This window comes from Sulfuricurvum sp. (assembly GCF_028710345.1).
Taxonomy (GTDB): domain Bacteria; phylum Campylobacterota; class Campylobacteria; order Campylobacterales; family Sulfurimonadaceae; genus Sulfuricurvum.
Genome location: NZ_JAQTUH010000004.1, coordinates 90,854 through 206,196, shown reverse-complemented (window position 1 = coordinate 206,196; position 115,343 = coordinate 90,854). Strand labels below are relative to the sequence as shown.

Below are 115,343 nucleotides of genomic sequence, written 5' to 3'. Positions count from 1 at the left end.
GCGGTTAAAAGTAATTTTTTCATACGTTTCCTTTGGCTTTATAGCGATTTAAGAAAATCAAAAAATATTCGTTGGATAGTTTGCCAATTCCATTGCATAGGAATTTGTGCCTGTAGGGTATCTCTTTGTGTTTGTGTTATGTTTTTCCACACGTAAAGAAGAGCAGGGCTATCCGTCATCCAGCTTATTTCAACTGTACCGATAGGATTATAATCTTTTTTGTAAACATGATTGTTTGCATCGATATAAAAGATCGCACGGTAATCACTCCACTGAACCACGTAGAACGTTTTCCCGTATCGGGTGATGGTTTCCCATTTATTCGTTGTATCTGTCCCTGCCACCCCTGTTACTGGATCCCATTGGAGATAGCCGTTATTACCGAGATAAAAGGTATTAGTTCCTCCATCGGAATAGGTATAGCTTATTTGTTTTGTAGCAGGAGTATAGGTTCCGCTCCCGTCATTTGATGTTGCTGCAAAGTTGGTAAAGAACCCCTCTGTTCCATCAGCAGTTGTTTCGTCGCGTGTAAAGTAGATATTAGCACTTATTCCGTTTGAGGTAATGACCTCTTTTTTGAGAAGAGTGTGTTTTTGCGGTACCCAGTAATCTCCTGCATCATATAAAATATTGCCATCGCTTGACCATTTCATGGTACCACTAGGGGAAGTTTGTGTTTGAAAAGATATCCAGTTCGTTCCTGTGTCATTGCGGTAATCAGTAGAACTCAGTGATCCGTCGGTATTGATTTTCATAGTGGTGTAGGTGAAAGGGTTGTTTGTAAATCCACTGAAATAGTCAAACTGATAGAATGTTTTTCCCTCCATTACAGCGCGCATAGAGGTTGTCCCTGTCGGTACGCTTGTCGTTGAGGTTAACTGATGACTGAGGATGGGATCAGAACTGATAGCGGTTGAGTAGCTTTTATCGGCTGTTTGAGTCCCTGAAGCAACATCACTTGCTAATGCGAGAGTATCACTTTGGCTCATTGATGCTCCACCGTCTATTACGGCTTTGATGCTTGAGGCTATTTTGAGAACATCATCCGCATAAAGTGATTCAACAAGGGCTTTGGTCTGAGTCATTGTCAGAGCATTTAAGGTTGCATTGGAATCGAGTTTATCAATCATAACCGCTTTGGCTGTTGTGACGTTGGAGATAACGAGATCTTCTACTGTACCACTGGAGACGCGTGAGCCGAAATTACCTGCTTTTAGCTCATCGGTAGTGATGTAGGCGATGAGCTTGATTGACCCTTTGATGGCTACGATTTTCAATACTTTAGAGCTCATTAATGCTGTACTATCGATATCAATTTTATAGCGCCCGATGCTATCGGATGATACAGAGCCGATGATGGTTGCACCGTCATAAATAGTGATGTTTGCATCCGCAATAGCACCATCCCAAACAAATCCTCCTAAACGTACTTTTCCTGCGGGAACGGTATTTTTAGCCTTAACCTGAGCAAGAGGATCGGAATCAAGGGTAATATTTGATGTATCGTTTACAAATCCACCAAAGACGATACCGAACTTCGTTTTATACGCAGCCAAGTTAGCTGGATTCATCATGTCTGCTTGTGCGGCAGCGAGTGAGCCTTTGGTTTTAATTAACTCTTTTAAATCACTGATAAACAAATCATATTTGGTAATTCCTGCCTCGCGTGCGGAGATGAGGATGGCATTTATCGCGCGCATTTTGTTTCTGTTAGCAGCATTATCTTGAAAGAAATCTGATTCGTTTACCCCTAGGGCTGATGCTAATGCGCTCAGGTTACTCTCTTGTGATGCAAGAGTAGACAGTGGTGTTACAGCGAAGTTGTTGGTCAAGGTTGTTTGGGATACTTTGAGTATTAACGGTGCGGTTTGACTGACTTCCGTTGCTCCTTGTACCCCATCACCATCTACATCCACGAAGCCACCTACGGCAGTAATGGTCGATGGTGCACCTATGCACTCTTTTAAGGTATAAGAGTTGCCACCATTGTGAGAGAATGTAGCACACTCAGGCGCACTGATCGTTGCTCCGCTAATGTTATCATCGATAACGGATACGGTGTAGCTTCCTGTTGGGACGTTTGAAGCAGTGGGATTTGCAGTAGAGCTACTATCTCCGCCTCCGCCACCACAACCGATGAGAAATACGGTAGTAATACCTGAGAAGAGAATCGTTGTCAAACGTTTATTTTTCATTGAGATTCCTTTAGTTGTTGGTGAGGATTCCGTGCCGTAGCATGGAATGATGGGAAGGGATTTTTACCACGCCGAAGAAATAGCGAAATTTACCATTGCTTGCATCGGATAGCTTGTTCCATCTACTTCTCCTGATTTACTCGCCATTTGCCCTGTAAGTTCGAAATGGAGCCATGATGGTCCGGTTGCGATTCCGGCGGTGTAGATAAGACCGGCTTGGTCATTGGATGCGGTGTTTTTCATAAGACCGACATTGAGCTCTATAAGGGAAAGGTCAAAATTTAATCCTCCACCAACATAGCGCGTATCGTAGTGGGTAAGTGATTTGTTGTTGGTAAGGTCAGCGTCAAGGGCAAATTCTACCCAGCTGTTTGGATGATAGGCTAAACCGGCACGAATGGCAGGTTTAATCTCATATTGTCCTCCACCCGCAGCAGCAGCAATATCAAACGAGGGGGTATTAAGATTTTTCCCTACAAGGGCGAGAGTGAGTTCACGTAGGGCATCTGGTTTGAAAGCCATCCCTAGATCAATACCGAAGGTCGAAGTGTCTACCGCATTATCGCTGAGATTATTAGTGGTATTATCACTATCAATGTTCATTTGTTTATAAAAAGTTTTACCTTTCATGTATTTGAGTACACCACCGACTGAAAGTGAACCGAGCCCTGTATCAAATGCATATCCATAAGCAAGCGGTATTTCATACACTGCTAGCCCTACAACATCAAGATAGGTGCTTTTATTTTCAACGGCATATTGCAGTGATGTGCTTTCGTAGGTAGCTTGAGATACGTTGACACTATTGACGATATCTACATAAGTAAAGGTTCCATTTCCATTATCTTGTTTCCAAATAAGGTCTTTGTGGGTTTGATCGATATTGGCAACGGCTCCGATGTCGGAGGTAACAAACAACCCTGTCCCAAATGAGCCGATCGAGAGTCCTAGATCAGCTGTGGGGTTTACTTGAAATCCTTGTCCATTCATCCCTACGATAATATCGCGCGCTTTTTGCAAATTATCAATATCGGTCGTAGTAAGGTTTGTGGCATCTTTATTGTTAAGAGAAGAGAAATCCATATCGCTCAACTTTCCTGCTGCTGCACCTGCTCCTGTGTCTTTTGCACCGACACCGACACCGAGGTGAAACGTGAACTTTTCAGGATTATTAGCCAAAAGTGCAGGATTGTTATACGCTGCTAGTGAAGAGGGTGATGTGGCAATACCGGCGCCCCCCATGGAAGCAGCTTTAGCACCTAATACTTGAAACTCCATTGCAGATGAAAGGGTTGCGACACATGCGGACGCGACTAGTGAGAGGAGAATTTTGGATGAGGTCATGAAGATTCCTTATGGTTGTAGTAGCTTTATTTTGACATATAATTTAAAGTATTGTTAATGAAACGTAACAACTCAACAATAAAAAGGGTAAAACAAGAGTGGATGTAAAGAATGGTAACAGATTGGCTAATATAGCTTTGTTACTGAAGTATTAGTATATTACCAAGATACGCCAGAGTGAAGATTACTATGGTTTAAACATCGATAAAAGCTACCATTAATTTGGTTGCTTCGAATAACATAGCCACGAAATCGATGATATAAATCTCGGTTGATTTTAAATGTCTCTGCTGCATTCCAAAATGAGTGAATTGAACCTTGATAGGTCATTCCTTCAAAATCATAAATAGCGGTTCCGCATGCCAATACTGGTGCATTATGATGTATAGCAGAAAGCCCTACGGTTGAATTGATCATGACTACACCGCGCGCATGTTCTAGGAGAGATGGAAGGTGTTGATCGTGAATATAACGTACCCTAGTGGCTACATTATGATGATGAGCTAAGCGTCGTATAAAGGAGGAGTAGTCATGATAACCACGATCTAGAGGATGGTGTTTGATTACTAGTAAGGTGTCTTTGGGAGCATTAGCTGAAAAAGAGCCTATTATTCTTTCAATAAAATTCTCAACGGAACTAAAATCAGAATGTTCGCGCACTTGTGCATCTGTTGAAATTTGAAGCGGTGCCAAATAGTAGCTCTTAGAATGGTGCTCTATCAAGTCCATTTGCATTCCATATTCTTTCATTTTATAGTATTGTTTGCGCCAAAGAGATCGAATCCAATAAAATGTTTCGAAAGGGTTGAGAGGTCTATGATGGGTATATCGGTGAAATACCGGATAAAGTACGGCACTAAAAAAATAGTAAAGAACTGCATGCGATGCCATGCACCAAAAGGTATTGCCTACAGGAATTGGGTCTGGCGCCAAAAATTCCTCTTCCGATAACGATTTATAAAATTGTGGGTCTCGTGAAAGTTGAGAATATCCATTTACCCCAAATTCTTCAAATGTGATGTAATCGGGACGGACATAACCCTCTTCAAACACACCAATATCTAACCCTTTGTAATCGGCAACTTTATGTGAAACTTGATGGTATTTGCGACAATCTCCAAAAAAAATGACAGTATCAATGTTATATGTTTCGATAAAATTGGTAAAGTAGGATTCCCATTGGTCAAAATGGTTTCTAAAATTAACGATGTTTTTGTCTGAAGAAAAAAACCAATCTCCTCCGTTAAAGTTGATTTTGTAAACTTCTGCACCGACATTTTCTAAATCGTAACCAAGGTTCTTGAAAAAAGGGCCAACAGGACCTTGCAATAAAACAACTTTTTTATCTTTAAATGATTGTAAACCTCTACGAACCATGGTTTATTGTCTCTTTTTGCCGATGGTTTGATCGTGCAAACCTTTATGAAGCATTAGATCTATTATCGGTTGTTCCCGTTTATTGGCACGCATACAATGATCTTTTTGAAAAGCATCCGTTATTTTTATAACCCATGCTGCCCACCATTTTGTATTGCGTTCTCGCCAAGCATGAGATGATACCGATTCCCACGCATAACCATTAAAGACGGTTGCATTGACAAAATGATCGAGTGCTCTCACCCCCGCTCGACCGCGTGCGGGCTTGCCGATAAAGCCTGCGTAGCAAATAATCAAATATCCCAATATTGCGAGCGGTACGACTGCACACATAAGGAGAAATCCGGCTAAACGTTCTTTCATCAGTGAGTACGCCGTTTCAAAATAATTTTCATTCCGTTGGCTGAACGTACCGTTAAGCGTCCGACGACATCCGGAACAAAGCCCTCTTGGAGCTCTATTTTAAATTCACGAATGAGGGTAGCTAAGATCAATACCGCTTCTTGCATCGCAAAAGATGATCCGATACAAATCCGAGCCCCCATCCCAAAAGGGAGATAGGTATCTTTGTGTATTGATTTTGGATCACTAAAGCGATCCGGATCAAATCCGTTTGGGTTTTCCCAAAACTCTTTGTGTCGGTGAATGAGCCATGGTGCCACGACAACGGAAGAGCCTTTGGCAATCGTTTTGTCCCGCATAGTTGTCTCTTGCGTATTTTCACGTGCAAAAAATCCAACGGGGGGGTATAAGCGGAGTGTCTCTTTGAAAATGTTGGTAATTAGTTCCATGTGTTTGAGCTGATCGGCATTAAATTCATCTTCACCAGCGATGTTTAACACTTCATGATAAGCACGCTCTTGAATCTCGGGATACAGAGAGAGTAAATAAGTTGCCCATGTTAATGCACTTGCAGATGTTTCGTGTCCTGCAAGAAAAAGCATCGCTACTTGATCGAGTATCTCTTCAAACGAAAATTTTTCACCGCTATCAACATCCACCGCTTGGAGTAATGATGAGAGGATGTCTTTGTTATTTGGTGTATCATCGGCAATGATGGCATCGTATCGAGGACGAATAATGGACGCGAGGATATCACGAATATCGTTCCCTGCCTTTATCCGTTTGTTTTCCCCGCTCAAAAACCATAGCCACTCCGGAATTTTAAACATGGTTCTCATTGCGGTTCGTGCGGTCTCTTCTTGAAATGTCACAAATGCTTCGATAATTTTTACTGCATCATTACGATCGAGTCGTGATGAAAGAATGGTTCGAAAGATGATATCTGCCGTTACATAGGTCATTTCGGGATCAATATCGAGATGATTTTCAGTGTTATCTCCGCGAAGATGATCTTTCATCTCTTGTACCGCATCGTTCATGAGCCCAAAGACATGAGAAATACGGGTCATCTCGAATGAAGGGTTGAGCATTTCACGTTGTCTTTTCCATTGTTCCCCATTGGTCGTAAAAATACTTTCCCCCAATAGCGGTTCCAACAGATGTCCCAAAAGCTGATTTTTCGGAAACTCTTTCACTTCATCCACCAAAATACGGTGAACAAGATCGGGCTGATTAATTACATGCAAATCAAGTCCAGGCATTTTTACCCGTCCCATTTTCATGCTATAGCTACGTTCATACAGTCCATCTAGCCAAGAACGTCTTTTTCTAAAAAAAGTAAATAGTAGTGACGCCTTATTTTTAAGCGGTGGAGGAAAAAAAGGTTGATGAAATGGGCAGGATGACATATTAACTCTTTAGATGATCAATTTTATCACGAATACTCATAGCACCCGCACTTATTTTATAATAATCGTATCCACCGGATATTTCGGTCGACATCAAGTAGAGGAAATGGGTTGTATACCAATCTCTGCGTAATTTTGCATACGTAATTTTATCAAAAAGTGTATGAAATCTCGGTGAAAGATAGTGTAAATTCATTCCACTTTGTTGAATACTGCTACTTTGCATAAAATCATGCAAGGGAAAGCACGCTCCATCGATGGGAGCAGTATAATCAACCCATATAATATCTTTATTCTCAGCAATTTTTTGTAATTCTGCCCGATATTTATCAGCATTTGGTTGAAAACTTACCAATGGTATACATTCACCTAGTGTTATCATCCCGAATTTATCCAAATGGTCTGCTTTTTCCAATATGCGGGCAAGTACACTTACTGCCAAAATAGTTCCGACACTGTGTGAGATTAATAAAACTTCATCTACATCTTCTGCAATATTGAGTTGTATTGCTATTGCATCACTAAAATGATTTATTCGTTCTTCAATAGTGTCTATTTCCCCTCTACCCCATCGAACACTAAAAGCATAAATACGTAATAGCCAAAAGACCCCAATTGTATTACCGATTTTTTCAAACAACATCATAGTTAAGATTGAAAAAATTATTCCCGATGCTATCCCTATTATTCCTTCGATAGACTGATAGAGTGAAATGCTTCCGTAGATAGCTATTACGAGAGCACCTAACAAATAGAATCCTGGATATAAACCTGCTATCATTTGTTTTGGAGAAGCTTTTGCATATTTAATAATTAACCCATTAGAAAGATAGGCAACGATGCAATAAAATAAGTCCTTATAATAATTTAATAGTCCCGAAGACCATTCAGAACGTATGATGTCATCCCAACTCAAAAAATTGTAAAGAGTATTAACATGTATTCCTTGATCAGTCGCATCGATTTCCCACTGATGAAGATTTTTACGAGGAGAAACGGTTCCTTTCATTCCATTAATTGTCATTTGATTATTAAAATTCTCTTTGTATAAGCTATAGTAGTGATGTACTCCGCGAGGATCAAATCCACTTAGATAGTAAACAACACGTTTCTTGACATTCATCATAGTCCTTTTAGTTTTCGAATCAGCAATTGAACTTTTCGACTAAACCAATTTCTAATCTTAAGAGCAATAGAGTTTTTGTAATGAGCCCGTTCTGTATCTAAAAAGCTTAACACATCTTCTATTTCGCAGCGTTTTTTTGTTAGGGGGTCAATATATAGAGGATAGAGGATATAGGTCGCCGCAACCAGCTCATGGAGCCTACATTGCCGTTTTCGACGACTACAAGATTGCATATCGATAGTTAGGCCCCATCCTGCATAAAAAGGTAATCCGTAGGTGACAACTTTAATGCCTCTAATCAACGCTTCAAATCCTACCAAGGATGTCATAGTATGTACTTCATCTGCATATTTTAGTACGCTATCGATTCCAACCTCAGTTACAATACGATCACAGTAACGCAAAGCCTCTTCATCATCTATTTTTCCAACACGATTGCCCACCAAGACGTCCGGATGAGGTTTGTAAATAATATAACCATTTGGACGATTAGCACGTGTTTGGCGTAAAAGCTCCAAATTACTCATCCCTTTGGCTCCATAGTGTATAGAAGCATCATCTTCAACTTGTCCAGGGACAACAATAATTTCTCGGTCGGTCGGAAAATTTAATGCACGATTCTCGTACACGTTGTACTTTGAGAGCTTTTTTTCAATCAAGAAAAGTTGAATATTTTTAGCACGAGCAATTTCGTTGTCGTTAAAAGTATGATTTTGAAGAATATATTCTAAATCGCTTTCACAAGTAGGGTCAAAATAGATTCCACGTGAATCTATCACGAGTGAATAAGGCTGTGTTAGATCAGAACCCAAAGAGATAGAACGTATAAATCCATCTTCGACATGATAAATTTTACATCCGTGTTGTACGGCATAGTGCTCTATCGCACTTACAGTCTTTTTACCCCAAATATAGAGGCTACTTTGGGGGTTCATCTTTTTTTTAAGAGCCAAAGTGAGATGGTTATTTCCGAAAATAGGATTAATAAAAATCGGCTGAACATCAAAAAAAGGTGTAATAGTAATAAGTAAACGTTTCCAGATAGAAAATCCAAAAAAATAGCTGTTGGAGGTGTTATTTTGCATTTTTGATAGCTACAATGGTTTGTATGGTGTCAATAATATCGGAATCTTTACGGGTATAGGGATTGTAATATACAGGGTATAAGATATAAGCAGCTGCAAATAGTTCCAAGGGAGTGACTCTGCGTACTCTGCGGTTGCAGGGGATGCGATCATCCGTCAGCCCCCATCCTGAATAAAATGGAACACCAAAACAGACAACTTCTTTACCAAGTAATAACGCTTCAAATCCCATCTGAGAGGTTTTTGTATAAACTTTATCCATTGATTTCAACAATGTTAGTGCATTGACATCTTCGCTGATAATAGTAAAATCTTTGTGAATCTGCTTTAAATCAATATCGGATTTTTTTATTCCATGTAGTACATCGGGGTGCAGTTTGAGATATAGCGTTGCATCTGGATTTTCTTTTCGGGCAATAGCGAGGAGATCATTTGTGGAATAAGAATCAGTCATGCCGTATTTTAAAGACATATCACCAGCCGTTTGAGCAACAACCAGTATCTGTTTTTTGGTATCGTTTGCTAAATCAGCTTTATGAAAATTAGGGGCATGATTGTACTTCGTAATATTATATTCTATAAGTAATTTTAATGAATCTGAAGCGGTTTGTATTAATCCGGTATCGGATTGAAAATCATACGTATTGATGATATCTTCGAGTTTTGAGGCTCTTGTCGCATCGTAATAAATCCCTTTTTCATCTATAACTATAGAAAAAACAAAATCACTTTTCCCAATTTCAACAGACCGGATGAATCCATCTTCGAGACATAAAAACGGAAAATTAAATATTTTGGCTATTTTTCTGGCGAACTCACCGTACTTACGGCGTCCCCACCCAACGAAAATAATTTTAAAATCAGATGCAAAATATTTTTTAAACGGTTTCAAGCGGGAATATAATGTTTGTGAAAAACTGATTAACATTAGGATTGTATTGAAGATTTAAGTGCTTGTTTTCGTTTGAGTGAAGCAAGCGTAAATCTCCCTAATAATTTTGAATGAGTACGAATAGAGTTTTTGATAAAACCCTCTTTGTAGAGCGGTCGATAGTATTTCAGCCAATTTTTTTGTTCTCGTAAGTATTTCAAAAAAATTATAATTGGACGTTTGTCATCTTTCTCTATGGGAAAGCGTTGCAATATTCCACGTAATACTTTATAACGGTTGTTATCTTGATATGGCAAAATATTTTTTTTATTTTTTTGGTGCTGATTGGATATTAGGTGCATTTTATTGCTGGTGTTGTGAGTATGGATTCTATAGGATACTAACGTCTCTTTGAGGCTAATACGAAAACCGAATATTTCGTTAATGAGTGCTATCCAATAATCGTGATGCATTACATCTGGGTCAAATGGGAGGATCAGCTGTCTGAGGTGATTGTTGAGGAGTATAGTATTACCCATTACCCCGCCTTTGCTGAGCATCATTGGAATATTCTTGTGATTTGAAAAATGGTAATCCCGATGAAGAGAATAGGAAGGAAATATCAACGCACCAACTTCATCGATCACTTTTAGATCACTATGAATCATAATGGGTGCATCGGGTCTTTTTTTCTCTTTTTCGATTAGTGCTTGCATCATGATAGATATTTTATCATGATCCCATATATCATCTTGATCCGACAGTGCAAAATATTTACCATCCGCTTTTTGAAGTAATTGTTCAAAATTTTTGACGAATCCTAAACGTATTTGATTGATATAGAGCTTGATATTGGGATGTTTTTGCTTATATGATCTGAGAATGGGAACAGTTTCATCCATAGAGCTATCATCCGCAATAACAAGCTCAATGTTTGAATACGTTTGAGCTAATATTGAGTCAATTTGTTCAGAAATATGGCGTGCTCCGTTATAGGTTGCCATCAATACAGTAACAAGAGGGAGTTCCGTTCTCATGGACAATCTCTGTAGGTAGTGCTTATATAGTGAATTTGCAATATTATAATTTTACCTCTACTTTAGATGCGGCGCGAAGTGATTCCGTTGTTTTGGTCATTTGCGCTTTGAACTTTTCCATTTTAATAAACTGGGTAATTTCAAATTTTGCTTTATCATATGGAACAACTTTGTCATTTTGTTTCATTTTTTCTTTGTTATTGTCATAAAATGTTTTAGTTTCTTGATCGCTTACGGTGATTTTAGCCATTTGTTGCTTCATCCACATATCGACTGCAAGATCATCTCGTAATGCCGCATAAGCTAATTTAAATTGTGGGGTATTTTGGATACCGCTTTTGGAAACTTGATCTTTAATAAGTTGCTGATTTACAAGTTGATCGACTACCTGACGTTTCATTTTCGGATCGAGTTTATCAAACGTCATGCCTGGAATGGCTTTGGACATAAAAGTGCTTGCATCAGTGGTTGTGATAGCAGTACCATTAACGATTGCAAGGGTAGTTGGAGCTGCAAATGCTATGGAAGCTGTAAGGATAAGAGAGGAGAGAATGTGTGATGATTTCATGAAATTCCTTTTGATGAATAAGTAAGGTTATTATAGTGCGAAAATGTTGTGATAATGTTAATGGATGATTGTAGCCGATACAAATAAGGTAATTTATCGAGTAATATCCATTCTTCGAATTTGAAATTGCTCGGCTATTTTGGTTAAGGAGGGATTATAGTGAGGATCATAGGTTATGCTATCCAACCAGTTCGCGTGCATATAAGCTATTTCAGAGATTACGCGATCTTTTTTGTCAGGAGTATCTTCCTTCCCTCTGCTTTTGGATTCATGATGATACAATTCAGCATAAGGGGTCCAAAGATTTCGATATCCTAATCGTTGAACTTTGAGACAAAAATCGACATCATTATAGGCTACGGTAAGATTTTTGTCATTTAATCCAGCAACCTCTTCATATACTCTCTTTCGAACAGCTAAGCAAGCTGCTGTTACGGCAGCAAAATTTTGGACACAACATGCCCTATGGAAGTAGCCACTGCTCCCTCGAGTTACATATTTGTGTGCGTGTCCTGCAACATCTCCCAGTCCTAAAATTACTCCAGCATGTTGAATGGTATTGTCAGGATAGTAGAGCATCGCTCCAACGCATCCGATATCTGCTCTAATAACATGTGAGACCATTTCATCAAGCCAGTTTGATGAGATCACTTCTACATCATTATTCATTAATACAATTACCTCTCCTTTTGTTTGAGTAACTGCAAAGTTATTAATGGCTGAGTAATTAAATGCTTCATCATAACGTAAAATTTTTATATGGTCATTTTGTGACAATTGGTCAAAATAGTGAATGGTTTCATTTGCTTGGCTTTGGTTGTCAACTATAATAATTTCATAATTTGGATAAGTAGTCTTTTGTTGAATACTTTCAACACACGTTTGGAGTATATCGAGATGATCTCGTGTAGGAATAATAATGGAAACTAAAGGCAAAAGATTTGGTAATTGCCAATGTAGCCGATGTATTTCAGGATGTAAACCTTGAGTAATAGTTACAGATTGAGATATTCGTGTAAAATGTTCTTTTAATATGTGGAGTTCACACTCTTTATCATAATAATTTTTATCCGTTTTTTCAAAATGGAATAAGATTTTTGGAATATGATAAATACTGTTATTCCCCATATATTCCCAAATGCGGATTATTAAGTCATAGGCAATACATTGGTGCGTTGATCGAGAAGTTTTACCTATTGTATTGATCATTGTTGTATTGGAGGCGAAAGCTGTACCGATGTACGATATTGAGTAAAATAAATCGGGATTGAAATCACTTTTAAAGTGCGGGTCACAGCGTTGAGAATTTTTGGTAAGGGCGTCTTCATCTGAATATATTAGTTTTACTTTAGGATTTTTTTGGATAGCTATGGTCATTTCTAATAGTGTATGTGGTGAAAAAATCATCCCTTCATGGGCTAAGATTATCCACTCTCCGGTAGCTTGTTCCTGTCCGATATGCCATTTTTCTGATAGTGTTTGAAGGGCATGATCTGTGATGTATACTATGCGAGAATCATTATGATTTTTGGTAGTTGTTGTGTCGCATATGATAAGTAATTCCCAATTTTTATAGTGTTGCGAAATCAATGAGTCGATCGTGCGTGATATGGATAATTTATTGTTTTGAAGCGGAAATACTATAGAGAATTTGATTTTTATTTCAATCGGGTATGATAAAAGTAGTTGCGGCTCTTTTGTCTTTATCCAGTGTTGGTAGGTAGGGGTGTCGATTGAAAGTATTTTATTGGTATTAGGGAGTTTACCTATCTCTTTATCGAGCCACTCTAGCATTCCATCTAAACCTAAGCGACGAAACCGCCAAAGTGATTTAGATACGATACGAAATGTCCCATTCCCCTTCTGATAATCGTGAAGCATAATCAATAGGAAACGTTTTAACGTTTCCAAAAGATTTAGCCTCATAGTCAACTCAACGAACAACAAACCAAGGATTTAAAAGGTTCTCTTTATTGTATTCCATCGCAGTGCCACTTTGAAATTGATATGTCATCTTACCTGCTTCACGTACAATCGCATCGGCTGCAGCTGTATCCCACTCCATAGTCGGTGCAAGACGTGGATAGACATCTGCACTCCCTTCTGCTACCATGCACAGTTTTAATGAACTTCCCTTAGAGACGCATTCGATATTCTCGGTTGTTTTGGCCAAATCATCAATATAGTCTTGTGTTTCAGAACTAAGATGGGATTTACTTGCTACTACTTTAAGCTGTTTATCTGATTCGGTGTTGGTGTAGAGAGGAAGGGGTATTCCGTTTTTATAGGCACCGTTGCCTTGTGTAGCCCAGTACATCTCACTCAGTGCAGGAGCGTAAACTACTCCTAAGATTGGGATGTGATTATGGATTAGAGCAATATTGACAGTAAATTCATCATTCTTTTTTATAAACTCTTTTGTACCATCCAGCGGGTCTACCATCCAAAAGTATTCCCACTCTTTTCGTTCTTCAAAAGGGATTGTTTTCCCCTCTTCCGAAAGAATTGGAAATTTCAACAATAGATTGCTTAACCCTTCTACGATTAATTCATTGGCTTTTTGGTCAGCTTCTGTGAGGGGGCTTTGATCTTCTTTGTAATCAATACTGAAATCTTTTGCATAGATATCCATAATAATATCACCTGCTTGTTTAGCGATAGTTACGATATCATCGATATTGATTTGATTAAGCATGCAGGTATCCTTTGGATTGTAAATAATCAATTATAGTGCTAACGCACCCCTCAATCCCTAGTTCTTCAGTAAGAAGATGAATTTGTGGCTCTTGAGGAGCTTCATACGGAGAGCTGATTCCGGTAAAAAAGGGGATGTCCCCATTCCGTGCCTTAGTATAGAGCCCTTTTGGATCTCTTTGTTCGCAAATATCTATCGGGGTATCAACAAATACTTCAATAAATTCTCCCTCTGCAACCAGATCATGAACAATTTGTCGATCGGAGCAAAAGGGTGAGATAAATGCCGTAATGACTATTAATCCTGCGTCAACAAAGAGTTTGCTGACTTCTCCGATTCGGCGAATATTTTCAATTCGGTCATGATCATTAAAAGCTAAATCTTTATTGAGCCCATGGCGTATATTGTCACCATCAAGCAGATAGGTGTGTTTTCCTATTTCAAAAAGTTTCAGTTCCAAAGCATTGGCAATGGTTGATTTACCAGATCCACTTAAGCCGGTAAACCAAAGGATGCAGGGTTTTTGATTTTTGATTTTTGCACGCTCAGCGTTTGAAACTTGATGATTGTGCCATACAATATTAGTGTGTGACATTATTAGAACTTTCTTGAATGAGGTGGGTGATTTTTTTTATGCACATCAAATAGCCTTGCATCCCCATTCCGGAAAATGGTTTCGGATGTATCTATTTAATTCAACTTCAGCTTGTGTGTATTCGCGGTGATCACTAGGGACAATATCTTGATCACGACGACTGACATCGACAATCATCCCAGCACCTACAGTGCTATTGCTTAAACGATCAATCACGATAAAACTTCCGGTTGATCGATTTAATCGATAAGGGTCTGCTGCGATTGGACGGTTTAATACAAGTTTACAAGAAGCTATGTCGTTAAGATGAAGCTCTTCGACGATTGCTTTTTCATAAGTATTGACATCAATTTTATAATTTATATGATCAAAACTACCACCCAATACAGTTGTTGCAGATTTAATATGATAGTTTTTTCCTATACTCATCGGCTCATCCGCCATCCATACTATCATTACTTTTAAACTGTTAGAGATGCGAGGGAGATGCTCTGCATGGACAATCATATCTCCTCGGCTAATATCGACTTCATCTTCTGTTGTCAATGTGACCGCCATCGGCGCATAAGCTTCATCGAGGGTTTCTATCGCACTATTTTCACCCATTAGGGAGAGGTTGTTTTCTGCCATAGGGGGGATAATCGATTTAATGCGGGTCGTTTTTCCAGAAGGGAGTACGGTAATTTCATCACCGACTTTGACACTTCCGGATGCTATAGTTCCTGCAAAACCGCGAAAGTTTAAATTCGGACGATTTACCCACTGAACTGGAAATCGGAAAGGCTTCGCATCACTCTTGTCTGAAATATCGAGTGTATCAAGAATTTCCATCAAACACTCGCCATTGTACCACGGCGATTGTTCGCTGGCATTGACGACATTATCACCATTTAGTGCCGACATTGGGACGTAAATAGGATTTTCGATCCCTAGTTCTTTGGATAAAGTAGTATATTCTTCTCGAATTTCATTAAAGCGTGATTCGCTAAAGTCAACCAAATCCATTTTATTGATTGCAACAATAATATGTTTTATCCCTAAAAGATGGACAATATAGGAGTGACGACGGGTTTGTGTTTGAACACCATAGCGTGCATCAATCAATATGATTGCTAAATCTGCCGTAGATGCTCCTGTCGCCATATTACGTGTATATTGTTCATGTCCAGGAGTGTCAGCGATAATAAATTTTCGTTTATCAGTTGAAAAAAATCGATACGCGACATCAATTGTAATCCCTTGCTCTCGTTCGCTTTGTAACCCGTCTACTAGCAGAGCAAGATCAAGCTCCCCACCTTGTGTTCCCACTTTTTTTGAATCTTTTTCGATCGCAGAGAGTTGATCCTCAAAAATCATTTTTGAATCATAGAGAAGTCTTCCGATAAGGGTACTTTTCCCATCATCTACGCTACCGCAGGTTATGAGACGCATTAATCCCTTGTTTTCATGTTGATGGAGGTATTCTTCGATATTGCTTGCGATTAAATCACCTTGATGAGCCATTAAAAATATCCTTCTATTTTTTTCTTTTCCATAGAACCGGTTGAATCGCTATCGATCAATCGACCCTGTCGTTCAGAAGTTGTTGTTAAAAGCATCTCTTGTATAATCTCTGGTAGCGTGGTTGCATTTGATTCTACCGCACCCGTCAACGGATAACATCCAAGCGTACGAAAGCGGACAAGCTCTTTTTTAGCAGTTTTTCGAAGTTCTTCTGGCATTCGATCATCATCAACCATGATAAGTGTTCCACCCATCTCGACCACTTCACGTTCAGCCGCGAAATAGAGAGAAGGGATAGGAATTTGTTCTAAATAAATATATTGCCAAATATCAAGTTCTGTCCAATTTGAAAGGGGAAATACACGAATACTTTCACCTTTATGATGACGCCCATTATAGATATTCCACAATTCAGGGCGCTGATTCTTTGGATCCCAACGATGAAATTTGTCACGAAAAGAGTAAATACGTTCTTTGGCCCGACTTTTTTCTTCATCCCGACGTGCTCCCCCAAATACAGCATCGTATTTGTAGATATCAAGCATCTGTTTGAGACCCTCTGTTTTCATAATGTCTGTGTGTACTGCTGAGCCATGCTCAAAAGGGCTGATATTCATCTCTTTCCCTTGTGGATTGACGTAGACGATCAGATCCATCCCTACCTCTTTGGCTCGCTGGTCACGAAATTCAATCATTTCATGAAATTTCCACATGGTATCTACATGCACAAGCGGAAATGGTGGCGGTGCAGGATAAAATGCTTTTTGGGCAATATGTAGCATTACCGAGGAGTCTTTCCCAATGCTATAAAGCATTGCCGGATTTTCAAACTCTGCTACCACTTCACGCATGATATGGATAGCTTCGGCTTCCAGTTGCTTGAGGTGGGTTAACCTTTTTTCATCTATCATTTAAATAACCTTTTATTTTATGAAAATTTATATTCTAAATTATAATAATGGTGAATTATATCGTATCAATATTTAGTTTAATGCCATACGTTTAACCACAGTTTGGCTCCAATTGAAAATAACACTATTGCTAAGCCAATTCGTAGCCATTTATGTGGTAATCGTGCAGACAACATTGCTCCGATAATTACAGCAGGGATGGAGCCTGTAAGTAAGTTACCTAGTAATATAAAGTTAACATTTCCGATGATTAGGTGACCAATTCCGGCAAACATAGCTAGGGGGATTGCATGAACAATATCGGTTGCTATCAATCGAGGCATGGTTAAACGAAGGGGGTACAGATAGGCTAAAAATACAGCGCCAAGGGCTCCTGCTCCTACAGATGTCAAGGTTACTAATACCCCAAGTACTGCTCCGGCAATGATGGTAAGCGGTCCTTGCCACTGTATAAAATGTTCACTATCTGTTGTCCGAAGATAGCGCCCAAAACCGTGCAATTGTTTTTGAAATAGAATGCCGGTTGCTGTTAACACTACCGCAATAGCAATGGTTGTTTTGAGCAAGATTACAGCGCTGTCATCTACTGGATAAAGTTTCATCCATATCAATGTTATTGTTGATGCGCTAAGACTCCCTATCCAAAGACGTTTGACGACTTGCCAATCAATCAAGCCATGATGTTGATGAATCCGCATAGCAAAAAGTTTGGTAATCGCGGCAAACCATAAATCGGTTCCAACTGCTGCCATCGGGGCTATTCCGAATACAAGTAAAAGCAATGGAGTCATTAGTGCTCCTCCTCCAACTCCTGTCAAACCTACTAGCAAACCTGTGATAGCACCTGCCGACATTAACATAAAATCCATAATTTGTGCATCCTTATGATATTTTGATGATTTATAGTGAATATTGATATTATAGTTAAGTTAAGCTTACATTTTAACAAATCAAAGTTTAGAAATTTAACTTTATGCTTTTATTGAATTTTTTATAGGTTTGATTGATTAGAACGATAATGTTTATGTATTGGTGGACCCTACCGGGATCGAACCGGTGACCTCAACGCTGCCAGCGTTGCGCTCTCCCAGCTGAGCTAAGGGCCCTTGAAGTAGTTGCTGGAGTGAAATTATGCCCACTTGGTTCTTAATTTTTGTTTGTGATAAAAGGTAAAGGTTTTAAAACAAAATGCCGATATAGCTATTCAGAATTATCCAGACAAAGGTAGTTAGTAGCATGAAAAAATTAATGTTTTTTGCTGTATTAGGGATGAGTAGTGTAATGTGTGCATCCGAGCCCGTTACGGTTCAAGTGATCAGCGCGATATATGAAAAATCGGTAACCAAAGAGTTTGATAAGAAATTAAAAAAATCGGGTTTAGATATACATAAAAATGTTGAAAACAGTCGTTACGTTGTCACATTGGGGGCGTTTAAAGATGGTAAAAATGCGGGTAAAGCGCTAAAAAATGCGCGTAACGTTGTGAGCAGTGATGCGTTTGTTCGTCCCGTAGAGAGACATTTTACGGCTGAGAATGCTACCCATACAGAATCAAAACCGACAGAGGTAGTACGGGCGCTTGCGGAAGTAAAGCCGATAGATGCCGTGCCGGCACACTCAGAGGTTAAGCCGGTAGAAGTAGCAAAAGCGGTTGCGGAAGTTAAATCAACAGAAGCCGCGCAGGTACACTCAGAGGTTAAACCGGTAGAAGTAGCAAAAGTACTTGCGGAAGCCAAACCGATAGAAGCTGTTCAGCCATATACGGAAGTGAAACCAGTAACGCTCCCTCTGATATCGAGTGTTTCTATGGCTGATACCAAACCGATGACTCCTGTTGTTCAATCGATATGCGACAAACGAGATATACGAAAAGATGAGTTTGCCGAAGCAATCCGATATTATAAAACGTCTCCGTACCATCGGTTTGAGTCGGTAGGGTTACGCCAATAACGGTTATCCCTCTAGCGCACCATAGAGGCAATCGAGGTCAATACGGTGCATCTTTTTCACTTCCGCATGCAGCGATTCAAAAAGTTCTCCTTTGTTTTCCCCGTTTGCCGGATAGCATACGGCACTTGAGGGGATAGGACGGGCGAACATCTCCTCGAACATCCGTTTGACGATTCCTGTCCCGTATCGGTCGGTATAGGGCATGACAAAGAAATAATAATTTTCATGATGGACAATTGAATCAGAAGTGCGTAGCAGGTTTGGAAGGTTAGTGTTAATAATCTCTTGGGTCATACCTGCAAAATCACAAAACAAAATCGTAAAACTCTCCGATCGGTTCTCATCAAGACGATTAGCAATACCGATATTAAGATCGATAAGTGCTGCGAAATTATCAAAAGAAAATGTTACCCCTGCCATAGAAATCCCCCTAAATTAACATGAGAGTAGTATAACGTAATTTTAAAAATCATCTTCATAATAAAGACTCAACAGCATTTAAAATTTCTAGGAGTACACTATAGCTAGTAGCATATAATAAAAGGTAAAGTGACACTCATGGAAAAAGTCCGAATATTAGCGGTTGATGATCAGGAGTTTAATCTCGATCTTATAGAATTAGCATTTATGGAATATGAGAATACGGAGCTAATAAAAGCAGAAAATGGTCAGATAGCTTTGGAGATTCTCGAAAAAGATCCTTGTTTCCATGTGATTTTACTCGATTTAGCGATGCCCGTTCTTAATGGATTTGAGACATTGGAGCGGTTAAAGGGGAATGCTGTATGGAAGCAGATCCCCACTATCATCGTCACCGCGAATAAAGAAGAAAAGTTGCGTGCCCTTAATCTCGGCGGAGATGATTTTATCAGTAAGCCGTACGATATTGAAGAGTTGAAGTTACGAACTTTTAACTATGCTAAAATAAAAGATTATCAAGATAACCTCAACAGCATGGTGGAAGAGCGTACTCGTGAGTTGTCGGATGCGCTAATGCAAGCTAAAAAAACCGAATATGAGATTTCTGCACGATTGGGGAAGGCGTCCGAATACCGTGATTTAGAGACGGGGATGCATATTAAACGGATGAGCCATTATTCAGCAAAACTCGCTGAGTTGGCAGGGCTAGATACGGAAGAGGTGGAGTTGGTGCTGTATGCTTCGCCCCTCCACGACATCGGCAAAGTGGGGATTCCCGATCAGATTTTACTCAAACCCGGTCGGTTTACTCCCGAGGAGTTTGAGATTATGAAGCTTCATGCTGTTTTGGGTGGCAAGATGTTGGAGAGTGAGGGAAATTACCCCGTTTTGGAGGTTGGACGGATTATCGCATTGCAGCACCATGAAAAAATAGACGGTACAGGATACCCTGCCGGCCTTAAAGGGGAGAAAATCCATATATATGCTCGTATCGTATCGATTGCGGATGTGTTTGATGCATTGAGTTCTGAACGGGTATATAAAAAAGCGTTTAGTGTTGAAAAAACAGTTGAAATCATGCAAGAGGGTTCCGGAAGTCATTTTGATGAAAAGCTTTTAACCCTTTTTATAGAGAATTTGGATCAATTTTTGGCTATCAAAGAGGCCTTTCCGGATGAAGAAGAGACCCCGTCGATTATGAATCTTATCGATCAATTACAGTAATGGAGAAACAAGTGAAAATTTTAATAGCTGAAGATGAAGAGTATAATCAAATGGTGGTGCAAGCAATGGTCGAAATCCTCTATCCTGATGTGGCTATAACGATTGTTGAGAATGGGGCTGAGGCGCTGGAGAAATTGGCGAGTGAGCCGTTTGATCTCCTTCTTACTGATGTTGATATGCCAGTTATGAATGGATATATTTTGGTGGATGAGATTAAAAAGCTTGGTCTTATCCTTCCGATGATATGTGTAACAGCGTTTGCGATTAGCGGAGATCGTGAGAAGTTATTGCTCCACGGTTTTGATAATTATATTTCAAAACCGATCGATATGGATGAGATGAAACGGGTATTGGATAACTACATCAATGCGTAAACCATTTGATTCCATATCACTGATGACATTATTTGAGCTGGATGAAAATCATCTTAAGCAACGTGAAAAAGTGGGTTCATATATTCATTCGTTCGGCAGTCTTATCGCCGATAGGATGTATAGCCATTATCTTTTAAAAGATCCTACGTTTCGTAATATCCTCTCCCTGTCCGATACTCCCCGTTTAGTCCGAATGTTTGGGGAGTATTTTAGCTCTTTGTTTATTCACCCTTTTGATGAGCGCTTGATAGAGAGAACGCGTCAAATCGCCGAAATCCATATGGCAATAGGGCTTGAAGCGATTCAAGTGTCACGCGGATTTGATATTTTAAATGAAATTATTATTGATTTAGCAGGTATCAATGTCAATGTACGGGAAGATTTAGCGATTATTCTCAAAATGATACGGATTAGTGAATCGGTGATGAATCAGAGTTATGTTGATCGTTACTTCAAACATCAAGAGGAGCTTAAGCGGGAGAATGAAGTCTTGACGCTGTTTGATACTTTATACGCAGCACTGACGATACACAAACAAAATCAGCAAAAATTGATACGTTTTTGGGATAAAGGGGCGATTGAGAACGAAACGTTTCACACTGAAGACTCCTGCCCTTTTAGTCGCACACTTGATGTACTAGGGGATAAATCGGAGTTGTTATTGGGTTTTGGGATAGATATTTCCCAAGCACGCTCTCTCCATCATGCCTATCATGAAAATGTGGAAATGTTGTTGCAGTTGCCACGTGCAGAGGGGAAAACGGTATATGAACGTATTATAGAGATATCCCAAGCGCTGTATGGGATTATCGATAAACCGCTCAGTGATATTTCGGCGACGACTTATATGGGTGTTCATTCGGGGATTGAGTTCTTGCACGCCTGTGCCCATTCAATATATGAGAGTGGTTCATCTTATAATCCGGATGAACTCATTAATGGTGTACGAGAAAAACTGTATGAGCAGCTTCACCAAACGCTCGGATGGTGTATCGAGGGATTGTATGTTGGTGAGGGGCATATTGATGGCGGGGAAGAGTACGATGTAGTCGGAAAGATCGTTCTCAATGAACATCGGATGAATGTCGGAGTGGCTTTGAAAGATATCCCTAATAAGCACTATATGACAGAAATTATCCGCATATTGCTCGAAATTTTGCGTCAAAACTTCCAAAATCGGGAGCGAGAACATGCGTTGATACGGCTTGTTGATGATGCTGAACGCTCCAGCAGGGCTAAAGATATGTTTTTAGCCAATATGAGTCATGAATTGCGAACGCCACTCAATGCTATCATCGGATTTTCTCAAATCTTGATGATGAATAAAAGCATTCCGGAAAATCTTCGAGCTTATATCCAAAAGATTACAATCTCGGGCAATAATCTTTTGTCGCTTGTGAATACGATTTTGGATTTTGCAAAATTGGAAGCAGGAAAGTTAAATTTCAAGCCGGAAATAACCGTTGTTGCAGGCATTTTTCATGAAGTGTTGTCTATTGTTGAGCCGTTGGCTCAGAAAAAAGCGATTACTTTCCATCATCCGGAATTGATTTCATTGGGGCTTTATTTGGATCGCTCATTGATTGTTCAAGTACTCTTAAACTTGCTTAGTAATGCAGTTAAATTTACCCAAGAGGGTGGAGAGATCACCTTGGGACTGGAGTATGATTTAGTGGAGCGGGTATATCGCTTTTCCATCACCGATACGGGGATAGGGATTGAAGCGAAAGATATCGCTACATTGTTTGACCCTTTTACGCAGGTGGAAAATCCATTTCAAAAAAGCAGTAAAGGGACGGGATTAGGATTGGCTATTTCGAAGCGGATTATCGAAGATCTCCATAAAGGAAAATTGTGGGTAGAGAGTCAAATTGGAGTAGGTTCTACCTTTTATTTTACGATCCCCGTATCTGACTCACAAACCACAATGACATCCTATCCGAATCTTGATTCCGGACTTCCTAGTATATTAATTGTTGAGGATGCTCATGAGTATCAGCAGATTTTGGTTGAGCGGTTAAAAAATGATTTTAATATCATGGTGACCAATTCAGTCAATCTTGCCAAAGAGCTTTTAGAAAAGGAGCGTTTTGATTTCATTATTCTCGATTTCTTTTTGGTGGATGGAATCAGCTCGGAAGTATTACAATTTATGGAAGCAAATGCTATTCGTACACCCACAATTATTATTTCGGCTGAAGATGATAATAAACTTATCTCTCATTTCCCTGATGCCCAAAATGTTGAGGGGATATTTAATAAGGTTAACATCAATGAGATATGCGATTTTCTTACATTCCAAACAAAAAAGAGAGGTTCATTATGATTGAAGATATTAAAAGTCTCCCCCCGCTACCGGCTTCGATTAGCAAAATCCAAGAGCTATGCATGATGAGTGAAGTAGATGTCAATGCTTTGGCTAAAGTGATCGAGAGTGATCCGATGCTCAGTGCCAATATACTCAAAGCGGCGAACTCACCGTTGTATGGGATGAGTCGAGAGATATCGTCTATCCATCAGGCGATGATGCTGTTTGGTATTTCTATGATACGGGGTTTTGCGGCAGCGAATGCGATCAAAAAAACCCTTCCTCTGGATATGTCTCCGTACAATACGACCATCGAGCATTTGAGTGAAGTTTCGATGATGCAACAAGCTTTAGTGCGATTATGGTACGGTGAAGCTGATAAGAGTATGTTGCCGCTGTTGATGAGTGCTTCATTTTTAATGGAGCTCGGAAAATTGGTAGGCGCTGCCAAAATCATCAAAATGGGTCAAGAAAAGCTTTTTGCATCGCAAATTGAAGAATCTGAAAATATTGCAGAGATTGAGAAGATATTCTTTGGAATGGATAGTTATGAGATAAGTGCTCTAATGTTTGAACATTGGCATTTTGAATCCCATCTAATCGATATCTTCCGAGCTATTTCCGATTCAGAACCACAAGGGTATGGTGCTGTTTTAAACGTGGTGAGTCAAGCGATTTCACTTAAAGAGGTATTGAGTGAAAAATCGATAGAACGGGCTTTGGGGAGCATAGAGAAATTTGGATTACCGTTAGCAGAGTTTGAAAAAGCGGTTGCCATGCTCAAAGAAAATATACAAAAATAAAAGGCTGTACCATGAGAAGCGAACAAATACGATGGAGCCAAAAAAATGGATGGGTCGGGTATGATAAAGTACAAGGTGCAATGCGGAACTTGGTACTTGTCTTTTTTGATAACCATGCCTGTTTAGATCCGCAGTGGTATGAAACCCTCAAAGAGATGTATCCTAATGCGGTGATTGCAGGAGCAAGCAGTTCGGGGAGTGTTTTGGATACGATTATCAGTGATGAAGATGCGGTGGCAACGGCGATTAGTTTTGATCGTACGCAAGTGCGCTCAGCATCAAAGCGGGTCATTGATTTCCAAGATATGGAACAGCTCGGTATTGCATTGGGGAAAGAGTTGCATGGAGAGACGTTACGCCATGTATTTATCCTCTCGGATGGATTGACGGTCAATGGGAGTGAATTGGCACGCGGATTGTCAGAAGTGTTGCCTGATGGGGTGAGTATTACCGGAGGTATGGCAGGAGATGGAACACGCTTTGGAGCTACCTATGTAATGGCGCAGGGAGTTGCAGAGATTGGAGTTGTTGCCGCGATCGGTTTATACGGTGAATCATTAGTCGCACGAAGCGGATGTTCCGCGGGATGGGAAGAGTTTGGGGCAGAGCGTCGAATTACACGTTCTGAGGGGAATGTCCTTTATACTATCGATGATAAGCCAGCACTTGAGTTGTATAAAAGCTATTTGGGGGAGTTTGCGGCAGATTTACCGGGAAGCGGGTTGCGCTTTCCGATGAGTGTACGTAAAGATGCCGAGGGATCTCCTTTGATCCGAACCCTTCTTGCTATTGATGAAGAGACTCAAAGTTTGACGTTTGCAGGGGATATCCCCAATGGAGGGCTATGCCGATTGATGAAAACCAATATGGATGCTCTTATTGAGCATGCCGGCTTGGCGGCAAAAGCTTCTCAAATGGAGCATGACGATGAGTTCCTTGTATTGCTTGTAAGCTGTGTAGGCAGACGCCTTGTATTGGGGCAATTGTGTGAAGAAGAGCTGGAGATTATTCGAGAGATACTTGGAGAAAAAGCGATTTTAACCGGTTTCTATTCTTATGGTGAACTGTCTGAATTAGGAGAATCTCGATGTACACTCCATAATCAAACGATGACTTTGGTCAGTATTTACGAATAGGGACGAACATGACAACGCCTCCGTACCATCGTTTATTGGTTCGACAAATGCGGAGGTTTGTACGTCCTGAATTAATAGATGAATTAGCCCCTTTTTTAGAGACGGTCAATAATTTTTATATCGATGCGGAAAAAGAGCGCCGCTTATTGGAGCATACGTTGGATGTAAGCTCCAAAGAGTTAGAAGAGGCGAACCATTCACTGAAAAAACAGTATGAAGAGCTACTGGAAAACGAGAAGCTCAAATCGGCGCACGATCAAGCAGTTATGGCCATGAATGAGGCGCAAGAGGCTAACCGCGCCAAAGATATTTTTTTATCCAACATGAGTCATGAACTCCGTACCCCTCTCAATGCTATTAATGGATTTTCTCAGATACTGCTTGCCAAAAATGATACCCCGGACAATGCAAAAAAGTTTATCGAAAAAATTTTACTTGCAGGGAACACGCTTCTTTCACTTGTGAATACTATTTTAGATTTTGCCAAAATTGAATCGGGCAAAATGGATGTTCATCTAACGACGTTTGTTATGAATGAGTTAATTCATGAAGTAGCGGTATTGGTAGAACCTATGGCTCAAAACAAACATCTAAAACTCGATTTGGAAATAACTCAGGAGATAGAGGTTGATGGAGATCGACAGCTAATCAAACAGGTGTTAGTGAATCTGTTGAGCAATGCAATCAAATTTTCCCCGGAAAATGAAACCATATCCATGAACTATCAATGGGAGAAAGAACGGTATGTTTTTGGCGTTATAGATCATGGCTATGGGATAAAAGAAGATCAAATCGGCACTCTTTTTAACCCTTTTGTCCAAATTCGTGAACACCAAAATGAATCGATAAAAGGGACTGGGTTAGGTCTTTCTATTGTGAAAAAGATTATAGAGATGCATGGTGGAGAGATATGGGTGGAGAGCGTTGTTGGAGAGGGGAGCTGTTTTTACTTCTCTCTTCCTAAAACCGTTACATTGGCAAATCGATAAAATAAGCCAGTCCGTAATAGATGCTGTAAAGTCCATAAATGGCGATAGCGATAGCGGCGAGTCGATTCATACTTTGACGAAAAGCGATTTCTCTCATAAAATTAACCGATTGTCCGAGTGCTAGAAGTGTGGGGATGGTTGCGAGTCCAAATATCGCCATAATAGCTCCTCCATGGAGGATTGATGCGCTTGAAGCGGCTTTCGCGGCAAAGAAAAAGACAAATCCGCACGGGAAAAATCCGTTCATCATCCCCAATGCAAAAAAGCTTTTGATACTTTTGCTTTTAATGAGGCGAGAGAAGAGGAGTTTAAAGATTTTGAAATTGGAAAAAGAGTGCTCCAGTGCATGAAGAAGTTTCGAGAGTCCCAACATCGAGAGGGCGGTGATAATCATCAATATCCCCGCAAAGATAAAGAGTGCTCCGTGCATCTCCATACTCACCGTAAAGAGTGAGCCTAGTCCACCAAAAATCATCCCCAGTATCGCATACGAGCTTACCCGCCCGATATTGTAGGCACCATGACGGAGAAGCTGTGCACCGCGACTCATAGAGGCATCGATTTTGGTCGAGCTATAGGCGACGATAAATCCTCCGCACATCCCGATGCAGTGACCGAAACTACCGGCAAAAGCGATAGAGATAATAACAAACCAATCGATTGAACCCATAATGAAACCTTTTATTAAATATTCTTACAATAAATACTGCTTTTTATAAAAATGGTAAAATTTTAACACTTTATTAAGACTTCTGTGTAACAATAGCATGAAATTACTAAAAGGACGAATAATGAAAAAAGTACTCTTGAGTCTTGTGGCTTTGGTAGCGGTGTCGAGTGCGGATCAGTTGGTAAACCTTAAAATCGAGGGGATGATGTGCCCTGCGTGTGTAAAAAACGTTAAAGGTTCTTTGTCGGAAGTAAAAGGGGTTAAAGACGCTACGGTATACCTCAAAGAGGGTAAAGCAGAAGTAAAAGCAGCCGATGGGACAAAAGCTGATGCAATGTGTGACGCGGTCAAAAAAGCGGGTTATGGCTGTTCAGTAGCTAAATAGATTGTCATACCCGCGTAGGGCGAAAAGCTAGATTCCGTGTCGTGGCACGGAATGACAAAGGGATGTTAAATCATATACTTCTGAGCATCGTTACGGCTAAGATCACTAACAGTGCTTAAAGTCTCTCCCCCAAAATCAATCACTTGTTCTCCGCTAAAATTGGGTTTGCAATAGGCTAAGACCAATTTCGCTGCCAATGTCTTATCGTTATCACTTGCATTTTTGGATATCAAAGAGTGGGGACCGAAGAGGTCAGTAGTGATATGGGTATATTTCTCATTTTCGATACCCTCTAACACGTTGTTTTCCTCTTCGTTGCGTCCAATGATAAATTTTGCCCCTTCTGGAAGCCGTAATTGACGACCGTATTTGAGGGTAGGGATATCGGCTTTGATAAAGTTGCTATCATGGGCGATGAGATCTCGGATTTTGCGTGAAAAATGCTCATCGGTGAGGAGGCATCCCCCTCCGGGTGCTTCGTAATCAGTGAGTCCGAATTCTGAAACCAGCTCCATTTGGCGATCACGGTTTCGTCCGACGATGTTTTCGAGTTTGCTCCGATCTACCCACCCCTCTAGTTCTGGGATAGTCGGCTCTAACGCTTGGGCGCTGAGAGGACGTAATAGTAGCCCTTCGCAATCGCTGAGGTTGAGCACTTTTTGGAGCGATTCGCTGTTTTGGCTCATAGGACGTTGCCCTAACACCTCACCGCTAATAATAAAACTCGCCCCCTCTGCAATCATCACCCGTTTGGCTACTTCAGACATCTTCCCGTGACAGTCGATGCAGGGATTGAAATTTTTCCCATAGCCGTATTTCGGGGTAAAGAGAACTTGCTCCAAATACTCCTCTTGGATATCGATAATCCGAAGCTCTGCACCCACTTGATCACACATGTTTTGCATATGGGTACGTCTATCTTTGGTCGAACCAAATCCTGTGCTAATGTTGCAGGCGATCACCTCAATCCCTTGGTTGATGATGAGTTTCATGGCGAGAGTCGAATCGAGTCCGCCACTAAAGAGGGCTATTGCTTTCATAAAATGAATCCTTGCTTTATAATTGTACTTTTCTGTTTAGCCAGAAAAGTACCAAAAGAGCATACCATGATCCAAAAACGCTATGTTCCTCTCGGCACTACTGCCTCCGGAACAGCTCTAGGTGTTGGATCATGGGAATTAATTACTAGACTATAGTCTAACTGAGCGGTACGAGTTCACCCCGTTTTAATCGAGCAATTTTATCCCGTATCTGACGTATTAAATACGATTTTTTATCGAATGATACCGAATTTTCACTGGCAATTTTTTTGAGTTCACGATTGTAATAGTGGGTTAAGAAGGTGATAAGCTCTGCGCGAATCGCCTCATCCCCATCAAAAATATGGATCCGTTCGTCCATCAGTAGTGCTCCCAATCGGGGATCATCACGGTTATTAATCGCCGATAGAAATTCATTGCTATGGTATTGAAACAAAGAGGCATCTATAAAATCGAGGAGAGAATCGATAATAGCAGGGCGATCTAAAATCGTTTTAATGAGGCTCAATTCCCAAATATCGTGATGAGAGAAATTTATTTTTTGGGTGGTTGTAGAGGATGCGGGTTGGTTAAGACGTATGAGTGAGGGTGAAATCCCCAATCGGGATGCGGCAAACGTTCGATACTCCTCTTGCATCAGTGGTGAGAGGGTTTTGAGATACGCGATAATCTCGTGCATTGCCGATTCTTTGGCGTGGGAATCGCTAAGATTGTATCCACCGATGGTTTGGGTGATAACAAACTCGATAAAGGGGATGGGACGGTGCAAGAGGGCATTGAGCTCTTCTATACGCCCCTCTTTAATCATATCGGCAGGATCAAGCCCGCCGCTAAAGAGGATAACTCCCCCATCAAACCCCCCGCCACTGAGAAGTTTAGAGGCTTTGAATGCCGCATTTTGTCCCGCTTTGTCTCCATCGTACGCGACGAGGACGCGCGGTTCACCTTTACGAAGCGTCGGAAGATGTTCGCTGGTGAGGGCTGTCCCAAGCGTAGCGACGGCATGGGTAAATCCTGCTTGATGGAGCATCACCACGTCCAAATACCCCTCGGTGACGATGATCTCTTTGTGTTTGTAGATCGACTCGCGCGCTAGATGGTAGGCGTAGAGGAGGCGTGATTTATTAAAAATGGCACTTTGAGAGGAGTTGACGTATTTTGCCTGATGCCCCGTAATGGTACGCCCGCCGAAACCGACTATCGCTCCACTATTGGAGTGGATAGGGAATGTGATACGTTCGATAAAACGGGCAAAAAGTCGCCCATCATCCCCTCTGCCGATTGCCCCTTGGGTGATGGACTCTTCGGAGCTAAATTTATGGTGCTCTAAAAATCGGAGCGTTTCGGGCGAAGTGGGGGCATAGCCGATACCGAATTTTTCGATACTAGAGGCATAGATTCCCCGATCGCTAAGGTAGGCAGAAGCAGTACGGTTTTCCCCTAGGAGTTTTTGATACCATCCGTTGAGGGTGTCGAGGAGGTTTGAACGTTCACGACGTTCATTATTGTCGGTGTAGTGGAGGGTAAAATTGACCGAAGAGGCGAGTTTTTCAATCGCTTCGGGGTAGCTCAGCTTTTCATACTCCATCGTAAACTTGATCGAATCTCCATCGACACCGCACCCGAAACAGTGGTAACGTTGACGCTGAGGATTAACCATAAAGCTCGCCGATTTTTCGTCGTGGAATGGGCAGGGTGCTTTAAAGTTAGACCCTGAACGTTTGAGTTCAACGTAGGAGCCTACGACATCGACAATATCAAGACGCCCTTTGAGGGCTTCAATGGAGTCAGGAGTTATCATAAGTGTATTTTAGCGAAAGAGGGCTTTATTAATGTGTCTTAAATTGTCCCAACTGTTGATAAAGAGTGTTCGCGGAGTGTTCAATCGAATCGGCAATCTCTGAGAGTTCGTGCATAGAAGTTTCATTGAGTGTGGCAAGGGTGTTGATGGATTCGATTTGAGTGAGCATAGAATCGATATGCTCGGCGATGATTTTAGAGTTTTTGACACTGGCATCGGTAAGTTCAGCCGTCTTTTCCATCGCTTTGACGGTTTCGTTGATGTTTTGATCAACGGTATGCGATATATCGGTGACATGCCCCATCGATTCGCTGTTGTGTTTCATTTGATCGGTTGCTTCGGAGATGCTTTGGACGATTATATTGATAGTAGCGTTTATCTCGACGAGACTTTTTTGGGTACGTTCGGCGAGTTTGCGTACTTCATCGGCAACGACGGCAAATCCTCGACCGTGTTCCCCCGCACGAGCCGCTTCGATAGCGGCATTGAGGGCGAGGAGGTTCGTCTGATCGGCAATATCGCCGATAACGAGAAGGATATGTTGAACTTGGGAGGCTTCAGTATTGAGCTGTTGGAGTTTGTAACTTAAATCTTCTTCGAGCTCTGAACTACGGCTAATCGTTTGGAGTAATATTTCAAGCTCATGACGGCTGTTTTGGAGTTGGTCGAACGCAATACTGACATTTACTTGGGTAAGGGCAAAATCTTCCACCCCCTGATCGACGATTACTTGGATAGAGTGGGCATTTTTGGTGGTGGTTGTAACGAGCTCATTCTCTTTATAAACACGATCTTTAATGCTATTTGAGATATTCCCTAGATTGTTAGCAACATCTAAATTGGTTGTTGATATGGTTTTGGATTGCGAAATTGCTTGTTCCATCTCAGAAATAAAACGGTTGAGGGTACTCATCATTACCCCTGTTTCGTCGCGTGTAAATCCTCGAAATGATTTGGTTAGATCAAAAAGATTAGTTTTCAGGTTATCGGTCAGTGATTTTATCGGGCGGGTCACTTGGGCTACGAGGAGGGTCATGTTAAGTGCAGAGATGGTAATTCCTACGAGGGCGGTAATGATATTTTTGATTACAAGGGTCGATAGATCAAGATGGGGGATAGAATAGAGCAAAATAGTATTGAGTAAAACGAGTAAAACAATGTTACCGAGGATGGTGGTAAAGATAGAAAGGACCATTTTTTTCCCAAAAGAGATAAAAGGGTAGCGTTCGCTCAATGGGATAACGGTTACCCACTCTTCGAGACGAATAACAAACAAGATAAAAATAGGGATAATAAAAAGCAAAAGGAGCGGTAGTACTGCAAACTGGGCAAGACCGAATCGCTCAATCGTAATAAAAGATTTTCCCGCAAGGACGGCGGTAGGACCTAAAAACGTATAGAGTAACTCTCCCAACAAAAACCAATAGGGCAATCGGGAGATAATGGCGGCAGCATCTTCGTGTTTATGAGGTGTTTTCATAAGAAATTCGATTTTTGTCAGAGTGCGGTTAAAACCGACAATCATAATCGAAGTAGCAACGAGCATGTAAAGAGCCATGGGGATGGATACCAGTATCGAAACTAACTCATCAAATGTGAAAAGATGAGAAAAGAAAACCAGAAATACCCAAGCGATTGGTGGGATCATCATTCCGACAAATATTAACCACATCAACACTATTCGTGGGTTCATTTGAAACTCCATAATGACTATAATCTAAATGATAACCTATCTTAGGCTAAAAGATAGCTTTTATCCGCGAAGTTACGCTATAATTGCAGTTCGAAAATTTTAAATAGAAAGTAGGTGATTGTAGATGCCTGGTATTATCTTACGCCAAGATGATAATTTTGATGCTGCATACCGTCGTTTCAAAAAACAAACAGATCGTAATCTGGTTGTTACAGAAGCTCGTGCTCGTCGTAACCACGTTACTGAGACCGAAAAACGTAAACAGTTCAAAATCAGCGCTCGCAAGAAGATGTTAAAACGTCTCTATATGATGCGACGTTACGAATCTCGCCTGTAATTTCTTGCGCTTCGGCGCTTGAGTTACACCCTCTCATTTTTCCCCTTTTTTTATTCTCTACTAACAAAACCTTTACTAACCCTATGATAAACTTCGTGGTATAAATTTTGCACAAGGCTATTTCATGCTTTTCAGCGCACCACTTAAAAATAATTCCAAAAAAATCATGTTGTTGGGTTCGGGTGAACTCGGTAAAGAAGTAGCTATAGAAGCACAGCGTTTGGGGATCGAAGTGGTTGCCGTGGATCGCTATGCTCATGCTCCGGCACATTTGGTTGCGAATCGCTCTCATGTAGTCAATATGCAAGATAAAGAGGCGGTGCTCAAAATTATCCGTGAAGAGAAACCCGATTATATTCTCCCAGAGATTGAAGCAATTAGCATCGATGCGTTGTTCGCGGCTGAAGCGGAGGGGTTTTGTGTCATCCCGAATGCTGAAGCGGTCAACAAAACCATGAACCGTAAAAATATCCGCCGTTTTGCAGCAGAAGAGCTAGGGCTTAAAACAAGCCGTTACCATTTTGTGAGTACCTATGAGGATATGTGCGCTGCTGCGGAGGATGTTGGGTTCCCGTGTGTTATCAAACCCGTTATGAGTAGCTCAGGACATGGTCAAAGTATCGCTCACAGTCCATTTGATTTGGAGAGCTCATGGGAGATCGCCAAAGAGGCGCGTGGGGATGCGAGTGAGCTGATTGTCGAGGAGTTTATCCGATTTGATTATGAGATTACTTTGCTCACCGCTCGTAACGGAAGTGAGACCGTATTTTGTGAGCCAATCGGACATATTCAAAAAGATGGTGACTATATCTACAGCTGGCAACCGATGGAGATGTCACGAAAAGCACTTAAACGCTCTCAAAAAATCGCACAAGCAATAACAGATGGTTTGGGCGGCAAAGGGTTGTTTGGGGTAGAACTGTTTGTGGCTGGCGATGAGGTCTATTTTAGTGAAGTGAGCCCACGTCCGCACGATACGGGGATGGTAACGCTGATTACCCAAAGCCAAAGCGAGTTTGCTCTCCATGTACGAGCTGTGCTCGGATTGCCTCTTGGATTTATCTTCTACGGTGATGGTGCCAGTGCGGCATTCAAATCGACCGTGGAGTCTCACGAACCGGTGATTGATGTTGCGGATGAGTTGTTTGATACTAACAGCTATGTGAGAGTGTTTGGAAAACCTGAAGCACACGTCGGACGACGTATGGCAGTGGTGTTGGTGTTTGATAAAGTGAATAAAGCGCTTAAAAAAGCGAAGAAATTGATTCAGAAAATTAAGGATGCATAGACTCGTCATTCCCGCGTAGGCGGGAATCCAGCTAAAAAAATAAAGATGGATCCCCGGATCAAGTCCGAGGATGACGGAGAATATATGAAAATAGTAATTTTAGATGCACTAACTTACGGTGATACCTCGTTAGCAGGATTTGATTCTCTAGGGGATGTAACAACTTATCAAACGACATCTGCTGATGAGACGGTGGAGCGTGTGCGCGATGCAGATGTAATTGTTACAAACAAAGTGGTTATTAACGACACCGTGATGGAATCGGCACCTAATCTCAAGCTCATCTGTGTCGCTGCAACGGGGATGAATAACATCGATCATGAGGCGGCGGAACGTCGTGGAATCAGTGTTAAAAACGTCGCGGGGTATTCGACCGATGCGGTGGTGCAACACACTTTTTCAATCCTCTTTTACCTGATGGGGCATAGTCGCTATTATGATGAGTATGTCAAAAGCGGAGCATGGCAGAAGGAGGCGGTATTTACACATATCGGTCCTTCATTCAGTGAACTGCGTGGAAAAACATGGGGGATAATCGGATTAGGGGAAATCGGTCGGAATGTGGCGAAAATCGCGTCAGCTTTTGGGGCAAACGTCTGTTATTACTCAACGTCGGGGAAAAATGAGAACAGCGAGTATGAAAAAACGACACTCAGCCGTTTGATTGAAAACAGCGATGTTATCTCGATTCACGCACCGCTCAACCCATCGACCGAAAATCTCATCTCCCACTCCGAACTGTTGCAGATGAAAGACGGTGCACTATTGCTCAACCTCGGTCGGGGTGGAATCGTGGATGAAGATGCCCTCTCGGTCATTATCGATGTGAAACCGATTTTTGTCGGTTTGGATGTGTTAGTGAAAGAGCCAATGAAAACACCGTACCCTCTTTTGGCAATCAAACACCCTGAGCGTCTCTATATCACGCCTCATATCGCGTGGACGTCGCGTGAAGCACGGGAACGATTGATTGATGCGACGATAGGGAATATCAAAACATTTTTAACAGTGTAGGGAGTACAAACGCAATCCCTAAAAAGAGTACAGAGGTGATAAACACTTGTACCGTAACCGTTTTAGGTGAGCAGTTATAGAGCGATGCGAGATTGACATTCGCTACCGCTAGGGGGACTAACAGCTCCAAAAACAAAAGCCCTTTGACCATCGGATCCATTGCGATATGTTGCAATATAAAAAATGTCATCAACGGTATTAAAAGAAATTTTGTAGATATTACCCATCCGCTTAGACGCATATTGATCTCTCGTAGTTGAATCCCATAGAGATAAATCCCAAACAGTACCAACTGCATCGTCATCGAGGCGTATGCCCCCATCATTAATGTTTTATCCACTGCCGCACTAGGATGATACCCCGCTAGGTTTAGGATGATGGCTACCATCGCCGCCCAAAGGACGGGGAGTTTGAGGATATTTATGAGAGAGTCTCGTACGCTGAACTCTCCGCGTGAATAAAAAAAGACTCCGATGGTATAGACGACAAAAACATTCATCAGATTGATGAGGGTGAGATAGGGGACGCTTTGCTCTCCAAAAAGGGCGATTCCCAAGGGGATACCGAGATTTCCAGTATTGCCGATTAATGCGGCGACGGTAGCAATGGAGCGCTCTTTAGGGTTATGAAAAAATATTTTCGCCAGAGGAATCATTAGTAGCAATGCTAAAAGGGAAATTCCCAAATACAGTGCAGGGGCAAAGAGCAGTTCCGTATCGATAGGGCGTTTGAGCAATCCCCAAAAGGTGAGAAAAATCTGTAAAAAATAGATACTGAGCAATGTTATGGTACGGTCGTCGATTTTTTCTTTGAAGCTCCATTTGGCACCAAAACCGACAGCGATAAAGAGGTAAATACCCATAATTGAGAATAAAGTTTGCATTGTTTATTTTATCCAAAAATTAGTCAATCTTTTTGAGTGAGTGCTAAAGTTTGTTAGGTACAATCGCAACATTAAGGAGTCTTGCTATGGCGAAAGTATTGATTATCGGGAGTGGCGGTGCAGGATTGGTGAGTGCACTCTCAGCTCATGAAGCGGGTGCAGAGGTGATTGTCGCCTCCAAAACCCTTCCGACCCGTTCCCAAACCTCGATGGCACAGGGGGGGATGAATGCGGTTTTGGGCTTAGACGACGCAATCGAAGATCATATTTCCGATACCCTCAACTCTTCTGCCGGATTGGGGGATGAGAGTCGAATCGCTTTTATGTGCGAGAGTGCTCCCGAAGCGGTACGTTGGTGTAACAGTATAGGATTGCCCTTTAGCCGTGATGAATCGGGTGAAATAGCACGTAGACGACTTGGTGGTGCAAGCTCACCGCGAGCGTGTTATGCGCAGGACTACACGGGTCTAAAACTCCTCCATACGTTGTATGACCAATCTCTAAAAGCGGGAATTGTATTTAAAAATGACCGTTTTTTACTCAATCTAGTCGTCGATGAAGAGACTAACCGCGTGTTAGGGGCTACGTTTCTCGTCATCGAGAGTGGTGAAGTGGAAGAGATACGTGCCGATGCAGTTATCCTTGCTACGGGCGGGTATGGAAATCTTTACGGTAAACACTCGACCAATTCGGTGCAGGCGAGCGGGGATGGATTAGCGGCGGCAGTACGTGCGGGGGCGCGTTTAGCCGATATGGAGTTTATCCAGTTTCACCCCACAGCACTTAAAGGCTCATCGATTTTGATTAGTGAGAGTGCGCGCGGTGCGGGGGGATATTTGCTAAACGCACACAAAGAGCGTTTTACCGATGAGTTGGCTCCACGTGATGTCGTGGCACGTGCTATCCACGATGAGATAGCTAAAAGTGGAGCTGTTTATCTCGATATTCGCCATTTGGGAGAGGAATTTATCACTCATGAACTCCCACAAGAGCGAAAGTTAGCACAGATTTATGAGGGGATTGATCCTGTTCATGAATTGATTCCGATTAAACCCTCTGCCCACTACAGTATGGGGGGTATCGAGGTTAATACGCAGTGTATGAGCAGTGTGCAGGGGTTGTTTGCCGTCGGTGAGTGTGCCAATCACAAAACACACGGTGCTAACCGTTTGGGGGGTAATTCGCTTTTGGAATTGGTCGTGTTTGGGCGCGAATGCGGACGAAGCGCAGTTGAATTTGGAAATAAATATCCTGTCGCTACTGTGGAAAACAGCCAGTTAGCCAAAGATACCAACTTTATCCGAGGGGTGATGTATTTTACGAACCAAATCGATTTTTATCAAAAACAAGAGATGTTAGCGAATATCTTTTATAACAACGTAGGACTGGTACGTGAGGATATGGGGCTTAAGGCGGTGCTTGGGGCGATTCGTCAGATGCAGAAAGAGTTGCCGTTTATGGGACCGCGTGACAAGTCGAAAATTTGCAATACCAATCTGGTCGAGTTTATCGAGTTTGGAAATAAAATTGAGCTCTCTGAGATTATTGTTGTCGGTGCGATTAGTCGTGTCGAGAGTCGGGGGGCACATTATCGCAGTGATGCCCCAGTGCGGAATGATCGAATGTTCGGAGCTCATACAATAACATGGAAAGAAGGTGGAGTGCTATGCGTGGATTTTATGCAGTGAAACAACCGTTCGTGGTGAGCTTGTCCTCTCGCTCCCAAGCTCCAGCTTGGGAGTGTATAGTACCAGTTTGCATTCCCAAGCTAGAGCTTGGGAACGAGGAAGACGATGATGATGAAGAGTATGAGAAAGAGTGGTGTGATTGATGAATATTTCAATACAGCGTTCGACTAATGGGGAATTACAAACTTATAACGTCGAGTTAGAGAATGCGACATTATTAACGATTCTCAATCATATCAAAACAAAGCAAGATCCGACTCTCACCTATTCACATGGATGCCGAAGCGGTGTATGTGGAAGCTGTGCTGTCCGAGTGAATGGACGCGAGCAACTGATGTGTGAATACAAACCAAGCGATGGGGATATAGTTGAACCGATTCGTAATGCGCGTGTTATACGTGATTTAGTGGTCGATAGTTCTGCCGTGGAGCGTTTTAATCGAATAGGTTTGGCATGGAATGAAGCCTCTATAAACGAAAAGATGAGTAGTAATGAAATGGCGCAGATTGAGACGCAAAGCGATTGTATTTTGTGCACGTCGTGTTTTAGTGCTTGCCCTGTGTATTCTGTCAATCCTGATTTTATCGGTCCCTTTGCTCTCACTCGTGTTTGGCGGTATGTGAATGATCCTCGTGAACAAAACAGTGATGACAAAATAGCGGCAGTACAAACAAACGGGATTTGGGATTGCACTCTCTGCGGAGAGTGTGTCCCCGTCTGTCCCCAAAATATTGCCCCTGCACAAGATATCCGAATGTTACGGACGAAGAGTGGGATGATGGGGTATAGCGATCCAAATATGGAATCGATGTTTGGTGGCGGTTTGGATTTTGGCTCACCAATGTTTTAATCGCTGTCATTCCCGCGTAGGCGGGAATCCAGTTAAATAAAGTATCTATAAGCTAGATTTCCGCCTACGCGGAAATGATGAATAAATCAATTTGTGTTATACTAATGTTATAAATTAAGTACGCATGCGTACGTGGGCTTCCTGCCGAAGGCGAAGTGCCCATAGGGTGAAACATAGCGTTAGCGTAGCCAAAACGGACTTTGTTCGTTTGGCGTGTACAATAAATAAATAACAGGATTTTAGTATGGCATCAGAACACTCTCTCGACATCTCCGCAAAAATCGATCTCCAAGCGTTTAAAGACGCGATTGCCCAAGCTGAAAAAGAGGTAATCGGACGGTATGATTTCAAAGGAATCACCTATGAAATCAATTACCGTGAAAAAGAGAAACAACTCATCCTCCTCGCATCAAGCGATAACAAACTCGATGCTCTAAAAGATATTGTGATTGGAAGACTTATAAAGCGCGGTCTCTCCTCTAAAGCCCTCGAAGAGCTCAAAACCGAAGACGCAAGTGGCGGGTCTCGAAAAGCGACCTATAAAGTAGTCGATACCATCGAAGCCAAAGAGGCTAAAAAGATTATGGCGGAGATTAAAAATCTTAAAACCAAAGCAAATGCTCAAATCGAAGGGGAACATATCCGTATCAAATCGAAACAGATTGATGAACTTCAAAAGATTATGGCGCACATAAAATCACTCGAGTGGGATGCCCCTCTCGTATTTGATAATTTCCGGTAGCACTATGTCGCAAAAATCCCGTTATTTGATTATTGATAAAAGAATCATTACCGAGGGAGAAATTCTCGATTTTTCGTTGTTTTATCCCAATGAAACCAAGACGAAAATGATCCTTTTAATCGAAACGGGAAGCAATATTACGTCGGATATGAAAGTAACATTGCGAGGAATCGAAAAACTCTATGTTAAAGATTCCGATCACCCAGCTTATCAACTCTATCTGGACAGCCATATTCAGCACATTGCCGCGCGGAGTGATATCCCTACCGAAGAGAAAGCGGCAATAGTCTATGAAAAAGCGACCGAAGTGATGAACAATATGTTTCATAACCCCGAAGCGCTTGGCAATGTTCAGGAAATTCAGCCGCTAGTCGGTGGATTTATCGATATCGTTTTGCACGATCAAAATGCGGTTGAATCGTTGATGCAGATTACGGCACACGATTATTATACTCACACCCACTCCATCAATGTGAGTATTTACACAATCAGTTTGGGCTCATTTATGGGGATTACGGGGGATGAGCTTAAAACTCTCGGTACCGCTGCGGTTCTTCATGATATCGGTAAAAGCAAAGTTGATTACAACATCATCAATAAAAACGGTCGTTTGGACGATATGGAGTTTGAAGAGATGAAACGTCACCCCTCAGAGGGGCATACTATTGCCTTGAAACTGGGGATTACGGACGAGCGGATACTGACGGGTATACGTCACCATCACGAACGGTTGGAAGGTGGTGGATATCCTGATAACCTCAAAGGGGATCAAATTAGTAAATTTGCCCGAATTATCGGGGTGTGTGATGTGTTTGATGCCCTTTCTACCAAGCGTTCTTATAAAGATCCTATGAGCTCGTTTGAAGCGTTAGGGCTTATGAAGAGGGAGTTTAGCACCCATTTGGATATGGGTATGGTGAATTCGTTTATCAAAATGTTACACAAGCAAGGAAAATCATGAAAAAAATGACAATAGCCGATGCCGCAGAGTATTTTAATGTCTCTAAAGAGGCTATCCACAATCGGATTCGTCGAGGGAGTTTGGATTGTATCGTAGAGAACGGAGTTAAATTTGTTGCCGTAGAGTCTGCTAAGGGGAATCAAGCATCTAGTAACAGTGTGATTGATAATCGTTATACCCAATATATCGAACAAGAGAACGAGCGATTACGTGAAAAAGTGGACGTTTTAGAGAAAGAGACGACACGCCTTCGTGATCAGCGTGAGCAGATGCTCATCGATGAGCGGATAACGGTGGAGCAAATCTACAAAGAGCGTGATGCTCAATTACGTAATATTTTGAATGTGGTTGCGACGAAGTTTCTCTCTCATGTGAATGAAGATCAGGTGATGCAAGAGGCGATGGGGGAGAGTAAAGAGATAGAAGAGGCAATTAATGCCGATATTATTCTTGTGCCGTCCATTAGTGATGAGTGGATTCCTCTCAAAACATTTTTAAAACTCAAGCGCTATCCAGAGAGTATCAAAAAGAATATCAAACGACGATTTAGAAAAGCAGTAGAGAAGGGTGATGGTCGTTTTATCGTTCGCGATGATAAGATTTTTTTAAACACTTCGACATACGAATATTCAGATTTACTTTCCGGAGCATAACGACAAATGTTAGCGTCGTGTTTTTCTTGCTCCTCCAGCTTCTCGCGGTGAATCGCGTTTATCTCTAACTCCTTGTTTAGCACGGTTGAGGTTGTGAAAACAGCTTTGACAGATGCTAAACTCTGCGTTTGGTGCGAGAGGTTTTCCGCACGTTTTACAACGGGGGACAAAATGGCTTTGTTTGAGAGAGGTTTCGATAAAACGGTTAAGCTCTCCTCTGAAACTACGCGCTTTTTCGCTGTCAACAAAAAATTCCCCCATCCGATACGACAACCATAAATACAAACTAATCTCTTTTATCTGATCTTCGGCATCTTGGAGCTCTTCGCTGGTTTGCGCATAGGTTCCCCCATGACGCGGAGGGATGTAGGCAATCGGTTTCGCTTGAGCTAACGCTTTGACATATCGCTCGTAAGCACCCATGACGATAGGGGATTTGGTAGAGAGCGGTGCGGTTGCGAGGATGTATTTACTCTTCATATCGAGGTCATAATGATCGACGATAGCGGCCGCTTCTGCCATCGATTCAAGATTGACCGCCCGAAACGGTCCTTCGAATTTCATATTTTCGACGAAAAAGTTAATGATGTTGGAGAGGGACTTCTCTTCGAGAATGCTTGAAACGAGTTGGATATGATCATACGACGCCATGACGTTGAACGGTATCGTGATATCTTCGGCTTTTTTCGTAAAGAGCGGTGCAATTTTTTTGAGAACATCACCGGTGAGAGCCCCCACAAACCCTTTTTCACTCAACCCATAACGCCCCGCTCGTCCCGCGATTTGTTGCATTTCACTCACGGTGAGATCACGTTGGTTTTGACCGTCAAATTTGTCCGCTTTGGAAAACAACAATGTTTTAATCGGGAGATTTAACCCCATCGCGATAGCATCGGTGGCGATGAGGATTTGTGTCTCACCGTCACGAAAACGGCGTGCCTCTTCACGACGCACTTCGGGTCCGAGATTACCATAGATGATACTCGTGCGATAGGTCGCAGAGAGTTGTTGCTTGAGACGTAGCGCGTTGGAGCGGGTAAAGGCGATAATGGCACTTTGAGGCTCGATGGCGGTAATCGGAGTGGGTTGTGTGAGGAGTTCGAGGGGATTCTTTCGCTCAAAACGGACAATCTCCAGAGGTTCACCCAAATAATGAGCGAGTGCTTCTATCGCTTCGAGTGCATTGGAGGAGCCGGTCATAATGACGGTTTTAGCAGGGGCACCAATGATAGCATTCGCCCACGCCCATCCCCGATCACGATCACCGATCATTTGCACCTCATCGATAACGCACACATCCACTTCACTCTCAAAACTGAGCATCTCGATGGTGGAGCTGATATGGGTGGCATCTTCATCGACGATTTGCTCTTCACCCGTGATAAGCGAAGCGTTCACACCGTGCTCTTTTAAATCTTCATACCCCTCCAGTGCTAACAAACGCAACGGGGCGAGATAATAGCCCGTCCCACCGCGTCGCAACTGCTCCATTGCGCTGTAGGTTTTACCGCTGTTAGTGGGACCTGTATGAAAAATGAGACGACGACGGAGTGAGCGTGCGAGTGGGAAGAGATTTTTAAAATCACGTACCGTTCGCGCCAATAACTCTTGACGCTGTTTTTTGAGGAGCTCGTCTTTAATAAGACGGTCAAAGTGGAATAAGACACGGCGGGTTACTTTGGAGCTGATATGGAGGTTTTCATGCAGATAGGGCAAAAGAATCTCATAAATCATCGGATAGAGGGCATTATCGCTGAGGTTGAGCAGTCTTGCATGCTCACGACACTCTTGGGCTAAGAGGTCTAATTCACGTAAAAAGTTCTCTTTGAGCTCGTGTCCTTGAATCTCAAACTGCTCATCAAAGACCAAATCGGCTTCATCCCAAATCAATTTGGTAATCTCAGCGTGAGAGATTTGAATGTGGGTTGTATGGACTAACGGCTCATCATAATAAGGGAGTAAAATTGCTTGCGGATACTCGATGAGAAGCTCTTCTCCCACAAACTCTATCCCGATAGCATGAGAGGGGAGGATACGCCCCAGTGTCTCCATGTTGAGAGGGTAAAAGGTGTTGGTGTTACTAGGCGGGGCACCTTTGAGTGATGCGATAATCTCGTTATGGGTGAGGTATCGGTGGTTATCGAGTTTGAGCGAGGCAATAAACGTCGAAATTTGAAGCTGTTTTTGCGCCGTATACTCCTCTTTGATAGCGGTGACATAGGGTATGAGAGCATCAATACTCTCAACATGCAGACGGGTGGAATCCAATGCAGTCGTTTTAAGAACATGGATTTTGCTAAATTTCTCCTCCCCTAAATCGTAGAGGATAGAGGCATAAAACTCCAACCGATCATCGTAATCAAATTTCCCCTCCACCGCTTTTTCGAGAGATTCACGTTTGCGAATGTAGCGGATGTGTTCGAGTTTGGAAGCAATTTTATCAGAGGTGATTTTACGGGTACGGATATCTGAAAACGCCGCGTGCAGTGCTACCCTCTCATCACGGCTCATCTCGAATGCATCAAACAGCTCATCGATTTTCTCTTCCCTCTCATGAGGTTTCTCACGCGGAATCGGATTGGGATAGATTTTGCCGTTTAGGGTGAAAAAATCGACGACAAGGTGACGGTTATCGCTCTCCCCCTCTGACCACAGCCGCCGAAAGGTTTTGACGAGAAGCTCTTTTTTGGTCGTCCCATCGAAAATACCGAGGGCATGGGCGAGTGCAACAAGAGTTTCGGTCGGAACGCGCTCAATACCCTCATCAAATCCTTCATCGCCAAAAAAATGGCGGATGGATTGGTTAAGTTTTATCATTTTTTTCTTTTTCTTTGCCATAACGTAAGTGTAGCTAAAAAATCTAAGGTGCATCTTTTTGAGGCTTGGATACACTACCTTAAAATAATAATGGGATTGAAATATGATCGATTTAAATGTCGATGAGTGGACACAGGAAGAGTTTTTACGGAACAAACAGGTGTTAGAAGAAAAAGGGGTGAAAGTGCTCTTGATTGATACGATTTTAAATCCTATCGATGGTGCACAAACAACCCTTTACGCCCCGCCGTTACTCAAAGCTGAACCCTCTGGGAGTGTATTCGTCTTTTATTGCGACACGGGGAAATCTTCAAAAGAGCGTCTAGGGGAGTTTCGAGCCAAATTTCCGAACCATGTGTGTATTAGTTTGCGGGGAGGACGGGGCTATTGGCGCAAGAATTTGCGAATATAACAGAGATAACACACGCGTGTGAGGCGTTTGTTATTTCGTTGGAAGAAGAGCGCTATTACGATGCCCATGAGGATTTGGAACCGTTGTGGTTTTCCCGTCGATTTGAGGAGAATGATGAGGTGAAGCTTTGGAAGGGGTTTATCAATGCGGCGGTGAGTTTTGAGTTGGTAAAACGGGGACGCCATGAAGCCTCTCTCAAAGCGTGGAAAAATTATCATAAATACCGCGAACTTTTGGGAAAATTTGAAACAGACCATTATGAAATGTACGTTAGAATGGTGAAAATTATTGAAAAGCAAGATTCCCGCCTTCGCGGGAATGACGAGCGGGAGTCTTAATATGTCCGAATTTTTAAAAGCAATGGCGTTTCGTCACGCGTGTAAACAGTTTGATGCTGAAAAACAGATACCAAGCGAGCAGTTTGACTCTCTTTTAGAAGTGATTCGAACCTCTCCCTCATCGTTTGGGATGGAGCCGTGGCGTGTGATCGTGGTGCGTAATCCGAATCTTCGTAAGGCACTCAAAAGTGCGTGTTGGAACCAAGGTCAAATTACTGAGTGCTCTGAGTTGGTGATTTTTACGACTGATAACGATATCGTCCGAAGTGATTCATCCTATGTGCGTAAAATGTTTGAGCGTCGAGGACTCCCATCTGAAGCGGTCGATATGTATATGGGTGTCTATAAAAACTATCTTACTCCGATAGAAGAAGATGAAGTTTTACTCGAAAACTGGACAGCCAAACAGTGTTATATCGCTCTTGCTAACGCAATGACCTATGCGGCAACACTGGAGATTGATAGTTGTCCGATAGAGGGGTTTGACAAAGAGGAAGTGGAGGCGATACTGGATCTCGAATACGGTTCCAGTGTAGCAGTGATGTGTGCGTTCGGGTATCGGGTAAATCCTCAGAGTGAGCAAAAACGGTTAGAACTAAAACAGATAGTGGAGTACAGATAGATGTTGCAAAAAGTGGAACAAAATGTAGAGCATATTAGTACCAAGGCGGAACATTACACCGATATAGCTATTAATTTCGCGACCGAATACGGGTTGAAACTTATCGGTGCGATTGCTATTTTCCTAATCGGAAAATGGATTGCAGGTCAAATCATCAAACTGATGCGCCGAGGGATGGAACGGGCACATGTGGATGCGACGTTGATTTCGTTTTCGTCTAATGTGGTCTATGTTGCACTGATTATTGCCGTAGTGGTAGCATCTGCGAGTAATCTAGGGATTAACACGTCGTCGTTTATCGCGATTTTCGGAGCGGCAGGGTTGGCTATCGGTTTGGCACTCAAAGATACCCTTGCCAATGTCGGTGCGGCGGTACTGATTATCTTTTTCAGGCCGTTTAAAGTGGGTGATTCGATAGAAGTTTCGGGAGTCAATGGAACGGTGGAAGTTATCAATCTCTTTTCAACCACCTTGGCAACGGCAGATAATCGGACGATTATTATCCCCAATGGAACCCTCGTCGCGGGAAATATTATTAACAACACCGGTAAAAGCAACCGTCGTATCGATATGGTATTTGATATCGATTATAAAGACGATTTAAAAGTGGCTAAAGAGGTGATTAGTGAGGTATTTAAAAATCATCCGAAAATACTTGCCGAACCTGCTTTTATGGTATCGGTAGGGGCTTTAGGTGCTAATTCGGTTCAGCTTTACGCACGTCCGTGGGTGTTGGTAGAGGATTATTGGGATGTTCGGTTTGCTGTTACGGAGGAGATTAAACTCAAATTTGATGAGCATGGGATAACCGTTCCATTTCCTCAGATGGTTACTCACGTCAAGCGCGAAGCAATTTAACGATTATTGATTCGAAATGCGAATGTCGCTCCCAGTGCGGCAATCGCACCGGCAACAAAAAGATAGGTCGGTGCGTATTGATAGACAACTCCCGCCCCGATTGCTCCGATAAACCCCCCAAGACCATAAGAGATACCAAAGAAAAATTGTTGTGAGAGTCGGCGAGCCTTATAAAGTGAAAATAAGACACTGATAGCAGCGGTATGAAAGAGGGCAAAGCTAAACGCGTGAAGGCTTTGTGTTGCAAACAATATAAACAATGAATTGGGAAAGAGAGCAACTAAAAGCCATCTCAAAGCGGTAATAGCCGCCGTTATCCATAGCAGGGCATTAAGATTGCGATGGAGCAATCTGCCTTGAAAATAGAACATAATAATCTCAGCGATAACTCCAAAACTCCAAAGCCATACGGTAGTATCCAATGAAACCCCGTGGTCGGTCGTATAGATGGTGAAAAAATTATAAAACGGTCCGAAACTCACCTGCATCAAGAAAAACCCGATCCAAAGCGGTATATGTTCAACAATAGAAAATGTACACCCTTCCTCATTCGAAGAGCATTCGTTTGCGGGGGTATGGGCCTGTTGACTCCCGATTAATGCTCCGAAAGTGAGGGTAAGGAGTGCCATAGCGATTAAAAAATCGATCCCGATATAGGGTGCTGTGAGAAACTTGACCAATACCAATGAGACCGCGATAAATCCGAATGAGCCAAAGAGACGGATACGGCCGTAGTTTTCTTTTCCGATATGCTCCAATGCAATCACTTCGATGTAGGGTAATACGAGAGATATCCCGATTCCAAATAAAATATTGACCCCCAATAGAGGATAGAAATGAGTTAATGCAGGATAAAAACCACCTGCACCTATGAGCATCAATGCTAAAGCAGTAAAAAAAGTTCGTTGATTGAGCTGGAATCCCTGTAAAAATAGAAACGGAATCGCAAAACGGACTAACGGTGCAGAGGCGAGTATAATCCCGATATGGAGAGGATCATACCCTACCATGGTGAGGATTTTAGGGATGAAAATAACGTGTACCCCTATTAGGGCGAAATAGAAAAAATAAAATGCGGCGATAAGTGCGGACACGATTTACGAAACGCGAATAACAGCGGTGCCGCTGATGAGGTCATGGAGGGAGCGTTTATCTTTGCGCAACAGACCGATAAAAAACCCGATGAGGGTAATAAGGGAGATAAAATAACCGATAAAACGCAACGTTAGTTTCCAATATGGGGCATTACCAAAAGTTTTAGCATCGATAACACGGATAGAAGCAAGTTTTTTCCCCGGTGTTTGACCACTTTTGTGCCATAACCAAACATAAGTGATGAGAAATAAGGATATTTGCACTATCGAAGCAATAGGATTTGGGGGATTGGTATGTGCTTTAGGAGCATTGACAATAACGTCCAAACCACTGGCGGTATGCATCTGATCGTAACCAAACAACGCCATTGTTAGGAGGGTTATAGGTAAACCGATCATAAAAATATCGGTACCAAATGCCAAAGCGCGTGACCAAAACGGGGCGTAATCGATACGTGGTTTTGGGGGAGTAGTAGTACGAGGTCTTTTTTTAGAGGAGTGCTTTTTCATAATAAGAAGTGTAGCGAATCGGAGTTTAAAACAATGCGTTATTACCGTTTGTTTACCAAAGGAGTGCATAATACACTTATCCCAATTGATGGCAGCACATCAAAGGGGAGTTTTCATTCTTCCAAACTCCTTAAGACCAAAGCATACTCAGGAAGGTGTATCCTGAGTATCTATCTCCTATTATCGTTTAATTCCTAATAATGTTTCCAATAATGTATCGGATGTTGTAATGGTTTTTGCATTTGCTTGATAACCACGTTGAATGATAATGAGGTTCGTAAGAGATTTAGATAAATCGACGTTGGATGCTTCGAGTGCTGAAGATTGCATAAACCCGCGTCCTGCTGTTGCCGCCGTTCCGATGATTGGATCTCCTGAGTTTGCCGATTGGAGATAAACATTTCCTCCATCACTTACGAGCCCTTCGTTATTTGAAAACTTAGCCATTCCAATTTGAGCTAAACCAAAGGAGCGACCATTGGAAAACGATCCTATAAGTGTTCCGCTTTGGTCTATTCGGATACCGACGAGATCTCCACCAGGATAACCGTCTTGAGAGATACCGCTAGTAGTTGAGGGGTTGTCAAAACTGGTAATTCCATCAAATTTATTAATATTACCAAAATTAAGAGTAATGGCTTGATTGGGAGTAGATCCGTTATTCCCAGTAAAATCGATCCCTGGAATATTGTACCCTGCCAATGCCCCTGCCGTATCAAAAGAGATTAAACCTGCTGGATTGAGTATGTTTTCATAAGGGGCTGCTCCCCCAATATCTGCCGGTTTTGGGACCGATACGGAATAGCTCCAAGATGTTCCACTGGTGGGGCTGCTGGATTCTTTACGAAAGTCAACTTTGAGAGTGTGTTTACTTCCGAGTGAATCATACACATCGATACTGGCGGAGTGTGTAGCGGCATTAACGGCTTGTGATTGTTTAGATGAAGCAGAGCCTGCTGCAATATTTCCTGAGAGTGTTAAAAAATTAGAGGTAAAGATATCATTTTTTGCTGTTGCGGCATCGGTAATTCCAGCAACTTGGATACTGAGACTGGTCGCCCCTGTTCCATTGTTCATAATTTGCAGCTTACCTTGGTTATTATAGTTGACTGTTGCTCCCGGAGAGGCACCAACATTGAGGGCATTACTGCTTGCCCAATTGGCAACGGCTGCACGAAAATCTTCGGTTGTATTGAAATAATAGACATTAGCGTTAACGGAAGCAGTACCATCACTTTGTAATGGTGAAGTGGCTGCACCGGCTGCACCCGTACCGGTAGTATTGATATCGGCAATATTGCTGGTATAACGAAATTCTGCATAGGTTTGTCCACCATCAGTACTGATAAAAATACCATCACCTCCGGTTCCGGGACCGTTTGCTGCTGAAGTGAGAGAGAATGCTGTACCGCTTCCATTAAACATAATTCCCATATCTTCAGCAGCGACAGGTGCCCCATTGGTATTGACAAAAGCACCGGTGGTGTCAGTTTCATAGGTTGGTGAATATTGGGTTATTTTACTGCTGGCACTAAGGTTGGCTTTGATGACTACTTCGGTACTTGCATTTGCCGGCGTGGTCAACCCTGGTGGGATTTGAATATTACTGATTGGAGCTGTAGAATCGACGAGACCGGTATTGGCATCACGCACCCATCCTTGGACGATAAAGCCATTATTATCGACAAAATTTCCGGATGCATCAAATTTAAAATCTCCGGAACGGCTATATTTATAGGTATTTCCTCCATCGGAACTGACGATAAAAAATCCATCCCCTTGGATAGCGACATCGGTATTTTTATCGGTATTTTGAATAGACCCTTGAGACATGATACGTGTTATTGAACTTACGGTTGTCCCTAATCCAACTTGAACGGCATTTTTTCCTCCAAGAGCACCTTGGGGAGCCGTTGCAATTTGATTGGTTTGTGCTAATAGATCAGAAAAGTTAGCACGTGAGTATTTATAACCGATCGTATTAACGTTAGCAATGTTATTAGACTCAACGTCCATTGCAATTTGATGTGATTGAAGACCGGTAATACCGTCAAAGAGTGATCGTAACATGGAAAATCCTTTGTGTCACATTATGTTAGTAAGAAGATAAAGCAAAAATTATGCCAATATTAACGGTGCATCTGAAGAGCTTTTTGAATCATCTCATCGACAGTCGTAATTGTTTTAGCATTGGCTTGATAGGCACGCTGAGTGACGATCATATCGGTGAGCCCCACTTCTATTCGTACGTTTGATGCCTCAAGCATTCCACTTCGAACAGTTGCACCAGCGGTATAGTTTCCATTGGCATCTTTCCAAAAGAGAGGTTTCCCACTATCAGCGCTCTCGTGATAGTAGGTTCCACCATCGCGGTTAAGACCTTGATCATTTTGAAAATGGTACACAGCTACTCGGGCAATAGCGCTTTGGCGACCATTGGAAAAGTCGGCGATTACAACTCCGTCGGCATTAATACCGTATTTTGTGAGTGTTCCGCCCGTCATTCCATTGGAGGTTGATCCTCCACTGACCGCAATTCCATCAGTGGAGATGACGCCACTAAATCCACTCCCTAAATCTACATTAACTTGCGTACCGTCATTATTGAGTGAGCTGATAGAAAAACTACTCAGATCTCCAGATGGCCCAAAAATAGCTTGACCATTTTGAGTATCGTAGGTGATTGTACCATCTGCAGATGTGATAGAAGCAGCAACATCCCAAGTAATGCCTTGCGCGGGTTGGGTTGCACTTTTGGTAAAGGTGAGCTTTAATCGGTTCCGATCATTAGCCGCACTGATAACATCGGCACTTATGGTTCGAGGTACATTGTCTAATCCTAAATTACCGAGAAATTGTGCTTGGGTGGTCGGTTCAACAGGATACGCCAATTGGGTAGGAAATTCGATCACCCCTTGTGCAGATGGTGTACTCATAGGTACATCAAAGGTGGGATTATTGATGACATATGCCCCTGCTATTCCGGTGCTTCCCGCCCTCGTATAGTCAAAAGTAGGATTATAGGAAAAATTGCTCAACATTGTCCCTTGGACATATTTTCCATCAGCGGTGACTAATCGGGCTACTGAAGAATCTACATCACCCGATGATTGTTGATAGGTATCAAAGAGAAAGTGTCCATCGCGTGTATAGGAATCAATTCCTTTGCTGGTGACGCCAAACCACCCATTTCCCTCAATCGCCAAATCGTTATAACGATCAGAGGGGGTAAGGTCACCTTGTTGAAACTGATACGTCGTAGCTTGTACTTTTGAACCCAAGCCGATATCATTACTAGTGGGTAACCCAGTGCTTCCTTTGGTTAAAGCAGAGCTATAAATATCTGAAAACTCAGTAGTCGATCCCTTAAAAGCTGTAGTTGAGATATTTGCTAGATTATCAGATATGATATCTAGCCCATATTGGTTGGTTTGCATTCCTGAAATACCGCTATAAAAACCTTGAAACATGCTATTTCCCTATCTTTAATTCGCTGTTATCTCTTTGATCGTGCTAAAATCGATATAGCTTGATCCGAGTTTCGCATAAGTTTTACCGCTATCAAATTTGATTGATTCGATCGGATAACGCCCTACACGGGTTGTTGCTGTGGTGTTGTCTGCTTTGGTATAGGTTGATTCAACATAATAAATTCCTGCATCTACGGCACTGTTTGCCGCATTTGTCCCATCCCACGAAAATTTTGCTACCCCTGCATCCGTTGCACCGACATTCATAGTTTTTAAAATTTTCCCGTTCTTGTCTAAAATATTGATCTTTCCGGTTGTGACTGCATCAGGATAATAGAGTTCAAAGTCTACCGTTTTCCCTTTTTCCAAGACAACGGCATTACTTCCGGTATCAGCGATTTTACTGATAGCCGATATCCCTGTATACTGTAAAGAGGCAGTCAAAGAGGAAGCTAGCGTTGAGAGTGCTTTATTGGTATTTTCACTCGATTCAAGTGTTGCAAGCTGAGATGTCTGAGCCAAAATCTTTTCACTGTCCATCGGAGATGTCGGGTCTTGGTATTTGAGCTCCAACAATAATAACTTTAGAAAGTCATCTTTTCCAAGTACACCATTGGGATTGGTGGTTGTCGTGGATGTTGATGCTGTCGTGGAGGTAGAGGATAATGTGTTGCCGTATGCGTCGATTGCCATAATAAACTCCTTAATTACGCGTAATGAGGTAAGATGATTTCAAGAGCACTTAACTGCTCATTATTGGATTCTAGCTCTTGGAGCGACTGATAGGATTGAAATCGGTTAGGTTGCTGCTGCTGTTGTTGCTGATTGGGATTTTGAGATTGATTTTCTCCGCCCGACATAAAATTCATCGTTGCGTTAGTGACCCCTTGTTGTGCCAATTGGGCTTTCAATTCGGTTGCATTATGCGCCAAAAAGGCAACACTAGAGGCATTGTTAGATTGAATATTGACATGAACGTTGTTTCCGCGTTGAACGAGTGTTACCTCGACTTCACCGAGTTTTTCAGGGTTAAGTTTCATGGTGACACGGGTAAAAGGGGGTTTGTAGTTTTCTGCTGCCTCTTTGAGATCGATAGCAAAATGGCGCATACTTTGAGCCGCCTCTTTGGCTTTTACTTCGAGTGAATCAGCTTTTGGTGTTTGAATAGTTTTAGACGGTTCATCAGAAACTTTAATACTCTCTTTTTTCTCTTTCTTGTCGCTCTCATCGTTTCCGCGTAAGAGGGTACTGAGTGCATCGGTTAGGGACGCTGTTTTTGGAACGATTTGTGAAAGCTCTTTAGGAGACTCTTTGGATGTGTCGGGTGTGTTTGTTGCCGACTCATTTAGACTTTTTAGGAGGGATTGAAGCGGTTGCTGGGATTTGGTTGTTTTCTCTTCTTCTTTTGATACTTTAGTCTCATTTTTTGATTCAGTGAGTAACGCACTTAAAGAAGATTGCGGTGCTTCAGTTGGTTTCGTACGCTCTTTAAGGTCAAGAATACTTTTAGATGCAAGGGATGAAGGAAGCTCTTTTGTGAGCGATTTTTGTCCATCGTCGAGAGTTGAGAGGGTGATTTCACTGAGATTGACCCCCATTTTATCGGCGAGTTCAACAAGTCCCATCAGTGTTTTTGGAAGTGATTTAGAGTCAGCTTTGTATTCCGGAGCTTTTTCGGTGATGGAGTTTTTGAGAAACTCTTTGGCTTTATTGATGAGAGAGTGTACTTGATCATTACTGAGTGCATTAATGAGCTCTTTTGGGAGCATTTTTGTCTCTTCATTGCCGAGAAGGTCTTCGAGTGTTTTGGTACCGAGTTTGGTAGCATCGGTAGATTTAAGAGTTTTTGTTGCGGATGAGGTTGCTTCAGCAGTTTTAACCACTTTTGGGTCAACAACAACGTTAAATTTTTCATTTCCAGCGGATTTGAGTGAGGAGAGGAGATTTGCAAAGAGATCGCTCACTTTAGAATTATTGGTTTTTGCACTACCGCCCAACAGATCTATGAGTGATGTTGGTGCTTTAGTTTCATTGTTTTGCACAACCATAGAAAATCCTTTTCGGAATTAAGTAGTAATATCAAGCAATAAATGTGCCACATACAGTAATAACGCCAAATGCGCAAAGCCCATTTTGACTTAACGAAACCTTAAAATAAAAAAAGATATAATCCGCGAAAATCTTTGCCTCCCTATAAGGACATTCAGTGCAAAAAATTCGTAACATCGCCGTCATCGCCCACGTTGACCATGGTAAAACGACACTAGTTGACGGATTGCTCAAACAATCCGGTACATTTGGCAGCCACGAGCAAGTCAATGAACGAGCAATGGACTCTAACGCACTCGAAAAAGAGCGCGGGATTACTATTCTCTCTAAAAATACCGCTATCCGTTACGGTGAGCACAAAATTAACATCATCGACACTCCGGGTCACGCCGATTTCGGTGGAGAAGTTGAGCGCGTACTCAAAATGGTTGACGGTGCATTGTTGCTCGTTGATGCGTATGAAGGGGTTATGCCTCAAACCAAATTCGTTGTTAAAAAAATGCTCGGTCTTGGAATCAAACCAATCGTTGTTATCAACAAAATCGATAAACCTTCCGCAGATCCTGAGCGCGTAGTAGACGAAGTATTCGACCTTTTCGTTGCGATGGACGCGACCGAAGATCAACTTGACTTCCCGATTATCTACGCCGCAGCGCGTGATGGTATCGCGAAAATGGATATGGCTGAACCGGACGGTGATTTCACGTGTATGTTCAACACTATTCTCGAAAAAGTACCTGAGCCTACCGGTGATCCTGAAAACCCGACTCAGTTGCAAGTTTTCACCCTCGACTACGATAACTACGTTGGTAAAATCGGTATTGCCCGTATTTTCAACGGTAAAATCGCTAAAGGGGATAACATCTTGTTGGCAAAAGCCGATGGCGAGATGGTAAAAGGTAAAATTTCTAAATTGATCGGATTTATGGGCTTGAACCGTATGGAAATCCAAGAAGCGGAAGCAGGTGATATCGTAGCCGTTGCCGGTATCGAAACCGTAGACGTTGGGGATACTATCTGTGATCCACAAAATCCTATGCCACTTGATCCTATGCACATCGAAGAGCCGACGTTGACCGTTGTTTTCTCGGTTAATGACTCTCCACTTGCTGGTCAAGAGGGTAAACACGTTACCGCAAACAAAATCCGTGAGCGTCTTGATGCAGAGATGAACACCAACGTAGCAATGCGTTACGAAACGGTTGGAGAAGGTAAATTTATCGTTTCCGGTCGTGGTGAGCTTCAAATCACGATTCTCGCAGAAAACATGCGTCGTGAAGGGTTTGAATTCGGTATCGGACGTCCAGAAGTTATCGTAAAAGAGATCGAAGGGGTCAAATGTGAACCGTTCGAACACCTTGTTGTTGACCTTCCGGCAGACAATGCAGGGACTATCATCGAGCGTCTCGGTCGCCGTAAAGCGGAAATGAAAGCAATGGTACCGATGGGTGAGGGCTTTACTCGCGTAGAGTTCGAAATCCCTGCGCGCGGATTGATCGGTTTCCGTGGTCAGTTCTTGACTGATACCAAAGGTGAGGGTGTAATGAACCACTCATTCTTGGAATTCCGCCCTTACACAGGAAACGTTGAGAGCCGTCAATACGGAGCGTTGATCTCTATGGAAGACGGTGTTGCGTTAGCGTACTCATTGTTCAACCTCCAAGATCGCGGTGTCCTTTTCACAGCCCCTCAAACCAAAGTGTACAAAGGGATGATCATCGGTGAGCACAGTCGTTCAAACGACCTTGACGTTAACCCGATCAAAGGTAAAGCACAATCAAACGTCCGTTCATCAGGTGCAGACGAAGCGATTAAACTCATTCCACCACGTGATATGAACCTTGAGCGTGCATTGGAATGGATCGAAGATGATGAACTTCTCGAAGTTACCCCTCTTACTATCCGTATCCGTAAACGTTGGTTAGATCCAAGTGATCGTAAACGTAACGGCGTTAAAAAGTAAACAATAGACCGTTCGCCCTGAGCTTGTCGAAGGGTGGGCACTTCCCCCATGAAAACTCATTTTCCATCTCCTATTTTACTTGCTTTTGTTATAATATTCAAAGTTATAAACCTAAGGTTTTAAAATGATTACCAAAGAAGCAGTTTTAGAGTATCTTCGAAGTATCAAATCTAGCCATGAAAAAGAGGGGATTGTTATCCACGGAATTTTCGGATCATTTGCGAGAGATGAAGCGAGCGAAAATAGTGACATCGACGTTTTAATCGAAACAACTCCGCACTTTGTAGAAGATACCGATCCTCTGAGAGCATTTAGTATCTTACAAGCGCTTCGCGAAAAGATTTCACACCAGTTTGCATGTACCGTCGATCTCGCCGATAAGACAGGCTTACGTGGGCGTAGCGGTGAGCATATCCTCAAAAAGACTATCTATGTTTAATGATGAAGCGATCATCTGTTTTCAAACAATTATTTAGAAGCATAAGGATTAGAGGATGGGACTTAGTTCAAATTCGATCATTCATTTTACGAGTACAAAAGATAGTTTAAAAGGAATCTTGTCTAATGATTTTCACGTCAAATACTGTATTGAAGATGTCATCTTAGGTGATAAAAATACAACCTATATTGCACCTATGGTTAGTTTTTGTGATATTCCTTTATCTGAAGTCAAAAACCATATTGAAAATTATGGTTCTTATGGCATTGGATTATCTAAAGAATGGGCAATTAAGCAAAGACTTAACCCAGTAGTATACGTAGAAAAAAAATCATTCTTTTCAGAAAGTTTACTAGAATTATTTCGATCAACCTATGATGCACAAATGCATGAAACTAAAGCCACACATGGTTTGCAAGTATTTAGCCATATAAAAAACTATGAGAGTGATTTGTTTCGGAAAAACAAAGAGCCAAAACGCAACTATCGTTTTTCAGATGAACGTGAGTGGCGGTATATACCTTCATATAGTGATGCATTTGATGATGAGGAAAAAAGATTTTCTTTTCCATCAAAAAAAGAATTTCAAACACCAGAACAAAAAGCCTATTACAATGATCGAATCAAACATTTAAAATTAATGTTTGAGCCAAATGATATAAAATATATCATAATTAATGATGAATCAGAAATCGGAGAGTTTATTGATTTTTTGAGACATGTTAAAGGTAAAAATTATAGTCTCCATGACGTAGAAAGGCTAACTAGAAGAATTATTACCACTGAACAAATATACAGTGACTTTTGATCTTTAAATTATTGAAAATAATTATATTTGTGTATATACGATAGCTTACATTTCGGTAGTACGGAATGATGAAAACCTATCTCTCCATCTCACTCGGTTTTGCTATAATACTTATACATTATCTACAATATCATCTATTATTCTCAAAAAGTTTTAACTATCAAAATTGATTCTTATTGATTATATGGGAAGCTATGATCTTGAACAAACGAAACGAGAGGTAGAATGTTTTGATTACAATGGACATTAGGAAAAAATATGACCAAAGATTTAACATCATCAACAGTCAGCAGACAAAATATTTTAAATAATAATTATGCATTAGAACAGATAGAATCGAATCTATCTTTAGGTGGTGCTTTTTGGAGAGATGCCAATGTGTTTACAAAAACACAAGTAGCAAGTTTATTAACTATAGATGAACGGACTATTGATAGATATTTAGAAAGCAACAAAGAAGAACTTGCTAAAAATGGATACAGAGTTTTAAAGGGTAAAGAACTGAAAGACTTTAAAGATTATGTCGACGACATTCATGTCGCCGACATAGCTAAAGCTCCGTCATTAGGGGTGTTTTCTTTTAGAGCAGTACTCAATATCGCTATGCTTGTTACCGAAAGTGAAAAAGCAAAAGCAATAAGAGGTAAGATTTTAGACATTGTTATCGATGTAGTGGCTCAAAAAGCAGGTGGTCATACCAAATACATAAATCAAAGAGATGAAGCCTATTTACCGTCTGCGTATAAAGAACATAGTTATCGTAGAGAGTTTACCGATGCCTTGGATGAATGCTTACCCGTTGATAAATGGAAGTATTCACGGTATACCAACAAAATATATGAAGTGATTTTTTTAGAAAATGCAGCAGAATATAAAAAAATACTGGATTTGACAGATAAAGACAATGTAAGAGAGACTATGTACTCTGAAGTCTTAAATGCAATCGCCAGTTTTGAGCATGGGTTAGCAGTTGAGATGAAGCAAGAGTATGAAAAATTGGGTAGAAAATTAATTCCTTCTGAACTCGACAATCTTATTACAAAAGCTTCTCAAAATCCCTATTTATTACCGCATATCAATGATGCAAGAGCAAAAATGGCAAGTCGTGATTTATGTTTTCGTGATGCACTTCATCATAAGTTGGAAAGCTATATTCAATCCGTTCCACAAGGTGATTTTGATAAATTTTTGGGCGAAACAAGCAAATCTTTAGAAGAGCGACTATCAGACCCTGAAACACTTGCGGTTTTGAAACGTTTGAAAGATAGATAGTGGAACTTCAAATTTTTTATTTTGATACCAAACATGCCATTTTAGTTCATGACTGGATTATAGAACATAGTGGTGGATTGCATGGATATCGAGAGATAGGATTACTTGATAGTGCGTTAGAGCATATACAAAATGATATGTATTATCCATCATTTGAGGAAAAACTCAAACATCTGGTTTATGCGGTTAATAAATTTCATCCTTTTATGGATGGCAATAAGCGTTCAAGCCTAACACTTGGTGCTTATTTTTTAGAGCTTAATGGTTATGGCTATTGTGTAAAAAAATTTGTGCTAGAAATGGAAAATATTGTTGTTTGGTTGGCCGAGGGTAAAATCGAGGATGATTTATTGTTTGACATAATAAAATCAATTATAGAAGAAGATGAGTATTCTGAAGAGATTAAGTTTCGTATTTATGAGGCGATAAGTGAATAGCTAAATATTCACCTTATTTCCCCATCTCTTTTCCCGCAATCATTCCACTAGCCCATGCAAAGTTAAAATTATATCCCCCGCGACGACCGACAATATCGATTACTTCTCCCGCAAAATAAAGCCCCTCAATCAGTTTTGATTCCATCGTTTTGTTATTGATTTGTGCCGTAGAGACACCGCCGCCGCTTACTTCGGCGTGTTTGAAACCGTGGGTATCGGTCACTTCAAACTCCCATTCACCGATCAAGTGGGCGAGCTTTTTTACATCTTTTTGGTTGAGAGAAGATACAGGTGTGTTTTGTGTGATAGCGGCATCTTCGAGGAGATAGGTAACGATTTTAGCAGGGAGTAGACCGCAGAGTGCGGTATGAGCGTCATGTTTTGGGATGGAGGCAAATAGCTTTTCGATAACACACACAAGCTCTTCTCTCTCATAGCGGGGGAGGAGATTGAGGGAGATACTAACGCGTTGTTTGTGTAGCAGAGCATACGAAGCGCGTTGGCTGATGTCGAGGATGGCGAGTCCCGAAATCCCATACGCAGCAAAGAGGATGTCCCCTGTTACTTTTATGTAGCTTTTGTTATCGATAAATAGGGTGACTTCGGCAACGGTTTTAACCCCCGCCATTTTAGGGTGATTTTTGGAATTTAGATGGAGTTGTACGAGGCTTGGGTAGGTGGGGAGTATCTCGTGTCCGAATGCACGGGCGAAAGTGTAGCCATCTCCTGTAGCTCCTAATTGTGGTGCCGCTTCTGAGCCTGTAGCGATTAAAACGTTGTTATAATTGTGTTTGTCCATCTCCGTTTGTACGTTGAAGCGTGAATCATGTTTGGTAATAGCGATGACTTTGGAATCGGTGATGATTTTTACCCCCGTTTCACTCACGGCACTTTTGAGGGCAATCAAGACCGATTTGGCTTCATTGGAGAGGGGATAACATCTGCCGTCTTCTTTTATATCTAACACGAGTCCGATGGAGTGACAGAACTTTTCAAAATAGTAGAAATTGAGCTGTTTAAGGGCATAGGTAACAAACTGAGGATCAGCCCCCGCATAATCTTCATAAGATGCGGTGGTGTTGATGATGTTACACCGTCCATTACCCGAAGCGAGTATCTTTTTTCCCACGTTGTTGTTATGCTCATAAATGGTGACATCAGCCCCCGTCCTTGCTGCAAAGAGTGCCGCCATAAGTCCTGACGCGCCACCGCCGATAATTGCTATGTGTTTCATAAAGATATTATAGCGATATGTTTGTTATATGATTCCTCACACCTATGAGCATCTTTATGGGATTATTATTCGTATTTATCTAAATATTTATACTAAATTTACACAACTGTTTTACAATGGTGATTCGATTCTCCTTCGATAGTTTGACCGAAATATCATCTATATGTTTCGGTTTTCTATAACAATTTACCCCTCTCTTCCGTATAACTCGTTATAAAGTTCCATCGCATACCGATCTGACATACTGGCAATATAATCGGCAATAACGCGGTGAGTATTGCGAATATCGAGCTGTTGCAGATAATAACGTGGTAACATTTTCGGCTCTTCCATTAGGGCATTAAAGAGACCGATAACGGCTTGTTTTCCGGCAAACATTTTACGCATAATGCTTTTATGTTGGTAGAGCTCTTTGTAGAGAATTTTTTTGAGTTTTTTGATTTGTGTTTCAAGTTCTAGCTCGAACCCTATCGGTATCTCTTCGGATGCGGGGATAAGCGAAGCTAACACACGGCTATTATCAATTTTCCCGCGTGAGAATTCGAGGAGTGAGTAGACTAAATGGTTGATGAGGTGAGAGCTAAAACGGTAACGGAACATCTCATCTTCGTTTTCATAAATCCCCTCATCGTATACTTTTTGGAGAATCGTTTGTATAAGTTCGGACGATTTTAACATCTCAAAAGAGATAAGTCCTGATGCAATACCATCATCGATATCGTGACTAATATAGGCAATCTCATCGGCACGATCGACAATCATCGCTTCGATGCTAGGGTGAGTATCTAACGCGAAAGCGTCGCGGATATCTTGGGGTAAAAACGGTTTGTTGTAGGGATAAGAGTGTTTTAAAATCCCCTCCAATGTCGCATAAGTGAGGTTAAGCCCTAAAAATGCCTTATAACGCTGTTCGAGTTTGGTAACGACACGAAAACTTTGAAAATTGTGTTCAAATCCATGGCTAAATCCCCTCTCTTTTAAACATTCATCGAGCGTGTCTCCTCCGATATGACCAAATGGTGTGTGACCTAAATCGTGAGAGAGGGCGATAGACTCTGCAAGCGATTCTTGTAACCCTAAATGGGAGCAGATTGAGCGGGCTATTTGACTCACTTCGATACTGTGAGTAAGGCGTGTACGGAAAAAATCCCCTTGAGAATTTAAAAATACTTGAGTTTTGTATTCAAGATGACGAAAGCTTCCTGAATGGATAATCCGGTCACGATCACGAGCGTATGGGGATCGGAAATCGTTGCTTATTGAAAAGAATCGCTCTTCAGGAGACATAAATACCCTTTTTATAAAAATTTTGAGAAATGATGCAAAATTATACAATTCACTTAACACAATTGTAACATTGATACTCTACAATAGTACTCTAACTTCCTTCAAAGCATATACTTCTGCGCGATTTGACCACGCGTAGAAAGAGTTTTCGTCTCTTTAGTTGATTTTTTCTTAAAAAAAGCTACAATAATAAAATTTAATACGATCTTACTAAGGTAGTGCAGATGGATTATAAGACAAAACACGACTCCAAATCATTTTTGTCCAATGACTATCGAAGCGGTGGTAAACAGTTCTCACAAGAGAGTCTTGCAAAGCGAAGAGAACAGGAAGAGGATTTTTTAAACCAAGAAGTCGATTATCGAAATTTTGTTTTTGCCCCTGAAGGATATGAGGGGTTAATGTTTTTCATATATTTCTTAACGCTTCCCTATCTTGTAGGGCTTGGTTTTTTATTTATGTTTGTAGCGCGTGCAAATTATGAGAGCTTTTTAACATTTAATCTCTCTTCTTATTTTATTATTTGGGCAATCGGCTATGAAGTGAGTGCAGTTTTACTGTTGATTATTATCTTTTTGGCATGGATCAACCATTATCATAACCGTTACAACCGTGAGAAAAAACGACAAAATAATAAATCCAGAAAAGGGTACTAAGAGCATTTAAGCAAGATTGGGTACAATTTCGCTCTGCATTATAAATGGACATCTGGCCGAGTGGTCGAAGGCGCACGCCTGGAACGCGTGTATAGGGCAACCTATCTAGGGTTCGAACCCCTAGGTGTCCGCCATCAAAATCCCCTATTTACGGTATTTTACAAAGATTTAAAGAAAATCATCATCTTAATTATCTACCCCATACAAATTTTGTTAAAATTCAAGTTACAAATTGTTAGTATATGTCTGTCATACTTCACTATAGAACATCTTTATGATGGGATATATACTAAAGGATACACTATGAAAAAAGTTTTTATCTCAATCTCTTTGGTGTTGAGTACATCGATCCTGATGGCACAATCAGGGGGATATGGGACTTCGCCATCAGATACGATAATCAGCGATATCGAATATGTATCGGTAACACGATCTGAGCCGATCTATTCTACGGTTAGTAAAAAGATTCCCCATGAAGTATGTGAAGATCAGCAAGTAGCTGTGCAAGAACAAGGGGGGAATAGCAATGTTGTGGGAGGACTCGTCGGAGCTGCATTAGGGGGAGTACTCGGACATCAATTAGGTGGTGGAAGCGGTAAAGTTGCAACGACTATCGGGGGGGCGGCAATAGGTACTATGCTGGGGCAAAATGCCGATCGTCCGACTCAAACCAACTACCAAACAGTCCGTCGTTGTTACACTCAATACGATATGCAAACCGATAATGTTATTACGGGCTATATGAATTATGCAAAGTATCGTGGACGAGATATTGCGAAAACAAGCTCACAACCGTTAAAAGAGATAAAGGTTACAAATTCGTTTAGTTTCTAATACTATCCAGAAGGAGATACAGATGGATAAAGTACGCATAGGGTTACTTGTGATGTTATTGATGGTAAGTTCTGTTGAAGCTAGAGGAGGCGGTGGTCATCACTATAGTGGTGAGCACTATTATAGAGGTTGGGGATATGGTGGGTGGATCGCCCCATTTGTTTTTGGCAGTATGATCGGCTATTCTTCCCGTCCAGCAGTGATCTATGAACCCTCACCAACGGTAGTGTATACAACCGCTCCTCAAACAGTAGTAATCCAAAATGATGATGGTGTCGATCTCTCTGTAAATTCACACTATGAAGAACGGATGGTCTATTTTGAGGATTGTCAATGTGAGCGTAAAGTATTGGTTAATACCCGACAATAGGGTTTAGAAGTAATTATCTATCTCGAACTTTGTGAGTCGCTTCATTATGGGGGAGAAAATCACGGAAATCTTTGATATAGATAGCATTGATCCCTTGCCCTAGCGCATGAATGTCGGCATCGAGTCGTAACCATCGATTAACGGTGTATTGAACAAGGACGCTCGATACGGTATCGTTTTTATAAACAACACGCAAGTCTTTATTGAGGCGTGCTCCCACTTCAAATCCCATTCCCCCCTCTTTGGTCGTGAGAATATTCATAGTATCAATCTGAATTTTGGTTGCCCCTCCGATAAGCCCTTTGAGCCCTGCACCTAACATAAAGTTGGTCGCATCGGCGCGGGCACTCACATCGCTACCACTGTTACTAGAGAGTGCGGTGGATGCAGGTGCACCGAAAATGATATAGCTCATAATATCGTTTTGATTCATAAAAGGGTCAGAGTTGAATAAAAACATCGGAGAATCGAGTCTGTGGGTAACATAAATTTCGATTTTTTTGTAATCGACTTCATAATCAGCAGTGATATCGAGGTACGGATTAATAGGAACTGATCCTCCAAAATAGATATAGCTGGGACGGAGAGTGAAGGTTTTTCCTGTCGTTGTCATCTTCCCTTTTGGAATGGTAATCATGCCAAGCAGTTCCATAGCATCCAGTGGATCTTTCCAAAGGGTGATATTGGGAGTGATGTAGAGATCGAGTTCTTTGGTAAGATAATGGAGCGGTTGATCGGCGATAATTTTAACATCCATAGCTAATGAACCGTTATTTGGAGCGGCTACATCTTGGACGATAATGACATCATCATCCATTACTTTAAATTGCTGGAGTGGTAAATAGGTGATCTCTCCATCGAGCAGGGTGATTTGTCCTGCGAGCTTTTGTGTGAGATTCTCATCACGAATATATTGGAGATCCAAGGCAATATGAGCATTCCCCTCTGGTCCATTGTAGCTAAACCGATCCGATTTTAGATGTAATGTGATTGCCAGAGTATCGAGATTTATATCTCCATTTAGCCGTAGGGCATCAAATATCCATGCTTCATCAATAAAGAGGTGTCCTTGATCGATATGTAAGGAGGAGGGTTTATTGGAGGTGATTTGATGATTGGCAATATCAACGGTATAGTTAATAAGGGTAATATTGTTTTCATCGTAGCGAAGGTTTGCATGGGAATTTACCCCACTGTATTGCCGAGCAGAATCCATAATAATAGCATACCACGGCAGAGAGATATCGGTTGCAATGTGTAATGTTGTGTCGTAGGTGATGTGGGTGGAAGTGCGTACTTCAGCATCGTAATAGCGAAGATTCGGAGGGGTGAAGTTGGGTAACGAATTAAGTGTTTTTGAAAGAGATGGGGTGATAGAGGTAATTGTAACATCAGTTTGCTCATTATTATGAGAACCTGTAATATCAAAAAAAGTTCCTAGGTAGTTGCCTGAACCTTCGACACGCTCGTTATATCGTTCAAGAGAGAGGGCTAAATCTTTTCCATTGAGTGAAAGGTGTGATTTGAGAACACTGTAGGTGAGTGAGAGTTCGAGCTGTGATGGGGGTTTTATACTCCAGTTATTCCATGTCGGTGCATCAGAGGGGAGGATCGTATCCGCATTCAGTTTTAATGTGCTATTTTGAAAGAGAAATTTTCCACTTAATTTTGCATGGTTGTGATCAATTGTAAAATTTCCGTCTGCTTGCTTGTCGTGTAGAGAGTATATTCCGTCGCATTTACCGCTGAGTGGTGAATCTTGGAGTGTTTTTGGGAGAAAGTGGAGAAAATCTAATGAACGTTGAAAGATTTCGGTATGAAATTTGTAATGTTGATAATCACTGCTTTGGAGCAGTAAGGTTGAATTTGCGAGGGAGATATTCCCTGCAAGCCCTGCGCGATCATCTCTAAAATTTCCCGTAACGATGTTCGTGGGAAGGGGGATCTGCGGTGTCGTTAAGATACCGTTAAACGTTGTTGTCGTCGTTCCGTTGAGGTTATAACGGAGTGTTTGGGTGGTGAGCATTTGGTTATCATCGCGTTTGAGGAGATAGTGTGCGTTAAAGTCAAGATAATGATCACTGTAGTGATAATTCATCCCGATTGAAATAGTGTTTAATGTCATTTTTTCATCAAAGGCGGCGTTAAGTGATGAGAGTTGTGTCGCGAGTCTCACTTTGGAATCGGAAAGCTCCAGTATCTCAACACGTTGCGCCGTGGGAAGGGTGGTAAAATCGGCGACATAGGGGTCGAGTTCTTTGGCGTTAGGATAGACTACTCCCTCACCTTGAATAGCATTATTTTTAAGAACTCCCTGCAATGCACCGCTGGCGTATTGTGTTCGGACAGAGGCCGTGAGAGATTGAAAGTTGAGATTTTTTCCATCAAAACTGCCGTTTTTGGCGTGAATGTCGAGTTCGATGGGATAGACGCTGATGAGTTGAAGATTGGTAAGATTAACCTCTTTGAGAGCAAAGGTGGGCAGAGGGAGAGACGAGCTCTCCCCTTCGCTGATAAAATCATCGAGATGTACCCGTAATCCGTCGATATGGATGCTGTCGATGGTGTGCTTACCGTAGAGTATTTTAGTAAGGTTATAGTCGAGTTTTAGCGTCTTAATATCGATGGTTTCGGTATGGATATTATGGAGGGATAGACCGTCTTTGAGTGAACCTTCGGCACTTTTGTATTCGATTCCCAGCGGAGTAAGAATAAAAGTGTTGACAAGCTGAAGTCCATCGGGCCGAAAGGCGATATAAAAGAGGGCTGAAGCTAAAAGTATCCCTAAAATCAATAACGTATGAAGGGCAACAAAAATATGTTTTAACCCTCTTTTAAGACGTTTCAAACCCGTTTTAGAGATCAAAATAGCTCTCCTATACGGAAATGAAAGGTATATTGAGAATAATCGGTGGGATTAACCCCGACATCGATGGCGATAGGACCGATAGGGGTCGTGTAACGCAATCCTGCTCCGACTCCCCAGTAGGGGAGCGAGTAATCGGGGATATAATTATTTGAGCCATAGGTGAGATCACTAAAGAGGACACCTCGGATTGGATCGTAAATAGGGAATCGATACTCGAGTGTCCCCTCAAGCAGTGATGTAAATCCGATAGGGTCTCCATTGGTATCTTTTGGTCCGAGTTCCCGATAACTGTAGGCACGGTTTGAACTCATCCCCCCTGCGTAAAAACGGTAGGCACTCGGTACTTCACCTTCATACGTTCTGAGTGTCCCCCACTGAAGTCTGCCGGCGATAACATGCTCTCCAAAGCTTTGGATATGGGCTCCTGAGAGGGAAGATTTAAAGTAGGTAGCATCTGAGATAGAGGAGAGCATAGAGCCTTGAACTTTCGCATTAATCCAATCCCCTTTGGTCGGTTCGAGCATTTTATTGCGAGTGTCGTAGTTTATTTCTAGCATGGGTGAGAGGATGAAAAGGTTGCTATTGGGAAATGTTTCCGTGTTGGTACTCTCATAGGTTTTTGCTTGGTCAAACAACACCGATGTAAGGAGAGAGGTTGGGATATCTTGGTGTTTAAGGGTGAGTTTTTCAAAGACACTTTCGGAACGGTATCCGCTGAATTGTTCATTAGAATACCCCACTTCACCGCTTGCCGTAAAACGCTCTTGGAGAGGGATGGAGAGGATACCGGAAGCTTCCTGTTTGACTTGGGTGTATTTAGCATCGAGTGAAAGAGTCTTGAGGTCGCCTAAAAAATTTCGGTGTTTAAGCCCTATCTGAGTCCCTATACCCTCATCACTACTGTATCCTAAACCGATGTTGAAACGTACCGGTTTATCAATCTCTTCGATATCGATTGCGATAGGGACGATACTGCCGTTACGATCGATATCGTTAATCGAGACGCGAGAAATCCCCTCTTGCGAATATAAAGTTTCATAGCTTTTTTGGATAGCTTCAAGAGTGTAGGGATCCCCCTCTTTAAATTGAAGCATAGAGGTGGTGAGGTTTCCATCTATATTGGGAGTTGAAGAGACGGCAATAGCACCAAAGGTACACGGCTCGTTGGGTGTCCCCTCAAACAAGAGATGGGCTTGATGCTCTTCGAGATCGACCCACGCTTTGGAATTAAATGTTGCATTACAATATCCCGCGTCTCCGTAGCGTTTTTTGATTGCTGTTTTGGTTGCGGCGAATTTATCTTGATCGAACAGCTTATCCGTGGAGAGTTCAATGACACTCTCAACAGCAATCTCACTGTTGATTTGGATTGTCGCAACGCGTATCGGAAGATTTTCATGAATCGTAAAGGTGATGCTTTGGTTGGTCTCATCAGCAGTGATACGGCTCTCAAAATACCCTTTGGCGCGGTAGTAGCTTGTAAGGGCGGTAATACTTTGAGAGATGGCACTGCTTTGTAAGGTTGGTTGGTTTTCCCATACTTCGATGGCATACGGGAGACGAAGCCCAAGAACATCATATAATTCGCGAGAAGAGAGGCGATCATTACCGCTAAAGAGTAATGGGAGTGAGGCAGAAAAGAGAAGGGATGAGTAGGCGATAAACAGTAGAAAAATACGCATCCCATCTCCCCTTATAATCTCTCTTATTATATCTTAAAGGTGGAAAATCCGAATCAAAAGGTTATAAGCCGGGGACATTTTTCATAATATTGAGCCAATCACGAGAAAATATTTTACGGATGTAATTTTCTTTATGGGGAACAAGACACCCAGTACAATTTTGATGAATCGCCGTATCGGTGATAAAACGATCCCCATCGGGGCTATCGATAGAACAGATACTAAAGATGGTTTTCCCCTCTTCGAGAGTAAACCCCGCATCGTTGAAGCGGAAGTTCGGACAGGCACAGAGATAGCAGTTCAGCTCTTCTGTATCGTGACATTTTTTCTGTTCCGCGTAGAGGGGACAGAAATCACTCTCTTTTTCAACCATGTTTTCAAATCGGAAATATTCTATCACTTCGTCGTCGCTCAGAGCGGAGAGTTTATCCATAATAACACGGTGTTTGGAAGCGTGAGTGTCGAACCACTGTTTATAAGACATTGAGTATCCTCTCCACATCGATTTCGCTCCGCATCGTCTCCATAAACGCATCAATCGTTTTTTTCTTGTACGCGTCAAATGCTTCATCATCAAAAAGCCCATGGACAAACGTCCCTTTGATGTGCTCATTTTCGTAGAAAAGGGGATATTTTTCACTCACCCCGTGATGAATTTCAAACCCGTTTATCGTGCGTCCAAAGATTTCATATTTCCCTTTTTTGAGCACTTTATCCCGCTGAAATACGATCACATCATCGATAAATCCGAGGGCTTCTTCGCGACTCGGTTCTGAGGTTTCGACACACCCCTCATCGATGATGGCTGCAAACATCATCTGATACCCGCCGCAAATCCCCAGTATCTCTTTTTTCCTCGTTTGGAGAGCATCAAAAAGTCCCACCTGTTTGAGCCATCGCAAATCCTCGATCACCCGCTTGCTTCCGGGGAGGATAATGAGTTCATAACTCTCTAACGAAACGTTAGTAGTGATAAACTCGACCGTAATTGCCTCATCGGCGATAAGCGGCTCGAAATCGTTATAGTTGCTCATCGTGGGGTAGTTGATGATCCCGATCTTTTTCACTGGGTTGGGTTTGTTTTGGACGAAATTTTTGAGGCTTTGGGAGTCTTCGAATCCAAGGTTGAGCGGGGTATAGGGGAGGACACCGAGAACGGAGATGCCGAAGCGCTCTTCGATGATACGTACCCCATCATCAAACAAGCTTCGATCACCCCGAAATTTGTTGACGATCACTCCGATGACATTCTTCCGTAGTTGTTCTGGGAGAAGATTATAGACCCCCCAAATCGAGGCGAAAACCCCTCCGCGTTCGATGTCGGCGACGAGGATAATCTTGGTATTGTATTTTTCGGCGATGTAGATATTAGAGAGGTCTTTGTCCATCAGGTTGAGTTCGACGGGACTTCCCGCCCCTTCGCAGATGACACACTCATAACGTTTACGCAGATAGTCGAAACACTCATCGACAGCAGGTTTAAGAAGATCCAAATCACGGTAATACTCGCGAACCTCTTTGTCGGCGACAACGCGCCCCTTTACGATCAGCGAGGCGCTATTCCCGTGCCCCGATTTGAGCAACACGGGGTTGAGATGATAGCTCGTTGGGATACCCAATACCTCGGCTTGAAAATACTGGGCGATGGCGATTTCAGACCCATCGTCGCAGACATGAGAGTTGTTGGAGACGTTTTGGGCTTTGAACACCCCGACGCTGATCCCCCGTTCTTGGAGGAGTTTCCCGATTACAAACGTGAGTGTCGATTTTCCTGCATCAGATGAGGTGCCGAAAATAGAGATAGATTTCATCTATTTTCCTCGAAATGCACGAAGCAACGAGAGGATAATCAAACATTCCAGTGCGAACAGGACAAAATGCAAATCATAGACTTGTTCGGCAGCTTTAGTGATACCATAATGCTCTATAAGTTTGTAAAATCCGTACGAGAGAGCCAGCCCTGCGAGAGAGCCTTGCTGTTTGGCGACATCAATCCATCCCATCACCCGTGCATGACGGGCGAAATGGGTTTCGGCGCGCACCAAATATCCTCCGAAGACAAAAGAGAACTGATAGGCGACGTAAATGATTAAGGCACTCATGATGTGGGTGGAAAACAGCAGATAATATCCCAGCATAAGGAGCATGATAAGCTCGCTCACCAGCGTAAATCGGAAAAAAGTACGGATATTCATAAGACGATGGTACACGTATGCCATCCCCATCATCCCCAGTGCAAGGAGTATTCCCCCGATGGAAAATGTCGAGGGGCTAAGGGTTGCATAAATCGTAAAGACCGATCCCCCCACCATACCGGTGAAGAGGGCGTTGAAAAATTTATAGTGCAGATAGGGGCGAAAAGAAAGTTTCATTTATTTAGAACGCCAAAGAAATACAATCTCTTTGCCTACGCTAGTCGCTAAGACGCTAAAGCTTGCCACTTTGTGGCAGAAATTTTTAGAATTTAGCATTTGCACCAACATAGAGAGTGCGCCCTGCGGTTCCGTATCCGTCAACTTCTTGATAAAGCTTATCGCTCAAATTGTCTCCTTTGAGATAGAAACTGAGACTCTCGGTCGCATCATAATTTACGACCGCTCCCCATAGGGTATAACGTCCTGTTTGTTTTGTTTGGGCAATATCATCATAGCGTGTTCCGATGTAATGAGCATTAAATCCTATATGTAATTTGCTGATTCCGTAGTAATCCAGTGTACTACGGAGCGTATCTTTTGAACGTCGTTGAAGTTCTTGGTTGTTTTGATTTTTAGCCCAAAGACGGTTATATCCGAGGTCTAACACGAGATCGCTTGTTATAGTGTTTTTATACGAGAGTTCATATCCTTTGAGACGTGATTTTCCGCTCACTTGCTCGTAGACATAAGTGGATGGGTTAGAACCGATGAGATTATCAACCAAATTATTATAATACGTTGCACTTAGATGTTTATAGCTTCCGGTAATGTCGAAACTCTTGGTGGTTTCGGGCTGGAGATTTGGGTTTCCGTAGAAGCTTGCATAGAGCTCAAAGAGGGAAGGGGTACGATAAGCAGTTCCGTAATTAGAACTGAGTGCAATCTCCTCTGTAAAATTATATTTAGCTCCGATTTTACCGGTTGTTTTATCCGCAAACGTATCATAACTATCATGGCGAATAGATTCGGTTAGCACAAGGTTGTCCAAACGGTTCGTATTCGTTAGAAAAACTCCCTTGGAGTTAAGCTCATTAGCACTAACAGTATCTTTGGTATGGAGCACATTTCCCCCTATGACCAAAAAAGCGTTTGGCATATAGTGATAGTTTCCTTGGATTGACCCCTCCTTGTTTGTCCCTATAAATGCTTTGGTGTATCCGAGGGGGTCTTTTTTATCAAAGCTGGAGATGCTGTACGTCGCACTAAGTGAGTCTTCTTGATTAAAGCGGTGCTCATAGCTAAGACTCCCTAGTCGGTTAATCTGATGAATCTCATTCGCTTCACTGTTAGGTTGCGCGTAGGCATCGTATTGTGATAAAGCATCGATAAAATTTGCTTGGGCATGAAGGGTATCCGATGAGGTCACATCGTAGCTGATTTTGCTGTTTACGGTCTCATTTTTATAACCGTCTCCTTCGTAATCCTCCGGATTTTTCCCTTTGGGAACATTTGAAGAGAAGCCGTTTGTTTTGATCTGGCTTGCTCCGAAATAGTACGATAGATTACCGATTTTTTGGGAGATGTTAGCTCCTAGTTTGGTGGTTGCGTAACTGCCGTACTCTGTCGATGTAGCGATACTCAGTTTTTCGGTCGCTTTTTTGGTAATGATATTAATCACACCGGCGACGGCGTTTGCCCCCCAAACACCGCTTTGTGCCCCTTTTAGGATTTCAATTCGTTCGACATCATTGACCATAAGGTGTTCGAGTTGGGATTGTCCCTTTGGTGTGGTAGGATCGTTGTAGCGGATACCGTCTACTAACACAACAGCGTTTTCAGAACTGAATCCCCGAAGGAAAAAAGAGCTTGTTTCCCCAATTCCCCCATTTTGGGCTATCGGAATATTGCTGAGGGTTTTGAGGGCATCGATAACCGAAGTTATATGTCTCTCTTCGAGTTCATCAGCGGTAATAACATCGATGTTAGCGGTTATCTCTTTGAGGGGTTGTTCACTTTTAGAAGCGGAGACTACGATAGGTTCGAGTTGGAGGGTATTAGCCCCTAATGAGGCAACGAGTGTTGCGGATGCAACAAGTGACAGGGTGTGTTTGAACATAGGTATCCTTAACGATTATAATAGTGTGTTGTGACGAAAATAAAATTAATCGTTAGGGGGAGGGGAGATAGCTGAATAGATATAGATGGGGCAAACAGGAACAACGAGTTCGATACGAGTGATGTTTTTAGCTAAACGAACTTCCGAAGCATAGGCTTGGATAGCGACAAGAGAGAAATAGCTTTTACCAAACCCGCGAGGTGCGTGCATATCCCTATTCCCCTTTCGTCTTTTTCGAAATTATAGCAAAAAAGGGGAAAAGTAAACGGGGAGATTAGATAGGGTTGATTTTGGTCGTCTCATATTTGTCTAAAATAGTTTTAAGCTCTATCAGTTCTTTGAGAGAGAGAATCGCTTTTGAGCTGTATTTTTTCTCTTGAGCGATAATAATAGAGACCTCTACCCCTTTGCTCATACCAAACATCTTTTTAACACTATAGAGATTCATCTCGAAATCACCGGTTGTTTTAAAACTTAATTTAAATTGTTTCTCTTCGGCTGGGGTACTTCCGATAGTGATCATTTTCGCGATAGCATTTTGAAGTTGTTTTACTTCGTCATCATCCATGTATATCTCATTGTCAACCAAAATTTTAAAATCTTTGGAGATTTCCAGTTTATCTTCTGCTACAAATCGAATTTTGAGCCCTAAGGTTTCTCCATATTTATTTTTTACCGCTACTTTATTGATAGATATTGCTTGAAGAGAGGTGCTTAGCTCTCCTAATAGTGAGCTGTTTTCAACCGTTAGAACATTTTTACTATCATTGAGTAAAGTAATTTTTGGTTTCTCTTTTTCGACCAATTTCACGGGATTGGAGATCATGACATTAATAATGTCATTAGAATCGAGTTTGACCTTGATTGTATCGTTGGAATCCAATTTTACCTTTTGGACAGTATCGGTAGGGAAATTGGCAACATTTACACTGAATGGCTCTTTATTGGTGATAATCACCTCTTGGGGTACTGTAGTGACAACAGTAGGTGTATGAATTGATCCGTTGCTATCAAATGGGAGAATTTCGGCATAGAGTGAGCCACATACAAAAAGAGGGAGTAGTAATGATGATTGTTTCATATAAAAATTCCTATGGATTAAAGTAAAACATGCTGTAAGATTATCGCGTATCAACGCTGTATTAGGTTTTAAATTGTCCTAATTGAGCGTTAAGGTTGGTCGCAGCTGTATAGAGTTCACTGGCAATCGAGGATATTTTACGAATATCTTCTTGGTTATGCTGAGAGAGTTCCGACATGGTAGAAACTTTTGCGATAATCTCTTTGATTTTATTTGCCATTGCTTCAGCCTCTTGGGCACTTTGTCGGCTTGCATTTACATTGGCGCGAAGCACTTGAGATGCGGAATTGATTTTAAGATCAATTTCCTCGCTTCGATCGGCAAGACGTTCGATATTTTTACCGTTTGCACTCATCATGTCCGAAGAATCCGAGATTGATTGGATCACGATAGAGATGGTCGAGTTGATCTCCGTCAAGCTTTTTTGGGTACGTTCTGCGAGTTTACGTACTTCATCGGCAACGACGGCAAATCCGCGTCCATGTTCGCCAGCCCGTGCCGCTTCGATAGCAGCATTGAGAGCGAGAAGGTTGGTTTGATCAGCGATATCGCTAATGATGCTGAGTACTCCGCTAACACTGGCTGCATCCGAAGAGAGTTGTGCAAAGCGTTCTGCTAATTCATTGCTCATTTGGGTGGTGTTGTGAATCTCGGTAGTAATAGCGTTGGCAATTTCACGTACATGACCCAGTTCTTGTTCGGTTGATTGGCTATTTTTAAGACTCTCTTGTGCCATTTGTACGCTTTGTTCCAGTGTTGTTCCGATTTCAGCAGCAGTGGCATTGGTATTTTGGGCAATGGTGTTGGTTTTTTCAGATTGAACTGAGAGATTTTCTGCCGCAGCATTAAGGCTTGAGGTGGACCCGACAGCAGATGAAGTTATATTTTTGGTATCATTGATCGTATTTTGGATTTTATCGATAAAGCTATTGAGATATTTACTCGCTACCCCGATTTCATCATTAGCATTACGTATCGGAAGACGTTTTGTAAGATCTCCATTTCCGTGTGCCAAATCGCTGGAAACACGATCGAGTTCTTCGATAGGACGGAGGATACTGGTTCCTGAAATATAGTTGATAGCTATTAAAATAGCGGTTAAAATAGTCCCCAAGAGGAGAAACCATTTAAAAAAACTTGATCGAAGTTCATCAAAATAATCGGCTTTATTGATTCCGGGGATAACCCACATATCCCATGCGGAGATATAACGGTAAGCGGCAATTTTATCCTGTCCCGTAGTAGCGGAGACATACTCATATATCCCTCCCGCTTTATCGGAACGGATATGATCAATATAATCATGCCCAGCTTTATTTTTCCCCTCATCTTTGGGGTGAATCGTCATTACCCCCTCCGAATTGATAAAATAGACATAACCACTTTTTCCGATTTTAATCTTTTTGATCTCCTCTTTAAACCCTACTTCTTGATACGCTTTGGGCTCTATGTTGGCGATATAGTTCACATTCTTTTCGAGTGCATCGGCAACAGTATTAAGATCACTGATCATGATCTCTTTGATTGAGCCTACGGCAATGAAGTATGCTACAATCACGCTAATAAGGATAGCTCCTATTGCTGCAACGAGGTTCAGAATAAACTTTGACTTAATGGTGTTAAATAGATCCATGAATGCTACCTAGTATATTAGTTGTGACCATGTCATAACTCTATTGTAAGTTTCTTTTTCTAAAGGGAAGGTAAAGATATGAAATTTTCTTATTTTAAACAGATTGTATTATACATGCAACACTTCGATCATATTGTCGCTGCGTATCGTTTAAACGACAGTTCACTCCGTATTGTTTTTAATCGTGAGAACAGTTGGAATTTTGAGCTCAATGGAGGGGATTCAGGGATTAGTATCGGGGAGTCGGCATCTCGAGGGAAAATGTATCAAGCCCCTTTTGATATGCTCCTCGCAAAACGGTTTAATCGTTCTACTGTTCAAAGTATATCGATGCACAATAGCGACAAGATACTTCGTCTCACGGCAGGGATGAGCGGTTCGTATAAAAGTCTTACTACTACATTGCAGCTAGAGTTTACCGGCAAACATACCAATGCAATTATTCTTGATGAGGAGGGGAGGGTTCTCGAAGCCCTTCGCCATATCGATGAAGAGGTCTCTTCTCGCAGTGTTCGTGTAGGTCAAATTCTCCTCGATCCTCCACCGATTCCGTATGAACCGAAAGAGTACCCGCTAGAGGACGTTCGAGGTTTTTTAGTTGATGAATTTAATCGACGAAATAACGGCAATTTAGAACGTTTAAAAAAAGAGAAATTACTGTTGTTAAATAAACGTCTGATACAGCTTAAAAAACATCTAAATGGTTTGGAAAATGAGTTATTGCTTCTCGAAGAAGCTCAACACTCTCAACATATCGGTCATCTGATTTTGGCAAATCTTGCCTCCATCCGCCCTTATGATACGGAGATTGTATTAGACGATTTTGATGGAACACCGTTAAGGATAATCTTGGCACCACGGTGCCCAACCCCTTCATCTCAGGCAGAACATTTCTTTAAACGCTCTAAAAAAGGGAAACAAAAAGCGATAGGACTCTACCGTGAACGTCATAATCTTGAGGAGAAAATTCGCCATTTGGAGCTTTTTATCCAAACGGTGAGCAGTGCTACTACTCCCGAAGAGATTACCCTTCTTTTTCCTCAAAAAGGGGAAAAAAGCCGTCTTAAAACCTCCGATTCTATCGCACAGTTTTGGATAGAGGGGGTAAAAGTATCGCTTGGAAAAAGTGAAAAAGGGAATATCGAGCTCCTCCAAAACGCGAAAGCACGCGATATATGGATGCATCTCAAAGATCGCCCCTCCGCTCACGTCATCATCTCGACCGATAAACAGCAACTTCCCGAAAAAATTCTCGAAACAGCGGCAAAACTGTGTGTCGATTTCTCTGTATTTGAAAAAGGATCTTATTTGGTCGATTATACTCCCCGTAGAGAAGTTCGGGTCCAAGAGGGGGCGAATGTCCTCTATACCAATTACAAAACATTAGCAATAAATAGATGATTAGTAATTCTAAAATTCTCAAAAACGTAGTTTTTGTAGCTTTAGGGGATTGCAAAGGACTTTAGTCCTTGCCACTAAAACGGATGCATTCGTTTTAGTGCATAAATTATAATAAGGAGTTTTTGATGGCAATTTCCCCTGTCGGTGGTGTAATTTACGCAAATCAACAAATGGCGGGAATTGCTTCTGAAGTGGGTGCGATGAATAATCGGACGGAACTCCAAGCCTTAGCGGCACAAAATCTATCACAAATACAAAAAAGAGAGGTTCAAGAGGTTCGACCGACCGAAGAGAATCAAGGTGTCGATCCTGACCGCGAACACCAGAGGGAACAAGCCGATCAGGAGGAGCGTAGAGCGAGTGAAGAATTTCCGGAAGAAGAGGAGAATATTCCTAAAAAATCGCTTCACATTTTAGATGTGAAGGTGTAAACAATTAGCGTTCGTGTAATGATTCAGAGAATGTTTTAGTCAGAGGTTTTGTGAGGTATCTCAAGACACTCCTCTCGCCTGTTGTGATGTCGACTTGTGTTGTCATACCAGCTGACAGAGATATCTTTTTACCTGATTTTGAGATAAGTTCATCCGGTTTAAGGGCGATAAGAACGCGAAAATAATATTTTTCGCCTTGAGGTGTTTTTTCTACGAGTGTGTCGGGGCTGATATAGGCAACTTTCCCATGAAAAATTCCATAAATTGAATAGTCATAGGCATCAAGTTTGATAGCGGCAATTTGACCTTTTTTTACAAATGATAGATCCGATGGGGCAAGTTTTGCTTCTACAATAAGGGTATCATCAGAGGGGACAAGCTCCATAATAACATCTCCTGGACGTACCCGTGCTCCTTGTGTTGTTAACACAATATTTTTAACAATAGCATTCATCGGAGAGGTAATATCGGTTCGCTCTAGTGTAACGGTACGATCAGCAAGCTCTTGTTCTTTGGTTGAAAGTTCCTCTTCTGCTTTGGTCATTTCTGCCTGTGAATCTTGAAAATATTTATTCTTTTTATTGGAAATTTGACCTTTAAGATCGGCAATTTGCCGTTTAAGCCGTATTATTTCTGTTGCTCCGATATCTCCGGTTTGGAGAAGTGGGAGGTTGAGATTTAATTCATCTTGTGCAAGTGTGAGGGATTCATTGAGTGCAGAAACTTCATCGTTGAGCGCTTGTTGTCGTCGATGAAAGAGTTCAGTTTGATTAGCTATAAAATCCGGGTATTGTTGAACCAGTGGAGGAAATTGTAGCGGGCGACCAAATACTTCAGCTTTTAATCGAACAAGAGTAGCTTGCAGTGCAGCAACTTTACCGATAGTATCATCGTGAGCAGCTTGGGCTTGCGATTTTTCCAATCTTGCTAATATCTCCCCTTGTTTGACACTTTGTCCCTCTTTTACGTAAACATGTTCGATAACCCCGTCGTTAGATGCTTGAATCTCTTGTGTTTTTGCAGCGGCAATCACTTGTCCTGTCGCATGAGAAATTTGATCAATAGAAGTAAAAGATGCCCATGTTATAAAAGGGACAATAACCAGTAATAGAGTGCCCAAAACAATAAATAAAGGGTGTATTCGAGCGAGTAGTGGGAGATTCTCATTTGTCACGATGGAGTTCCTTGTGGGGTACTTATTTTTTGTAATACGGCATCACGTGGCCCATCAATAGCGATTCCTTGTGGAGTCATTACGATGAGACGACCGACAAGTCTCAAAAGTGATGGTTTATGTGTTACGAGAATTAACGTATCTGTAGGGCGCATGAGGGTAAGGAGAAGTTCAATCAACCTCTTTTCACTCCCTTCATCCATACTGGCTGTTGGTTCATCCAGTAACCAAATAGTTGGTTGTGCGAGAACCATTCTAGTGAGAGCAATAAGCTGTTTTTGCCCACCGGATACACTCTCACCGCTTTCAGGTATGATACTGTCCAAGCCATGTGGCAAAGAACTGACGAGTTGCATTAAGCCTGTTTTTTTGCATGCTTCGGTAATTTGTTCATCACTAACCCCTACGACTCCAAGAACGAGATTATCACGTATCGTCCCTGAAAAAAGCTTTGTCGATTGAGGAAGATATCCTATGTTTTTGACGAGCCATTCACGAGAAAGGTGTTGTAAATCTAATCCATCTAAAAAAACTTTCCCCTCGTTAGGGGCGTATAATCCGGCTAGTAATTTAAGCAACGTGGATTTACCAGACCCTATAACACCTACAATACCTACTTTTTCCCCTGCATTGATGATAAGGGAGTTAAGAACAACGGTCGGGGTATTTTCTTGATACTCAAATTTTATATTATTAAGAACGTATGACGGGGTAAAAATGGTTGGTGAAAGTGGATGGTCAATTTGGTGGTTATCACTACGAAGTGAAAAAATATTTTCTAGGTCTTTAGCAGAAATTTTTGCTCTTCCCCATTGGACAAATAAATTGGGAATCATTGAGATCGGGGACAATACACGCCCTGATAAAATAGTGATAGCGATTAATCCCCCCATGGTTAATTCATTCGTTGTGCTTACGGTATACGCCCCTATAGCGACGAGAGCTATATAGCTAAGTTGTTGAAAAAATGCAGAGAGGTACCCTGATAATTCACTGTAATGACGAATAGCGATATCATCATCAATTAAATCTTTGGTAAGGGCATTCCAACGATTCAGAGCGCTCCACCCTGAACCGGTTGCTTTGATACTTTCTGCCCCTTCTACTGTCTCTACAAGTAATCCAAGTTTTTTATGAGATGCTTTTGAAGAGGTGATAGAGAGTTGATCGATTTTATGTCGGAACATACTTCCAACTAAGATGGAAACAACCATAAAGGCGATAACGATAATTCCTAGCTTCATCCCTCCCACTAACATAATACCAGCTAAAAATAGGAGTGAAAAAGGGAAATCAATTAAAACATACATCGCGGCTGAAGAGATAAAAGTTCGTACTGCGTTATAACTTTGGAGTTGTCCTGAGAGTGTTCCGATACTTCGGGGCATACTATCTAATCGTATTTTTAGTAATCGTTGAAAAATAACGTGTGAATAAGCTATATCCATGTTTTTGGAGGCATGATCTAAAATTGAGGAGCGGGAAATTTTGACCATCATCTCTAAAAAGATAGCAATGAAGACACCAATGCTGAGGGCTATAAGGGTAGAAATCCCTTGTGTAGGGATAACACGGTCATAAACTTGCATACTGTAAAACGAGGTTCCCAATGCTAGTAGGTTGATGGTTAAAGAGGCAATAGCCGCATAAATCAAAAAACTTTTTTGCTGATAAGCGACATTTTTAAACATCTCTTTTGCAGTACTAAATTTTCCTGTCTGCTTTCGAAGTTTAAGAGGGGTAAACAAGGTTCCATCAGGGAACTTTTCTCGACTGTCAATAACGTGAAAACTTTCTACACTCCAGTGGTTGTTTGATTCTTGTGCAAAAACAATTTCGGCTTCGCCTCCAGGTAAAAATGCAAGCATCGGAAGCATTGAAGATGAAAGCTCCTTTTGCCAAAGTGGAGCTTCAAGACCAAATGTCTCTAAAAGCTTTTTATAAAAAGCTTTAGAAAGGGTTTGTTCTTGTAAAACTGCTTTTGTATGTTGAGGGAGGTGATGACCTGATATTTTGACAAGCATACTCTCTTCTAAGAGCCATTGTATTTGTGGGTTATTCATGCGTAGCACCTAGAGGTGAGATAAGTTCACCGGTTTTAAGTTTTAACCGATATTTTGCTATGTAGGCTGTTGCCAATAAATCGGAAAGAGAGAGTTTGTTTTGTGTTACCTCTTTTGATGAATTGACCAGATCGAGCCACTGCCGTTTTCCGGCGAGAAAAAGACGAGAATAGGACTCTAGTACGTTTTGAGATGCATTGATGGCGAGAGTACTCCCTTGCACACGGCTTAGAGAGGAGTGATAATCATCGTAATCACGCAATAACGCATCGGTAAGATCTTGTTCTAAAGTGAGTTTATTAAAACGTAGTTGTTGAACATTAGCTTCAGAAGCTTCGATTGTAGAGAGAGCGGAGAGTCCTGAACCAGGATTCATTTGCATAGAGAGATAGACTAAGCTTTGTTCCATATTTGAGTCATTATAGACAGACCCCTTTTGATATTCAGCGCGCACAGAGAGAGTTGGCCATAGAGCCGCTTGATCTTTTTCTTTTTGATGTATAGCCGTTTGTATTTGTATTTCTGATTTGAGAATACTTGGGTGGGAATGGCGCATCTTTTCGATCATTGGTTCTATGGATGCCTCAATGGTTGATTCAGGGATGGTGGGTGCATCAATTTCGCATGAGGTATCGGATTGATTGGTAATAAGTCGAAGCTGAGAACATGCAGTTGCCTCAGACGTTTTAGCAACGGTTAGATCGGTATTAATTTGTGCTATACGAGATTTGATCAGTTCTCTATCAGCTAATGAGGAGACTCCTGCATCGATTCGTCTATCCAAGAGATCACCAAATGTTTTAAGTTGGTGTTGTCCATCTTCGAGTGCAGTTATTCGTCCTCGTGCTTGTGCTAGAGTTTGACACACTTTTAGTAATGTTTCGATGAGCGTATACGCACTTTCATCCAAAGTTACCTCTGCTTCATGTTGTCGTGAGAGGCTCATGTCATAGGTTGCATCGATCCTTCCTCCCGCCCATAAAGGTTGTTCGAGCCGTGCAAGAGTACTATGGTTTTTACCGGTACCAACGTCAACGGAGGGGGAGGGATAATATCCCCACTTAGCAGCTTCAACACCATTTTTTGATGCATTGATTTGCATCTTTGACGCTTTTAGCTTTGGGTGAGTTTCCAGTACACGACTGATAAGATTTTCCAGTCCAGTAGGCTGGTTATCGGCAGATACCTCTAAAAATGGAAAAAATACGAGGAAAAGATAAAAAATAGGTTTCAAAGAGTAATGCCCGTCATTGTTGAAATTGATATTTAGGCTATTTTACACTGATGAAGATTAAATTAACCGTTACTATTTGTAGAAAGATGCTATTTTTTTGTTTAAAGATTTCAGATATTAACAATAATGTCGATTTACCCAAGAATATTTTGATGCTTTCATAGAACTTAATTGAAACTAAAGTTTAATGTGGAGATAATCAAGCTCAGAAATTTAAATGTAATAGAATGTAACAAAAAGGGATTTCACCCATGATTAAAACAATCACAATCGGCGCAAAAGCAAACAGTGTTGTCAAAACTACACAATTAATGGTATTAAGTGGAGACAAGATCCTATTGGTAGATGCCACTACAGGACAACCGCCCAAGCATGTAAGCACTAAAATGGTGGGGAAAGATCTACATATTTTTGCAGACGGAGCAACAGATGCTTCTGCGGTATTAATTGATTATACGGATTATTCATCTACCGTAGAGATTCAAGGGGTCGGTCAAAACGGATCGTACTATAATTATGCGATGTCAAATTCAGGTGGTATGGAACTCTCATCGACTCCAGCAGTGTTACCGGTTGCTGAAAATCATGGTAGTTTTATGTCGAGCAGTGCATGGTGGGGTGTTGGTATCCTCGCAGTTGCGGGTGGAGTAGCGGCAGCAGCAGGTGGCGGCGGAGGTGGAGGGAGTAGTAGTTCATCAACTACCACAACAACTACTACTACATCAGGTACGCAAACTGGAGTCGTTATCGATAGTTTGGTCTCAGGTATCTCCTACACAACGAGTAGCGGTATTACGGGAGTAACGGGTGATGCGGGTTCCGTGGGATCATTTCATTATAATACTGGAGATACGATTACCTTAAAAATTGGGGCTGCTACTCTAGCAACCAATATGGCGATCCCCTCCGATGGTGTTATTTATCCACAAGATATGGCTGGGGTGAGCCGTACTAATACGACAGATTCTGCAGCTATTAATATTGCGCAGTTTTTACAATCATTGGATGATAATAGTAATCCAGCCGATGGGATTAATATCACGCAGGCAACACGTGATGCGATTACGACATCTGTTACGGTTCAAACAGCGAGTGATTTAGTGTTGCAAGCAGCACTTCCCTCTGGTGTTACATTGGTGTCAGAAGCAACCGCAACGACTCAATTGCAAACAATAGTTAATGATACAACCGCACCATCAGTAGGGATTGTATTAACTGATACTGTCCTTAACAGCGGTGAAACGACCGATGTGACGATAACATTTACCGAAGCGGTAACCGGATTTACCCTTGCAGATATTGTGGCGCAAAACGGTACGGTGAGTAATCTTACAACAGCCGATAATATTACATGGACAGCTACTTTTACCCCGACGGCATCGGTTACGGATACCAGTAATATTATTACTATTGCAGCAGGTTCCTATTCAGATGTTGCTGGGAATCTTGGTGTTTTTGGGAAAAGTGCAAATTATACAGTAGATACCTATGTGGCACCACCTTCTCCGGTTGGATTGACGATTACTGATAATACGGATGGAACAGCGAATGGAAGCGTTGTCTATACTTTTACCTTTGATAGTGCGGTTACCGGATTTACGACCAGTGATATAACAGTAACCGGAGGTACCAAAGGGACTCTTAGTGGAAGTGGAACAGTATATACGCTTACGGTTACTCCCCCAGCTGGGAGCACTGGAAATATATCGGTGAATGTTGATGCAGGAGTTGCTGTAGATTCGAGCGGTGCCCAAAATATTGCAGTGGTTGCAGCAACTCAAGCGTATGATTTGGCAGTACCATCAGCATTGGTGATGAGTTTGGCATCAGATACGGGGATCAATGCATCGGATAATATTACGAGTAGTAAAGTGATAAATATTAGTGGTGTAGAATCGGGTGCTACGTGGGAATATAGCCTTGATAGCGGTGGTACATGGACGGTAGGCAGTGGCACATCATTTAATTTGGCAAATAATACAATCTATGGTATCAATATGATACAACTTCGCCAAACAGATGCAGCTGGAAATGTCAGTGTAGTTACTAAAAATACTGATGCGATTACGATCGATGTTAATCCTCCTATTTTAACTATCACCGATAATGAACCTACAGCTATCTCGAACATGGATGGAAGCAACAGTGATGGCACAACCGATTTGGATGGTGGGAATATTACTTATACTTTCAAATTTACCGATAGTACCGGCGCTGCGGAGGCTGTTACCGGTTTTGGGATTAGTGATATTACGATCACTAACGGAACCGCTAAAACTTTTACGCAAGTTTCACAATCTGAATATACCCTTGAAGTGATTCCAAATCGAATTGAGGGAATTCTATCGGTTAATGTTCCTAGTACAGCATATTTCGATATTGCAGGAAACAGCGCAAGCGCCTCATCGATGACTGATTCTACACCGCAAGCGGTTGATATGATTGCACCGGTGCTCATGGATACACTCTATGATGATACTAATGGTGACGGCGTTATCAATGCTTCGGATACCAATTGGGTGTATGATTATGTTAACAAAACCATCAGTTTTAAACTCGATTCACAGCTGGAAGCGGTAAATATGAGCAATCCGGGAGGCTTTGACGTATATATAAATACTCATTTGATCGATGTGGAAGCGGTTTCTATGCTAGGTGATACGGTGACGCTGATCATGCCTAAAGCAGCTGCAGACTCTTGGATAGATATCGAAAGTGTTCGGGTTGTGTACAAAGATGTAACCACAGATTTAACACCAGCTATTCAGGATTTAGCGGGAAATGATGCCACTTCGTTCACCTATCTTAAACCTGATGATACTGCACCTACTGTTAAAAGTATCTTTTTTGATGATTCGGCTTTGAGTATCGGAGAAAGTTCTCCTGTGACTATCACCTTTTCTGAAGAAGTCAGAGATGCTATTGTGAGTTTTGAAAATGGAACGCTTACAGGTCTTGCTGCTACGGCTGATGCACGTGTTTGGACGGCAACGTTTACTGCAGGTGCAAACGTAGAGTATACCTCTAATACGTTTAGCGTTGTTGATTGTCATGACCTCAATGGGCTTGCTGGTCAGATAGTAGCACCAGCAACGAGTCTCTATGACTATACCTATGATGTCGATACTCGTGCTCCAAGTATTGCTATATCCGATGATGAGCCGGCTGCTGTTGCTAATATAGCTGGAACTAGCGTGAAATATACATTTACCTTTAGTGAACCCGTTACAGGCTTTACCCTCCAAGATATTACAATTGTAGGGGGAGTTCCTGCGGGTGTACTGACCACAGTTAGTGCTTCTGTCTACACGTTGGATATAACACCTACTGCAGGTGTTGCAGGGAATATGACGGTCGATGTTGCTGCTAGTGCAGTCACGGACTTGTTCGGTAATTCAAGCACCGTAGCCCTTCAGTCGATACAAGCGGTAGATATGAAAGCACCTACGGTCGTTATCTCAATGAACGATGCGGTAGTTACTGCGGGAGATGCTCCTATTGTTACTTTCACATTTAGTGAAGCGGTTTTAGGATTTGATGGAAGTGATTTGAATTTATCTAATGCAAATGGAACAATTAATAATCTCTTTAGCGGTGATGGCGGAGTCACCTATACAGGAACGTTTGCCCCAGCTGCAGGAATAGCAGCAGATGTAGTAAATGCAATCACACTCACTAATTTGTCGTATACGGATGTGGCAGGGAATGCAGGTGCTGGAGGCAGTACTGGTAACTACATAGTAGAGACAAAAGCGCCATTGATTTCAGCTCCTATTACAGATGTGGTAGGGCACACCAGTACGGGTACGATCGAAATTACTTTTAACTCTTCTTTAGATGAAGGTACTTATGCCCCAAATAGTATGTTTTTTGTAACCGATGGAACCCTTACTCCTGATCTTACTGACGGGAATGCTTTGCTAAAATTTGCAGCTACAGCTGTTTCAGTATTAGGTAATAAGGTAACACTTAGTATCGATCCATCAATCACTGATACTCCGAGTGCAACTTGGATTCTCACTTATACTGACAATCCAGGTAATGATGCACAAGCATTGCAAAGCATCTATGGTAGCGATGTAAGTTCATTTACGTATAGTATTGCTACTGTACTCTAAAATCTCTTCTTTTCTTAAATGGTTTTTCCTTTTTGAAGAGCCATTTTTCGATTCTTAGGAAGTAATAGCCTCTTTCAGATCTCAATTCAACAATAAAATGCTATAATTCCATTTTTGAAACATCTTCCATCAGGAAAAGTGATGAAACCATCCTCAAATGCGCTTCAAACGCGTATTATCACCGCTGTTTTTCTCGGTCTTGCGGCTCTTGCTGTTGGTCTAATAAACAATTTTTGGCTTATTTGGATTGTTCTAGGTGTGGTTTATCTCCTCGCTTTTCATGAGTCTCTTCGACTTTACAACATCAACAACAATTCTTTGTATGTGTACGCGGTGATTTTGTGGATTATGGCATCCATATATCCGTATAGTGAAGATTTGCTTGTCCTTTCAGGACTTATTTTTGTAGCAGCAGTTGCTTATACCCAAAATATTCCATTTAAAAATTTTCTCCCCTTTATGTATCCTACGGCGGGGATGCTCTATCTTTTGAGTTTATATCAAGAGTATGGTATTAGTGCATTGCTATGGCTCTTGATCGTTGTTGCCGCGGCAGATATCGGTGCCTATTTTGTCGGTAAAAGTATCGGGCGCACTCCATTTTCCGTCTCAAGTCCGAGTAAAACACGCGAAGGGGTATACGGCGGTATTGTTGTGGCAACGGTTGCGGGATTTTTTGTCGGTATCAGTATCGTCGAAAATATGTTGCAAGCAGTTATGATTTCCATGATGGTCTCTATTTCGGCAGTATTTGGCGACTTGTTTGAGAGTTATCTCAAACGTCAAGCAGGGGTCAAAGATAGCGGTAATATCCTCCCAGGTCATGGCGGGATATTAGATCGCATAGATGGTTATCTTTTCGGCGCGATTATTATGCTCATTCTATTACGGGGTCTTGCTTGATCCTTTTAGGATCTACAGGCTCTATTGGTGTTAATGCTCTCGTAATTGCCGAGAGGTTTTCACTTAATGTTGATACCCTCGTTGCGGGGCGAAACATAGAACTTCTCAATCAACAAATCCAAAAATTCTCTCCCAAGCGTGTCGTCGTCTTAAATGAGGAAGATATTAAACACGTCAATCATCCTCATGTCCGCGCAGGTGAAGCCGCGATTTTAGACGCCATCGAAGCATCTGAATCTCAATTTGTGGTGAATGCTCTTGTTGGATTCGCAGGTTTTCGTCCTACTCTCAAAGCATTAGAGTGTGGTAAGCGTATAGCATTAGCCAACAAAGAGTCGTTAGTGGTGGGTGGGGCTTTTGTCGATACCACAAACATTGTTCCCATCGATAGTGAACATTTTGGATTATGGTATCTTAATCAAACCCCTCGTCCTATCTCACGTATGGTAATTACCGCCAGTGGCGGAGCATTTCGGGATTGGCCGATTGAGCGATTATCCTCTGCAACACTTTCTGATGCACTAAAGCATCCCAATTGGTCGATGGGGCAAAAAATCACGATTGATAGTGCCTCGATGATGAATAAACTGTTTGAACTTCTCGAAGCACGTTGGTTGTTTGGAGAAGGGGAATATGACGCTGTAATCGAAACAAAATCGATTATCCATGCCCTCATCGATTATGTCGATGGTTCGACAACCGCCCATTTTGCCCACGCCGATATGAAGCTCCCGATTGCGTATGCGCTTATGGGCAAAGTGGATGAGCCGATATTAAAACCGGCAAACTTTCTCGAAATAGGTTCTCTCGAATTTCGCGAAATTACAACGGATCGATACCCGCTATGGGAACTACGACAAGAGTTATTGGCTAATCCTGCACGGGGTGTTGTAGTAAACGCAGCAAACGAAGTGGCTATTGAGCAGTTTGTTGTGGGGCAAATCACCTTTTTAGAGCTCTCCAAACGCATTTTAAACGCGTATGAATATTTTGAGGATATTCCCACATCGGTTGAGGAGATATTCGAAATCGACAAACGTGTTCGCCACTATGTAAGGGGGATGTAATGCGCTCTAAAACATTATTGCTTCACGGTTGGGGAGGATCGGATAACCCTCATTGGCAAGCGTGGCTCGCAGGTGAAATCGCCAAAGATTATGGGATAGTGGCGTTTCCACTGTTAGATAACCCCCATTTCCCGAGTAAAAATAGATGGATGAAACAGATCAAATCGATTCTTGCCGATTTTGAACCCGATGTCGTCATCTGTCATTCGTTGGCAAATATCGCATGGTTTCATCTTTGTAATGAAAGGGAAATATCTCCCGTAAAGCGGCTATTACTCGTCGCCCCCCCTCATTTGACGTGCAGTATCGAAACCCTCAAAACCTTTTTCCCTCTCGAAGCACCTAAAAATATTTTTGCCGAAGAGGTATTGTTGGTCACCTCGACAAATGACCCCTACATGAGCACAGAAGAGGCATCACTACTTCAAAAGGCTTTGGGTGTAGAGATGAGGATCATCGAGGATGGTGGGCACATTAACACCGCCTCAGGATTCGGTGAGTGGCCATTTGTCAAAGAGTGGCTACTGCAATGATCCTTAGTATCGAAAGCAGTTGTGATGATAGCTCAATTGCTATTATAGAGATAGCAACTAAAAAACTCATCTACCACAAAAAGATTTCCCAAGAGCTAGAGCACTCAGTGTACGGCGGTGTTGTCCCAGAACTCGCTAGCCGTCTCCACGCTGAAGTGTTGCCCCGTATTCTAGCAGAGTGTGAGCCGTGGTTTAAAGAGCTAAAAGCCGTTGCCGTCACCAATGAGCCGGGATTGGGCGTTACCCTCATCGAAGGGGTAATCATGGCAAAGGCACTGAGTATCTCTTTGGGTATCCCCATCCTCCCAATCAACCACCTAAAAGGGCACATCTATTCTCTTTTTATCGAAAAAGAATCGATTCTTCCTATAACCGTATTGTTAGTTTCAGGCGGTCATACCCAACTCATAGAAGTTAAGTCGTACACGGAGATGGAGACCATTGCCACCACGATGGATGACAGCTACGGAGAGAGCTTCGACAAAGTAGCGAAAATGATGCATCTAGGCTATCCGGGAGGGCCGTTGATTGAGCAACTCTCCCGTGAGGGCGATGCGACCAAATTTGCCTTTACCGTCCCTCTCTGGCAATCACCTCTCATCGCATTTAGCTATTCGGGACTTAAAAATCAGGTTCGCCTAGCGGTCGAAGCCAACGAATCATCCGCTTATCCCGACATCGCTGCCGCTTTTCAAAAAACGGCAACCGAACATCTGATTCAAAAACTCAAAAAGTATTTCAAAACACACCCTCCAAAGCGTTTCGCTATCGTCGGCGGAGCAAGTGCCAACCTCTATTTGCGTGAACGTGTTATGGAGTTATTAAAACCCCATAAAGCCGAACTTTTCCTCTCAGAACTCACCTACTGCTCCGATAACGCCGCTATGATCGGACGTGCCGCCCTCGAAGCATACGCGTTAAAAGCGTTTGTCTCCTTTTCGGATATTGCTATTAATCCTCGGTGTAAACTTTAGGAATGCTTAATGCATTACACCTCTTTCATAATTCAGACTTAAATTATCCGATTTAAAATATACTTCTTCTATCAAATAAAAAAAACAAATAAGGAGCCAATATGGCAACGACAAAATTCAAAGGTACAGACGTAGAACTTCTTGGAAACGAAGTTAAAGTTGGAGATAAAGCTCCTGAAGTAACAGTTGTAAATTCAGCTGGCTTGGGTGACGTAGTTGTAGGCGGTGCGCAAGGTGTAAAACAACTTATCATTGTTGTTCCATCACTCGATACGGGTGTTTGTGCTACTGAAACACGTAACTTCAACGCAAAAGCGGCTTCTCTTGAAGGTGTAAAAGCAACTATCGTATCTTTGGACTTGCCTTTTGCAGCAGGACGTTTTTGTCAAGCAGAAGGTATTGACAAATTGACTGTATGTTCAGACTTCCGTAACAAAGATTTCGCAAACGCGTATGGCGTATTGCTTGGTGGTTCAGTTCTTGCAGGTGTAACATGTCGCGCGATCTTCGCAGTAAACGAAGAGGGTGTGGTTACTTATAAAGAAATCGTTCCTGAAATCACAGAAGAGCCTAACTACGACGCTGCATTGGCTGCAGTAGCGTAATTATTGATTCCCATTGAATGGGAATCAGCTTCTCACAATCTCTTCCTTTAGCTCTCTTATTTACAAATTACTTGCGCACCTTGAGCCGTTTTATTCACTTTGCACTCATGTCGTCCATCCAAAATAAGTATAACACGTGCAAATTTCCCATGATTGGTTATTTTAGCTTTTGTAAAAGGGGCACTATTGATGAGTTTCTCAAATCCTTGAAACACCTCATTATGTTTGAAGTCGATAGCGACGCTATTGGGATCACTAAGGGTAAAATGGCGAATCATAGGTTCATTAATGAGGATGGATACCTGATTCCCCGATGGGACTATTTGTACAAAAGATTTCTCTTGGTTGGTGGATTCTTTTGTGGTAATAGGCGTTTCTATTTTTTTATTATTAGATTGAGACAACACTATAGGAGAGCGCCAATCAATACTTTGATCCACTTCAAGACGACGTGTTTCAATGGAGCCATCAAGATTTTTAAATTTAAAAGTAACCTCTTGTAAGATGCGTGCTTGATCGGGAAAATTATAGGTCATCGATTGTAGCGGTGGTTTGTTAAATGTTTTTTCTGAAGTAACCGATGAATTTGGATTTTCAGAAGTTGCAAAAAATGGATTTTCACGAGAGAATGCACTAACGATTACGATTGATACAAGAAAAATCGATTTTATCATGGTTGTCTTTCCTTTTGGACTGTCGCAGAGTCAGCATCGATCTCTTTAAGCTCAAAATATTGTTTTTGAAGGGCAGCATTCTCACTTTTTAAATGTTCAATATCCTGTGTTAAAAAATCTTGGCGCTCTTCTAGGCTGAGAAGAACTGATAATGAATTATCTCCAAATATCAAAAGCCCAAGATAAAGAAAGATGACAATAACAATAGTCGATACGGCAATAAACTTAGAGGTTGAGAGCCCAAAACGACGTTCGGTAAAGCTTTGATATGCTCCATCGCCGTCTAAAATCTCTTGGTGCTCTTCGGTATTCATTAGCTAAATAGGGCACTTCCGAGGTATTCACCGTACATAATTTCGTTTTCAATCTCTAACAAACGGTTGTATTTTGCCGTACGTTCACCACGTGCGGTGGAGCCGGTTTTGATCTCGCCACAGTTAAGTGCAACGGCAAAATCAGCGATAAACGCATCTTCACTCTCACCTGATCGGTGTGACATAACGCATTTGTAGCCGTTACGTTGAGCAAGACGGACGGTAAGCATTGTTTCTGAAACGGAACCGATTTGGTTTGGTTTAATTAAGATTGAATTTCCAATCCCTTTGTTAATCCCTTCTGCCAAAATATTGGCATTGGTAACGAAAAGGTCGTCCCCGACGAGTTGAATTTTTGAGCCTAATCGCTCTGTAAGGATTTTCCATCCATCCCAGTCATCTTCACTCAGACCATCTTCGATAGAAACGATAGGATATTTTGCGCACAATGCTTCATAGTATCCTACGAGTTCTTCTGATGTGAGAGTACGGTTTTCAGAATCCAAACGATATCCACCCTCACATACAAGTTCAGAGCTAGCAACATCCAAAGCGATTGCGATTTGTTCACCCGCTTTATATCCTGCTGCTTTAATTGCATCCATAATCACCTCTATCGGCTCTTCGTTGCTTTTGAGATCGGGTGCAAATCCACCCTCATCACCGAGTGCTGTATTAGCGCCACGATCTTTGAGGATTTTTTTGAGATTGTGATACACTTCAGCCGATGCACGGAGACCATCTGCAAAATTTTCAAAACCGACAGGCATGATCATATACTCTTGAAAATCAACACTGTTATCTGCATGGCTTCCACCGTTGATGATATTGAGCATTGGAACAGGCATTACCATCGCATTTGCACCGCCAAGATAGCGATACAATGGAATACCGAGGCTTTTCGCCGCAGCACGTGCAACTGCCATAGAGACACCTAGAACCGCATTTGCCCCTAGATTTCCATAGTTTTCTGTTCCATCAAGCTCTTTCATTGTTGCATCAACCATGGCTTGATTAAACGGACTAAGCCCCATAATGGTATCGGCAATTTGGGTATTGACGTTTTCTACCGCTTTAAGAACCCCTTTGCCCATGTAGCGAGAGTCCCCATCACGCAGTTCTAACGCTTCACGTTTCCCAGTACTTGCGCCACTTGGGACGATTGCACTTTCACGAGTTCCATCACTCAACTGTACGGTTGCTTTTACGGTAGGATTCCCACGGGAATCCATTACTTCGATCGCACTTACTTCATCAATAAAAATCATTCATCCACCTCATTCATTTCAGATTCATCCATGGCCATAATGTTATTTACACCCATAGCATCTTTTATTTTTGCTTCCACTATTTTAGCCAATTCTGGCTCATCTTTAAACTTTTGCTTGACGTTTTCGCGTCCTTGACCTAATTTGGTATCCTCAAAACTAAACCATGCACCACTTTTGTCGATAATATCGAGTTTTACACCGTAATCGACCAGTTCACCCTCTTTGGAGATACCTTCACCAAACATAATATCAAATTCTGCTTGACGAAATGGCGGTGCTACTTTATTTTTGATTACTTTTGCTTTGACACGGTTACCGATTTGGCTCTCTCCTTGTTTGAGAGTAGCGATTTTACGGATATCGATACGAACCGATGCATAAAATTTTAGCGCATTTCCACCTGTTGTTGTCTCAGGAGAGCCATAACCCATCGTTCCGATTTTCATACGGATTTGGTTGATAAAAATAATCGTACAGTTCATTTTGTGCAAAATAGCGGTGAGTTTACGGAGGGCTTTGGACATTAAACGCGCTTGTGTTCCCACCTGCTGGTCGCTCATCTCCCCCTCAATCTCCACTTTGGGGGTGAGGGCAGCTACAGAGTCCACTACGATCAAATCAACGGCACCGCTACGGGCGATAGTTTCGACGATGTCGAGTGCTTGTTCGCCGTAATCGGGTTGTGAAACGAGAAGATTTTCGACATCAACACCAAGATTTTTGGCGTATCCGACATCGAGTGCGTGTTCAGCATCGATAAACGCACAAATGCTTCCATTTTTTTGAGCTTCGGCGATGATATGAAGAGTAAGGGTGGTTTTCCCCGAACTCTCAGGTCCATAAATTTCGATAACGCGTCCCTCAGGAACTCCTCCAACACCTAGAGCTAAATCAAGCCCCAATGAACCGGTACTAATGGCACCGATAGGTTCTATAACCTTGTCTCCAAGACGCATAAGCGTCCCTTTTCCAAAAGTTTTGTCGATTTGTTTCATCGCAAGTTCTAGCGATTTAAGTTTGTTTGGATCCATCATTGTCGTGCTCTCCTAAAAGGGTGAAATATAAAATTAGACAATAATATGACAAATTGAAATAGTTCAGCGAAAATATGACAAATTGCAATACAATATATTCTTTATGAATATTTATGGAGTTATTTTAGCGTTATTAGGTTAAAATTTAGCTATACGCTCTCATATACTACAGTAGGATTATTTGTGAAAAAGATGGTAATAGCCCACTCCCCTGATGCCGATGATATTTTTATGTATTACGCCATTAAGTTTGGATGGGTAGGGAAAAAAGAGACCGTTTTTGAGAATATTGCCCTCGATATCGAGACGCTGAATGTTGAAGCATTAGCGGGAACCTACGATATCAGTGCAATTAGTTTCGGACTTTATCCCCATATCCGTAACGATTACGCCCTACTTCGCACAGCCGTGAGTTTCGGTAGCGGTTATGGACCAAAGCTGATACGCAAACACGACACACAGCTAAAGCGCCGTTTTAAAGTAGCGTTGAGTGGAAAATACACCACCAATGCTCTACTGTTTCGCATCGCTTATCCCGAAGCAAAAATCGTCTACATGAACTTTTTAGAGATTGAACAAGCGGTTTTGGACGGAGTGGTCGATGCCGGTGTTTTGATTCATGAGAGTATTCTCGGGTTTGACAGCTCATTGGTCGTTGAGAGAGAGTTATGGGATGTGTGGTGTGAACTTAGCGGTGGTGATTTACCTCTTCCGCTAGGGGGGATGGCGATTCGACGTTCACTTCCTATTACCTCAGCGATAGCGTATGAAAAAACATTAACGCAAGCCGTTCAAGTGGCGCGTGACCATAAAGAGCTCCTCTCTAAAATGTTGTTGGAGCGAAGTTTAGTCCGAATCGATGGTGAAACGTTAGAAAAATATTTGGAATTGTATGCCAATGATGACTCTATCTCTTTGAATGAGACACAATACCGTGCAATCAACAAACTTTTTGAGCTCGGATATGCACACGGTTTTTTTGATGCTCAAATCGATGCTAACGATTTCACCATCCCTCTCGAATACACCGATTTGAGGAATAGTTAAATGATGCAGTCGGAATTGATTGGTTTAGGAATCGAGACATTTAAAATCGCATTGATTTTATCATTACCCGCATTGCTCGTGGGGATGTTTTTAGGGCTTGCGGTAAGTATTTTCCAAGCCACTACCCAAATCAATGAGATGACCCTCAGTTTTATCCCCAAGATTATCGGAATTGTAATCATCATCATTTTAACCATGCCGTGGATGATGAATGAGATGCAAGATTTCACGATCCGTATGTTCAATATGATTCCTACTTTTATGCAATGAATACCAAAACCATCGATTTCTCCAAATTTGCCTCTATCCGTATCGGTCCTGTTGTAGACGTTGCCCTCATCGAAAATGATGTTGTCCCCGATGGGCATTTAATCATCGGTTCGGCGAATAACGTTCTTATCTCTCCCACCCCACCGCCGCTCATGATTCTCTCTAAAGAGTATGATTTTATCGCTCTCGAAGAGGATGGTCTCCATATTGGTGCGGCAACTCCTGGAGGGCGTGTCGTATCGTTTTGTAAAAAGAACGATATCGCCCATTTTGAATACCTCTCCAAACTCCCCGGAACACTCGGGGGAATGCTCAAAATGAATGCAGGGCTGAAAGAGTATGAGATTTTTAACCATCTTATTGCCGTTCGCACCCAAAGCGGTTGGAAGCAAAAAAGTGAAATTGAATACGGTTATCGCAAAACCTCTATCAATGAAGTAATCTTTGAAGCGGTGTTTGAAGCTGATCGTGGGTATTCGGTTGAGCGATATGAGCTGTTTAACCAAATGCGTTCAAATCAGCCACATGAGCCCAGCGCGGGAAGTTGTTTTAAAAACCCTCCGAACGATTATGCCGGACGTTTAATCGAAGCGGTTGGATTAAAGGGGGAGCGAAAAGGGGCAATGAGTTTCAGTGAAGTTCATGCAAATTTTTTGGTCAATTATGGGGGTGGTACCTATGAGGATGCTCTTTACTTGATTAATGAAGCTCAAAAACGGGTTAGCGAGATATTTAATATTGAGCTTCAGTGCGAAATTGTCCTCATAAATTATAAGAACTGACGCTTTAAATAGTTTTTATATTGACTTTAATCGTCTATATGGGGTATTATGACGATTAAATTCAATAGATAAAGGAATTTAATCGCTATGGTTGTAAGTTACATCCGTCCGGATAAAGATTTTGACGGTGTCTATGAACAGCTTAAATTAATTAACGGTTATGCTGACCAAAAAGAGATTATGATCAATGAAGAGCTTGTTGATCAGACGTCCCAAAATAAACGGTTAGTAGATCGGCATGAAGTAGTACGATTTTTTCGTTCTTTAAATGGCGATACGTTATTGGTTTACGATACTTGGACGCTCAGTAACTGTATCGAAGACGTTGTTCAAATGTTTAGCTGTCTTTTGAAAAATAATAATACGATCCATTTTGTAAAACAAGGAGTCATAATCGACCGTAATAGTGATACAATGGTAGTCTTAGGACTTATCGATCAATTACGACAGATTCTTCAGGATGATGCAAAAAAAGGGATTGGACGACCACGTGGATCTAAATCTTCTTCAAAATTTGATGTTCATTTGGAACAGATTATTGATTTGTTGAAAAAACGGAAAAGTGTGAGTGAAATTGCCCGCGTGATGGGGGTTAGTCGGAGTTCCCTTAAAGATTATATTGAATCGCGTGAACTAAAAGAGGTCGTTAACGGTGTCATCGGATTGGGTGAGAATGAAGATGCTGAAGCTATGGTGATAGGGACGATTCGTTGTCCAATTGATTAATCAAAAATATGATGGAGGTCGTATAATGAGTGAAGAAACTGTATCCCCAAAAGGGAAAGAGTATTTGGCAGGATGGGTGTCGTGGCGTCTTAAGCGCTACTGGTTTTATGGGATCGTAACAGTTATAGCATTAGTGATTCCATGGATCACCATTGATGGAAACCATCTTTTCTTGCTAAGTTTTGATAAATTGAAATTGCATTTGATGTTCATTCAATTTGATATGCAAGAGCTCTATTTGATGCCGTTCTTGCTGATGATTCTTTTCATCGGAATTTTCGGTATTACGGTATTGGGCGGACGTGTTTTCTGTGGATGGATGTGTCCACAGACTATCTTTCGTGTTGTCTACCGTGATTTGATTGAAACAACGATTTTAGGTCTTCGCAAGCGGATTAAAAACAAGCAACAAGAACCTGATTACTCAAAAGTAGAGAATAAAATTAAACGTCTTGTGGCGATTTTGATTTGGACGGGATTGGCGTTTATCGCTGCTGCCGATTTGATGTGGTATTTTGTCCCTCCTGAGGATTTCTTGGCGTACATCCAAAACCCGATGGAACATACCGTTCTTGTGGGTGCGATTGTAGGAATAGTCCTATTTTTAGTTTATGATGTTATTTTCTTGCAAGAGAATTTTTGTGTTTATGTTTGTCCTTATTCTCGTATTCAATCGGTTCTTTATGATGATGATACGGTTATGGCAGTCTATAATCCAAACCGTGGCGGTGAGATTTATAATGACCAAAAAGAGAAAATGTTTACCAAACAAAAAGATCTTCTTGCTGTCAATACCAATGCAGAGTGTACGACATGTGAGAGCTGTGTAACGGTTTGTCCTACCCATATCGATATTCGCAAAGGGTTGCAACTCGAGTGTATCAACTGTTTAGAGTGTGTTGATGCATGTACAGAGGTTATGGGTAAACTTGGTAAACCTTCATTGGTTGAGTGGTCGAGTGAAAAAGAGACTCTCTATATGAAAGGGAAAACCCATTATCTCCGTCCGAAAATTATCGGTTATATGGTAATCTTGGTAATAGTCTCGGTTATTTTGGTAATGATGGGAAGTAAAAAAGAGTATATGCTCCTCAACATCAATAAAGAAAATCGTCTCTATTCGATTCATCAATTGGATGAGGGGAAAGTACGTGTTGATAATGCGTATACGTTCTTGTTGCAAAATACATTAAATGAAGACCATGATTATTATTTTGATATAGTTGCTCCACAAGGGATGGAAGGTAAAATCAAAATTGGTAATCCGACTGAACCATTCCAAGTGAAACCAGGTGTTGTGAAGAAAAAAGTGGTTGTTTTGTATACGGATGAGACTTTAGTCACTGATGATCGTAAAGATACCGTTATTCCGATTACGATTAAAGCGTACGCAACCGATGCAAAAGATAAAGTTGCGGTTATTCGACAATCAACATTTACTTTCCCTCGAGCGGATTTACTCAAATAAATGCCATCGGAACTTCCGATGGGCAACATTAAGGGCTCACGCCCCCCTTATTTCTCTTCTTTTCCGAATGTTTTTTCCAAACCGCTGATTAGCTCTTGTTTCTCTGTATCACTGAGGCGTGCTTCAGGATGGGCAATGAAATACGGAGGTATCGGCATTTCTCCCTCTTTTACTTCATCTGCTGCATCTTTGACTTTATTTTTCTTTTGGACACCGAGCATAGAGACGTTCAATTTCTCACGCCCCTCTTCGATATCATGCATTACAAGCCATGAAATAGGGGCGATATTGCTGTACCATGGGTATTTAGTTTGATTGGAGTGACAATCGGCACAAGCGCGGTTAAAAAGCTCTTGAGTGCGGGGAGAATCCCATAGAGGTGAACTTACGACAGGTGGGTTTGTATGCTCTTTTCCATAAGGGATAAATTGTATAGCGACAGCCGTTACAACGACCGCGATAGAGAGTACTTTCAAATTCATTGAGTCTCCTTGTGCGAATTACAATGAAATGATAGTATAAAAAATGAGTTATTGTGTTAACACAATAAAAACAAAGGGTTAAACAAGGATCGCTTCGCGTTTTCCCTCTTCGAGATGACCGATAATATAGCCATCAGTTGCGGCGAGAACATCGGCAACATCGTATTCTTTGACTACGAGAATCATTCCGACACCCATGTTAAATGCACGAAACATCTCATGACGTTCAACATGTTGACCGATAAGCTCGAAAATCGGCAATACGCGGATAGAGCTTTCGGTGATAACGGCGCGTAGACCTTCAGGAAGAACACGCGGGAAGTTTTCAACGATTCCACCTCCCGTGATGTGAGCGAGTGCTTGGATTTTATCTTTGAGTGCTTTGAATGTTTTGACATAGATACGTGTAGGGGTCAAAAGGGTCTCAATGAGTGGTTTCCCTTCGAACTGATCGTCGAACTTCATCCCCATTTTTTCAAACAATACTTTACGTGCCAAAGAGAATCCGTTGGAGTGAAGCCCTGAGCTTGGCAATGCGATGAGGATATCACCCGCCGCTACTTTATTAGAGCGATCAAGTTCACTTTTTTCACCGATACCGACGGCGAATCCTGCTAAATCATAATCATCTGAGTGGTACATCCCCGGCATCTCCGCCGTTTCTCCACCGATTAGGGCACATTCGGCTTGACGGCATCCTTCTGCGATACCGCTTACAACAGCGGTAGCAGCAGTTACATCGAGTTTGCCTGTAGCATAATAGTCGAGGAAGAAAGAGGGGGTTCCGAAGTTACAAATCAAATCGTTTACGCACATAGCAACCAAATCGATACCGACAGTGTTGTGGATACCCGAATCGATAGCGAGTTTGAGCTTGGTTCCGACTCCATCAGTTGCTGCAAGCATAACGGGTTCACGGTATCCAGTAGGAAGTTCAAACGCACCGGCAAATGATCCGATTCCACCTAAAACTCCCGGAATGGTCGTCGATTTGACAAGGGGTTTGATATTTTCGACAAAACTGTTACCTGCATCGATATCGACTCCGGCATCTTTGTAGCTGATTTGGCTCATGGAAACTCCACTAAAATTTAATAGTGCAATTATAACGCAAGAGCCGTTAGGAGAAGTTTATTTACTAGGGCATTTTCCAAAAAGTTTGGTAAAAATCCAAATGGATGGGCAAAAATCGGTTAGTGCCCATACTATGACCATGAGTATTACAAAAGTTTGGATAATCATTGCATAAAACATTTGTCCGTTTGCAAAGAGTAACATAGCTATTGTCAGTACAATTGCCATCAAAAAACGTTGAATTCTTTCAGCACACATGGGATTTCCTGCTTATAGTAATAATTTGATGCCATTATAGTAAAAAGTAGTTGCACTATTCTTAAGCGAGTATAACTTGATTATGCGTTTCAATGAGGTTTAATCTGCGCATGTTACAATCGCTTTCAAATTAACCAGTAAAAGAGTTTTAAGAGCATGAAAACGTTTATTTATCCTGAAATGATGGTCCATGTGGCCTTATGTACCCACAAACAACCAAATGCGGTTTTGCTCGCGAGTGATAATAGTGCTCTTTTGATGGGAGAACTTGAGAGATATCGTAACACATCGGTTAGCACTATCAGTGTTAATAATCTACTCGATTCCCTCCGTAGTGTTGAGGATAAAAGTGCCGATGTTGTTTTAATGGATACCCTTACTCATGATGCAGCCGTTATTGCACATATTGGTCGTATATTAAAAGGAGATGGGGTTCTTGTGCTACAGCATCCATCACTTGATGATGTAATCGGAAATACGGTATTGATGCATATTCTAGGAAATTATTTTAAAATTATAATGCCATATTACGCTGGAGATGGAACAACGTTGCTTCTTTGTTCACGCGAGTACCATCCGACCGCCGATATTATTTTACAACGCAGTGATTTGCTCGAAGGGCAGCAGTTTTACAATTGTGATGTTCATGTTGGAGTATTTGCGATGCCGCAATATGTTCGTAAAAATTATTTGGGCATTATCCGTAACTAAATGGCGTATAAATATGCAATAGCATTGAGCGGGGGGATTGCTACGGGCAAAAGTACGGTAGGGACACTTTTGGGGCTTAATGGTTTACGCATTATCGATGCCGATATGATTTCTCACCGTATTTTAGATGAAAATAGCGGATGGATTCGAGAACACTTTGGAGAAGAATTTATCAAAGGTTCAACGGTAAATCGTCCTGAACTTGGGAAAATGATTTTTTCTCATCCTGAAGCCAAAAAAGAGCTTGAAGGATTTTTGCACCCAAAAATTCGTGCTGCGATCGAAGCTGAGAGTGAAAAACAGGATACTTTTCAATACCCCTATCTCATTGATATTCCCCTATTTTTTGAGACTGCTTCCTATCCGATAGAGAAATGTGTAGTGGTCTATACTCCTAAATCGTTACAATTAGAACGCTTTATAAAGCGTAACGGTTTTTCCGAGGAGGAGTCTTTGCGCCGACTCGAGAGCCAAATGGATATTGAAGAGAAAAAAGCCCGCGCAACATGGGTTATTGATAACTCTTCCAATCTTAAACATTTGCAGAATGAGTGTGAACGGTTTGTGGAAGAAATTAAAAGACTCTACCCCGCACCTAAGGTATAATTACGATAATTTAATCCCAAAGGATTACCATGCTCCAAATTGCTAAATATTGCGCAAGCGGTAATGATTTTGTCATCTTTCACACCCTGCACGGTGCTGAGCGCTCCGAACTGGCAAAAGTGCTATGTGACCGCCAGCGAGGTATCGGTGCCGATGGCTTGATTGTACTATTGCCCCATGAAACGTATGATTTTGAATGGGAGTTTTACAATGCTGACGGATCAACTGCATCGATGTGCGGAAATGGCTCTCGTGCATGTGCTCACTATGCTCACCGTTTTGGTTTAGCTCACTCTGAGATGGAGTTTCTAACCGGTGCAGGTGTGATTAAAGCGAGTGTAGAGGGGGATATGGTGCAAAGCGATTTGACCCCTCCCTATGTTGTCAATGATGAAATTGTTGAGTATGATATGCGATGGTGGCTTATTGACACGGGAGTTCCGCATTTGGTAACGTTTGATGCTGATATGGAGCGTTTTGATATTGATATGGCGCGGGAATTACGTCACAAGTACAACGCAAATGTAAACATCGCATCGGTTCAAAGCAATGGAGCAATCCATGTGCGAACCTATGAACGTGGTGTAGAAGATGAGACGTTAGCCTGCGGAACAGGGATGGCGGCCTGTTTTTACCGTGCATCTATTGAAAGTTTGGTTGCGGATCGTGCACGTGTCTATCCGAAAAGTGGAGAGACGCTGTATCTCGGATTAGACGAGGGTGTGATTACCTTTAAAGGGGAAGTGCAAGGGGTTTTTGAGACCACTTGGAGATTTTTATAACCCGTTTCTCTCCATCAACCGTGCTTGCTCATCAGCAATAAGAGGCTCGATAATATCATCCATCAATCCCCCCTGCATAATCTCCTCTAAACGGTACAGTGTCAACGTAATGCGGTGATCCGACATCCGATTTTGAGGGTAGTTGTAGGTGCGGATACGAGCCGATCGATCCCCTGATCCTACTTGCTCTTTGCGCTCACTCATCTCTTTTTCTTTGACTTCAATCATCTGCATATCGTAGATACGGGCTTTGAGGATTTTCATCGCTTTGTCTTTGTTTTTGTGTTGCGATTTTTCATCTTGGTTGGTGACGACGATTCCGGTTGGGATATGGGTAATCCGTACCGCCGAATCGGTGGTGTTAACACTTTGCCCCCCAGAACCCGATGAGCGCATAACGTCGATTTTGAGGTCATTTTCATTGATAACGACCTCGACATCGTCTACTTCAGGCATGATAGCGACCGTAATTGCTGAGGTATGAACCCGTCCTTGGGACTCGGTAGCAGGGACACGTTGAACGCGATGAACCCCCGCTTCGTGTTTGAGACGGGTGTAGACACCTTCTCCTTTGATGAGGGCGATGAGCTCTTTGTATCCCCCCGCATCGGAGGCACTTGCACTCATCAGCTCTATCTTCCACCCTTTGAGGTCGGCATAACGGACGTAGGCATTGAACAAATCTCCGACAAAAATTGCCGCTTCATCTCCACCTGTACCGGCACGCAACTCGATATAAATATTGCGTTTATCATTGGGATCGGTTGGGATGAGGAGTTTTTTGATCTCCTCTTCGAGTGGTTCAACGAGAGGTTCTAATGCTCTTATCTCCTCTTTTGCCAACTCTCCGAGCTCCGCATCAAAGGCGAGAGATTTATTCTCTTCGATATCATCGAGAAGTTTTTTGTATTCGGTCGCTTTGGTATAAATGGCTAAAAGTGAGGATTGCTCTTTAGAGAGGTCGGTCATGCGCTTAATATCATTTCCAATATCGGGAGAACTGAGAAGTTCGGTGAGTTCGTTATAGCGGTTAATAAAAGGGATGAGTTTGTCGGATAACATAAGTGATTCCTAAAAGAGGAGTTGAAAGCAGTGAAGTATTACATACACCATAAATCTCGAAAACAAAGTTTTCGTAGCTTTAGGGGATTGCAAAGGACTTTAGTCCTTGCCACTAAAACGGACGAGTTCGTTTTAGTGTGTAAGAAACTAGGCTAGTTTGTTAACAGCTAGGTGAAGACGGCTTACTTTACGTGCAGCAGTCTCTTTTTTCAAGACACCTTTGCTAACATATTTGTGCAAGTTAGCGTTAGCAATAACAAGAGCCGCACGTGCAGCATCTTTGTCTCCTGCTTCTACAGCAGTACGAACCGCTTTAACGATATTTTTAATACGTGTACGGTAAAATCTGTTACGCTCAGTACGTTTTTCCGTTTGACGGATACGTTTCAATGCTGACTTATGGTTTGCCATGGCATTTATCCTTGTCGAGGTTTAATTTAGGGTGAAATATTACCTTAAAGAAAATTAAATTTAAGTTAAAATTTATAGAAATAGAAATAAAAAAGAAAAATTAACTAATAAAAGGAAGAAAAAATTTATGAAACTTTTTGGAACAGATGGAGTACGAGGTGAAGCTGGATCATTTTTAACGGCAGAATTGGCGATGCGCGTAGCGATGGCAGCCGGTATCTATTTTAGTGCACATGCTCGAACAAAAAAGATTTTGCTCGGTAAAGATACCCGTAAAAGCGGTTATATGATTGAAAATGCCATTGTCAGTGGTTTGACGGCGGTAGGATATGATGTGATAGAGATTGGTCCGATGCCGACTCCTGCTATCGCTTTTTTGACATTGAACATGCGTTGTGATGCGGGGATTATGATTTCGGCAAGTCACAATCCGTTTGAAGATAACGGGATTAAGTTTTTCGATGCTCAGGGGAATAAGCTTTCCGAGGAAATCGAAGCGCAAATCGAAGCAATAGCACACGATAGAGTTCGTTTGGAAGAGGGGCAAGTAACCGGTAAAAAAATCGGTGCGGCAAAACGGATTGATGACGTTATCGGTCGCTATATCGTTCAGCTCAAAAACTCTTTTAGCCGTGAATTGACACTGCAAGGGTTGCGTATCGTACTGGATACCGCTAATGGGGCAGGGTATAAAGTGGGGCCAACGGTACTTGATGAATTGGGTGCTGAAGTAATTGTATTGCACGATAAGCCTAACGGATTTAATATTAATGAGGGATGCGGCGCATTACATACCAAAGATTTGCGTGAAGCAGTGAAGCAGTACCGTGCCGATATCGGTTTGGCTCTTGATGGAGATGCAGATCGTCTGATTGTGGTCGATGAAAAAGGGGATGAAGTTGATGGGGATCAGATTCTTGGTGCTTTGGCACTTTTCTTACATCAAAGCGGAAAACTCAAAGGGGATGGAATCGTCTCGACTGTGATGAGTAATCAAGCGCTAGAGGATTGTATGAATGAAAACGGTCTTAAGCTTTTTCGCTCCAATGTCGGAGATAAATATGTGTTAGAAATGATGCGTGAGAAGGGAATTAACTTCGGTGGTGAACAAAGCGGTCATATAATCTTACACGATTATGCCAAAACAGGGGATGGCTTGATGAGTGCATTGCAGACGTTATCCCTGCTCCTAGTATCGGGACAAAAAGCGAGCAAAGTACTTCGTCCTTTTAAACTTTATCCCCAAAAATTGGTCAACATAAAAGTAAAAGTGAAAAAACCGCTCGATCAGATAGAGGGATTAAGTGAAGAGCTTGCAAAGATTGATGCAGAACATATGCGCCATCTCATCCGTTATTCGGGAACAGAAAACAAACTTCGACTCCTTTTAGAGGGGAAAGATGCCAAAGTGATGGAAAAAGCAATGGAAAAATTGGTCGCTTTTTTTGAAAAGGCACTTAATGGTTAGATCGATTATCGTTTTAGTTTTAGCACTGAGCGGTGCTTTGCTTATCGACCAAGCAATAAAATCGATTTTTCTTGATGGGTTTCGCCTTTATACCTCTTGTATTGATTTGATTTTAGTGTATAACAAAGGGGTTGCATTTTCGATGTTTGCCTTTTTGGCAGAGTCCCTTAAATGGATACAGCTTGCCCTTTTGGCAGGAGTTATTGGATACACTCTATGGCTTAAACAAAAATGTTATCTCATCCCTGTAGGGATTATGGTAGGGGCTGGTTTATCCAATGTTGCGGATCGATTTGTTCACGGAGGGGTGGTAGATTTCGTCTACTGGCATTGCGGATTTAACTTTGCGGTGTTTAATACAGCCGATATGATGATTGATTTTGCCGTTCTTTGGCTCATGATTTTGAACTTTAAACCAAAGATGTGTGAAAGTTAAGTCCCTTTTAACTTCCACCTCATTATAATTTCAGCCTTCACTCACACAGTGGTCTTATAGCTCAGTTGGTAGAGCACTACCTCGACAAGGTAGTGGTCACAGGTTCGAGTCCTGTTGGGACCACCATTTTTTAAAATAATCCTCTTTGTTATCAAATAATTTTAAATACCATGATATAATGGCGCATATTTTCCTCTCGATAAGCAAGTAAACTTTTTCACTAATTTTTTTGAAAGGTCATTGGTGCAGTGAGATCTATTTTTATTTTCCTTTTTTTAATCACTTTTAGCACGATATATGCCAATGAACAACAAGGTTATAAGGTTGTTTTAGCCTCTTTTAGTACATTTGATGAGGCGAAAGAGAAGTTGGATTTATTTGCTTCTACATTTAGCGGTAAAGAATTAGCCCTTCAAGAAGCATACCATTTTGAAGTTCTTGCGCGACCATCGGGTAAAGCATTCATCGTGACACTAGAACCGTTTGATAAAAAAGAATCGGCAACGGTTGTTTTAACGCAATTTAAAAAACTATATCCTGATGCATATATTAATGGTTATTTTGGACCCACTGACGGTTCTATACTTTGGAAAAATAAGAGCGTTGAGCCAACAATAATAAAAAATGAAGTGCTTCCCAAGAGTATTCCTACTCCTCTTCCGATAGAAATAACTATTGAGGATAATAAGAGTCATGCATGGATATGGGTCTCGCTTGGTTTTTTAGTATTTGTTGGTATCGGAGTCCTTTTTTTGACCCGTAAAGGAAAAAAAACCGATAGATTAAAAGAACAAATTATCAAGTATAAAGAGGAATTAAAAGCAAATTTTGATGTTTTTGTATCTTGGAGCTATGAAGATGCACTTAAGCGTGCAGGGGGAGATGAGGAGAATCTAAATAGTGCAATCAATTTATTTTTGCGCGATACCCAAAGGCTCATAAATAATATTAAAGAAGCAATGGATAAAGGTGATTTTGCAGAGATTCAAAAACAAACCCATCAGCTAAAAAGTGCATCGGCTAGCGTCTCAGCGACAACATTACGGTTGAGCTCTAAAAAATTGGAAGTTGCGGCGCGGGAAAAAAATCATCTATTGGTTGAGACGGTCTTTGTCGAATGCGAAACTATTTTAAATAAAACGATAGTGCTGATTAAAGAACGCGTTGTGAATCCCAAAAGTCCACACCCGTTTATTGATAAGAAGACACAACTTCGGACACAACTTGAGTTTTTACGACAAAATATAAACAAAAGTTTGTTTATTGATGCAGGATATTTAGGTGCTTTTGATGAAGCTACGGATGAAAAAATTGCCGTTGTGTTAGAAGAGCTTAAAAAAAGTATTGAGAAGCTTGAGTATGAGAAAGCACTCGAATTAATAGAACGTATTGAAGAGATGATTCAATGAGCAAAAAAGCGGTAGTTCTGATTGTAGATGATACTCGGTTAAATATTCAAACGATGGCACATATTCTCAAAAATGAGTATATTATAAAAATTGCTCATAACGGGACACGTGCAGTAGAATTGGCAACACAAGACCCAACTCCTGATTTGATTTTGCTCGATGTTGAGATGCCTGATGTGAATGGATATGATGTCTGTCGATTGCTTCGTGAAGATAGTGAAACAGCGAATATTCCCATAATTTTTGTTACGGGGAAAGATTCTATCGAGGAAGAGGGGTATGGATTATCCTTGGGTGCGGTGGATTATATCACTAAGCCTATTCACCCCTCTATTGTTAAAGCACGGGTAAAAACTCATGTTACCCTCAAGCGTCAGTATGATCTTTTAAAAGAGATAGCGGTACATGATCAATTAACAGGTCTTTATAATCGTCATTATCTTAGTGATGTACTTGCTTCGAAAGTAGCACATGCAATGCGTCACGACGACCCTTTATCGATTATTATAATCGATATTGATCATTTTAAAAGTATTAATGATACGTATGGACATATCGTTGGTGATGAAGTGTTGCGTGAAATTGGAGGCTTGATTCGTCAAAAAGCACGTCAAGAAGATATAGCTGCCCGTTTTGGGGGGGAAGAATTTATATTGGTACTTGATAGTTGCACACTCGAAGATGCAAAAATTAAAGCTGAAGGGCTGAGAAAAGAGATTGAGAAATATTATCCACAGGGTCTTGATGTAACGGCCAGCTTTGGAGTGATTCAATTCCATCAAGGAATTGAATCGGTGACTCATTTACTTGATCTTGCCGATCAAGCTCTCTATAAAGCAAAAAAAGAGGGTCGTAATCGAGTAATTGTTTCGTTAAAATAGATAAACCACTTCAAAATAAGTGCTATTTTTGGTTTGAAAAGTTCTTTTAAACTCAAACCAATCAACAAAGCCGTATAATTCGCGATATTTTCTCATACGAGGCACCCCTATGGATATTATTGCATTCATGCATGACGATCAAATAATCGATTTACAAACCGCTGGTGCACTTGGAATTACAGGCAAGGAGATTGTGTATGACAACTCTCCTGAGTCTCTCGAAGTGCTTCGACATTCCTGTGCACATTTGATGGCAGAAGCGATCAAAGCACTCTATACAGACGCTAAATTTTTCGTCGGTCCAACGGTAAAAGAGGGGTTTTATTACGATTTTAAAGTGAATGAAACAATCGGTGAAGAGGATCTCAAAACGATTGAGAAAAAAATGCTCGATATTGCCAAAGGCAAAGAGAAAATCGAGCGTTACGAGATCACCAAAGACGAAGCACGTGTTAAATTTGCAAACGATCATCTGAAACAAGCGGTTATGGATCGTATTCCATCTGAAACGGTAACGATCTATAAACAAGGTCAATTTGAAGACCTTTGTCGTGGACCTCATTTACCAAGTGTTGGTTTGATCCGTTATTTCAAATTGACCAAAATCTCCGGTGCATATCTCGGCGGTGATAGCAAAAACGAGATGTTGACCCGTATTTACGGTATCGCGTTTGCTGATAAAGAATCGCTAAAAGCATATCTCGATCAAATGGCGGAAGCCGAAAAACGTGACCACCGTAAAATCGGTGCCGAAATGAAACTTTTCACATTTCGTGAAGAGGTCGGTGCGGGATTCCCAATCTGGCTCCCTGCGGGTGCGCGTATGCGTTCACGTTTAGAGCAACTCCTTTTTAAAGCTCATCGTAAACGTGGTTATGAGCCGGTTCGCGGTCCTGAGATGCTACGAAGTGATTTGTGGAAAGTATCAGGGCATTACCAAAATTATGGTGAAAACATGTATTTCACCAATATCGATGAGATTGAGTTTGGAGTAAAACCGATGAACTGTGTCGGTCACATCAAGGTTTATGAACACGATTTACGTTCATACCGCGACCTTCCTCTTAAATATTTTGAGTACGGGATTGTTCACCGTCATGAGATGACTGGGGCACTCCACGGTTTATTCCGTGTTCGTGAATTTACCCAAGATGATGCCCATATCTTTTGTACTGCCGATCAAATCGAACAACAGATTATAGAAGTGGTTGATTTTGTAGATAAAATCATGAAAACATTTGAGTTTAATTATAAAATGATGATCTCGACTAAGCCGGAAAAAGCGGTTGGTGATGATGCGGTATGGGAAATTTCGACCAATGCATTGAAAACGGCGATGGATAAAAATAACCTTTCTTATGAAATTGATGAGGGGGGCGGAGCGTTTTACGGTCCTAAAATTGATATCAAAATTACCGATGCTATCGGACGTGAATGGCAGTGTGGAACAATCCAGCTCGATTTTAATCTTCCGTCACGTTTTGAGCTTGAGTATAACGGCGAAGAGAACGCAAAAATACAGCCTGTAATGATTCATCGTGCCATTTTAGGTTCTTTTGAGCGTTTTGTTGGTATATTGACGGAGCATTACGCTGGGGAATTCCCAATGTTTATCGCTCCGACGCAAGTCGCTATCGTTCCGATTGCCGAATCACACGTCGCGTATGCCCGTGAGTTGGGAGATAAACTGATCGATATGGGTGCTGACTATGAGATATTCGATAAAAACGATTCTCTTAATAAACGTATCCGAACGGCGGAAAAAGGGCGCGTTCCGATGATCATCGTTTTAGGTGATGAAGAGGTTGGCTCAAAAAGTGTTGCGGTGCGAGATAGAAGATCGCGAGAACAGTACAATCTAAGTGAAGAGCAATTTTTAACTTTGATCAAACAAAAAATTAATGAGGTGCATTTTTGATTAAAAAACAAGACCGAGTCCAAATGAACGAGGATATCCGCGTTCCTGAGGTACGTTGTGTGGTAGATGGTGGTGAAGCATTAGGGATCATTACGATCCAAGAGGCTATGGCTAAAGCCAACGAACTGGGGCTTGACCTCGTATTGATCTCTCCGGATGCGAAACCACCGGTTGCGAAGATCATGGACTACGGTAAGTTTCATTATCAAGAAGAGAAGAAGAAAAAAGAGGCGCGCAAAAAACAAACCAAAGTTGAGGTCAAAGAGATCAAGCTTTCGGTAAAAATTGCGGATAATGATGTCGGTTACAAAGTGAAACACGCCCGTGAATTTCTCGAAGAGGGAAAACATGTCCACTTCCGTGTATTTTTACGCGGACGAGAAATGGCGCACCCTGAAGCTGCGGTAGCGGTATTAGAGCGTGTTTGGCCAATGGTTGAAGATGTTGGGATGATGTATAAAACCCCTGCTATGGAAGGTCGTTATTGTAACATGATGATCCATCCGAAAAAAGACGATAAAAAATAAAAGATTCTTCTCCTATTTGGATCCTGAATCAAGTTCAGGATGACGGTAACTTATTTTCGTCATTCCGAACTTGATTCGGAACCTCTCTGTTCGCTGTAAATTCCATGTCGTGGCACGATGACAAAAAATAAAATCAAGACATAACGTTTTTTATGGTATAATCCGCGTCTCGTTTAGAGAATTTTTGCGAAAGGATCAAGTCGATGCCAAAAATGAAATCGGTAAAAGGGGCTGTAAAACGCTTCAAAGTAAAGAAAAATGGCACTGTTAAACGTGGTTCTGCATTCCGCAGTCACATTTTGACAAAACAAGATGCTGGAACTCGTCGTAAGCAAAACACCCCTAAAGTGGTTGCGAATGTTGATGTTAAAGCTATCAAAAAGATGATCGTAGACTAAACCTCTACATAAACTCTCCAACAGTACGTTGGGCAAGTCCGCAAAGCGGCACCCCGTCATTTATATTTAAAGTGAACCGGGTCAAGAAAGGAAAAAAATGCCAAGAGTAAAAACTGGTGTCGTAAGACGCAGACGTCATAAAAAAGTATTGAAACTCGCACGTGGTTTCTACAGTGCTCGTCATAAGCACTTCCGTAAAGCGAAAGAGCAATTAGAACGCTCACTCGTATACGCATTCCGTGATCGTAAACAGAAAAAACGTGAGTTCCGTAAATTGTGGATTATCCGTATTAATGCGGCTTGTCGCCTAAACGGAATGAGCTATTCTGTATTCATGAACGGTCTTAAACGTGCAAACATCGAACTTGATCGCAAAATTCTTGCTGATATGGCTATGAACGACGCAGCGGCATTTACTGCCCTCACGGCTCTTGCTAAAGCAGCACTTTAAATTACTCTCGTCATGCCGTATTTGATACGGCATCTAATGTCCTAGGATGTGTAGCTTCCGTGTCTAGGCATGGAATGACGATTACTTCTGAATTTTATACCCTTTTTTCTCCAAACACTCTTTACATTCAACACTCACTTGACCCATAGCTGCTTTTTGTGCATCATCAAGATTGTAATAACGGCATTGACTAAAATCGGCTTTGACCATCTCTTCACTGTGCCCTTCAGGACATATCATACCGTTAATATTTAGGCTTTTGTGGGTGCATCCTGCTCCTAAAATAGCTAATAAAGTTAATAAAACTATGACACTTTTTCTTTTCATGATTAAAATCCTTTTTTATTTTCTGATACTATAGTAACATAAAAATAATATTGTTAGGAGAAGTAAAAAAAGAATTGGCTTGAGTGAAGTTTTTTGTAGGTGATTTGAGTGTTATGTATTGAGCGAGCTCAATACGAAATATTTATTGACCGAGTAGTTCTTTCATCGCTTCCGCAGTTTTCCTGATTTCCCATTGAGCGTGTTCATCCAGACGAAGCTTGAAATAGTTTGCAAGCTGATTAGGCATGAATGCTCCCCATATTTGAGTATAAGCGGCTTGAGGGATGATTCTGCGCGCTTCTTGGGGCTTAACGCCCGCATCAATGGCATTCATATAATGCTCTACACATAGATCTATAATTTTTTGCGTATCGAAGTCATTAGTCGTAATCGGAACCATTTTTTCGCTAATGTAGAAATCAAATGGAACCCGTTTTCCTGAGACGTATCTGCGAGAAAGCTCTTGCCAATTGACACGATGGCGTACCATTTGTGATCGTGTTGGTAAGTCAACTTTGTATAAAAACACATGAAAGTTTTTTTGGATGATTGCTGCTTCATCAAGGGTATTAAAAATTTGTCTGATATCAAAACTATACCCATCTTTATCGTTTTCAAAATCATAAACGATAGCACGGTAGTTCGTTAGCAAGTATTTGCCCTCTTCGATAAGTTCTCCAAATTTTTTGACATTGCTGTACTCTTTTTGGAGAAGTTCTTGGTGTTGTGGGTTGTTGTAGTCAAGTAGTACGGGGACAAACTCAAATGAGCTGGAAGGAAGTCCCATGGACTCTGCCATTAGACGATTATAAAGAGTTTCACTTCCTAACGCTTTTGGAGATTGGTAGCAGATGGAAGCAACTTGGGTAATTGCTAAAATACGGGTTTCTTCTGAAGTATTAGCTGTAGAAAAATCCCATTTTTCTACAAAAGCAATATTGTCTCCGAAGATATTTTCTTTAGTATTGATTTTTGTAATTGACATTTATTATTCCTATGCAATAGGGTAGTAATTCTAAGGAAGTATAACGAAGAGAAGTGTAAAAGACGCTAAAAGCGTCTTTTACATAACAAAAACGTGAGGAACGATAAGAGGATATTTTTTCATTTTTCGGTAGATATGTTTACGGACGACTTGACGTAAATCATTTTCCAATGCTTTTGGATTTTCAATCAAACCGTGTTTGAGATTGATAAGGAAGTGTTCTAATACATCTTCCATCTCAGCAGCAAATGCTTTGTCGTTGCGATCGGCTACAAGACCGAAGCTGGTAACAAGAGGTTTGGAGAGTAATCGTGAATCGGCAGAGCTGACTTGTGCGACGAGAACCACCATCCCCTCGGATGCCATTTTTTGACGATCAATAACGATGTCATCTTCGATTTGGTGGTTGTTTTGGTTATCGATATAGGTTTTACCGGTTTTAACGGTTTTTGCTTTGCGCATAAATTTAGTACCCACTTCGATACAATCACCATCGGACATAAGGAGAATATTACGCTCAGGAACACCACAAGTGATTGCGGTTTCACGGTGTTTCATGATATGGTTGTATTCACCGTGCACTGGAAGGAAATATTTTGGATTAGTAAGGCGGAGCATCAATTTTTGCTCTTCCATACTGGCGTGACCCGATACGTGAATATCACGATCATTGGCTACTTTTGCGCCGGCACGTTGGAGATAGTTGAGCATCCCTGAAATAGAACCTTCATTCCCTGGAATCGCACGGGCAGAGAGGACGATCAAATCGGTCGGTTTGATTTTGATGTGTCGGTGTTCGCCTATCGCCATGCGGAACAATGCAGAACTTGGTTCTCCTTGGCTTCCTGTAGTGACGATGAGAACATCTTTATCGCTCATACGGTTTGCCTCTTCGGCATCGATGAAGATATTTTTCGGCAATTTGATGTAATCGTATTGCATACACACTTCGAGGTTACGCTCCATAGAACGTCCGATGACACACACCTTGCGGTTGTATTTCATCCCTGTGAGAATCGCTTGATAGACGCGGTGGATGTTCGAACTAAAGGTAGACATGATGACACGCCCCTCAGCTTTAGCAAAAATACGATCAAATCCCGGAGCAACGGTAAGCTCACTTGGCGTCCACTCTTTGTTGTATGAGTTTGTTGAATCTGAGAGGAGACACATTACCCCTTTTTCACCGTAGTGAGCGAGACGGTGTAAATCGGCTGTGTAGCCATCAACTGGTGTATGGTCGATTTTAAAGTCACCTGTGTGGATGATAGTTCCCGCTTTGGTCGTGATTGCCAATGATGAAGAGTCGATGATTGAGTGGGTCATGTGCATCCATTCAATCTCAAAATCGTTTCCGATTTTGTACGGCTGACGTTTCACGATAGGGTTGAAATAACGGCGATATTCACGCATATGGTGTTCGTCGAATTTGTTACCGATCATAGCGAGAGGCAATGGTGTTCCATAAATAGGAAACTGCATCTCTTTGAAGAAATAAGGGACTCCTCCGATATGGTCTTCGTGGGCGTGAGTGATGATAACCGCTACGATTTTTTTACGAATTTCACGCAAATAGGTGAAATCAGGAACGAGAATATCAACACCGTGCATCTCTTCATCGGGGAAACTCATCCCGATATCGATAATGATCGCTTCGTGTTCGGTTTCGATGACGGTGATGTTTCCACCGATTTCCCCTAATCCGCCCAGTGGAGTAATACGCACTTTTTCGTTGTTGTTGAGATCGAGTTTGAAATGGGGGTTAAGACGGTTTTTGTGCGCCTCTTGGTTTTGGTTCACGAAATCGCGTAGGTTTGCATCGATTGGGGTGCTTGGGCTTCCACGACGTCCACCGCGATTGCGATCACGTGAGGATGAGCGATTTTCACTCTCTGTCGCGAGGTTGGTTGCCACTTCACCCTCGGTACGCGGTGGGCGGTTGTCAGGGCGAGGTCCTCGGTTATCGGTACGCGGTGGACGGTTGTCTGTGCGCGGAGGGCGATTATCGGTACGTGCAGGTCGGTTGTCTTGACGTGGCGGGCGATTTTCATCCCGTGGGCGTTGTTCACCGTTGTTCTCTCCCTCTACACGAGTGTCGTTACGTGGGCGGAACGGTCGACGGTTATTGTTGGGTCGGCGTTCACGGTTTTCATTGTTTGGTTGTGTTTCTGTAATTTCATCAGCCATAGAAATATCCTTAAAATATAGTATTGTTGTTATTGGTGCTTGCTTGCTTAATGTTACGCACTAAAACGAATACATCCGTTTTAGTGGCAAGGACTAAAGTCCTTTGCAATCCCCTAAAGCTACAAAAAACGTTGTTTTTCGAGAGAATAGGGCTGTTTTGCTCATTTTAAAAAGTGAGTAACATTAAGACAAAATAGCGTATAACCGGTGAAAGTCAGAGGTACAGAGCTGATGAGGTCGGATGGTGCGTTCTAATTCTAACGCAGAAAATGCGTTTATTAGAGCGTCTCCATCATAGCGTGCAGTGAGATTTTTGTGAAGGGTTTTACGTGGCTGTGTAAAGGCTACGCGTAAAAAATCTTCAAACCCTTCATCATTTCGATTCGACCGTTTTGAAATGAGCAGTACGGCAGAATCGACTTTGGGAGCCGGCTCGAACGCCTCTGGCGGTACATGTAAGACGATTTCAACATCTCCTACACTTTGCGCTATGACGCTGAGTGCTCCAAAAGCTCTCTCATTGGGTGCAGCGGAAAATTTCTCCGCCACTTCACGCTGTATCATGACAAGCAAGTTTTTACACGCCGGATCGGCGAGGGCTTTGAGGATGATGTTGGTCGCGATATAATAGGGCAAATTCGCCACTAAATCGTACGGTTCATCCAAAAGCTCACTCTTCCAATGTTCTAAGACATCTCCGCAACGGAGGGTTAGAGCTTCGGTAGCGATAGCATCGGCAAAATGGTGTTCTAAATGCTTGCACAAGTCGGTATCAACCTCAAAAGCGGTAACACTTTTGACTTTAACTAAATAGTTAGTTAAATCACCTAATCCAGGCCCGATTTCTGCGATACGGTGAGGGGTATCGGGCATCGATTGGATGATTTGTGCTAAAACAGCATGATCACGTAAAAAATTTTGACCAAATTTCTTTTTGGCGATAGTGGCACGATTTTGCATTCTTTGGATTATACCGTATAAAGTGTTAATTGCTCATAAATAGTGAAAATAATATTTTCTTATCGTTACTTTTGGTAATGGGCTATTAAGAGAAGTGGGGTTATAATAAGGGAATTAAGAATGCTATGGCAAGGTAGAGGGTTTGTAATGGATAATTTTTTTGCTAAGCGGATCATCCCGTGTTTGGACGTCAAAGACGGTCGCGTTGTCAAAGGGGTAAATTTCGTCGGTCTCAAAGATGCGGGTGACCCTGTCGAAGTCGCCAAGCGGTATAACGAAGAGGGGGCAGATGAACTCACGTTTCTCGATATTACCGCATCTCACGAAGAGCGCGATACGATTGTCCATATCGTCGAACAAGTAGCGCGGGAGGTATTTATCCCCCTCACCGTCGGCGGAGGGATCCGAGAACTTAACGATATCTATAAACTGCTCAACGTAGGGTGCGATAAAGTGAGCATCAACTCCGCCGCCATCAAACGTCCCGAATTTATCGACGAGGGGGCGAAACGGTTTGGCTCTCAGTGCATTGTCGTCGCTATCGATGTGAAAAAAACGGGGAACCAATACAACGTTTATCTCAACGGTGGTCGTGTTGATACGGGTATCAATGCATTCGAGTGGGCAAAAGAGGTGGTTGATCGCGGAGCGGGGGAGATTCTCCTCACCTCGATGGACGCGGATGGGACGAAAGCGGGATTTGATTTGGACATTACGTCGCAAATCAGCCGTGCAGTGAATGTACCCGTTATCGCCAGTGGTGGTGCGGGAACGATGGAGCATATCCGCGAAGCGTTTGAACACGGTGCCGATGCGGCATTGGCGGCAAGTATTTTCCACTACAAAGAGATTGATATTATGGATCTCAAACGCTACCTTAGTGCCAACGGGATCCCGGTACGACTCTAAGTTGTCAATGTGTTATAATTGAGCTAATAAAAGTTATGAGAAAAAGGGGGATATGTTGATGACAACGATTAAAAAGTCAGATATTTTAGACTACCTTTTTCAACATTTTCAAGAGTTCAAAACCAAATACGATGTCGAGCAAATAGGGCTGTTTGGAAGTTACGCACGTGACGAAGCAAAAGAGGAGAGCGACATCGATATTTTTGTTAAAATGAAACCCTCATTATTCGATATGGTCGCGATTAAAGAACAGATTGAAAATGATCTGCACAAAAAAGTGGACATTGTCCGTGAACACAAACACATGAAACCTCTTTTTTTAGAGATGATTAAAAAAGATGTGATCTATGCACAATGATCGACTATTGATACTGCGCTCTACCCTCGAAGATATTATCACCTCGTTAAAACTCATCCAACAACGATTTCAAAGTATCAAAAGTTCGGATGATTTTCTCAAAGATGAACATGGGCTTGAAAAACTCGACAGCATCTCGATGCGTTTGATCGCCATCGGGGAGGGTTTTAAAAACGTCGATAAGCTCACTGATTTTCAGCTATTGGAAAAATATCCCCAAATACCGTGGAAACAAGTCAAAGGGGTTAGAGATATTTTGTCACATCACTATTTTGATCTCGATGCTGAAACCATTTATGAAATTTGTGCGAATGAGATTGATGGATTGTTAAGTGTTACGATGACGATATTGGGTGAAGTGAAGTAAAAGATTCTTAATAAAGGCAAAATCCATGGAAGAAATAGCCGTCATAACTCATAACCCAAAAGGTGAATGGGGAGATGTTAGACCGACAATAGAACATCAGGGATATTATGATTGGAGTAGAAAAAGTATCGGAAGTCCTAAAATAGGTCAAAAGGTTCTGATATATATCTCAAAGGGTGTTTTTCGCATTGAGTATATTATGCAAATCAGTGAAATTAACGATGAAACGATTAGACTGGACTTGATTACAAAAATTGATGAGGAAAAAGCAAATTTACTACAATTTGAAAACCTTGTAGCTCATGGATTAAAAAGCTCTACCGTTAATTATGTTCTGAATAATAATCAACAATTGTATCAATACGTTTTGAATATTTTAGAAGGGCAATCTATGATAAATAAAGAAAAATTTGATTTGATATGCTCATGTTTAGATCGAGCAATACAAGAAAATAGTGACAGATTACCTCTTGAAACACAAAGAGGGACAAGTATTAATCTAGTCAAACAAGAAAACGGCAATTATAAGATTGTTTTTAATACTGAAAAAGAAACTTATGAGGCTATAACAAAAGACAATTTATACAAGTTTTTATTTGAAGGCTGGAGAGGGAATGAAACTTTAGGAAGAGAAGATGGTAGGATAACTTTATTTGAAGCGATTCACCAATATATCCAAAGTCATTGTGATTTAACTATTCCTTTAGAGAAGCAGTCTTTATCAAAAATCATACATCTTAACCAGATCCTCTACGGTCCTCCCGGTACAGGAAAAACCTATAACACAATCACCAAAGCGTTAGCGATTATTGATGGAAATGTTCCCAGTGAGCGAAAAGAGGCTAAATCCAAATTTGAAGAGTATCGAAAATCAGGACAAATCGAGTTTGTCACTTTTCATCAAAGCTACGGGTATGAAGAGTTTGTCGAAGGGATCAGAGCCATACCTGTCGGAGAAGAGGGGAATGAAGACGGCGAAGAGATGATTTACGCCGTTAAAGACGGTATTTTTAAAAGAATGTCTAAAAATTCAC

General features: G+C 41.7%; 113 protein-coding genes and 3 tRNA genes (2 of these 116 running past the window's edge). 59 read left to right on the top strand and 57 right to left on the bottom strand.

Annotated features, from left to right (window positions below; translation table 11 throughout):
- From PHC76_RS07300 to PHC76_RS07215, 18 genes are all read right to left on the bottom strand, one after another.
- Window positions 1–23, bottom strand: the 5' portion of a protein-coding gene (locus tag PHC76_RS07300; protein WP_299970124.1) for a hypothetical protein. It extends 859 nt beyond the left edge of the window; only the first 23 of its 882 coding nucleotides appear in the window; its start codon is at window positions 21–23; the stop codon falls past the left edge of the window.
- 15 nt (window positions 24–38) lie between these two features.
- Entirely contained in the window at window positions 39–2,195 is a 2,157-nt protein-coding gene (locus tag PHC76_RS07295) for a hypothetical protein (protein ID WP_299970099.1), read from the bottom strand.
- 63 nt (window positions 2,196–2,258) lie between these two features.
- Window positions 2,259–3,539, bottom strand: coding sequence for a conjugal transfer protein TraF (gene traF, locus PHC76_RS07290; protein WP_299970096.1), 1,281 nt, complete (start codon window positions 3,537–3,539; stop codon window positions 2,259–2,261).
- Between the two features lie 159 nt (window positions 3,540–3,698).
- The gene (locus tag PHC76_RS07285; RefSeq protein WP_299970093.1) at window positions 3,699–4,916 is read right to left on the bottom strand and encodes a capsular biosynthesis protein; all 1,218 of its coding nucleotides are present in this window, start codon (window positions 4,914–4,916) and stop codon (window positions 3,699–3,701) included.
- A 3-nt stretch (window positions 4,917–4,919) separates the two neighbouring features.
- The gene (locus tag PHC76_RS07280) at window positions 4,920–5,279 is read right to left on the bottom strand and encodes a hypothetical protein (protein WP_299970090.1); all 360 of its coding nucleotides are present in this window, start codon (window positions 5,277–5,279) and stop codon (window positions 4,920–4,922) included.
- Window positions 5,279–6,667 carry a cytochrome P450 gene (locus PHC76_RS07275; RefSeq protein ID WP_299970087.1) on the bottom strand — a complete coding sequence of 463 codons (1,389 nt, stop codon included), beginning with the start codon at window positions 6,665–6,667 and terminating at the stop codon, window positions 5,279–5,281. The genes PHC76_RS07280 and PHC76_RS07275 overlap by 1 nt, the downstream gene beginning before the upstream one ends.
- A 1-nt stretch (window position 6,668) precedes the next feature.
- The gene (locus tag PHC76_RS07270; protein WP_299970085.1) at window positions 6,669–7,790 is read right to left on the bottom strand and encodes a hypothetical protein; all 1,122 of its coding nucleotides are present in this window, start codon (window positions 7,788–7,790) and stop codon (window positions 6,669–6,671) included.
- Complete coding sequence (locus tag PHC76_RS07265; protein WP_299970083.1) at window positions 7,790–8,878, bottom strand: hypothetical protein; 1,089 nt, start codon at window positions 8,876–8,878, stop codon at window positions 7,790–7,792. Before PHC76_RS07265 ends, PHC76_RS07270 begins: the two co-directional genes overlap by 1 nt.
- A complete protein-coding gene (locus tag PHC76_RS07260) occupies window positions 8,868–9,806 on the bottom strand; it encodes a hypothetical protein (protein WP_299970080.1) in 939 nt (312 codons plus the stop codon). The genes PHC76_RS07265 and PHC76_RS07260 overlap by 11 nt, the downstream gene beginning before the upstream one ends.
- Entirely contained in the window at window positions 9,806–10,786 is a 981-nt protein-coding gene (locus tag PHC76_RS07255) for a glycosyltransferase family 2 protein (protein WP_299970077.1), read from the bottom strand. The genes PHC76_RS07260 and PHC76_RS07255 overlap by 1 nt, the downstream gene beginning before the upstream one ends.
- A gap of 43 nt (window positions 10,787–10,829) precedes the next feature.
- A complete protein-coding gene (locus tag PHC76_RS07250) occupies window positions 10,830–11,354 on the bottom strand; it encodes a hypothetical protein (RefSeq protein WP_299970074.1) in 525 nt (174 codons plus the stop codon).
- A 93-nt stretch (window positions 11,355–11,447) separates the two neighbouring features.
- Complete coding sequence (locus tag PHC76_RS07245; RefSeq protein ID WP_299970071.1) at window positions 11,448–13,265, bottom strand: glycosyltransferase family 2 protein; 1,818 nt, start codon at window positions 13,263–13,265, stop codon at window positions 11,448–11,450.
- 22 nt (window positions 13,266–13,287) lie between these two features.
- On the bottom strand, window positions 13,288–14,049 hold the full coding sequence (gene cysQ, locus PHC76_RS07240; protein WP_299970069.1) for a 3'(2'),5'-bisphosphate nucleotidase CysQ: 762 nt from the start codon (window positions 14,047–14,049) through the stop codon (window positions 13,288–13,290).
- The gene (gene cysC, locus PHC76_RS07235; RefSeq protein WP_299970066.1) at window positions 14,042–14,644 is read right to left on the bottom strand and encodes an adenylyl-sulfate kinase; all 603 of its coding nucleotides are present in this window, start codon (window positions 14,642–14,644) and stop codon (window positions 14,042–14,044) included. Before cysC ends, cysQ begins: the two co-directional genes overlap by 8 nt.
- Before the next feature lie 45 nt (window positions 14,645–14,689).
- Window positions 14,690–16,147, bottom strand: a complete 1,458-nt coding sequence (gene cysN, locus PHC76_RS07230) for a sulfate adenylyltransferase subunit CysN (protein ID WP_299970063.1) — start codon at window positions 16,145–16,147, stop codon at window positions 14,690–14,692.
- Entirely contained in the window at window positions 16,147–17,058 is a 912-nt protein-coding gene (gene cysD / locus PHC76_RS07225) for a sulfate adenylyltransferase subunit CysD (RefSeq protein WP_299970060.1), read from the bottom strand. The genes cysN and cysD overlap by 1 nt, the downstream gene beginning before the upstream one ends.
- Window positions 17,059–17,135: 77 nt before the next feature.
- Window positions 17,136–17,927, bottom strand: coding sequence for a sulfite exporter TauE/SafE family protein (locus PHC76_RS07220; RefSeq protein WP_299970057.1), 792 nt, complete (start codon window positions 17,925–17,927; stop codon window positions 17,136–17,138).
- A 161-nt stretch (window positions 17,928–18,088) separates the two neighbouring features.
- Window positions 18,089–18,164: transfer RNA gene (locus PHC76_RS07215), tRNA-Ala, on the bottom strand.
- A gap of 130 nt (window positions 18,165–18,294) precedes the next feature.
- On the opposite strand from PHC76_RS07215, the gene PHC76_RS07210 reads away from it, so the two are divergent.
- Window positions 18,295–19,008 carry a hypothetical protein gene (locus PHC76_RS07210; protein ID WP_299970054.1) on the top strand — a complete coding sequence of 238 codons (714 nt, stop codon included), beginning with the start codon at window positions 18,295–18,297 and terminating at the stop codon, window positions 19,006–19,008.
- A 3-nt stretch (window positions 19,009–19,011) separates the two neighbouring features.
- On the opposite strand, the gene PHC76_RS07205 is transcribed toward PHC76_RS07210, so the two are convergent.
- The gene (locus PHC76_RS07205) at window positions 19,012–19,428 is read right to left on the bottom strand and encodes a hypothetical protein (protein WP_299970052.1); all 417 of its coding nucleotides are present in this window, start codon (window positions 19,426–19,428) and stop codon (window positions 19,012–19,014) included.
- Between the two features lie 138 nt (window positions 19,429–19,566).
- On the opposite strand from PHC76_RS07205, the gene PHC76_RS07200 reads away from it, so the two are divergent.
- The 6 genes from PHC76_RS07200 to PHC76_RS07175 are packed head-to-tail and all read left to right on the top strand — an operon-like array spanning window position 19,567 to window position 26,262.
- The gene (locus PHC76_RS07200) at window positions 19,567–20,652 is read left to right on the top strand and encodes an HD domain-containing phosphohydrolase (RefSeq protein WP_299970049.1); all 1,086 of its coding nucleotides are present in this window, start codon (window positions 19,567–19,569) and stop codon (window positions 20,650–20,652) included.
- An 11-nt stretch (window positions 20,653–20,663) separates the two neighbouring features.
- Window positions 20,664–21,026, top strand: coding sequence for a response regulator (locus PHC76_RS07195; protein ID WP_299970047.1), 363 nt, complete (start codon window positions 20,664–20,666; stop codon window positions 21,024–21,026).
- Complete coding sequence (locus PHC76_RS07190; RefSeq protein WP_299970044.1) at window positions 21,019–23,352, top strand: ATP-binding protein; 2,334 nt, start codon at window positions 21,019–21,021, stop codon at window positions 23,350–23,352. Before PHC76_RS07195 ends, PHC76_RS07190 begins: the two co-directional genes overlap by 8 nt.
- Window positions 23,349–24,137 carry an HDOD domain-containing protein gene (locus PHC76_RS07185; protein ID WP_299970041.1) on the top strand — a complete coding sequence of 263 codons (789 nt, stop codon included), beginning with the start codon at window positions 23,349–23,351 and terminating at the stop codon, window positions 24,135–24,137. The genes PHC76_RS07190 and PHC76_RS07185 overlap by 4 nt, the downstream gene beginning before the upstream one ends.
- Window positions 24,138–24,148: 11 nt before the next feature.
- Window positions 24,149–25,273: an FIST N-terminal domain-containing protein gene (locus PHC76_RS07180; RefSeq protein ID WP_299970038.1), complete on the top strand. Its 1,125-nt coding sequence runs from the start codon at window positions 24,149–24,151 to the stop codon at window positions 25,271–25,273.
- Window positions 25,274–25,281: 8 nt separating this feature from the next.
- The gene (locus PHC76_RS07175; protein WP_299970036.1) at window positions 25,282–26,262 is read left to right on the top strand and encodes a HAMP domain-containing sensor histidine kinase; all 981 of its coding nucleotides are present in this window, start codon (window positions 25,282–25,284) and stop codon (window positions 26,260–26,262) included.
- Here PHC76_RS07175 and PHC76_RS07170 read toward each other — a convergent pair.
- Window positions 26,243–26,932, bottom strand: coding sequence for a sulfite exporter TauE/SafE family protein (locus tag PHC76_RS07170; RefSeq protein WP_299970033.1), 690 nt, complete (start codon window positions 26,930–26,932; stop codon window positions 26,243–26,245). The genes PHC76_RS07175 and PHC76_RS07170 overlap by 20 nt on opposite strands.
- Window positions 26,933–27,053: 121 nt before the next feature.
- Between PHC76_RS07170 and PHC76_RS07165 the strand changes: the two genes are divergently transcribed.
- Entirely contained in the window at window positions 27,054–27,317 is a 264-nt protein-coding gene (locus PHC76_RS07165) for a heavy metal-associated domain-containing protein (protein WP_299970031.1), read from the top strand.
- 65 nt (window positions 27,318–27,382) lie between these two features.
- Here the strand turns inward: PHC76_RS07165 and PHC76_RS07160 are convergent, their stop codons facing one another.
- The 3 genes from PHC76_RS07160 to PHC76_RS07150 all read right to left on the bottom strand — a co-directional run bounded on the left by PHC76_RS07160 (window position 27,383) and on the right by PHC76_RS07150 (window position 31,851).
- Window positions 27,383–28,357: an argininosuccinate synthase domain-containing protein gene (locus tag PHC76_RS07160; RefSeq protein WP_299970028.1), complete on the bottom strand. Its 975-nt coding sequence runs from the start codon at window positions 28,355–28,357 to the stop codon at window positions 27,383–27,385.
- Window positions 28,358–28,514: 157 nt separating this feature from the next.
- Entirely contained in the window at window positions 28,515–30,158 is a 1,644-nt protein-coding gene (gene dnaG, locus PHC76_RS07155; protein ID WP_299970025.1) for a DNA primase, read from the bottom strand.
- Between the two features lie 28 nt (window positions 30,159–30,186).
- On the bottom strand, window positions 30,187–31,851 hold the full coding sequence (locus PHC76_RS07150; protein WP_299970022.1) for a methyl-accepting chemotaxis protein: 1,665 nt from the start codon (window positions 31,849–31,851) through the stop codon (window positions 30,187–30,189).
- 124 nt (window positions 31,852–31,975) lie between these two features.
- Between PHC76_RS07150 and rpsU the strand changes: the two genes are divergently transcribed.
- From rpsU to PHC76_RS07135, 3 genes are all read left to right on the top strand, one after another.
- Window positions 31,976–32,188, top strand: a complete 213-nt coding sequence (gene rpsU, locus PHC76_RS07145) for a 30S ribosomal protein S21 (RefSeq protein WP_037946308.1) — start codon at window positions 31,976–31,978, stop codon at window positions 32,186–32,188.
- Window positions 32,189–32,312: 124 nt separating this feature from the next.
- The gene (gene purT / locus PHC76_RS07140) at window positions 32,313–33,476 is read left to right on the top strand and encodes a formate-dependent phosphoribosylglycinamide formyltransferase (protein WP_299970013.1); all 1,164 of its coding nucleotides are present in this window, start codon (window positions 32,313–32,315) and stop codon (window positions 33,474–33,476) included.
- Window positions 33,477–33,560: 84 nt separating this feature from the next.
- Window positions 33,561–34,490: a D-2-hydroxyacid dehydrogenase gene (locus PHC76_RS07135; RefSeq protein WP_299970010.1), complete on the top strand. Its 930-nt coding sequence runs from the start codon at window positions 33,561–33,563 to the stop codon at window positions 34,488–34,490.
- Here PHC76_RS07135 and PHC76_RS07130 read toward each other — a convergent pair.
- Window positions 34,468–35,373 carry an AEC family transporter gene (locus PHC76_RS07130; RefSeq protein WP_299970008.1) on the bottom strand — a complete coding sequence of 302 codons (906 nt, stop codon included), beginning with the start codon at window positions 35,371–35,373 and terminating at the stop codon, window positions 34,468–34,470. The genes PHC76_RS07135 and PHC76_RS07130 overlap by 23 nt on opposite strands.
- A gap of 86 nt (window positions 35,374–35,459) precedes the next feature.
- Between PHC76_RS07130 and PHC76_RS07125 the strand changes: the two genes are divergently transcribed.
- From PHC76_RS07125 to PHC76_RS07105, 5 genes are all read left to right on the top strand, one after another.
- Window positions 35,460–37,061 (top strand): FAD-binding protein, encoded by a 1,602-nt coding sequence (locus PHC76_RS07125; protein ID WP_299970005.1) that lies wholly within the window; start codon window positions 35,460–35,462, stop codon window positions 37,059–37,061.
- 142 nt (window positions 37,062–37,203) lie between these two features.
- On the top strand, window positions 37,204–37,911 hold the full coding sequence (locus PHC76_RS07120) for a 2Fe-2S iron-sulfur cluster-binding protein (RefSeq protein WP_299970003.1): 708 nt from the start codon (window positions 37,204–37,206) through the stop codon (window positions 37,909–37,911).
- 244 nt (window positions 37,912–38,155) lie between these two features.
- On the top strand, window positions 38,156–38,653 hold the full coding sequence (locus tag PHC76_RS07115; RefSeq protein WP_299970000.1) for a YajQ family cyclic di-GMP-binding protein: 498 nt from the start codon (window positions 38,156–38,158) through the stop codon (window positions 38,651–38,653).
- Between the two features lie 4 nt (window positions 38,654–38,657).
- Window positions 38,658–39,614 (top strand): HD domain-containing phosphohydrolase, encoded by a 957-nt coding sequence (locus PHC76_RS07110; protein ID WP_299969998.1) that lies wholly within the window; start codon window positions 38,658–38,660, stop codon window positions 39,612–39,614.
- Window positions 39,611–40,267: a DNA-binding protein gene (locus PHC76_RS07105; RefSeq protein ID WP_299969994.1), complete on the top strand. Its 657-nt coding sequence runs from the start codon at window positions 39,611–39,613 to the stop codon at window positions 40,265–40,267. Before PHC76_RS07110 ends, PHC76_RS07105 begins: the two co-directional genes overlap by 4 nt.
- A gap of 9 nt (window positions 40,268–40,276) precedes the next feature.
- Here PHC76_RS07105 and PHC76_RS07100 read toward each other — a convergent pair whose 3' ends face one another.
- Window positions 40,277–43,105 carry a helicase-related protein gene (locus PHC76_RS07100; protein ID WP_300209901.1) on the bottom strand — a complete coding sequence of 943 codons (2,829 nt, stop codon included), beginning with the start codon at window positions 43,103–43,105 and terminating at the stop codon, window positions 40,277–40,279.
- An 82-nt stretch (window positions 43,106–43,187) separates the two neighbouring features.
- Between PHC76_RS07100 and PHC76_RS07095 the strand changes: the two genes are divergently transcribed.
- The 4 genes from PHC76_RS07095 to PHC76_RS07080 are packed head-to-tail and all read left to right on the top strand — an operon-like array spanning window position 43,188 to window position 45,314.
- Complete coding sequence (locus tag PHC76_RS07095; RefSeq protein ID WP_299969987.1) at window positions 43,188–43,496, top strand: hypothetical protein; 309 nt, start codon at window positions 43,188–43,190, stop codon at window positions 43,494–43,496.
- The gene (locus PHC76_RS07090) at window positions 43,472–43,834 is read left to right on the top strand and encodes a DUF309 domain-containing protein (protein WP_299969984.1); all 363 of its coding nucleotides are present in this window, start codon (window positions 43,472–43,474) and stop codon (window positions 43,832–43,834) included. The genes PHC76_RS07095 and PHC76_RS07090 overlap by 25 nt, the downstream gene beginning before the upstream one ends.
- Window position 43,835: 1 nt before the next feature.
- Window positions 43,836–44,456 carry an NAD(P)H-dependent oxidoreductase gene (locus PHC76_RS07085; RefSeq protein WP_299969981.1) on the top strand — a complete coding sequence of 207 codons (621 nt, stop codon included), beginning with the start codon at window positions 43,836–43,838 and terminating at the stop codon, window positions 44,454–44,456.
- Entirely contained in the window at window positions 44,457–45,314 is an 858-nt protein-coding gene (locus PHC76_RS07080) for a mechanosensitive ion channel domain-containing protein (RefSeq protein WP_299969978.1), read from the top strand. It begins immediately after the preceding gene.
- On the opposite strand, the gene PHC76_RS07075 is transcribed toward PHC76_RS07080, so the two are convergent.
- The 6 genes from PHC76_RS07075 to PHC76_RS07050 all read right to left on the bottom strand — a co-directional run bounded on the left by PHC76_RS07075 (window position 45,311) and on the right by PHC76_RS07050 (window position 52,436).
- Complete coding sequence (locus tag PHC76_RS07075) at window positions 45,311–46,408, bottom strand: MFS transporter (protein ID WP_299969975.1); 1,098 nt, start codon at window positions 46,406–46,408, stop codon at window positions 45,311–45,313. The genes PHC76_RS07080 and PHC76_RS07075 overlap by 4 nt on opposite strands.
- A gap of 3 nt (window positions 46,409–46,411) precedes the next feature.
- Window positions 46,412–46,918 carry an RDD family protein gene (locus PHC76_RS07070; RefSeq protein ID WP_299969972.1) on the bottom strand — a complete coding sequence of 169 codons (507 nt, stop codon included), beginning with the start codon at window positions 46,916–46,918 and terminating at the stop codon, window positions 46,412–46,414.
- 180 nt (window positions 46,919–47,098) lie between these two features.
- The gene (locus tag PHC76_RS07065; protein ID WP_299969971.1) at window positions 47,099–48,988 is read right to left on the bottom strand and encodes a flagellar hook-basal body complex protein; all 1,890 of its coding nucleotides are present in this window, start codon (window positions 48,986–48,988) and stop codon (window positions 47,099–47,101) included.
- A 59-nt stretch (window positions 48,989–49,047) separates the two neighbouring features.
- A complete protein-coding gene (locus PHC76_RS07060; protein ID WP_299969968.1) occupies window positions 49,048–50,388 on the bottom strand; it encodes a flagellar hook protein FlgE in 1,341 nt (446 codons plus the stop codon).
- A 15-nt stretch (window positions 50,389–50,403) separates the two neighbouring features.
- Window positions 50,404–51,081 (bottom strand): flagellar hook capping FlgD N-terminal domain-containing protein, encoded by a 678-nt coding sequence (locus PHC76_RS07055; protein ID WP_299969966.1) that lies wholly within the window; start codon window positions 51,079–51,081, stop codon window positions 50,404–50,406.
- A 14-nt stretch (window positions 51,082–51,095) separates the two neighbouring features.
- Window positions 51,096–52,436, bottom strand: coding sequence for a flagellar hook-length control protein FliK (locus tag PHC76_RS07050; protein WP_299969964.1), 1,341 nt, complete (start codon window positions 52,434–52,436; stop codon window positions 51,096–51,098).
- 158 nt (window positions 52,437–52,594) lie between these two features.
- Here PHC76_RS07050 and typA point away from each other — a divergent pair, with 158 nt between their 5' ends.
- From typA to PHC76_RS07025, 5 genes are all read left to right on the top strand, one after another.
- Window positions 52,595–54,400 carry a translational GTPase TypA gene (typA, locus tag PHC76_RS07045; RefSeq protein WP_299969962.1) on the top strand — a complete coding sequence of 602 codons (1,806 nt, stop codon included), beginning with the start codon at window positions 52,595–52,597 and terminating at the stop codon, window positions 54,398–54,400.
- Window positions 54,401–54,524: 124 nt separating this feature from the next.
- Window positions 54,525–54,839, top strand: coding sequence for a nucleotidyltransferase domain-containing protein (locus PHC76_RS07040; RefSeq protein ID WP_299969959.1), 315 nt, complete (start codon window positions 54,525–54,527; stop codon window positions 54,837–54,839).
- A gap of 55 nt (window positions 54,840–54,894) precedes the next feature.
- On the top strand, window positions 54,895–55,647 hold the full coding sequence (locus PHC76_RS07035) for an abortive infection system antitoxin AbiGi family protein (RefSeq protein WP_299969956.1): 753 nt from the start codon (window positions 54,895–54,897) through the stop codon (window positions 55,645–55,647).
- A gap of 258 nt (window positions 55,648–55,905) precedes the next feature.
- Window positions 55,906–56,919, top strand: a complete 1,014-nt coding sequence (locus tag PHC76_RS07030) for a DNA-binding protein (protein ID WP_299969954.1) — start codon at window positions 55,906–55,908, stop codon at window positions 56,917–56,919.
- Window positions 56,919–57,356, top strand: a complete 438-nt coding sequence (locus PHC76_RS07025) for a Fic family protein (RefSeq protein ID WP_366519961.1) — start codon at window positions 56,919–56,921, stop codon at window positions 57,354–57,356. The genes PHC76_RS07030 and PHC76_RS07025 overlap by 1 nt, the downstream gene beginning before the upstream one ends.
- A 13-nt stretch (window positions 57,357–57,369) precedes the next feature.
- Here the strand turns inward: PHC76_RS07025 and PHC76_RS07020 are convergent, their stop codons facing one another.
- Together PHC76_RS07020 and dgt are read right to left on the bottom strand one after the other, a co-directional pair.
- Window positions 57,370–58,590, bottom strand: a complete 1,221-nt coding sequence (locus PHC76_RS07020; RefSeq protein ID WP_299969951.1) for an NAD(P)/FAD-dependent oxidoreductase — start codon at window positions 58,588–58,590, stop codon at window positions 57,370–57,372.
- Between the two features lie 186 nt (window positions 58,591–58,776).
- On the bottom strand, window positions 58,777–59,877 hold the full coding sequence (dgt, locus tag PHC76_RS07015; protein ID WP_299969948.1) for a dGTP triphosphohydrolase: 1,101 nt from the start codon (window positions 59,875–59,877) through the stop codon (window positions 58,777–58,779).
- A gap of 224 nt (window positions 59,878–60,101) precedes the next feature.
- Between dgt and PHC76_RS07010 the strand changes: the two genes are divergently transcribed.
- The 4 genes from PHC76_RS07010 to PHC76_RS06995 all read left to right on the top strand — a co-directional run bounded on the left by PHC76_RS07010 (window position 60,102) and on the right by PHC76_RS06995 (window position 61,737).
- Window positions 60,102–60,533 carry a hypothetical protein gene (locus PHC76_RS07010; RefSeq protein WP_299969945.1) on the top strand — a complete coding sequence of 144 codons (432 nt, stop codon included), beginning with the start codon at window positions 60,102–60,104 and terminating at the stop codon, window positions 60,531–60,533.
- A 46-nt stretch (window positions 60,534–60,579) separates the two neighbouring features.
- Window positions 60,580–60,667, top strand: a tRNA-Ser gene (locus PHC76_RS07005).
- Between the two features lie 169 nt (window positions 60,668–60,836).
- Entirely contained in the window at window positions 60,837–61,367 is a 531-nt protein-coding gene (locus PHC76_RS07000; RefSeq protein WP_299969942.1) for a glycine zipper 2TM domain-containing protein, read from the top strand.
- A gap of 22 nt (window positions 61,368–61,389) precedes the next feature.
- Window positions 61,390–61,737, top strand: a complete 348-nt coding sequence (locus PHC76_RS06995) for a hypothetical protein (RefSeq protein WP_299969938.1) — start codon at window positions 61,390–61,392, stop codon at window positions 61,735–61,737.
- Window positions 61,738–61,750: 13 nt separating this feature from the next.
- On the opposite strand, the gene PHC76_RS06990 is transcribed toward PHC76_RS06995, so the two are convergent.
- The 9 genes from PHC76_RS06990 to PHC76_RS06950 form a co-directional block, all read right to left on the bottom strand.
- Window positions 61,751–64,603 carry a translocation/assembly module TamB domain-containing protein gene (locus tag PHC76_RS06990; RefSeq protein ID WP_299969935.1) on the bottom strand — a complete coding sequence of 951 codons (2,853 nt, stop codon included), beginning with the start codon at window positions 64,601–64,603 and terminating at the stop codon, window positions 61,751–61,753.
- Window positions 64,600–66,288, bottom strand: a complete 1,689-nt coding sequence (locus tag PHC76_RS06985; protein WP_299969932.1) for an outer membrane protein assembly factor — start codon at window positions 66,286–66,288, stop codon at window positions 64,600–64,602. The genes PHC76_RS06990 and PHC76_RS06985 overlap by 4 nt, the downstream gene beginning before the upstream one ends.
- A gap of 61 nt (window positions 66,289–66,349) precedes the next feature.
- Window positions 66,350–66,772, bottom strand: coding sequence for a hypothetical protein (locus PHC76_RS06980; RefSeq protein ID WP_299969884.1), 423 nt, complete (start codon window positions 66,770–66,772; stop codon window positions 66,350–66,352).
- Window positions 66,762–68,099: a cobyric acid synthase gene (locus PHC76_RS06975; RefSeq protein WP_300209898.1), complete on the bottom strand. Its 1,338-nt coding sequence runs from the start codon at window positions 68,097–68,099 to the stop codon at window positions 66,762–66,764. Before PHC76_RS06975 ends, PHC76_RS06980 begins: the two co-directional genes overlap by 11 nt.
- Entirely contained in the window at window positions 68,100–68,660 is a 561-nt protein-coding gene (locus PHC76_RS06970) for a hypothetical protein (RefSeq protein ID WP_299971140.1), read from the bottom strand.
- Window positions 68,661–68,745: 85 nt separating this feature from the next.
- On the bottom strand, window positions 68,746–70,539 hold the full coding sequence (locus tag PHC76_RS06965; RefSeq protein WP_299971137.1) for a TonB-dependent receptor: 1,794 nt from the start codon (window positions 70,537–70,539) through the stop codon (window positions 68,746–68,748).
- 45 nt (window positions 70,540–70,584) lie between these two features.
- On the bottom strand, window positions 70,585–70,749 hold the full coding sequence (locus PHC76_RS06960) for a hypothetical protein (protein ID WP_299971135.1): 165 nt from the start codon (window positions 70,747–70,749) through the stop codon (window positions 70,585–70,587).
- A 64-nt stretch (window positions 70,750–70,813) separates the two neighbouring features.
- Window positions 70,814–71,620: a hypothetical protein gene (locus PHC76_RS06955; protein ID WP_299971132.1), complete on the bottom strand. Its 807-nt coding sequence runs from the start codon at window positions 71,618–71,620 to the stop codon at window positions 70,814–70,816.
- 61 nt (window positions 71,621–71,681) lie between these two features.
- Window positions 71,682–73,253, bottom strand: coding sequence for a methyl-accepting chemotaxis protein (locus PHC76_RS06950; RefSeq protein WP_299971130.1), 1,572 nt, complete (start codon window positions 73,251–73,253; stop codon window positions 71,682–71,684).
- Between the two features lie 78 nt (window positions 73,254–73,331).
- Between PHC76_RS06950 and PHC76_RS06945 the strand changes: the two genes are divergently transcribed.
- Together PHC76_RS06945 and PHC76_RS06940 are read left to right on the top strand one after the other, a co-directional pair.
- The gene (locus tag PHC76_RS06945) at window positions 73,332–74,654 is read left to right on the top strand and encodes an NFACT family protein (protein WP_299971127.1); all 1,323 of its coding nucleotides are present in this window, start codon (window positions 73,332–73,334) and stop codon (window positions 74,652–74,654) included.
- Between the two features lie 125 nt (window positions 74,655–74,779).
- Window positions 74,780–75,085 carry a hypothetical protein gene (locus tag PHC76_RS06940; protein ID WP_299971124.1) on the top strand — a complete coding sequence of 102 codons (306 nt, stop codon included), beginning with the start codon at window positions 74,780–74,782 and terminating at the stop codon, window positions 75,083–75,085.
- Window positions 75,086–75,089: 4 nt separating this feature from the next.
- On the opposite strand, the gene PHC76_RS06935 is transcribed toward PHC76_RS06940, so the two are convergent.
- From PHC76_RS06935 to PHC76_RS06925, 3 genes are read right to left on the bottom strand one after another with little or no spacing between them, the layout of a single operon-like run.
- Complete coding sequence (locus tag PHC76_RS06935) at window positions 75,090–76,259, bottom strand: HlyD family efflux transporter periplasmic adaptor subunit (RefSeq protein WP_299971121.1); 1,170 nt, start codon at window positions 76,257–76,259, stop codon at window positions 75,090–75,092.
- Window positions 76,256–78,322, bottom strand: coding sequence for an ATP-binding cassette domain-containing protein (locus tag PHC76_RS06930; protein WP_300209895.1), 2,067 nt, complete (start codon window positions 78,320–78,322; stop codon window positions 76,256–76,258). Before PHC76_RS06930 ends, PHC76_RS06935 begins: the two co-directional genes overlap by 4 nt.
- Window positions 78,315–79,556, bottom strand: a complete 1,242-nt coding sequence (locus tag PHC76_RS06925) for a TolC family protein (RefSeq protein ID WP_299971114.1) — start codon at window positions 79,554–79,556, stop codon at window positions 78,315–78,317. The genes PHC76_RS06930 and PHC76_RS06925 overlap by 8 nt, the downstream gene beginning before the upstream one ends.
- Before the next feature lie 251 nt (window positions 79,557–79,807).
- On the opposite strand from PHC76_RS06925, the gene PHC76_RS06920 reads away from it, so the two are divergent.
- The 6 genes from PHC76_RS06920 (at window position 79,808) to tpx (ending at window position 87,756) form a co-directional block, all read left to right on the top strand.
- A complete protein-coding gene (locus PHC76_RS06920; RefSeq protein WP_299971111.1) occupies window positions 79,808–83,674 on the top strand; it encodes an Ig-like domain-containing protein in 3,867 nt (1,288 codons plus the stop codon).
- Window positions 83,675–83,815: 141 nt separating this feature from the next.
- Complete coding sequence (locus tag PHC76_RS06915; protein ID WP_299971108.1) at window positions 83,816–84,577, top strand: CDP-archaeol synthase; 762 nt, start codon at window positions 83,816–83,818, stop codon at window positions 84,575–84,577.
- Complete coding sequence (gene dxr, locus PHC76_RS06910) at window positions 84,574–85,644, top strand: 1-deoxy-D-xylulose-5-phosphate reductoisomerase (RefSeq protein WP_299971105.1); 1,071 nt, start codon at window positions 84,574–84,576, stop codon at window positions 85,642–85,644. Before PHC76_RS06915 ends, dxr begins: the two co-directional genes overlap by 4 nt.
- On the top strand, window positions 85,644–86,177 hold the full coding sequence (locus PHC76_RS06905; RefSeq protein ID WP_299971102.1) for an alpha/beta hydrolase: 534 nt from the start codon (window positions 85,644–85,646) through the stop codon (window positions 86,175–86,177). The genes dxr and PHC76_RS06905 overlap by 1 nt, the downstream gene beginning before the upstream one ends.
- Window positions 86,174–87,151 (top strand): tRNA (adenosine(37)-N6)-threonylcarbamoyltransferase complex transferase subunit TsaD, encoded by a 978-nt coding sequence (gene tsaD, locus PHC76_RS06900; protein ID WP_299971100.1) that lies wholly within the window; start codon window positions 86,174–86,176, stop codon window positions 87,149–87,151. Before PHC76_RS06905 ends, tsaD begins: the two co-directional genes overlap by 4 nt.
- Window positions 87,152–87,252: 101 nt before the next feature.
- The gene (gene tpx / locus PHC76_RS06895) at window positions 87,253–87,756 is read left to right on the top strand and encodes a thiol peroxidase (RefSeq protein WP_299971097.1); all 504 of its coding nucleotides are present in this window, start codon (window positions 87,253–87,255) and stop codon (window positions 87,754–87,756) included.
- 56 nt (window positions 87,757–87,812) lie between these two features.
- Here the strand turns inward: tpx and PHC76_RS06890 are convergent, their stop codons facing one another.
- From PHC76_RS06890 to recA, 4 genes are read right to left on the bottom strand one after another with little or no spacing between them, the layout of a single operon-like run.
- On the bottom strand, window positions 87,813–88,430 hold the full coding sequence (locus PHC76_RS06890) for an AMIN domain-containing protein (RefSeq protein WP_299971094.1): 618 nt from the start codon (window positions 88,428–88,430) through the stop codon (window positions 87,813–87,815).
- Window positions 88,427–88,744, bottom strand: a complete 318-nt coding sequence (locus PHC76_RS06885; RefSeq protein WP_299971092.1) for a hypothetical protein — start codon at window positions 88,742–88,744, stop codon at window positions 88,427–88,429. Before PHC76_RS06885 ends, PHC76_RS06890 begins: the two co-directional genes overlap by 4 nt.
- On the bottom strand, window positions 88,744–90,012 hold the full coding sequence (eno, locus tag PHC76_RS06880) for a phosphopyruvate hydratase (protein WP_299971088.1): 1,269 nt from the start codon (window positions 90,010–90,012) through the stop codon (window positions 88,744–88,746). The genes PHC76_RS06885 and eno overlap by 1 nt, the downstream gene beginning before the upstream one ends.
- A complete protein-coding gene (recA, locus tag PHC76_RS06875) occupies window positions 90,009–91,046 on the bottom strand; it encodes a recombinase RecA (RefSeq protein WP_299971146.1) in 1,038 nt (345 codons plus the stop codon). The genes eno and recA overlap by 4 nt, the downstream gene beginning before the upstream one ends.
- A gap of 186 nt (window positions 91,047–91,232) precedes the next feature.
- On the opposite strand from recA, the gene PHC76_RS06870 reads away from it, so the two are divergent.
- The 5 genes from PHC76_RS06870 to ccoG all read left to right on the top strand — a co-directional run bounded on the left by PHC76_RS06870 (window position 91,233) and on the right by ccoG (window position 95,342).
- On the top strand, window positions 91,233–92,096 hold the full coding sequence (locus tag PHC76_RS06870) for a menaquinone biosynthesis family protein (RefSeq protein ID WP_299971085.1): 864 nt from the start codon (window positions 91,233–91,235) through the stop codon (window positions 92,094–92,096).
- 3 nt (window positions 92,097–92,099) lie between these two features.
- Window positions 92,100–92,366 (top strand): flagellar biosynthesis protein FliQ, encoded by a 267-nt coding sequence (gene fliQ, locus PHC76_RS06865; RefSeq protein ID WP_294917026.1) that lies wholly within the window; start codon window positions 92,100–92,102, stop codon window positions 92,364–92,366.
- Window positions 92,363–93,148, top strand: a complete 786-nt coding sequence (locus PHC76_RS06860) for a UDP-N-acetylmuramate dehydrogenase (RefSeq protein ID WP_299971082.1) — start codon at window positions 92,363–92,365, stop codon at window positions 93,146–93,148. Before fliQ ends, PHC76_RS06860 begins: the two co-directional genes overlap by 4 nt.
- A gap of 87 nt (window positions 93,149–93,235) precedes the next feature.
- Window positions 93,236–93,874, top strand: a complete 639-nt coding sequence (locus PHC76_RS06855; RefSeq protein ID WP_299971079.1) for a recombinase family protein — start codon at window positions 93,236–93,238, stop codon at window positions 93,872–93,874.
- Window positions 93,875–93,899: 25 nt separating this feature from the next.
- Window positions 93,900–95,342, top strand: a complete 1,443-nt coding sequence (ccoG, locus tag PHC76_RS06850) for a cytochrome c oxidase accessory protein CcoG (protein WP_299971076.1) — start codon at window positions 93,900–93,902, stop codon at window positions 95,340–95,342.
- A 47-nt stretch (window positions 95,343–95,389) separates the two neighbouring features.
- Here ccoG and PHC76_RS06845 read toward each other — a convergent pair whose 3' ends face one another.
- Window positions 95,390–95,824 (bottom strand): heme-binding domain-containing protein, encoded by a 435-nt coding sequence (locus PHC76_RS06845; protein ID WP_299971073.1) that lies wholly within the window; start codon window positions 95,822–95,824, stop codon window positions 95,390–95,392.
- 78 nt (window positions 95,825–95,902) lie between these two features.
- Window positions 95,903–96,898, bottom strand: a complete 996-nt coding sequence (gene purM, locus PHC76_RS06840; RefSeq protein WP_299971070.1) for a phosphoribosylformylglycinamidine cyclo-ligase — start codon at window positions 96,896–96,898, stop codon at window positions 95,903–95,905.
- Between purM and PHC76_RS06835 the strand changes: the two genes are divergently transcribed.
- The 4 genes from PHC76_RS06835 (at window position 96,897) to dapF (ending at window position 99,255) form a co-directional block, all read left to right on the top strand.
- Window positions 96,897–97,073 (top strand): hypothetical protein, encoded by a 177-nt coding sequence (locus tag PHC76_RS06835; RefSeq protein WP_299971067.1) that lies wholly within the window; start codon window positions 96,897–96,899, stop codon window positions 97,071–97,073. The genes purM and PHC76_RS06835 overlap by 2 nt on opposite strands.
- Window positions 97,074–97,312: 239 nt before the next feature.
- On the top strand, window positions 97,313–97,867 hold the full coding sequence (locus PHC76_RS06830; protein ID WP_299971064.1) for a spermidine synthase: 555 nt from the start codon (window positions 97,313–97,315) through the stop codon (window positions 97,865–97,867).
- Window positions 97,868–98,473, top strand: coding sequence for a dephospho-CoA kinase (coaE, locus tag PHC76_RS06825; RefSeq protein ID WP_299971061.1), 606 nt, complete (start codon window positions 97,868–97,870; stop codon window positions 98,471–98,473).
- Window positions 98,474–98,502: 29 nt separating this feature from the next.
- A complete protein-coding gene (gene dapF / locus PHC76_RS06820) occupies window positions 98,503–99,255 on the top strand; it encodes a diaminopimelate epimerase (protein WP_299971058.1) in 753 nt (250 codons plus the stop codon).
- Here the strand turns inward: dapF and prfA are convergent.
- Both prfA and rpsT read right to left on the bottom strand, forming a co-directional pair.
- Window positions 99,250–100,317, bottom strand: a complete 1,068-nt coding sequence (prfA, locus tag PHC76_RS06815) for a peptide chain release factor 1 (protein WP_299971056.1) — start codon at window positions 100,315–100,317, stop codon at window positions 99,250–99,252. The genes dapF and prfA overlap by 6 nt on opposite strands.
- Before the next feature lie 147 nt (window positions 100,318–100,464).
- On the bottom strand, window positions 100,465–100,728 hold the full coding sequence (gene rpsT, locus PHC76_RS06810; protein ID WP_299971052.1) for a 30S ribosomal protein S20: 264 nt from the start codon (window positions 100,726–100,728) through the stop codon (window positions 100,465–100,467).
- Window positions 100,729–100,855: 127 nt separating this feature from the next.
- Between rpsT and glmM the strand changes: the two genes are divergently transcribed.
- The 9 genes from glmM to rplT all read left to right on the top strand — a co-directional run bounded on the left by glmM (window position 100,856) and on the right by rplT (window position 108,216).
- On the top strand, window positions 100,856–102,196 hold the full coding sequence (gene glmM / locus PHC76_RS06805; RefSeq protein WP_299971049.1) for a phosphoglucosamine mutase: 1,341 nt from the start codon (window positions 100,856–100,858) through the stop codon (window positions 102,194–102,196).
- On the top strand, window positions 102,189–102,632 hold the full coding sequence (gene lspA, locus PHC76_RS06800) for a signal peptidase II (RefSeq protein ID WP_299971046.1): 444 nt from the start codon (window positions 102,189–102,191) through the stop codon (window positions 102,630–102,632). Before glmM ends, lspA begins: the two co-directional genes overlap by 8 nt.
- A gap of 50 nt (window positions 102,633–102,682) precedes the next feature.
- Window positions 102,683–102,758 (top strand) — tRNA-Val (locus PHC76_RS06795).
- 122 nt (window positions 102,759–102,880) lie between these two features.
- Entirely contained in the window at window positions 102,881–104,041 is a 1,161-nt protein-coding gene (locus tag PHC76_RS06790) for an Hpt domain-containing protein (RefSeq protein WP_299971043.1), read from the top strand.
- Window positions 104,038–104,922, top strand: a complete 885-nt coding sequence (locus tag PHC76_RS06785) for a diguanylate cyclase (RefSeq protein ID WP_299971040.1) — start codon at window positions 104,038–104,040, stop codon at window positions 104,920–104,922. The genes PHC76_RS06790 and PHC76_RS06785 overlap by 4 nt, the downstream gene beginning before the upstream one ends.
- 109 nt (window positions 104,923–105,031) lie before the next feature.
- The gene (gene thrS / locus PHC76_RS06780; protein ID WP_299971037.1) at window positions 105,032–106,840 is read left to right on the top strand and encodes a threonine--tRNA ligase; all 1,809 of its coding nucleotides are present in this window, start codon (window positions 105,032–105,034) and stop codon (window positions 106,838–106,840) included.
- Window positions 106,840–107,367 (top strand): translation initiation factor IF-3, encoded by a 528-nt coding sequence (infC, locus tag PHC76_RS06775; RefSeq protein ID WP_299971143.1) that lies wholly within the window; start codon window positions 106,840–106,842, stop codon window positions 107,365–107,367. Before thrS ends, infC begins: the two co-directional genes overlap by 1 nt.
- A gap of 203 nt (window positions 107,368–107,570) precedes the next feature.
- Window positions 107,571–107,765: a 50S ribosomal protein L35 gene (gene rpmI, locus PHC76_RS06770; protein ID WP_299971034.1), complete on the top strand. Its 195-nt coding sequence runs from the start codon at window positions 107,571–107,573 to the stop codon at window positions 107,763–107,765.
- Window positions 107,766–107,862: 97 nt separating this feature from the next.
- Complete coding sequence (rplT, locus tag PHC76_RS06765; RefSeq protein ID WP_299971032.1) at window positions 107,863–108,216, top strand: 50S ribosomal protein L20; 354 nt, start codon at window positions 107,863–107,865, stop codon at window positions 108,214–108,216.
- An 81-nt stretch (window positions 108,217–108,297) separates the two neighbouring features.
- Here the strand turns inward: rplT and PHC76_RS06760 are convergent, their stop codons facing one another.
- The 4 genes from PHC76_RS06760 to rsmA form a co-directional block, all read right to left on the bottom strand.
- On the bottom strand, window positions 108,298–108,543 hold the full coding sequence (locus tag PHC76_RS06760) for a hypothetical protein (protein WP_299971030.1): 246 nt from the start codon (window positions 108,541–108,543) through the stop codon (window positions 108,298–108,300).
- A 142-nt stretch (window positions 108,544–108,685) separates the two neighbouring features.
- Window positions 108,686–109,528 carry an FAD-dependent thymidylate synthase gene (locus tag PHC76_RS06755; protein WP_299971027.1) on the bottom strand — a complete coding sequence of 281 codons (843 nt, stop codon included), beginning with the start codon at window positions 109,526–109,528 and terminating at the stop codon, window positions 108,686–108,688.
- A gap of 78 nt (window positions 109,529–109,606) precedes the next feature.
- Entirely contained in the window at window positions 109,607–111,715 is a 2,109-nt protein-coding gene (locus tag PHC76_RS06750) for a ribonuclease J (RefSeq protein WP_299971024.1), read from the bottom strand.
- Window positions 111,716–111,898: 183 nt separating this feature from the next.
- A complete protein-coding gene (rsmA, locus tag PHC76_RS06745; RefSeq protein ID WP_299971022.1) occupies window positions 111,899–112,675 on the bottom strand; it encodes a 16S rRNA (adenine(1518)-N(6)/adenine(1519)-N(6))-dimethyltransferase RsmA in 777 nt (258 codons plus the stop codon).
- A gap of 147 nt (window positions 112,676–112,822) precedes the next feature.
- Between rsmA and hisF the strand changes: the two genes are divergently transcribed.
- The 4 genes in view from hisF to PHC76_RS06725 are tightly spaced (at most 58 nt apart) and all read left to right on the top strand, a layout consistent with a single transcriptional unit that may run on beyond the window.
- Window positions 112,823–113,584, top strand: a complete 762-nt coding sequence (hisF, locus tag PHC76_RS06740; protein WP_299971019.1) for an imidazole glycerol phosphate synthase subunit HisF — start codon at window positions 112,823–112,825, stop codon at window positions 113,582–113,584.
- Between the two features lie 58 nt (window positions 113,585–113,642).
- Window positions 113,643–113,942: a nucleotidyltransferase domain-containing protein gene (locus PHC76_RS06735; RefSeq protein WP_299971017.1), complete on the top strand. Its 300-nt coding sequence runs from the start codon at window positions 113,643–113,645 to the stop codon at window positions 113,940–113,942.
- A complete protein-coding gene (locus tag PHC76_RS06730) occupies window positions 113,932–114,309 on the top strand; it encodes a HepT-like ribonuclease domain-containing protein (protein WP_299971015.1) in 378 nt (125 codons plus the stop codon). Before PHC76_RS06735 ends, PHC76_RS06730 begins: the two co-directional genes overlap by 11 nt.
- A gap of 25 nt (window positions 114,310–114,334) precedes the next feature.
- Window positions 114,335–115,343: the 5' portion of a DUF4357 domain-containing protein gene (locus tag PHC76_RS06725; protein ID WP_299971012.1), read on the top strand. Its footprint extends 992 nt past the window's final position; 1,009 of the gene's 2,001 nt are visible here — the first part of the coding sequence; the start codon lies at window positions 114,335–114,337; its stop codon lies off the right edge, out of view.

What these genes read in the sequence shown, in the direction of transcription:
- recA (WP_299971146.1), bottom strand. Translation starts at nt 91,046, where the DNA reads ATGGATCCAAACAAACTTAAATCGCTAGAACTTGCGATGAAACAAATC.
- rpsT (WP_299971052.1), bottom strand. Translation starts at nt 100,728, where the DNA reads ATGGCAAACCATAAGTCAGCATTGAAACGTATCCGTCAAACGGAAAAA.
- ccoG (WP_299971076.1), top strand. Translation starts at nt 93,900, where the DNA reads ATGAGTGAAGAAACTGTATCCCCAAAAGGGAAAGAGTATTTGGCAGGA.
- rsmA (WP_299971022.1), bottom strand. Translation starts at nt 112,675, where the DNA reads ATGCAAAATCGTGCCACTATCGCCAAAAAGAAATTTGGTCAAAATTTT.
- PHC76_RS06730 (WP_299971015.1), top strand. Translation starts at nt 113,932, where the DNA reads ATGCACAATGATCGACTATTGATACTGCGCTCTACCCTCGAAGATATT.
- glmM (WP_299971049.1), top strand. Translation starts at nt 100,856, where the DNA reads ATGAAACTTTTTGGAACAGATGGAGTACGAGGTGAAGCTGGATCATTT.
- PHC76_RS07160 (WP_299970028.1), bottom strand. Translation starts at nt 28,357, where the DNA reads ATGAAAGCAATAGCCCTCTTTAGTGGCGGACTCGATTCGACTCTCGCC.
- PHC76_RS07165 (WP_299970031.1), top strand. Translation starts at nt 27,054, where the DNA reads ATGAAAAAAGTACTCTTGAGTCTTGTGGCTTTGGTAGCGGTGTCGAGT.
- PHC76_RS07175 (WP_299970036.1), top strand. Translation starts at nt 25,282, where the DNA reads ATGACAACGCCTCCGTACCATCGTTTATTGGTTCGACAAATGCGGAGG.
- PHC76_RS07170 (WP_299970033.1), bottom strand. Translation starts at nt 26,932, where the DNA reads ATGGGTTCAATCGATTGGTTTGTTATTATCTCTATCGCTTTTGCCGGT.
- PHC76_RS07040 (WP_299969959.1), top strand. Translation starts at nt 54,525, where the DNA reads ATGATTACCAAAGAAGCAGTTTTAGAGTATCTTCGAAGTATCAAATCT.
- PHC76_RS07185 (WP_299970041.1), top strand. Translation starts at nt 23,349, where the DNA reads ATGATTGAAGATATTAAAAGTCTCCCCCCGCTACCGGCTTCGATTAGC.
- PHC76_RS07275 (WP_299970087.1), bottom strand. Translation starts at nt 6,667, where the DNA reads ATGTCATCCTGCCCATTTCATCAACCTTTTTTTCCTCCACCGCTTAAA.
- PHC76_RS07085 (WP_299969981.1), top strand. Translation starts at nt 43,836, where the DNA reads ATGTCCGAATTTTTAAAAGCAATGGCGTTTCGTCACGCGTGTAAACAG.
- PHC76_RS06760 (WP_299971030.1), bottom strand. Translation starts at nt 108,543, where the DNA reads ATGAAAAGAAAAAGTGTCATAGTTTTATTAACTTTATTAGCTATTTTA.
- PHC76_RS07080 (WP_299969978.1), top strand. Translation starts at nt 44,457, where the DNA reads ATGTTGCAAAAAGTGGAACAAAATGTAGAGCATATTAGTACCAAGGCG.
- PHC76_RS07250 (WP_299970074.1), bottom strand. Translation starts at nt 11,354, where the DNA reads ATGAAATCATCACACATTCTCTCCTCTCTTATCCTTACAGCTTCCATA.
- PHC76_RS06945 (WP_299971127.1), top strand. Translation starts at nt 73,332, where the DNA reads ATGAAATTTTCTTATTTTAAACAGATTGTATTATACATGCAACACTTC.
- PHC76_RS06750 (WP_299971024.1), bottom strand. Translation starts at nt 111,715, where the DNA reads ATGGCTGATGAAATTACAGAAACACAACCAAACAATGAAAACCGTGAA.
- traF (WP_299970096.1), bottom strand. Translation starts at nt 3,539, where the DNA reads ATGACCTCATCCAAAATTCTCCTCTCACTAGTCGCGTCCGCATGTGTC.
- PHC76_RS07285 (WP_299970093.1), bottom strand. Translation starts at nt 4,916, where the DNA reads ATGGTTCGTAGAGGTTTACAATCATTTAAAGATAAAAAAGTTGTTTTA.
- PHC76_RS07070 (WP_299969972.1), bottom strand. Translation starts at nt 46,918, where the DNA reads ATGAAAAAGCACTCCTCTAAAAAAAGACCTCGTACTACTACTCCCCCA.
- PHC76_RS06835 (WP_299971067.1), top strand. Translation starts at nt 96,897, where the DNA reads ATGGAAACTCCACTAAAATTTAATAGTGCAATTATAACGCAAGAGCCG.
- cysD (WP_299970060.1), bottom strand. Translation starts at nt 17,058, where the DNA reads ATGATAGATGAAAAAAGGTTAACCCACCTCAAGCAACTGGAAGCCGAA.
- PHC76_RS07220 (WP_299970057.1), bottom strand. Translation starts at nt 17,927, where the DNA reads ATGGATTTTATGTTAATGTCGGCAGGTGCTATCACAGGTTTGCTAGTA.
- PHC76_RS06735 (WP_299971017.1), top strand. Translation starts at nt 113,643, where the DNA reads ATGACAACGATTAAAAAGTCAGATATTTTAGACTACCTTTTTCAACAT.
- PHC76_RS06755 (WP_299971027.1), bottom strand. Translation starts at nt 109,528, where the DNA reads ATGTCAATTACAAAAATCAATACTAAAGAAAATATCTTCGGAGACAAT.
- PHC76_RS07270 (WP_299970085.1), bottom strand. Translation starts at nt 7,790, where the DNA reads ATGAATGTCAAGAAACGTGTTGTTTACTATCTAAGTGGATTTGATCCT.
- rpsU (WP_037946308.1), top strand. Translation starts at nt 31,976, where the DNA reads ATGCCTGGTATTATCTTACGCCAAGATGATAATTTTGATGCTGCATAC.
- rplT (WP_299971032.1), top strand. Translation starts at nt 107,863, where the DNA reads ATGCCAAGAGTAAAAACTGGTGTCGTAAGACGCAGACGTCATAAAAAA.
- PHC76_RS07130 (WP_299970008.1), bottom strand. Translation starts at nt 35,373, where the DNA reads ATGCAAACTTTATTCTCAATTATGGGTATTTACCTCTTTATCGCTGTC.
- prfA (WP_299971056.1), bottom strand. Translation starts at nt 100,317, where the DNA reads ATGTTATCCGACAAACTCATCCCTTTTATTAACCGCTATAACGAACTC.
- PHC76_RS07030 (WP_299969954.1), top strand. Translation starts at nt 55,906, where the DNA reads ATGACCAAAGATTTAACATCATCAACAGTCAGCAGACAAAATATTTTA.
- PHC76_RS06845 (WP_299971073.1), bottom strand. Translation starts at nt 95,824, where the DNA reads ATGAATTTGAAAGTACTCTCTATCGCGGTCGTTGTAACGGCTGTCGCT.
- PHC76_RS06995 (WP_299969938.1), top strand. Translation starts at nt 61,390, where the DNA reads ATGGATAAAGTACGCATAGGGTTACTTGTGATGTTATTGATGGTAAGT.
- hisF (WP_299971019.1), top strand. Translation starts at nt 112,823, where the DNA reads ATGGATAATTTTTTTGCTAAGCGGATCATCCCGTGTTTGGACGTCAAA.
- PHC76_RS07020 (WP_299969951.1), bottom strand. Translation starts at nt 58,590, where the DNA reads ATGAAACACATAGCAATTATCGGCGGTGGCGCGTCAGGACTTATGGCG.
- PHC76_RS06930 (WP_300209895.1), bottom strand. Translation starts at nt 78,322, where the DNA reads ATGAATAACCCACAAATACAATGGCTCTTAGAAGAGAGTATGCTTGTC.
- PHC76_RS07120 (WP_299970003.1), top strand. Translation starts at nt 37,204, where the DNA reads ATGAATATTTCAATACAGCGTTCGACTAATGGGGAATTACAAACTTAT.
- PHC76_RS06975 (WP_300209898.1), bottom strand. Translation starts at nt 68,099, where the DNA reads ATGAAATCTATCTCTATTTTCGGCACCTCATCTGATGCAGGAAAATCG.
- PHC76_RS06890 (WP_299971094.1), bottom strand. Translation starts at nt 88,430, where the DNA reads ATGATAAAATCGATTTTTCTTGTATCAATCGTAATCGTTAGTGCATTC.
- fliQ (WP_294917026.1), top strand. Translation starts at nt 92,100, where the DNA reads ATGCAGTCGGAATTGATTGGTTTAGGAATCGAGACATTTAAAATCGCA.
- PHC76_RS07055 (WP_299969966.1), bottom strand. Translation starts at nt 51,081, where the DNA reads ATGGCAATCGACGCATACGGCAACACATTATCCTCTACCTCCACGACA.
- PHC76_RS07010 (WP_299969945.1), top strand. Translation starts at nt 60,102, where the DNA reads ATGGATTATAAGACAAAACACGACTCCAAATCATTTTTGTCCAATGAC.
- PHC76_RS07060 (WP_299969968.1), bottom strand. Translation starts at nt 50,388, where the DNA reads ATGTTTCAAGGTTTTTATAGCGGTATTTCAGGAATGCAAACCAACCAA.
- PHC76_RS07150 (WP_299970022.1), bottom strand. Translation starts at nt 31,851, where the DNA reads ATGAACCCACGAATAGTGTTGATGTGGTTAATATTTGTCGGAATGATG.
- dapF (WP_299971058.1), top strand. Translation starts at nt 98,503, where the DNA reads ATGCTCCAAATTGCTAAATATTGCGCAAGCGGTAATGATTTTGTCATC.
- thrS (WP_299971037.1), top strand. Translation starts at nt 105,032, where the DNA reads ATGGATATTATTGCATTCATGCATGACGATCAAATAATCGATTTACAA.
- PHC76_RS06855 (WP_299971079.1), top strand. Translation starts at nt 93,236, where the DNA reads ATGGTTGTAAGTTACATCCGTCCGGATAAAGATTTTGACGGTGTCTAT.
- PHC76_RS06785 (WP_299971040.1), top strand. Translation starts at nt 104,038, where the DNA reads ATGAGCAAAAAAGCGGTAGTTCTGATTGTAGATGATACTCGGTTAAAT.
- PHC76_RS06920 (WP_299971111.1), top strand. Translation starts at nt 79,808, where the DNA reads ATGATTAAAACAATCACAATCGGCGCAAAAGCAAACAGTGTTGTCAAA.
- PHC76_RS07210 (WP_299970054.1), top strand. Translation starts at nt 18,295, where the DNA reads ATGAAAAAATTAATGTTTTTTGCTGTATTAGGGATGAGTAGTGTAATG.
- rpmI (WP_299971034.1), top strand. Translation starts at nt 107,571, where the DNA reads ATGCCAAAAATGAAATCGGTAAAAGGGGCTGTAAAACGCTTCAAAGTA.
- purM (WP_299971070.1), bottom strand. Translation starts at nt 96,898, where the DNA reads ATGAGCCAAATCAGCTACAAAGATGCCGGAGTCGATATCGATGCAGGT.
- PHC76_RS07105 (WP_299969994.1), top strand. Translation starts at nt 39,611, where the DNA reads ATGAAAAAAATGACAATAGCCGATGCCGCAGAGTATTTTAATGTCTCT.
- PHC76_RS06980 (WP_299969884.1), bottom strand. Translation starts at nt 66,772, where the DNA reads ATGTCTTATAAACAGTGGTTCGACACTCACGCTTCCAAACACCGTGTT.
- dnaG (WP_299970025.1), bottom strand. Translation starts at nt 30,158, where the DNA reads ATGATAACTCCTGACTCCATTGAAGCCCTCAAAGGGCGTCTTGATATT.
- PHC76_RS07050 (WP_299969964.1), bottom strand. Translation starts at nt 52,436, where the DNA reads ATGGTTGTGCAAAACAATGAAACTAAAGCACCAACATCACTCATAGAT.
- PHC76_RS06905 (WP_299971102.1), top strand. Translation starts at nt 85,644, where the DNA reads ATGCGCTCTAAAACATTATTGCTTCACGGTTGGGGAGGATCGGATAAC.
- PHC76_RS07000 (WP_299969942.1), top strand. Translation starts at nt 60,837, where the DNA reads ATGAAAAAAGTTTTTATCTCAATCTCTTTGGTGTTGAGTACATCGATC.
- PHC76_RS07135 (WP_299970010.1), top strand. Translation starts at nt 33,561, where the DNA reads ATGAAAATAGTAATTTTAGATGCACTAACTTACGGTGATACCTCGTTA.
- cysQ (WP_299970069.1), bottom strand. Translation starts at nt 14,049, where the DNA reads ATGCTTAATCAAATCAATATCGATGATATCGTAACTATCGCTAAACAA.
- PHC76_RS07190 (WP_299970044.1), top strand. Translation starts at nt 21,019, where the DNA reads ATGCGTAAACCATTTGATTCCATATCACTGATGACATTATTTGAGCTG.
- PHC76_RS06830 (WP_299971064.1), top strand. Translation starts at nt 97,313, where the DNA reads ATGAAAACGTTTATTTATCCTGAAATGATGGTCCATGTGGCCTTATGT.
- PHC76_RS07205 (WP_299970052.1), bottom strand. Translation starts at nt 19,428, where the DNA reads ATGGCAGGGGTAACATTTTCTTTTGATAATTTCGCAGCACTTATCGAT.
- PHC76_RS07260 (WP_299970080.1), bottom strand. Translation starts at nt 9,806, where the DNA reads ATGTTAATCAGTTTTTCACAAACATTATATTCCCGCTTGAAACCGTTT.
- PHC76_RS06960 (WP_299971135.1), bottom strand. Translation starts at nt 70,749, where the DNA reads ATGCACGCACCTCGCGGGTTTGGTAAAAGCTATTTCTCTCTTGTCGCT.
- coaE (WP_299971061.1), top strand. Translation starts at nt 97,868, where the DNA reads ATGGCGTATAAATATGCAATAGCATTGAGCGGGGGGATTGCTACGGGC.
- purT (WP_299970013.1), top strand. Translation starts at nt 32,313, where the DNA reads ATGCTTTTCAGCGCACCACTTAAAAATAATTCCAAAAAAATCATGTTG.
- PHC76_RS06915 (WP_299971108.1), top strand. Translation starts at nt 83,816, where the DNA reads ATGAAACCATCCTCAAATGCGCTTCAAACGCGTATTATCACCGCTGTT.
- PHC76_RS06970 (WP_299971140.1), bottom strand. Translation starts at nt 68,660, where the DNA reads ATGAAACTTTCTTTTCGCCCCTATCTGCACTATAAATTTTTCAACGCC.
- PHC76_RS07200 (WP_299970049.1), top strand. Translation starts at nt 19,567, where the DNA reads ATGGAAAAAGTCCGAATATTAGCGGTTGATGATCAGGAGTTTAATCTC.
- PHC76_RS07255 (WP_299970077.1), bottom strand. Translation starts at nt 10,786, where the DNA reads ATGAGAACGGAACTCCCTCTTGTTACTGTATTGATGGCAACCTATAAC.
- PHC76_RS07095 (WP_299969987.1), top strand. Translation starts at nt 43,188, where the DNA reads ATGATCGATTTAAATGTCGATGAGTGGACACAGGAAGAGTTTTTACGG.
- PHC76_RS07100 (WP_300209901.1), bottom strand. Translation starts at nt 43,105, where the DNA reads ATGGCAAAGAAAAAGAAAAAAATGATAAAACTTAACCAATCCATCCGC.
- PHC76_RS06965 (WP_299971137.1), bottom strand. Translation starts at nt 70,539, where the DNA reads ATGTTCAAACACACCCTGTCACTTGTTGCATCCGCAACACTCGTTGCC.
- tpx (WP_299971097.1), top strand. Translation starts at nt 87,253, where the DNA reads ATGGCAACGACAAAATTCAAAGGTACAGACGTAGAACTTCTTGGAAAC.
- PHC76_RS06940 (WP_299971124.1), top strand. Translation starts at nt 74,780, where the DNA reads ATGGCAATTTCCCCTGTCGGTGGTGTAATTTACGCAAATCAACAAATG.
- PHC76_RS06985 (WP_299969932.1), bottom strand. Translation starts at nt 66,288, where the DNA reads ATGCGTATTTTTCTACTGTTTATCGCCTACTCATCCCTTCTCTTTTCT.
- PHC76_RS07280 (WP_299970090.1), bottom strand. Translation starts at nt 5,279, where the DNA reads ATGAAAGAACGTTTAGCCGGATTTCTCCTTATGTGTGCAGTCGTACCG.
- tsaD (WP_299971100.1), top strand. Translation starts at nt 86,174, where the DNA reads ATGATCCTTAGTATCGAAAGCAGTTGTGATGATAGCTCAATTGCTATT.
- PHC76_RS06860 (WP_299971082.1), top strand. Translation starts at nt 92,363, where the DNA reads ATGAATACCAAAACCATCGATTTCTCCAAATTTGCCTCTATCCGTATC.
- cysN (WP_299970063.1), bottom strand. Translation starts at nt 16,147, where the DNA reads ATGGCTCATCAAGGTGATTTAATCGCAAGCAATATCGAAGAATACCTC.
- PHC76_RS07110 (WP_299969998.1), top strand. Translation starts at nt 38,658, where the DNA reads ATGTCGCAAAAATCCCGTTATTTGATTATTGATAAAAGAATCATTACC.
- PHC76_RS07265 (WP_299970083.1), bottom strand. Translation starts at nt 8,878, where the DNA reads ATGCAAAATAACACCTCCAACAGCTATTTTTTTGGATTTTCTATCTGG.
- PHC76_RS07035 (WP_299969956.1), top strand. Translation starts at nt 54,895, where the DNA reads ATGGGACTTAGTTCAAATTCGATCATTCATTTTACGAGTACAAAAGAT.
- PHC76_RS06955 (WP_299971132.1), bottom strand. Translation starts at nt 71,620, where the DNA reads ATGAAACAATCATCATTACTACTCCCTCTTTTTGTATGTGGCTCACTC.
- PHC76_RS07065 (WP_299969971.1), bottom strand. Translation starts at nt 48,988, where the DNA reads ATGTTACGATCACTCTTTGACGGTATTACCGGTCTTCAATCACATCAA.
- PHC76_RS07125 (WP_299970005.1), top strand. Translation starts at nt 35,460, where the DNA reads ATGGCGAAAGTATTGATTATCGGGAGTGGCGGTGCAGGATTGGTGAGT.
- PHC76_RS07115 (WP_299970000.1), top strand. Translation starts at nt 38,156, where the DNA reads ATGGCATCAGAACACTCTCTCGACATCTCCGCAAAAATCGATCTCCAA.
- PHC76_RS07180 (WP_299970038.1), top strand. Translation starts at nt 24,149, where the DNA reads ATGAGAAGCGAACAAATACGATGGAGCCAAAAAAATGGATGGGTCGGG.
- PHC76_RS06885 (WP_299971092.1), bottom strand. Translation starts at nt 88,744, where the DNA reads ATGAATACCGAAGAGCACCAAGAGATTTTAGACGGCGATGGAGCATAT.
- PHC76_RS06950 (WP_299971130.1), bottom strand. Translation starts at nt 73,253, where the DNA reads ATGGATCTATTTAACACCATTAAGTCAAAGTTTATTCTGAACCTCGTT.
- cysC (WP_299970066.1), bottom strand. Translation starts at nt 14,644, where the DNA reads ATGTCACACACTAATATTGTATGGCACAATCATCAAGTTTCAAACGCT.
- PHC76_RS07295 (WP_299970099.1), bottom strand. Translation starts at nt 2,195, where the DNA reads ATGAAAAATAAACGTTTGACAACGATTCTCTTCTCAGGTATTACTACC.
- dgt (WP_299969948.1), bottom strand. Translation starts at nt 59,877, where the DNA reads ATGTCTCCTGAAGAGCGATTCTTTTCAATAAGCAACGATTTCCGATCC.
- eno (WP_299971088.1), bottom strand. Translation starts at nt 90,012, where the DNA reads ATGATTTTTATTGATGAAGTAAGTGCGATCGAAGTAATGGATTCCCGT.
- lspA (WP_299971046.1), top strand. Translation starts at nt 102,189, where the DNA reads ATGGTTAGATCGATTATCGTTTTAGTTTTAGCACTGAGCGGTGCTTTG.